The organism is Leclercia sp. S52 (assembly GCF_039727615.1).
GTDB lineage: Bacteria > Pseudomonadota > Gammaproteobacteria > Enterobacterales > Enterobacteriaceae > Enterobacter > Enterobacter adecarboxylatus_B.
The window spans coordinates 3738896-3853739 of record NZ_CP152474.1 but is presented as its reverse complement, the minus strand read 5'-3'; the positions used below and the strand labels follow the sequence as shown (position 1 = coordinate 3853739).

Sequence of the window (114844 nt, the reverse complement as noted above, 5' to 3'; positions counted from 1 at the left end):
TGGATCTGGCGCATGGCGGCATCCCTGACAAAGGCGTTGCGAAGAGTGTAGGGGTTTTTGCGGGATAATAAACAGTGCGGTTTGTTTTGCCGGGTGGCGGCTACGCCTTACCCGGCCTACAAAAACCGTAGGCCCGTGCAAGCGTGAGCGCCGCCGGGCAATCAGCGCTTACTGACAGGTATCATAAGCTCGCGCAGGCGCTCAATGCGCGCTTCCGGGCTGAGATACAGCCAGCGAAATAAAATATGTTCATGCTTCTTCACCTGCCTGAACCAGGCAGCAAGATAGTTAATTTCCTGGGTGAAGTTGTTCATTGGCGGTCTCCGGCTGATGAGTACCGCAACAGGGTAGGCCGCAAAAAGGGATTAAAACAGGACGGGGTTTAGCAGCTGTTCCGCATTAAAAAAGCCCCGGGGCACCGGGGCTGCGAAAGGCAAAATCGGACAAGCATACAACGAGTAGAGCAAGAGTTTGAGGGTTAAACAGGTAATGATTTCAGCAGGGCGAAGGCCTCCTTCATGCGATCTTCGCTGACCACGAAGGCGCGTAAATTGCCCTCGCTGTCGGCCCCTTTCGCCACCATCCCCTGAGGTTCGATGGCGATCTGCCAGTTCAGATCCTGACGCTGAGTTTCGCCTGCCAGATGCAAAGGCAGTTCCGGCGTTTTGACCTTCACCAGCATCGCAGGCAGTTTCAATGGGGTATTGCCCCCCGAGCAGGTTCTTCGCCAGATACATGGCGCTTAACTGGATCGGCTGCAGGAACGGCAGCACCTGACCGTTGATTTCGGCGCAGTCGCCCAGGGCATAGATATCCGGCTGCGTGGTTTGCAGATAACTGTCGACCTTCACGCCGCGGTTTGTTTCTGCCCCGGCACGCTGGGCCAGCCCGATTTCCGGACGCAGGCCGGTGGCGGCAATGACCACATCCACCTCAATGCAGCGGTCGCGATCCAGCAGGGCGCAGATGCCGTTATCGGTTTTGGTCAGGCTTTGCAGTTGGGATTTCAGCTGCAGATGCACGCCCATATCGGTCAGTCGATGTTGTAAGCGACTGCTTACTTCGGCTGGCATCAGCGCCGACAGAATGCTGGCGGAGTGGTCAACCAGGGTGACCGCTTTCCCGGCCCGGCAAAAATCCATCGCCAGTTCGCTGCCGATAAGCCCCGCGCCAACAATCATCACCCTTTTGGCGTCACGCAGCGTGGTTTCGCAGGCGCGGTACTCCATCTGGCTGTTGAGGGTCAGCATCAGCTCGCGGCCCGGAACCGGCGGCACAAAGGCCGAGGCCCCGGTGGCCAGCACCAGTTTGTCATACGACCACTGCTGGTCTTTCGCTTTGACCACGTGTGCTGCGGCATCGATGTCGGTCACCCAGCTGTAGGGGAACAGGCGCAGGTTAAACTGTTCGGCAAACTCCCCCGCCGTCTGGCGGGTGAGGTCGTCGGCGTGCTGACTCTGGCTGATAACGTGGCTTAAGTCCGGCTTGTTGTACTCATCCATGCTGTCCGCGGCGATCAGCGTCAGCGGGACGTTCGCATCCTGTTTACGGATATTTTTCACCAGCTGGCGGGCGGCGAAGCCCGAGCCGATAATCACGATACCCTGGCTCATTTTGCCTCCGATGCCAGTTCGTCAAAGACGTCTTTTCCGAGGGAACATTCCGGGCAGAGGAAGTTATCCGGCACGTCACTCCACGGTGTGCCTGGGGCGACATCCTGCAGCGGTTCGCCGAGGGCCGGATCGTAAATCCACTGGCAGACGCTGCACTGCATGCAAGGGCCGAGGTCGGCGGCTGCCGCTTCTGCACCGGCGCTGGCTTCCTGCTCTGGTGCGGCTTTAGCGGTCGCTTCCGGCAGCGGAGCGAGCGCCCACTGACGTGCAATGTCGCGGCCGTGCTGACGACAGATTTCCAGCGCATCCAGATCCGGACGCCATTTCGCCTTCAGGCTCATCGACATTTCAAAGCCCGCATCCTGCAGACGGGTAGAGAGACGGTCGACCGCGCCGCCGCTCCAGCCGTGGGAGCCGAAGGCGCTGGCGCGTTTGTTACGGAAGCGCAGGCCGGTCATCTCTTCCACCAGGCCGGCAATTTTCGGCATCATCACGTTGTTCATGGTGGAGGTGCCCACCAGCACGCCTTTGGAGCGGAAGACGTTGGTCAGAATGTCGTTCTTGTCGCTGCGCGCCACGTTAAAGATTTTCACCGCCACGTTCGGATCCACTTCGTTGATGCCCTGGGCAATCGCGTCGGCCATCATGCGGGTATTGTTGGACATGGTGTCGTAGAAAATGGTGATGCGGTCTTCCTGATAGTCTGCGGCCCATTTCAGGTACTGCTCGACGATCTGGGTTGGGTTCTCACGCCATACCACGCCGTGGGAGGTGGCAATCATATCCACCGGCAGGTTGAAGCCGAGGATTTCGGTAATTTTTGGCGTGACCAGACGGCTGAACGGGGTCAGGATGTTGGCGTAGTAGCGCTGGCACTGCTCGTACAGCTCGGCCTGATCCACTTCATCATTGAACAGACGTTCGTCGCAGTAGTGCTGGCCGAAGGCGTCGTTACTGAACAGCACGGCGTCGCCGGTCATGTAGGTCATCATGCTGTCCGGCCAGTGCAGCATCGGAGTTTCAACGAAGATCAGCTGTTTGCCGTTGCCGATATCCAGTGAGTCACCGGTTTTCACTACGTTGAAATTCCACTCCGGATGGTGATGGTGACCATTGATGGAGTCGATGGCGTTATTGGTACAGTAGATCGGGGTGTCCGGGATGCAGGACATCAGCTCGGTCAGCGCCCCGGCGTGATCTTCTTCAGCATGGTTAATGATGATGTAGTCGATATCGGCCAGGTCAATTTCACTGCGCAGGTTTTGCACGAATTCACGGCTGAATTTATGATCGACGGTATCGATCAGGACGTTTTTTTCTTCCCGGATGAGATAGCTGTTGTAGCTGCTGCCGCGCAGCGTTTTGTACTCCGTCCCGTGAAAATCACGTACTTCCCAGTCACGTTGACCAACCCAATGAATATTGTTTTTAACCAGAATAGACATAGCAACCTCAACTTAATACAGCGAAATTAAACGAAAGATGTAATGGTAATTGCAGGTTGCGTGCCAACTTTTTATTATATTGATTTTAAAGCATTTTTAAAATATTAACCCCTGATAGGTAGTCAATTTGACTGTCATTGATATAGTCAATATGACAAGATGCATTGTCAAAATGACAGCGAGGCGAGAATGAGTTTTTCTGTAGAGGTGCTGGCGAAAATCGCCATTGAATTGCAGAGCGGCATTGGTCATCAGGATCGTTTTCAGCGGCTGATCTCCACCCTGCGTCACGTGCTGGATTGCGATGCCTCGGCGCTGCTGCGCTATGAAGGACGGCAGTTTATCCCGCTGGCGATCGACGGCCTGGCCCAGGACGTGCTGGGGCGGCGCTTTACCCTGGAGGGCCATCCGCGGCTGGAGACTATCGCCCGCGCCGGGGATGTGGTGCGCTTCCCGGCCGACAGCGACCTGCCCGATCCTTACGACGGGCTGATCCCCGGCCAGGAGAGCCTGAAGGTGCACGCCTGTATCGGCCTGCCGCTGTTTGCCGGGCAGAACCTGATTGGGGCCCTGACCCTCGACGGCATGTCGCCGGACCAGTTCGATACCTTCAGCGACGAAGAGCTGAGGCTGATTGCCGCTCTCGCCGCCGGGGCGCTGAACAATGCCCTGCTGATTGAGCAGCTCGAGAGCCAGAACAGCCTGCCCGCGGGCCCGGCGGCCTTTGAGCAGGTGAAAAATACCGAGATGATCGGCCTGTCGCCGGGCATGATGAGCCTGAAAAAAGAGATTGAGATTGTCGCCGCCTCCGACCTGAACGTGCTGATCGAGGGCGAAACCGGCACCGGCAAAGAGCTGGTGGCGAAAGCCATCCACGAGGCCTCACCGAGGGCGGTTAATCCGCTGGTCTACCTCAACTGCGCCGCCCTGCCGGAAAGCGTGGCGGAGAGCGAGCTGTTCGGCCACGTCAAAGGGGCCTTTACCGGAGCCATCAGCAACCGCAGCGGCAAGTTTGAGATGGCCGATAACGGCACCCTGTTCCTCGATGAGATTGGCGAGCTGTCGCTGGCGCTTCAGGCCAAGCTGCTGCGGGTACTGCAGTACGGCGATATCCAGCGGGTGGGCGACGACCGCAGCCTGCGGGTTGACGTGCGGGTGCTGGCGGCCACCAACCGCGATCTGCGCGAAGAGGTGCTGGCCGGCAACTTCCGCGCCGACCTGTTCCATCGCCTGAGCGTTTTCCCGCTTTCGGTGCCGCCGCTGCGCGAGCGGGGCGAGGACGTGGTGCTGCTGGCGGGCTATTTCTGCGAACAGTGCCGGCTGCGGATGGGGTTATCCCGGGTGGTGCTCAGCCCCGGCGCGCGGGCGCACCTGCTGAGCTACGGCTGGCCGGGCAACGTGCGCGAGCTGGAGCATGCCATCCACCGGGCGGTAGTGCTGGCCCGGGCGGCGCGGCTGGGGGATGACGTGGTGATCCACGCCCAGCATTTTGCCCTGCATGATGAGAGCGCGCCTGCGGTGACGCTGGAAACCCCGGTGGTGGTGAATCAGAACCTGCGTGAGGCGACGGAAGAGTTTCAGCGCCAGACGATTGCCCGGGCGCTGGAGCAGAACGGTCGCAGCTGGGCGGCAAGCGCGAGGGCGCTGGAGACCGACGTCGCCAACCTGCACCGGCTGGCGAAACGTCTGGGTCTGAAAAGCTAGATAATGCCTGCCTGGTAGAAATCCTGCAGGTTGATGGCGCCGCACAGGCGGCCATTTTCGTCCACCACCGGGGCGGCGGTGATTTTGCGCTTCAGCAGCAGCTCTTTGGCTTCAATAGCGCGACTGTCGGCCTTCAGCGTGAGGCCGCCGGTGGTCATGGCGCTGCTGACGCTCACCTCCAGCTTGCCGCCGCCCACCAGCCAGCGACGCAGGTCGCCGTCGGTGAAGACGCCTTTCACTTGATTGTCGTCATCGCAGACCGCCACCAGCCCCAGGCCGGTGCGGCTCAGCTCCAGCATCGCATCCATCACGCTGGCGTTCAGCTTCACCTGCGGCGTGGCCTCGTCGGTGCGCATCAGATGGTGCACCTTGTTCAGCAGGCGTGCGCCCAGCGCCCCGGCAGGGTGGGAGCGGGCAAAATCTTCTTCATTAAAGCCGCGGGCCTGCATTACCGCCATTGCCAGCGCATCGCCCATCATCAGGGTATTCACGGTGCTGGAGGTCGGGGCCAGGTGCATCGGGCAGGCTTCGCGCTCCACCGAAATATCCAGCGTGGCTTTGGCAGCCAGCGCCAGCGGCGAGCGGGATTTACCGGTCATCGCCAGCAGCGCGACCGATTTTTCCTGCAGGCGCGGCAGGATCAGATCCAGCTCTTTCGCCGAGCCGGAGTAGGAGATAAACAGCAGCACGTCGCGGCTTTCGATCATCCCCAGGTCGCCGTGCAGGGCTTCCGCCGGATGGACAAAAAAGGCCGGGGTGCCGGTGCTGGCCAGGGTCGCGGCAATCTTTTTGCCGATATGCCCGGACTTGCCGATCCCCGCGACGATCACTTTCCCTTCGCACTGAATAATGGTGTTTGCCGCCCGAACGAAATCCTCTCCCAGACGGTCCGGCAGGCGGCTGGCCTCCTGCAGTTCGAGCATCAGGGTTTGGCGACCCGCGTTTAACAGAAAATCACTCATCTCTCTCTCCGGTTACAATCACTTCGATTCCTTTCTCTTCCAGCGCTTTTTTGAACGCCGGATCGATACCCGCGTCGGTGATCAGCTTATCGACGCTCTCAAGGCTACAGACAATGTTCGGGCTTTTACGGCCAAACTTCGACGAGTCGGCCATCAGGATCACTTCCCGGGCGGCGTTGCACATCGCTTTGCTGACGCTGAACACCTCGTTGAAAGTGGTCACGCCCGCGTTGAGATCGATGCCGTCGGTGCCCATAAACAGCCGGTCAAAGCTGAAATGGTCGAAGGCGTTCTCCGCCAGCTGGCCGTGAAACGAGGCTGATTTTTTACGGAAGGTGCCGCCGGGCATCAGGATGGTTTGTTCGTTGTCTAATTCTGACAGGGCGTTGACGATATGCAGGCTGTTGGTCATCACCGTGATGTTATTAAAGCGGCTCAGCATCGGCACCATCTGCAGCACCGTACTGCCCGCGTCGAGGATGATGGAGTCGCCGTCATGGATATACTTGACCGCCGCCTCAGCAATTAACGCCTTCTGATGGGTGTTGATCAGCGTCTTGTGATCGATGGGCGGATCGGCTTCGTCCTTATTCAGCACCACGCCGCCATAGGTGCGGATCACCGCCCCGGAGTTCTCCAGGATCACCAGATCCTTGCGGATGGTGGTGCCGGTGGTGTCAAAGTAGTGGGCCAGATCCTCAACCGAACATTTTCCCTGCTTTTGCAGGTGGTCGAGAATGGCCGCCTGCCGCTGACGGGGTTTCATAGGCGTTGCGTTCCTCAGGTTGCGAAATGATAATTTCGCAAGCTTATAGCGTTCACATCGAAATTATCCATGTTTCAATTTAAGCGCTAATGATAGTGCATCCTGACAGAGCGAATCATTGGGAAAGATCACATCAGGCTTCAATTCCTGCAGCGCGGTGCCGTTAATCGCTGCAATTTTCATCGGTCGGGCAAAGACCGTCAGCCCGCGCATCATCAACGAGTCGCAGACCCGGTGATTGTCGTCCAGCGCAATGGCGACAATCACCCGCGGTTTGAAGCGCCCGCCGGAGCGGCCCACGCCGACCCGGCCTTTCTGGCAGAGGGCGTCGAAGGCGCGGTTAAAGCGGTGGATTTGCCAGCCGCCGAGCGCCAGCTGGCCCAGCCAGGCGATAACGGCGACGGTGATGAATGTGGTAACCATATCAGCTCCTTAATTGCCGGGCGGCACTTCGCTTGCCCGGCCTACGAATAATCTCCCTCTCCCTGTGGGAGAGGGTTGGGGTGAGGGCATCAGCCCGCACAATCAGAACATCACCTGCCCGCCGGTGATATTGATCGACTGCCCGGTGCAGTAGGAGGCTTTCGGGCTGGCATAAAACAGCAGCATATTCAGCACGTCCTGATAGTCGCACCCGCGCTTCAGCGGCACTTTATCGATGTAATACTGCTCCACCTGATCCGCCTCGATGCCCAGCTTGGTGGCGTACTGCGGCAGCAGGGACTGGAACATCGGCGACTTCAGCAGGTTGCCGAGCATCAGCGAGTGCACGGTAATGCCGTACTCGGCCAGATCCAGCGCCAGGGACTGGGTCAGCCCCACGCCGCCGAACTTGGCCGCGCTGTAGCCGGAGTTGTGCTTGCTGCCCACCTTGCCGGATTTGGAGTTGATCTGAATGATGCGCCCGGCAATGCCGTCGCGGATCATCAGGCGTGAGAACTCCCGGGCGCAGAGGAAATAGCCCACCAGGTTCACCTGCAACGAGCGGTCGAAATCCCCCAGCTCCACGTCGCTGATAAATGCCGCTTTGGCGATGCCGGCGCTGTACACCAGCAGGTCGACGCGGCCAAAGATCTCATTCACCCCGTGCGACAGCGCCATCACGCTCTGCTCGCTGGTAGCGTCGGCGCCAAAGCCATACGCCTTGCCTTCGCCAAACTCCTTATTGATCTCGCTGGCGACCCGGGCGGCTTTTTCGCTCTGAATGTCCACCACCGCCACGCGATACCCTTCTGCGGCCAGCCCGCGGCAGAGATATTCCCCTAAGGTTTGTCCCCCGCCAATGACAACTGCAACCTGTTCCATGTTTCTCTCCTTTAATTACGCCACAAATTTCAGTACACAACCGGCCATCACCGCCTGCGGAACCGGCCCGGCAACGTGCACGGTGCCGGGGTATTCCGCCGCGGTCTGGCCATCAAAACGCAGGGTGATATGCCCCAGCTCGCGCAGGTTCTGCTCCGCGACATCGCCCACTGCCGTCACCGGATAGCGCGCGTCGCCCAGCGTGAGCTGGCTGCCAGGCCGCAGCGCGCCGCTCAGTTCGCCGTGGCAGTGGATAAAACAGAACTCTTCGATATCCGCCGGAGCGCCTTCACGGAAGGTAATCAGCATCTGGTCGCTCAGCGCATCCGCGGCGCTCTGGCCGATGCGGGTAATGGTGGTCTGGTAAATCACGGTCATGACGAAGTCCTCTTATTGATAGATAAAGCCAGAGACGAACCAGGCAATCAGAACGGTGGGCGCGCCGGTCAGGAAGCGGCTCACCAGCACGGAAGGGACGCCGACGCGGACGGTGTCCTGGCGCGCTTCGGCCAGCGACAGCCCCACCGGGATAAAGTCGCAGGCGGCCTGGGCATTAATGGCAAACAGCGCGGGCAGGGCGAGGTGCGGGGGAATATTGCCGAGCCCAATCTGCACGCCAATCAGCACGCCAATCACCTGAGCGATCACCGCCCCGGGGCCGAGGAACGGCGACAGCAGCGGGAAGGAGCAGATCAGCGCCAGCGTCACCAGCCCGAGCGGATGGCTGGCCAGCGGGGCCAGGCCGTGGGCGATCCAGTCCCCCAGACCGGAGGCCATGATGATGCCGATCAGCGCCGAGACGAAGGCCATAAACGGCAGGATGGTTTTCAGCACCGTGTCGATAGTGTCGCGCCCGGACTGGAACAGCACCGCCACCGCGGAGCCCATCCCCATCCCGACTTTTGCCAGCAGGCCGTCGCTCTGCTCGGTGATCTTCTTGCTGGTATCGTACTCGCGCGGCGCGCTCTTCTTCGCCGGGGCGGTACCTTCTGCCAGGCTGATGTTCTCCTCTTTTACGCCGGAGACGTAGATGTCTTCCAGGATGTATTGCGCCAGCGGGCCGGATTTGCCCGTTGAATGGATATTGACGGTGGGAATGCGCCGTTTCGGGTAGATGCCGCAGCGCAGGGTACCGCCGCAGTCGATTACCGCCACGCCGATCTCTGCTTCCGGCGGCTCGCCCTCCTTAAAGCCGTCGACCGCTTCCCAGCCGGTCAGTTCGCGCAGCCTGTCGACGATCGCCGGGCGCGTGCCCGCGGTGATATAGACGATCTTTTTCTCGCCAGTGGCGTCGAGTTCCAGCGGGCCGCCCCAGCCGCCCACCCCTTTTTCAATCCGGATACGGGTCATGCTGTGGCTCCTGCAAGCTGGACTTTCTGTTCAAGCTGGATGCCCATTTTCTTTTCGAAAATGGTGGTGGTGAGATCGGTCACCCAGCCGCGGAAGAAGTTGGTCACCAGGCCGACCAGCAGGTAACTCACCGCCAGCGGGCCGAGCGGCAGGCCGAGGGTAGTCAGGCCGCTGGCGATGCCCAGATAGACGAACAGCTCGCCGGGGTTGATGTGCGGAAACAGACCGTTCATCGAGTGGCAGCTGTAAGAGGCCGCGGCGTAGTAGCTCGGCTTGTAGCGCTCGGGCATAAAGCGCCCGAGGCTCAGGGTCATCGGGTTACAGAACACGAAGGTGCCGATGCAGGGCAGCAGCAGATAGCGGGAGACCGGATTACCGGCGCAGCGCTGGGCCAGTTTTTCGATCCGATGCTGACCAATAAAGTTGATCAATGCATTCATGATCACCAGCAGGCTGATCAGCAGCGGCAGGATCCCGGTGACCATGCTGGTAAAGACCTCGCCACCTTTCTGAAACAGCCCGATAAACCACTCGGCGCCGTGGGTGATGGTTTCTATCATTGTTTTCTCCTGTAGGGTGAGTTCATCTCTGACGGGCTAATAATAATCACTTTGAAAGGTTTTAAAGTGTTAAACAGATCTCACAATGAAAGAGAAATGGATTATTTTGAAAGATAACGGGCGAGGCGAGGGCGTTGTGGTTGAGAAGAGGACGAATTTGCCTTTAGGCGCGTAAAGATTTTGCCCTGCGGCTTTGCACCTCTTCCTTGAGGTGTCCCGGATGCTTTACCATACTTGCCACTTATCGAATTCGTTGAATGGATGTCTCATGCTCAAGCGTCGTTACGCAGCCTTACTGCCTGCGCTTATCCTGCTCTCAGCCTGTAGCAGCAAACCGAAGACCGAAGAGGTCCAGCAACAAACGGCGGGCGCGCCGTCCGGCGGCTTCCTGCTGGAACCCCAGCATAATGTGATGCAGATGGGGGGCGACTTTGCCAACAATCCCGCGGCGGAACAGTTCATCGACAAAATGGTGAGCAAGCACGGCTTTAATAAAGCCCAGCTGCAGGAGATCCTCTCCCAGGCGAAGCGTCTGGATTACGTGCTGCGACTGATGGATCGACAGGCACCGACCACCCAGCCACCGGCCGGGCCGAACGGCGCGTGGCTGCGCTATCGCAACCAGTTTATTACCCCGGACAACGTGCAGAACGGCGTGGCGTTCTGGAACCAGTATCAGGACGCGCTGACCCGCGCCCAGCAGGTCTACGGCGTGCCGCCGGAGATCATCATCGGGATTATCGGGGTGGAAACCCGCTGGGGCCGCGTGATGGGCAAAACCCGCATTCTGGATGCGCTGGCAACCCTCTCCTTTAACTATCCGCGCCGGGCGGAGTACTTCTCCTCCGAGCTGGAAACCTTCCTGCTGATGGCGCGCGACGAGCAGGATGACCCGCTGGATCTGAAGGGCTCCTTTGCCGGTGCCATGGGCTACGGCCAGTTTATGCCGTCCTCCTATAAGCAGTATGCCGTCGATTTCAACGGCGACGGACACATCAACCTGTGGGATCCGGAAGATGCGATTGGCAGCGTCGCCAACTACTTCAAAGAGCATGGCTGGACGCCAGGTCAACCGGTCGCGGTGATGGCTAACGGCCAGGCACCAGGGCTGGAGAATGGCTTTAAAACCAGCTACACCCCGGCACAGCTGACGTCCGTAGGGTTAACGCCGCAGCAGCCGCTGAGCGCCAATCAAAAGGTCAGCCTGCTGCGTCTGGATATCGGCACTGGCTATCAGTACTGGTACGGTCTGCCGAACTTCTACACCATCACCCGCTACAACCACAGCACGCACTATGCGATGGCGGTCTGGCAGCTGGGGCTGGCCGTGGCGCAGGCGCGCGTGGCATCGCCGTTCAGTTAATACTGTCATTCCCCGCCGAAAAAGTGAGTGGAGCCGTTCCACTCACTTTTCATTCTTAGCCGCTCGGCCTGTTTAATTTTTCTGAAGCCCCCCTCGTAAAACCTTCACCTCACCCTCATATCTGGCAACTAAAGTGCTATCTTGTGCTGCACGTTTTTAAGGAGTCAAAACGATATGACTGACCATGAATTGATGCAGCTCAGTGAAAGGGTAGGGCAGGCGCTGAAACAGCGCGGTGCGACGGTCACCACGGCAGAGTCCTGTACCGGCGGCTGGGTGGCGAAAGCTATCACCGATATTGCGGGCAGCTCCGCCTGGTTTGAACGCGGGTTTGTAACCTACAGTAATGAAGCGAAAGCGCAGATGATTGGCGTCCGTGAACCCACGCTTATCGAGCATGGCGCGGTCAGCGAGCCGGTGGTGATCGAGATGGCGATTGGTGCCCTGCGTGCCGCCCGGGCAGACTATGCTATCTCTATAAGTGGTATCGCCGGGCCGGACGGCGGCAGCGCTGAAAAGCCTGTCGGGACCGTGTGGTTTGGCTTTGCGACGGCGCAGGGCGAGGGGATTACCCGCCGGGAATGCTTCAGCGGAGACCGTGAAAGTGTGCGTCGTCAGGCCACCGTTTATGCGTTAAAAACGCTCTGGCAACAATTTCTACAAAACACTTGATACTGTATGAGCATACAGTATAATTGCTGCAACAGAACAGAAATCCAAGGTGAAGCGCAGTTGTTTCACCCGGCATGAGAGGAAAAAATGGCTATCGACGAAAACAAACAGAAAGCGTTGGCGGCAGCACTGGGCCAGATCGAAAAGCAATTCGGTAAAGGTTCCATCATGCGCCTGGGTGAAGATCGTTCCATGGATGTAGAAACTATCTCCACCGGTTCGCTTTCTCTGGATATTGCACTGGGTGCTGGCGGCCTACCTATGGGTCGTATCGTAGAGATCTACGGGCCAGAATCCTCCGGTAAAACCACCCTGACCTTACAGGTTGTGGCGGCTGCACAGCGCGAAGGCAAAACCTGTGCCTTTATCGATGCTGAGCACGCGCTGGATCCGGTCTACGCACGTAAACTGGGTGTTGATATCGACAACCTGCTCTGCTCCCAGCCGGATACCGGTGAGCAGGCACTGGAAATCTGTGACGCACTGGCGCGCTCTGGCGCAGTAGACGTAATCATCGTCGACTCCGTTGCGGCACTGACGCCAAAAGCAGAAATCGAAGGTGAAATCGGTGACTCTCACATGGGCCTCGCGGCACGTATGATGAGCCAGGCGATGCGTAAGCTGGCCGGTAACCTGAAGCAGTCCAACACGCTGCTGATCTTCATCAACCAGATCCGTATGAAGATTGGTGTGATGTTCGGTAACCCGGAAACCACCACCGGTGGTAACGCGCTGAAATTCTACGCCTCCGTACGTCTGGATATCCGCCGTATCGGTGCCGTGAAAGACGGTGAGAACGTGGTGGGTAGCGAAACTCGCGTGAAGGTTGTGAAGAACAAGATTGCTGCACCGTTTAAACAGGCTGAATTCCAGATCCTCTACGGCGAAGGTATCAACTTCTACGGCGAGCTGGTTGACCTGGGCGTGAAAGAGAAGCTGATTGAGAAAGCGGGCGCCTGGTACAGCTACAACGGCGACAAGATTGGTCAGGGTAAAGCGAATGCTATCTCCTGGCTGAAAGAGAACCCGGCGGCAGCAAAAGAGATCGAGAAGAAGGTGCGTGAGCTTCTGCTCAGCAACCAGGATTCTAAACCGCAGTTCGCTGTTGATGGCGAAGGCGTTGAAGAAACCAACGAAGATTTCTGATAATCGGAAGTAATAAATAAGGGTCGCTTAATGCGGCCCTTTTGCTTTTTGCATTTTGACTGCAGCAGGTTTATCTATGAATGAATCAACAGCACGTCGTCCTGCTTATAATCGCCTGCTCGATCGCGCCGTGCGCATCCTTGCGGTTCGTGACCACAGCGAGCAGGAGCTTCGCCGTAAACTCGCCGCGCCGGTAATGAGCAAAAACGGACCAGAAGCCATCGATGCCACGGCAGAAGATTACGATCGGGTCGTCGCCTGGTGCTATGAGCACGGTTATCTGGACGATACCCGTTTTGTCTCACGCTTCATCGCCAGCCGCAGCCGGAAAGGCTACGGCCCGGCGCGCATCCGCCAGGAACTCAATCAAAAAGGTATCCCGCGCGAAACCAGCGAAAAGGCGATGCGTGAATGCGAGATTGACTGGTGCGAGCTGGCGCGGGAACAGGCCGTGCGGAAGTACGGTGAACCCTTGCCGCGTGAGTTTTCAGAAAAAGTCAAAATCCAGCGCTTTTTGCTTTATCGCGGCTTCCTGATGGAGGATATTCAGGAAATCTGGCGTAATTTTACCGATTGAACGCATGCGGGATTTTACTTCCCTCTAAAGAAAACTTATCTTATTCCCACTTTTTTCAGTAGCTGGTCCGTCCAACAAAGGTTGTGTAGTGACCGGCTGTGACATTTCGTTAGCTTGATTTCAGGATAATTATGAGCAAGAGCACCGCTGAGATCCGTCAGGCGTTTCTCGATTTTTTCCATAGTAAGGGACACCAGGTTGTTGCCAGCAGCTCCCTGGTACCGAACAACGATCCGACTTTACTGTTTACCAACGCCGGGATGAACCAGTTCAAGGATGTCTTCCTGGGTCTCGACAAGCGTAATTATTCTCGCGCAACCACCTCGCAGCGCTGCGTGCGTGCGGGCGGTAAACATAACGATCTGGAAAACGTCGGTTACACCGCACGTCACCATACCTTCTTCGAAATGCTGGGTAACTTCAGCTTCGGCGACTATTTCAAAAATGATGCTATCCAGTACGCATGGGAACTGCTGACCGGTGAAAACTGGTTCAACCTGCCGAAAGAGCGTCTGTGGGTTACTGTCTACGAAACCGATGACGAAGCCTATGAAATCTGGGAAAAAGAAGTCGGTATCCCGCGCGAACGTATTATTCGCATCGGCGATAACAAAGGCGCACCTTACGCCTCTGATAACTTCTGGCAGATGGGTGATACCGGCCCGTGCGGTCCGTGCACCGAAATCTTCTACGATCATGGCGATCACATCTGGGGCGGCCCTCCGGGTAGCGCAGAAGAAGACGGCGACCGTTACATTGAAATCTGGAACATCGTCTTCATGCAGTTCAACCGTCAGATTGACGGCACCATGGAGCCACTGCCGAAGCCATCCGTGGATACCGGTATGGGTCTGGAGCGTATTGCCGCAGTGCTGCAACACGTTAACTCCAACTACGACATCGATCTGTTCAGCACCCTGATTAAGTCTGTTGCCGAAGTGACGGGTGCAACCGACCTGAGCAACAAATCCCTGCGCGTTATCGCTGACCACATCCGCTCCTGTGCCTTCCTGATTGCTGACGGCGTGATCCCGTCGAATGAAAACCGCGGCTACGTGCTGCGTCGTATCATTCGTCGCGCTATCCGTCACGGCAACATGCTGGGCGCGAAGGACACCTTCTTCTACAAGCTGGTGGGTCCACTGGTAAGCGTGATGGGCGCGGCTGGCGACGAACTGAAACGCCAGCAGGCGCAGGTTGAGCAGGTTCTGAAAACCGAAGAAGAGCAGTTTGCCCGTACTCTGGAACGTGGTCTGGCCCTGCTGGACGACGAACTGTCGAAGCTGAAAGGCGATACGCTGGATGGTGAAACCGCCTTCCGTCTGTACGATACCTATGGCTTCCCGGTTGACCTGACGGCTGACGTCTGCCGCGAGCGCAACATTAAAGTTGATGAAGCGGGCTTCGAAGCCGCCATGGAAGAACAGCGCCGTCGCGCGCGTGAGTCCAGCGGTTTTGGTGCCGACTACAACGCGATGATCCGCGTTGATGGCAGCAGCGAATTCGAAGGTTACGAGCACCTCGAAACCAACGGCAAAGTGACCGCTCTGTTTGTTGACGGCAAAGCCGTGGACAGCATCAGCGCGGGCCAGGCGGCGGTCGTGGTTCTGGATAAAACCCCGTTCTACGCAGAGTCAGGCGGCCAGGTTGGTGATAAAGGCGAGCTGAAGGGCAGTGATTTCAGCTTTACCGTGAGCGACACGCAGAAATACGGTCAGGCGATTGGTCATCAGGGTACGCTGGCATCCGGCACGCTGAAAGTGGGCGAGGGCGTTCAGGCTATCGTTGACGAAGCGCGCCGCGCACGTATCCGTCTGAACCACTCCGCGACGCACCTGATGCACGCCGCGCTGCGCCAGGTTCTGGGCACGCACGTTGCGCAGAAAGGCTCGCTGGTAAATGACAAAGTGCTGCGCTTCGACTTCTCGCATTTTGAAGCGATGAAACCGGCGGAAATCCGCGCGGTGGAAGATCTGGTGAATGCCCAGATCCGTCGTAACCTGCCGATCGAAACCAACATCATGGATCTCGACGCGGCGAAGAACAAAGGCGCAATGGCGCTGTTCGGCGAGAAATATGACGAACGCGTGCGCGTGCTGAGCATGGGCGATTTTTCCACCGAACTGTGTGGCGGTACGCACGCCAGCCGTACGGGCGACATCGGTCTGTTCCGCATTGTGTCCGAATCCGGTACGGCGGCAGGTGTGCGTCGTATCGAAGCGGTCACCGGTGAAGGCGCGATTGCACTTCTGCATGCGCAGAGCGATCAGCTGCACGACATCGCGCAGCTGCTGAAGGGCGACAGCCAGAACCTGGGCGAGAAAGTGCGTGTTGCTCTGGAACGTACCCGTCAGCTGGAGAAAGAGCTGCAGCAGCTGAAAGAGCAGGCCGCCGTTGCTGAGAGCGCAAACCTCTCCAGCAAGGCGGTTGAGATTAACGGTGTCAAACTGCTGGTCAGCGAACTGGCGGGCGTTGAGCCGAAAATGCTTCGTACTATGGTCGACGATCTGAAGAACCAGCTTGGTTCAACCATCATCGTTCTGGCAACGGTAGCGGAAGGTAAGGTTTCTCTGATTGCGGGCGTATCTAAGGACGTGATCGACCGTGTGAAAGCAGGGGAACTGATTGGTATGGTCGCTCAGCAAGTGGGCGGTAAAGGCGGTGGTCGTCCGGACATGGCGCAAGCCGGTGGTACAGACGCAGCAGCCCTTCCAGCGGCACTGGCCAGTGTTGAAAGCTGGGTAAGTTCTAAACTGTAATAATTACAAAGCGTACACAGACGCCATAACGACAACGTTATGGCGTACTGCGCTCTACGCTATCGATAATGATAAAGTCAGGTTGAGTTTGTGTATATCGGCTAAACTTACGTTTAACAGATTGTGATGCCGTGACTACCTACACATTACGTGTTTGTCATCGCTTACTTTTTGGCGTTATATGATGGATAATGCCGGGATACAAGAGACCCGACTCTTTTAATCTTTCAAGGAGCAAAGAATGCTGATTCTGACTCGTCGAGTTGGTGAGACCCTCATGATTGGGGATGAGGTCACCGTGACAGTTTTAGGGGTAAAGGGCAACCAGGTACGTATTGGTGTGAACGCCCCTAAAGAAGTCTCTGTTCATCGTGAAGAGATCTACCAGCGTATCCAGGCTGAAAAATCCCAGCAGTCCAGTTACTGATATTATCGCGTCTCGCTGTCTGGCGAGACGCAACCCTCCCGATATATTCCTTGTCAAAAGTTACCGTTCGATTTCAACCGCTCTCTTTTTAACCTTCTGCCATACCCTTTCTCTGCCCGACATCCCTTTTATACCCCTGGATAACTGCCAGCTGGCCTGCAAAATCCGTTTATAAAACACCCTCTTTGCGGGTTTTACATGCGAATTGCCTGTGATTTGTGCAAACGATAAAAGGTTGTGGAAAATTGTTTGACTTATAAGTCCCAGAAAGTAATATATGCGCCACGCAGCGACGAGAAGCTCTTAACGAGTTACTCGAAGCACTCGAAAGAGGCGTTGTGTGGTGAGGTGGCCGAGAGGCTGAAGGCGCTCCCCTGCTAAGGGAGTATGCGGTCAAAAGCTGCATCCGGGGTTCGAATCCCCGCCTCACCGCCATTTTGCATCCGTAGCTCAGCTGGATAGAGTACTCGGCTACGAACCGAGCGGTCGGAGGTTCGAATCCTCCCGGATGCACCATCCTTTACTTCATGTCGCTTTCGAAACGATATGTAGTATCAAGTAGTACAGCAGTAAATCCTGATGCATCCGTAGCTCAGCTGGATAGAGTACTCGGCTACGAACCGAGCGGTCGGAGGTTCGAATCCTCCCGGATGCACCATCTTTTACTTTGTGTTGCTTATGAAGCAATACCAAGTATCAGCAGTAACAGCAGTAAATCCCGATGCATCCGTAGCTCAGCTGGATAGAGTACTCGGCTACGAACCGAGCGGTCGGAGGTTCGAATCCTCCCGGATGCACCATTTACTATTTCTGCAAGCAGTACCACGATGCATCCGTAGCTCAGCTGGATAGAGTACTCGGCTACGAACCGAGCGGTCGGAGGTTCGAATCCTCCCGGATGCACCATTCTCTTCGATGTTCCCTCTGTAGTTTATTTCTTCAGCACTCCCAATCTAATGCCAGCCAGAAGCAGCGACAAAAGCCCTTGTTTACGATAAAGTAACGCTTTGTAATCCTTTTGCGAGAGCACGATGTACGCACAGTATGACGGTTTGATCTTCGATATGGATGGCACCATCCTGGACACTGAGCCAACGCATCGTAAAGCCTGGACTGACGTCCTCGGCCGTTACGGAATGCGTTTCGACTTACAGGCTATGATTGCCCTCAACGGATCTCCTACCTGGCGTATTGCGCAGGCCGTGATTGAACTGAATCAGGCCGATCTCGACCCTCATCTGCTCGCGCGTGAAAAAACCGATGCGGTAAAAGCGATGTTGCTAGATACCGTGCGCCCTTTGCCATTAATTGAGGTGGTCAAAGAGTGGCACGGACGACGTCCGATGTCGGTCGGGACGGGCAGCGAGAGCGCAATCGCAGAGGCATTGCTCAACCATCTTGGCCTGCGCCACTATTTTTCTGCGGTGGTTGCCGCCGATCATGTTAAAAACCATAAGCCCGCCCCGGACACCTTTCTGCTGTGCGCAGAACTTATGGGTGTGCCAGCCGCGAAGTGCGTCGTGTTTGAAGATGCCGACTTCGGTATTCAGGCGGCGCACGCTGCCGGCATGGATGCGGTGGACGTTCGCTTACTGTGAGTGACCTGCTGTCACTGACCTCACTCTTCGCCAGCAGTTTTTTAAGCGCCACGCTTTTGCCGGGAAATTCGGAAGTGGTACTGGTGGCGATGCTCTTGTCCGGCGTAAGTCAGCCCTGGTTGCTCGTGTTAATAGCAACAATGGGTAATAGCTTTGGAGGGCTGACTAACGTTATTCTTGGGCGATTCTTTCCGCTACGCAAAACGTCGCGCTGGCAGGAAAAGGCAGTCGGCTGGCTAAAACGCTATGGGGCTGCCACGCTTTTACTAAGCTGGATGCCGGTAATCGGTGATTTACTGTGCCTGCTGGCGGGATGGATGCGCATCTCCTGGGGGCCCGTGCTCTTTTTTTTATGCCTGGGCAAGGCATTGCGCTACGTTCTCGTGGCGGTTGTGACTTTGCAGGGCATGACGTGGTGGCACTAATTGGACTGTTTGTGACCATGAACCATTACAATTATGCTAAATAAAATGATTTTGACAGGCGGGAGGTCGAATTGATCCCGGACGTATCACAGGCACTGGCCTGGCTGGAAAACCACCCTCAGGCTCTGAAGGGTATTCAGCGTGGTCTTGAGCGCGAAACGCTGCGCGTGAACGCGGATGGCAGTCTTGCAACGACGGGTCATCCAAAGGCGTTGGGTTCTGCGCTGACTCATAAGTGGATCACGACTGATTTCGCAGAAGCGCTGCTTGAGTTCATCACGCCGGTCGATGGCGATATTGATCACATGCTGAAGATTATGCGTGATATCCACCGCTACAGCGCCCGCAATCTGGGTGATGAGCGTATGTGGCCGCTCAGCATGCCCTGCTATATCGAGCAGGGCCAGGACATCGAACTGGCGCAGTATGGCACATCAAATATTGGTCGTCTGAAAACGCTTTATCGCGAAGGGCTAAAAAACCGCTACGGCGCGCTGATGCAGACGATTTCTGGCGTGCATTATAACTTTTCACTGCCCATGGCATTCTGGCAGGCGAAGTGCGGCGAGACGGATAAAGAGGCGATCTCAGTAGGCTATTTCCGCCTGATCCGTAACTACTATCGCTTTGGCTGGGTCATCCCGTATCTGTTCGGCGCGTCACCGGCGATTTGTTCCTCGTTCCTGCAGGGCAAACCGACCACGCTGCCGTTTGAGAAGACCGATTGCGGCATGTATTACCTGCCGTACGCGACCTCCCTGCGCCTCAGCGACCTCGGTTATACCAATAAGTCGCAAAGCAATCTCGGAATTACGTTTAACGAATTGCATGAGTATGTGGCAGGATTGAAGCGGGCGATCAAAACGCCGTCGGAAGCGTACGACGAAATCGGGCTTGAGAAAGACGGTAAACGCCTGCAAATCAACACCAACGTTTTGCAGATCGAAAACGAACTGTACGCGCCGATCCGTCCGAAACGCGTCACCCGCAGCGGCGAGACACCGTCAGATGCGCTGCAACGCGGCGGTATTGAGTACATTGAAGTGCGCTCCCTGGATATCAACCCGTTCTCACCAATCGGTGTGGATGAGCAGCAGGTACGCTTCCTGGATCTGTTTATGGTCTGGTGCGTGCTGGCCGATGCGCCGGAAATGAGCGCTGACGAACTGCTCTGTACCCGCACCAACTGGAACCGGGTGATCCTCGAAGGGCGCAAGCCTGGTCTGACGCTGGGCATTGGCTGTCAAACGGCGCAGTTCCCGTTACAACAGGTGGGTAAAGATCTGTTCCGCGATCTCAAACGCGTCGCCCACACGCTGGACAGCGTTTACGGTGGCGAAGAGTATCAGCAGGTTTGTGACCAACTGATCGAAAGCTTTGATAATCCCGAGCTGACATTCTCGGCGCGCATTCTGCGTTCTATGATTGATCAGGGGATTGGCGGCACCGGTCGTGCGTTGGCGGCGGAGTATCGCGATATGCTGCAGCAGGAGCCGCTGGAGGTGTTAAGCGAAGCCGATTTTGCTGCGGAGCGCGATGCGTCTGTAGTGCGTCAGGGGGAGATTGAAGCGGCGGATACCGAGTCGTTTGCAGATTTCCTGGCGAAACAGGCCTGACAGAAAAGAAAAAGGCCACATCGCTGTGGCCAAAATAACATCTCTGAAGAACAGGGATGATGATAACAAATGCGCGTCTTTCATATACTCAGACTCGCGTTGAAATGAAGAGTTCATTTTATTTTAAAAAAATCACTATCGGAGGTGACGTATGCCGTTATTAGATAGCTTTACTGTCGACCATACCCGTATGGAAGCCCCTGCTGTACGCGTTGCGAAGACCATGCATACCCCGCACGGCGACACGATCACTGTATTCGACCTGCGTTTCTGCGTACCTAACAAAGAGGTTATGCCGGAAAAAGGCATCCACACGCTGGAGCACCTGTTTGCCGGCTTCATGCGCGATCACCTGAACGGTAACGGCGTTGAGATCATCGACATCTCCCCTATGGGCTGCCGTACCGGCTTCTACATGAGCCTGATTGGCGTGCCGGAAGAGAAACGCGTCGCAGATGCGTGGAAAGCCGCGATGGAAGACGTGCTGAAGGTGAAAGAGCAGAACCAGATCCCTGAGCTGAACGTTTACCAGTGCGGTACGTACCAGATGCACTCCCTGGAAGAAGCGCAGGAGATTGCGCGTCATATTATCGAGCGTGACGTTCGCGTTAACAGCAATGAAGAGCTGGCGCTGCCAAAAGATAAACTGCAAGAGTTACACATCTAGTGCCTCAACATCGTGCCCTCTCCCTTAAGAGGGTACGGTTTCCACATTTGCCAATAATATTCACTAAATAATTTCTTTATATCTTCCTAAAAATTTGTACTCTGTTGTGAATCCAGCCGTTTCTGATTATATTGCTTGCGGGGCATAACTGTGGATGCTATATATTCATTCCGTGAACGTATACACTTAATTCCCATTTGTCGCGTATGTTGCAGATGAGTTAATAGTATACTCGCTACATTAGAATGAATCTTTCAGAGGGAAATATGAAATTTTATCATACTGGCACTGCTATCTTTTTATCCGCTCTTTTCCTGCCGGGATGCAGCGCTACATCATCAACAAAAGTTATTGCTGAACCCATCTCTAAAGCCCCTGAGGCGCGTAAGCAGGAAGTGCAGTGTTATCAGGAGTTCTCTGCTCTGCAGAAACTGGATCCTGCCGCTTATGAAACATTTCGTCAGCAATTCGATAATATTAATAAAAACTACAAAGTATATGAAGCAAATAAAGGTTTGATCGATTCAAATGCATCGGAAGTAATGTTAACAGAAATAAACAGAAAGATTTCTTTAGTCTGTGTTCGTGTAAAAAACTCTGTTTATACCAACATGATGCATCGCGCGAATGAAATGAATAAGTTATGAAAAAATACTTTAGTGCAGCAATATGCTGCGGATTATTATTGTCGACAGGGAAGTCGTATTCTGCAGGCACCGAATTGTTGGATCAGCTGAGTAAAGAAAAAATTATCGGCAACGATTCAGCAAATCCATTTATTGCTCCTGAAGTTACTCCCTCTCCGTCTAAAATTACCTCATCGATGGCCGCTCCAGTGCAGCAGAAAGCGAAGCCTGCGCGTGCGACTGAAACCCCATCCCGTAAGGCTGCGGCAAGAGATACCCAAAGTCTTATCATGGCGCAGAAGAAATTAACACTTCTGAGTAATGATTTACAAAATGCTAACGAGAAAATAACCGCGCTCAGCCAGGCATTGGCTGATGCTCAAAACAAAAAGGCAGCCCTGGAAAAAGCGGCGGCGGAACAACAAAGTAACGCTGCGCTTAACGACCAGATGCTGGCAACGAAAGAAAATATGCCGAAAACCAGTGCTCAGAAATTGGCACTGGAAAGTCTCTTCGCAACGCTAAATATAGCCAACAGCGATTTCAAACAGAAAAATGCTGAATTATCAGCGCAGCTAAACAAATCGATGGCCCGAAGCGAGGAGTTGAATAAACAGCTTGCCGAGGTCCAGACGCAGAAAAAAACGCTCGAAGCACAACTCACCGCGCTGGAATCCTCCAGCACTGGCGACAAGCAAAAAAGTAGCGAGCTGGTCGGGCAGATGAACAAGTCTGTGGCCCGGAGCGAAGAGCTCAGCAAACAACTCGCCGACGCCCAAACGCAGAAAAAAATGCTTGAACAGCAGCTTGCGGTATTGCAATCCAGCAGCAGCGACGACAAGAAGAAAAGCGCTGAGCTGACCGGGTAGCTGAGTAAAGCCACCACCCGCAGCGATGAGCTGAGCAAGCAGCTTGCCGATCTGCAGGGGCAGAAAAAAGCGCTGGAAGAGCAGCTGACGGCCCTGAAAACCACCAGCACCGGGGATAAGCAAAAAAGCGCGCAAATGGTCGAGCAGCTGAATAAGGCGAGCGAGCAAAGCGCGGCACTGCTCAAGGAGCTTGCTGAGCTCAAATTGCAGAAAAAAGATCAGGAGCAGCAGCTGGCTACCCTGATGTCCAGCAGCAGCGACGACAAGAAAAAAAGCGCAGAGCTGGCCGGGCAGCTGAGTAAAGCCACCGCCCGCAGCGATGAGCTGAGCAAGCAGCTTGCCGATCTGCAGGGGCAGAAAAAAACGCTGGAAGATCAGCTTACGGCCCTGAAAACCAGCAGCACCGGGGATAAGCAAAAAAGCGCGCAGATGGTCGAGCAGCTGAACAAAGCCAGCGAACAGAGCGCGGCACTACTCAAGGAGCTTGCTGAGCTCAAATTGCAGAAAAAAGATCAGGAGCAGCAGCTGGCTACCCTGATGACCAGCAGCAGCGATGACAAGAAAAAAAGCGCAGAGCTGGCCGGGCAGCTGAGTAAAGCCACCGCCCGCAGCGATGAGTTGAGCAAGCAGCTTGCCGATCTGCAGGGGCAGAAGAAGACCCTGGAAGATCAGCTGACGGCCCTGAAAACCAACAGCACCGGGGATAAGCAGAAAACTGCGCAGATGATCGAGCAGCTGAATAAGGCCAGCGAGCAAAACGCGGTGCTGACTAAAACTCTGGCCGATCTGCAAACCCAGAAAAAAGCGCTGGATGCCCAGTTAGAGACGCTGAAAACGAGCAGCGAGAAGGCCATCACTGCAGCGAAAGAGCTCGACACCTTAAAAGCGCAGCTGTCGGCGCTGAATCTGCAAAAAGCCACGATTGAAACAAAGCTGGCCGACCTGGAAAAACGCTTTAACAGCGAAAAGACAAAGTCTGAGATTGCGCAGAACCAGCTCGAGGACGCCAAAAAAAGTGATCTCTTCGCAGGAGTCACTCCTGGCCATGCAGAAGAGCAGCGCCGGAAGCGACAAAGAGAAGCTGCTTAAAGAGCTGACCGATCTGCAGACGCAGAAGAAAGCACTCGATACCCAGCTGGCCTCCCTGAAAGAAGCCAGTGTGAAAAACGCGACGCTGACTCAAGAGCTGACCGACCTGCAGGCCCAGAAGAAGGCACTGGATACTCAGCTGACCGCGCTGAAAGCGGCCAATGAGAAGAGCGCCGCGCTGGCGAAAGAGATGGCTGACCTGCAGGCGCAGAAGAAGGCACTGGAGACGGAGCTGGCCACGCTGAAGGAGACCCGCGAGAAGAACGCCGCGTTGACTAAAGAGCTGGCCGATCTGCAAACGCAGAAGAAAGCGCTGGATGCCCAGCTCGCCACCCTCAAAACCAGCAGTGACAAGAGCACCGGTGCGGTGAAAGAGGTCGATGCCTTAAAAGCCCAGCTGACGGCGCTGAATGTGCAAAAAACCACCCTGGAAACCCGGATGGCCGAGCAGGAAAAACTGCTTAAAAGCGAGAAGTTTAAGTCCGATATTGCGCAGAACCAGCTTGAGGACGCCAAAAAAGTCATCGCTTCGCAGGAGTCCCTGTTGGCGCTTCAGAAAAATAACGTTGGCAGCGAGAAAGACAAAAGCGGTGCGCTGGCCACCCAGCTGGCTACCGCCGGAAAAGAGACTGAGGAGCTGAAAAAGCAGCTGACCCTGCTTCAGACGCAAAAAGCCTCGCTTGAGGAGCAGCAGAAAACGCAAAGCGCCTCCCTCGCAACGCTGACGGCTGAAAACCAGAAGCTGAAAGAGAGTCAGGCTGCACCCGCAAAAGAAGGTGCGGATAAGCAGCGGATGAAGATCGATAAGACGGCGGCAAAAGATACCCTGACCAGCTACGCTATCGGCACCTGGTACGGCGATGCGGCAGGGCGTGAAAAGAGCAAGCTGGACGGCCTGAACAAAAAGCTCGATCTCAGCGCCTTTATGCAGGGCTTTAACGACAAGGTAAACAATAAGCTCCAGCTGGCACCCGCTGCGCTGTCGAAAGAGCTAGCCGCGCTGGACCAGGTCCAGAAAAAGCAGTTTGTCGCGACGCAAAGCGAAAACGAAAAGCAGAGCAAAGCGATCATGACTAAGGCGGCGAATGAGAAGGGCGCTAAACGACTGCCTGATGGTGCAATCTACCGGGTGATTAAGCAGGGTGAGGCGCCGTTGATTACGGGCCAGAATGAGATCATTACCGAGCTTGACGAGGTGCTGGGCACCGGGAAGGTGATGTCCAGTAAAGAGGTTCGCGCCAGCCGGGTGAAAGACTTACCGCCGCTGTTCCAGACGGTAGTGCAAAAGCTGGGTCTGGGTGGAGAGGCAAAACTGCATATTCCGGCGAAGCAGGCCTACGGTGAAGCGGGCGTGCCAGGCTTTGTGCCGCCAGGCACGGTCTCAATCATTACGATTAAAATTATCGGCATTAAGTAATCTTAATCGCGCCCATAAAAAAACGGATCTGCATGCAGATCCGTTTTTCTTTTCAGTCGTTTAGTGCGCGCCACCGCCTCCGCCGCCCGCGCCAAATGGCGGTTTGGCGAACCAGATCAGCCCCAACAGCACAATAAACACCCCTGCCGATAGCCAGAAGATCTCGTTGGCCGAGATAATCAGCCCCTGCGCGGTGATCTGCTGTGCTATCCAGCCCGAAGCCTGCTGCTCGGTCATGCCCATCCCCTGCAGCTGGCTGTACACCTCCTGCGCCTGCGGATTGAACACGTTCACCGATTCAGTCAGCTGCGCATGGTGCAGCGACTCGCGGTTGGTCCACATGGTGGTGGTCATCGAGGTACCGATGGAACCCGCCAGCGTACGCATAAAGTTCGACAGACTGGACGCCGCCGCCATCCGTTCCGGCGGCAAGCCGGAGAGGGTGATGGTGGTCAGTGGCATAAAGAAGCAGGCCACCGCAAAGCCCTGAATGAACTGCGGCCACGCGGATGCACCAAAGTCCATGCCCGGCTCAAAGGTATAGGCACGCCAGTAGAAACACACCGCATACATAATGAAGCTGAAGGTCACCAGCCGACGCATATCGAGCTTATGGGCGAAGCGGCCGATAATCGGTGACAGCAGGACCGGGATCACCCCGACCGGTGCTGACGCCAGCCCCGCCCAGGTGGCGGTGTAGCCATATACCTCCTGCAACAGCTGCGGCAGCAGAACAATCGCGCCGAAGTAGAGCATGTAGGCAAGGCTGATACACAGACAGCCTATGGTGAAGTTGCGCGACTTAAACAGCGACAAATCGACTATCGGGTTGTCATCCGTCAGCTCCCAGACAATCAGGAAGCTTAGCGCCACCACCGCCACGACCGTCAGGACGATGATCTCCTGCGAGGCGAACCAGTCCAGCTCTTTCCCGCGGTCGAGCATGATCTGCAGGCTGCCGATGCCCAGCACCAGCAGCGCCAGCCCCACGCCATCAATGCGCCGTTGCTCGGTGCGGGTTTCACGACCGCGCAGCGACTGCAGGGTCAGCAATACCACCACCGCGCCAATCGGCACGTTGATAAAGAAGATCCAGCCCCAGTGATAGTTATCGCTGATATAGCCGCCCAGAATCGGGCCGCAGATCGGGGCGACGATCACCGTCATCGACCACAGCGCCAGCGCGATAGAGCGTTTGGCGGGCGGGTAGTTATTGAGAAGCAGACTTTGCGACAGCGGGATCAGCGGCCCGGCGACAATCCCCTGGATCACGCGGAAGAAGATCAGCATGGTCAGGCTGCTGGACATCCCACACGCCCAGGAGGCAATAACAAAGGCGATGGTGGACCAGAGGAAAAGTTTCACCTCCCCGACGCGCTTTGCCAGCCAGCCGGTAATCGGGATGGAGATAGCATTCGCCACCCCGAACGAGGTGATTACCCATGTCCCCTGGCTCAGGGATGAGCCAAGGTTCCCGGCAATGGTCGGGATTGCCACGTTCGCGATGGTGGAGTCCAGCACCTGCATGAATGTCGCCAGCGACAGCGCAATGGTCATGATGACCAGCTGCGCCCCTTCCAACGGTTTTTGCGGTTTTTGCTGCTGCATAACGCTCACCTTCGGATTAACCGGCGTTCGCCTTCACGATTTCATCGATCAGCTTATTCACTGGCTCAAGGCTGATCTCACGGGCATTACTTTCGTAGGCCGGGTTAGAACGTGCCTGGTTCGCCAGCATCTGACCGTCGCGGTTGGCGGTATCGACCGTCACCAGCGTGGAGAGGCCAATACGCAGCGGATGGTCCGCCAGCTGTTTCTCATCCAGCTCGATACGCACCGGCAGGCGTTGAACCACTTTGATCCAGTTCCCGGTGGCGTTCTGCGCAGGCAGCAGGGAGAAGGCGCTACCGGTACCCATATCCAGCCCGACCACTTTACCGGTGTATTTCACCTCGTCGCCGTAGATATCGCTGACCACCGTTGCGCTCTGGCCGATACGCATATGCGCCAGCTGCGTCTCTTTGAAGTTAGCATCCACCCACAGGTTCGTTGCCGGCACCACCGCCATCAGCGGGGTTGAGGAGCTGATCTGCGCGCCAGGCTGCACCGAGCGACGGGATACGTAGCCGGTCATCGGGCTGACAATTTTGGTTCGCTCCAGCGCCAGCCAGGCGTTGCGTACTTCGGTCGCTGCCTGTTTCACCGCAGGTTGTTGATCGAGGGTCGTGTCCAGCACCACCGCCTGGTTGGCGTTGTACTGCTGGATAGCGACATCGAGCTGGGCCTGCGCGCTGGCAACCGCATCGCGGGCGTGCTGCAGCTCTTCACGGCCAATCAGGTTGGCGGTGCCGAGCGGAACGCGGCGATTAAAGTCGCTCTGCGCCTGGGCGAGAGCGGTCTTCTGCACGGTGATGTTAGCCTGCAGCTGCTTGCTGTTGATCATCTGCTGACGGGTCTGACGCACGCTCGAGGCCAGCTCGGTCTGCGCTTTTTCAAACGCCTGCTGGGCGTCGGTCGGATCCAGCGTCACCAGCACGTCGCCTTTTTGCACAAAGTCGGTATTGTCCGCCCAGACTTTCGTCACGCTGCCCGACACCTGCGCCATAATCTGAACCTGGTTCCCTGCCACGTACGCGTCATCCGTCTCTTCACTATGACGCAGTACTAAAAACCAATAGATCCCATATGCCACGGCAATGATAATAAAGAGCAAGGTCAGCAGCAGAAGGGCGCGCTTGCGTTTGCCTTTCTTCTTGTTGACCGGTTGCTGCGGGGTAGTGTTCTCCGCATTTGCGCTCATGTTTCTCTCCACGATCTTATTATTTCACATCGGCTGAGCCGACCTGTTATCAGAAAGGCCAGCAGTATGCGTGCTGGCCTGTTCGGTTTTCTTATAAATCTGGATTTTTTGGAGCGTGTCGTCGCGTTAGCGCAGCGCCTCAAGAACGGCGCCGTCTTCATCCATCTGATCCAGACGGGTGAGAAGCTTACGGGTGATATGCTCGAGCTGCTCTTTCTCGGTACCGCTTAAAGACGACCAGAGTTGATGCAGGCAGTTGTGCTGAGGTGGAAGCACCTCGCGCAGGAATTCGTGACCTTTCTCGGTCAGTTGCAGGTGCAGACAGCGACGGTCATTGTCGCTTTCACGGCGTTCGATCCAGCCGCGTTTTTCCAGCTCATCGGCAATACGGGTTGCATTGGTACGAGACGAACCCAGGGCGCAGCTCAGCTCGGAAGGCTGAATGCTGTGATTTTCCTGAGACTCCAGCGTAATCAACGCCATAAATAACGTCTCGTTAATCCCTTGAGCTTTCAGCATTTTATTGCGATTTTCCAGCAGCTTGCCCTGCATGTGCATGCAGAGACGGGTCAGCAGGATCTCCTGATACGGGAAATCTGCATAGCGACTGGCGCGAAATTTAAGCATTTGTTCAATGGGCGTAAACGAACTATCCATTTGGGCATAACCTCATTAATTACAGCCGATATAGTAACGACAGTGACAAATAATGTAAATGAATTATTTGTGCGGCTAAAATCCATTAGACAAATTTCACCGTCATCAAGAGCCGGGTAGATCCGTGACCCGGTAAGCACAGAAAAGAGGGGGTAGCACTGGCAAAACGGGGATGGGTCTTCGGGCGTAAGTTATTCATGCGGTATTCTAATATATTACCCACATTAAAATTTCCGGAATAAATGATTATCGCCACCATAACAGAGTGAGGGGCTCCTTAACACCCTGAGGAGCCCCAAACTTATGTAAACCTTATTGAATGGCTTCCTGACGATGGTAGCCGCGCCACCAGACCAGCAGGTTAACCAGCGCCATTACCGTCCCGACCGCACACACGCCCGTCCAGCCGGCATGCTGCCAGGCGTATGCCGAGATCAGTGACCCGGCGGCACCGCCGATAAAGTAGCTGGTCATGTACCCGGCGGTCAGGCGGTTACGGGCGTCCGGCTTGACGCGATAGATCACGGTCTGGTTGGTGATATGCACCCCCTGCACGGTCAGGTCGAGTACCAGGATGCCGACAATCAGCGCCAGCACCGAGACGTGCCCATACCAGATCGCCGCCCAGGAGAGCAGGAGCATCACCAGCCCGACGCTGGTAGTGAGATGCGATTTGCCCTTATCGGCCAGGCCACCCGCAGGACGCGCACCCAGCGCACCGGCCGCGCCCGCCAGGCCAAACAGGCCAATCACCCCTTCGGAATAGTTAAACGGCGGGGAGGCCAGCAGGAAGGCCATTGAGGTCCACAGGATGCTGAAGTTAGCGAAGGTGAAACAGCCCAGCAGCGCCCGGGTACGCAGCAGTTTATCGTGGGTGAACAGGCTAAAGACCGAGCCCAGCAGCTGAGGGTAGTTGAGATGGGTTTCCGACTTCACCTTCGGCAGGCCGCGCCACAGGGCGAGAGCCATGACCACCATCAATACTGACGCCACCCAGTAGACGGTGCGCCAGCCGCCGATGCCCGCCAGCAGGCCCGCAACGGTACGCGCCAGTAAAATCCCCAGCAGCAGGCCGCTCATAATGGTCCCGACCACCTTGCCGCGCTTTTCCGGCGAGGCGAGGGTGGCGGCCAGCGGCACCAGAATCTGCGCCACCACCGAGAACAGGCCGGTCAGGGCGGTGCCGACGATCATCATTGCCAGCGACTGGCTGGAGGCGGTGATCAGCATCCCGCCAGCGGCCAGCAGGGTCATGGAGACAATCATCGCCCGGCGTTCAAACATATCCCCCAGCGGGACGAGGAACAGCAGGCCGACGGCATACCCCAGCTGGGCAGCGGTGACGATAAAACCGGCCGAGCTTGCCGAGAGCGAAAAATTGCGGGCGATGGTTTCCAGCAGGGGCTGGGCGTAATAGTTACTGGCGACCGCCAGACCGGTTGCCACTGACATCAGCAGGATAAGTGCGGGGCTAAGCCCTTGATTAGTTTTTGTCATCAGGTTTTTGAAATCATTAGTTGAGTGATTATTTTTTCAAAAACAATAATAACGGATGAAGAAGGGCGGCGGGGAGATGTTAAGTGATGGATTGTGCGGTCTGGTTCCCTCACCCTAACCCTCTCCCTTTGGGAGAGGGCCGGGGTGAGGGGACACAGCGCGCAATGACTTACTTCTGCGCGGCCAGCGCCTCATTCACCCACGCATCAAACTGCTGCTGGTGGGCTTTGATCCAGCCGTCAACGTGGCCCTGAACATCGGCTTCAGAGGATTTGCCCGCGTGCATCATCGCGTTCTGGGCGTTGATATCCGCCAGCGGCAGCTTCATTACCGAGAACAGCTTCGCCGCCGCCGGGTTTTTCTCCGCCCAGGCTTTGTTGGCGACGATGTGCATGGTGTTCACCGGGAAGCCGTAGTTCATGCCGTTCGGCAGTTTGGTGTCGATATCCTTCTGCTCGCCCGGCAGGGAGGAGAACGGCACCTGCAGCCAGACCACATCTTTACCCGGCTTCAGCACGTCGCTCACCCAGTATGGGGTCCAGGTGTAATAGATGACCGGCTTGCCTTCCTTAAAGCGGGCGATGGTGTCGGCCATCATCGCCGAGTAGTTGCCGTGGCTGACGTCCACGGTTTTCGCCAGGTCGAAGGCTTTGTTCTGGTGGTTAATCACCGCTTCGCAGCCCCAGCCCGGGGAGCAGCCCATCATGTCGGCTTTGCCATCCCCGTTGGTATCAAACAGTTTGGCGATCTTCGGATCTTTCAGCTGTTCAATATTGGTGATGTGGTACTGGTCGGCGGTTTTCTTGTCGATCAGATAACCCTGCGCCGCACCCGTGACAAAGGTCCCTTCACGATAGAACTTCTTGTCACCACCCGCGGCGGCATACATATCGTCATGCAGCGGCTGCCAGTTCACGGCGGTAAAGGTGGCATCGCCGGAGGCAATCGAGGTATAGCCCACGTTGTAATCCACTTCGCTGGGCTTACTCACGGTATAACCCAGCTTCTCCAGCGCCCGGCTGACCAGCCCGGTCTGGAACGACTCTTCGGAGATGGTGCTCTGTACCGGTTGCACGGTAATGCCTTTGCCCGGCAGATCGGCAGCAAATGCGCTGGTGGAGGCAAGGGTGGCAAACGCTGTGGCAAAAATTACGCTATGTCGCATCGTTGTTCCTTATTTTGCTTTTGTGAAGGGACGGGTGATTAACCCGACAGGGCCGGTGTTATACCAGCGACGGTTGCCGCGACTGCGTGAATCACGACCGACGGCCTGGGTCAGGCGGTCAAGAATAATGGCGAGGATCACGATCCCGACGCCACCCACGGTCGCCAGCCCCATATCGAGACGGCCGATACCGCGTAGCACCATCTGGCCGAGACCGCCCACGGCGATCATCGAGGCGATCACCACCATCGACAGGGCCAGCATCAGGGTCTGGTTTACACCCGCCATAATGGTCGGCATCGCCAGCGGCAGCTGCACTTTAAACAGCATCTGGCGCGGGCTGGCACCAAACGAGCGCGAGGCTTCGATCAGATCGGCGGGTACCTGGTTAATCCCGAGAATGGTCAGACGCACAATCGGCGGCAGGGCGAAGATAATGGTCACCACCACGCCCGGCACGTTACCGATGCCGAACAGCATCACGATAGGCACCAGGTAGACAAACGCCGGGGTAGTCTGCATCGCATCCAGCAGCGGGCGGATAATTTTGGCCGCCCGCGGACTGCGCGCCAGCCAGATCCCCATCGGCAGGCCAATCACCACGCAGAACAGCAGGGCGGTCAGCACCAGGGCCAGGGTGATCATCGCCTGCGACCAGGCCCCGATCGCGCCGATCAGGATCAGCGAGATCAGGGTCGCAACACCCATCCCCGCGCTGCCGAACTGCCAGGCAATCAGCGAGAACAGTACGATGGCCACCGGGGCTGGCATCCCCAGCATCAGCTGCTGGAAGCCGTTGAGGATATAATCCACCGGCACGCGAATGCCCTGAAACACCGGGCGGAAGTGTGTGACTACCCAGTCGATCCCTTCGGTCACCCAGCTGTCGAGCGGGATCAGGGTTTTATGGAACGGATCCATAATATTGAAATGCTCGGGTGCCGGCGCCGGGGCGCTGGTCAGCCAGTCTGCCGCGCCGCCATCGGTTGGCGCGGGTGCTGCGGTGGAAGAGCCCCACGCGTCAGCGGATTGTGCCGCGCTGTCGGCGGCCTCTGTGGTGCCCCACGGGTTAGATTGATCAGCCATTGTTTGCCCCCCTCGCGATCTAAAGCCTGCAGCAACATGCGTTTTGAGATGATGCCGACGTACTGTTGTTCCTCTCCGACCACCGGCACCGCGCAGGGCGCCTGACCGACATGGGAGAGCAACTCGCTGAGCGGCGTTTCGGCGTCCACGGCAAGCGGAGCATCAATTAACGCCGCATCGATACCTGCGTTTTCGCCAAGGGCGGTTTTCAGGGAATCGATGGAGACAACACCGACAAATTTGTTACCGCGCTCAACCAGATAGCCGTATTCACGGTCTTCGTCCTGCAGCAGCTTCAGCGCCGAGCGCGGGCCGAAACCTGGCGTTTTACGGATAATGCCGTTCGGGGATCGGCGGGCGATATCTTTGGCGCTGAACACCTGGCTAATATCCACGCCGCGGAAGAAGGTGCGCACGTAATCATTTGCCGGATTATTAAGAATTTCATCCGGGGTTCCGACCTGCACCACTTCGCCATTTTGCATAATGGCAATCCGATCGCCAATTCGCATGGCTTCATCAAGGTCATGGGAAATAAAGACAATAGTGCGCTGATGCCGCGACTGCAGTTTTACCAGCTCATCCTGCATCTCGGTACGAATTAAGGGATCGAGCGCCGAGAAGGCTTCGTCCATTAATAATATATCGGGGTTGATCGCTAATGCGCGGGCTAATCCCACGCGCTGACGCATCCCGCCGGAAAGTTCATCCGGGTACGCATGGGCATAATTTTCCAGCCCCACCTGACGCAGTGCATCCAGCGCTTTTTCCTGGCGCTCACTGGCCGGTACGCCAGCTAATTCCATGCCAAACGCGGTGTTATCTAATACCGTCATATGCGGCATCAGGGCGAACGACTGAAACACCATCGCGATCTTTTTCCTGCGCACCTCACGGAGCTCAGCGTCCGATATTCTGGCGATATCCACGCCGTCAATCAGCACCTGCCCGCGGGTGGGTTCAATCAGGCGATTGAGAAGGCGAACCATAGTGGATTTACCCGAACCGGATAACCCCATGATGACAAAAATCTCGCCTTCTTCAATGGCCAGACTGGCGTCTTTAACGCCAAGCGACAGCCCGGTTTTTTCCAGAATTTGTTCTTTTGAAAGACCTTTTTCAATATATTTGAATGCGCGCTGCGGATGCTCGCCAAATACCTTATAAAGATTTTTAACTTCTAATTTAATTGCCATGCAATAAAGAATGTCCCGTTATTTATTTATGTCGATATCATTACCAGTGAATATAATTAACCGGCCATACCCTAACATACTCAGAATCTGAGACAACCCTGTATTGGCTTGTGGCATGATTTTTGCCGCGCGCGAAACGGCTCAATTTCCCATGAGATAAGGGCTGAGCGCGATATGAATTTTTCTTGAGAAATGTCTTATTGTGACGACATTCGCGGAGTCAAAACAAAAATGCGGGCGAATATGACAGGGAAATAACACCCCGAAAACATGAGCATTATATTCCACTCATGCGGGTGATATTTCCCTCTGGCACCATTACAAAATGGCGTTCTTATCGATCCCGAGACGCTTCATGCGCGACAGGAGCGTGGTGCGCTTCAGGCCCAGGCGTTTGGCCGCGCCTTTTGGCCCGGCGATCACCCCGTTGGTCTCTTTCAGCACCCGCATAATGTGTTGATACTCCTCCTCGCCTTCCCGGATCGGGCTGACTGGCGTCTCAGGCACCGCGGCGCTGACGAAGCGCGGATAATCAATATCCGGCAGCGACAGTTGCAGGACGTTGCCACGGGTCAGAAGCACCGCGCGCTCAATCACGTTTTCCAGCTCGCGCACGTTGCCCGGCCACTCCATTTTGCTGAGCTGACGCAGGGTCTCCGCCGGAATACTGTCGATATTGCGCCCCAGCCGGTGGGCGATCTTGAAGGTGAACGACTTCACCAGCAGGGGGATATCTTCCGGGCGTTCCCGCAGGGGCGGAAGGAAGATCGGGAACACGTTGAGCCGGTAGTAAAGGTCGCTGCGAAACTCACGATCGGCGACCATTTGCGTTAAGTCGCGGTTAGTGGCCGCAATCAGGCGCACGTCAGTGCGGATGGTGCGGTTGCTGCCGAGCCGCTCAAACTCCTGCTCCTGGAGCACGCGCAGCAGCTTGGGCTGGAGCTCAACGGGCATATCGCCCACTTCATCAAGGAACAGCGTGCTTTTATCCGCCAGCTCAAAGCGGCCAATATGCTGGGCGCTGGCACCGGTAAAGGCTCCGCGCTCGTGGCCGAAGAGGTCGCTTTCCAGCAGGCCGGCGGGCATCGCCGCGCAGTTCATCTTCACCATCCGGCGCTCGCTGCGTCCGCTCAGGTTATGAATGGCGCGGGCAATCAGCTCTTTACCGGTGCCGGTCTCCCCGAGGATCAGCACCGTGCTGTTGCTGTGGGCCACCATCTCCACCTGCTTCATCACCGTCATCATCGGCGAGCTGCGGCCAATGATCTCGCCAAAATCGGTGGCGACGTTGTTGATCTGTTCGGTCAGGGCGAGGTTCTCGTCGATCAGCCGCTCCTTGAGGTGGCTGATCTCGCGGTAGGAGAGGGCGTTATCCACGGCAATGGCGATGCGTTCGGCGATCTGGTTCAGCAGCTCCAGGTTCGAGGCGGTGAAGACCTGAGCCTTACACTGGGCCAGCTTCAGGGTGCCAAGGATCCGATCGCGGAAAATCAGCGGGAACAGGCACAGGGTCTGATCCTGCTCGCCCCACATATCAAACAGCATGCGTTCGTAAGGGGCATGCCGATCGCGGCTGTGCAGGTTAAGCATCAGCATCTTTTTGCTAAGCATGACTTTTTCAGACAGCGTGCCTTTCTCGTCCACCTCGCTCTGATCGTACAGCGGGGCATCTTTATTCAGGTAATGGGTGGAGTAGACGAGGAGCTTGCCCTTGCGCTCGCTGCGCAACACCATGCTGATGGAATCAATGCCGAAGTTGCGCTGGATCTCCCGGGAGACCTCCGTCACCAGTTCATCAAGGTCGAGCTTAGACAGCACCGCGTTGGTGATGGCGACCAGCAGGCGAAAGTCGTTACGTTCCCGGCACAGCACCTCATAGCTGTCGCTGTTGTTCTGCCGGGCGAGGATTTGCTCCACCGCCAGACCGGCCGCCTGGGTCAGGGTTTGCAGCCGGGAGAGATCGCTGTCGCGCCAGGGACGATCGTCGTCGCGCAGGAACTCGCAGCCACCGAAGATCCGGCCGTCGGCCGCCAGCGGCGTCAGGCAGTAGTGGGCAAAAGGCGGGTAGAGATCCAGCCCGGCCAGCGCCGGCCAGGTCTCTTTAAAGGTGTCCGCCTGACAGTGCAATACGTCCGGGCGCGACAGCATGCGGCGGAAAGGCCCGTTCGCCAGCAGCGGCTCATCTTCACAGCGGATATCCCGATCCTGCTCGTCGGTGCCGTACAGACAGACACGACGCTGCTCTGACTGCCAGAGCAGGATGTTGGCGCGATCGGCCAGGTTCATCTGCCGGGCATGCCAGGTCAACGACCGCGCCAGGGCGCAGAGATCGGGCTGTTGCAGCAGGGTACGGGTAATATCGAACAGTCCTTGATCGATGGGATCGTTCGTGGGTGTATACGACATGCGTTATATCCAGAAAATGAGAGTCTGCTGTCAGCAAATACGCGGCAGCGGTTCGGCATGCGGCAGGTTCAGGGTGCGCTTCACGCCGTAAAGTCCGGTAAGCCGGACACCTTTGCGTTCGACCACTTCACCGATGATGGCGGCATCCTGGCCCAGAGGATGCTGGCGAAGTAAGCCTAGCACGCGCTCCGCTTCATGGCGGCTAACGACGATAGCCAGCTTGCCCTCGTTGGCAAAGTTGAGCGGATCCAGCCCCAGCAGCTCGCACGCGCCGCGCACGGCGGGCTTCACGGGCAGGGCGCCCTCCTGCAGTTCAATCCCACAGCCGCTGCTGGCGGCAAACTCATGGGCGACGGCATTCACGCCGCCGCGGGTGGCATCGCGCAGGGCTTTGATGCCCGGCTCCGCCCGCAGGGCCTGAATCAGGGGGGTCAGGACGGCGCAGTCGCTCTGCAGATCGCCATCCAGGCCTAAACCTTCACGCAGGTTCAGGATGGTCGCGCCGTGATCGCCCAGCGTACCGCTCACCAGCAGCACATCGCCGACCGCAATCTGGCGCATGCCCCAGTTTACCCCCCTCGGGAATCGAACCGATACCGGCGGTGTTAATAAACACCTTATCCGCCGCGCCGCGCGGGACCACCTTGGTGTCGCCGGTGACGATGGTGATCCCCGCCGCCGCGGCCGTTGTGGCCATGCTGGTGACGATGCGTTCCAGCGTCGCCATCTCCAGCCCTTCTTCGAGGATAAAGCCGCAGGAGAGCCAGCGCGGGATCGCCCCGCTGACCGCCACGTCGTTAGACGTGCCGCAGATCGCCAGCTTGCCGATATCGCCTCCGGGGAAGAACAGCGGGTCAATCACGTAGCTGTCGGTGGAAAAGGCCAGCCTGTCGCCCTGGGCGGTGAGTTCATGCAGGGGAATACGCGCCTGGTCTTCCTGCTCGTTCAGCAGCGGGTTGGCGAAGGCGCGCATAAAGAGCTCGCCGATCAGCTGCTGCATGGCCTGGCCGCCGCTCCCGTGGGCGAGGGTTATCTGTTTCAACTTTCACACTCCTGAGAACGGTACTGATACCAGGCGCTACACGCCCCTTCCGATGACACCATCAGCGCGCCAAAGGCGCTTTGCGGCGTGCATTTGTTACCAAACAGCGGACACTGGGCCGGTTTGCAGCGCCCGGTCAGAACCGCCCCGCAGCGTGCCTCAGGATCGTCGCAGATGTCTTGCGCCCGGGTGCTGAAGTGGCGCTCGGCGTCAAACTGGCGATAAGCCTCGGTGAGGTGCACGCCGGAGTGGTCGATGACCCCCAGCCCGCGCCATTCGCTTTCGCCTTCGATGGTAAACACCTTGTCCATCACCGCCTGCGCCAGCGGGTTACCCTCTTCCGGCACGATGCGGCGATACTGGTTTTCCACCTGACTGACACCGGCGATTTTCTGCTCCACCAGCATCAACACCCCCTGCAGCAGGTCGACCGGCTCAAAACCGGCCACCGCCAGCGGGCGCTGATATTCATCGGCAATAAAATCGTAGGCGTGGGTGCCAATCACCATGCTGACGTGCCCCGGGGCCAGAAAGGCGTCGATGCCGTTTTCCGGCTGCTCCAGCAGGCTTTTCAGGACCGGGATCAGGGTGATGTGCTGGCAGAAAAAGAAGAAGTTCTGCACGTTAGCCGCTTTCGCCTGGCGCAGGGTCAGGGCGGTGGCGGGCATGGTGGTTTCGAACCCGAGGCCGAAGAAGACCACTTTACGATCCGGGTTCTGCCGGGCCAGCTTCAGCGCGTCGGCGGGGGAGTAGATAATCCGCACATCCGCGCCGCGCATCCGGGCATCCAGCAGGGAGCCGTTTTTACCCGGCACCCGCATCGCATCCCCGAAGGTACAGAAGATCACCTCCGGGTGGCTGGCGATCTCGATGCAGGTGTCGATCCGCCCCATCGGCAGGACGCACACCGGGCAGCCGGGGCCGTGAATAAACTCGATATTCTCCGGCAGGAGCTGATCGAGGCCGAATTTAAAGATGGCGTGGGTGTGCCCGCCGCACACCTCCATAATCCGCAGCGGGCGCTGGGGCGTACAGGGCAGGGCTTTGGCGCGGTCGTTGAGCGTTTCAATCAGGGCCATCACCTTTTGCGGGTCGCGGTACTCATCTACAAAGCGCATCAGCGGGACTCCTCGCCAAACAGCAGCGGGCCCACGTCCGGCTCAACGTCAAACATGTTCTGCAGCGCGGCAAGGGTGTCCAGCGCCTCCTCTTCATTAATCACGCTCATGGCGAAGCCGACGTGGACTAACACCCACTGGCCGAGACGGCTGTTGCCGTTGTCGTCGTGGGCACCGACCAGAGTCAGATCCACATCGCGCAGCACGCCACAGACCTTTACTTTGGCCTGCATACCGTCGACGATGGCGCTGATTTTACCGGGAACGCCTATGCACATCGCTGCGCCTCCAGCCAGTCAAGCCAGGCGTCCATCCCGTCACCGCGCGTGGCGGAGACCAGCAGGATCGCGATATCCGGGTTCACTTCCCGGGCGGCGGCGAGGCATTTCTCCACGTCAAAATTGAGGTACGGCAGCAGATCGACCTTGTTGAGCAGCATGATGGAGGCGGCGGCGAACATATGGGGGTATTTCAGCGGCTTGTCCTCGCCCTCGGTCACGGAGAGCACCGCCACCTTATGACGCTCCCCGAGATCGAAGCTGGCCGGGCAGACCAGGTTGCCGACGTTCTCGATAAACATGATCCCGCCGTCATCCAGCGGCAGGCGCTGCGTCGCGTCATGAATCATCTGAGCGTCGAGGTGGCAGCCTTTGCCGGTATTGACCTGGATCGCCGGGGTGCCGGTAGCGCGGATCCGCTCGGCATCATTCACGGTCTGCTGATCGCCTTCGATCACCGCGCAAGAGACGCGCTGCTGTAAGCGTTTTAAGGTCTCGGTCAGCAGGGTGGTTTTACCGGAACCGGGGCTGGAGACAAGATTCAGCGCCAGCTGGTGTCGGGCGCTGAACCGCTGGCGGTTCAGCTTAGCGAGCTGATTATTTTTGCTCAGCACGTCGATCTCAATCTCGACCATTTTGCGCTGGCTCAGGCCTGGAGCGTGGGTGCCTGCGGCGCCCTGGCCGTAATCAAGCTGGCCCGGCTGTTGTTCTGAGGGCGCAAAATCCCCGCCGCCGATGCGCGTGACCTGAAACGCCTGACGCGGGGCCGGAGAGAAGGGGGCGCTGCGAAAAGCGGAATGGGCGTTCCGCTCGTCGCCTTCTATATAGAGGTTGCCGTGAGCGCAACCGCAGGTAGTACACATGATTTACTCCTGTTCAATTTCCAGACGCGTGATGTGCAGTCCGTCGTCGGCGACGATATTCAGACTCGCGCCGCCACATTCGGGGCAGCGGCGCACGCGGTGGGTAAGCAGCTGGACATACGCCTGGCAGTCCTGACACCAGCATTCCGCCTGCTGCTCTTCGAGATACAGCCCGCAGCCTTCGGCCAGGGTGCCGCGGCACACCAGCTCAAAGCAAAATTCCAGCGCGCTGCTTTCCACGCAGGAAAAGGCGCCGACGCGCAGCCAGACATCCGTCACCCGCTTCGCGTGATGCTGATGGGCCTGTTGTTCGATCAATTCCAGCGCCTGCTGGCAGAGGGTGATTTCGTGCATTGTGCTATTCCCGGTGAAGTCTTGTGGGTTATAGCAATATTGATGCCAGCTTTTAGTGAGGAGAAAGTGCAGGGGAAGACTCAAGCCTGACAAAGATGACGAAATGACATGTCATTTTTTGTGATCGGGCAGGCTTTAAAAAATAAAAATGCATTAAATCAATGCGTTAAAAAATGGCATGAAATGTGCTTAGTGAAGCCAACTCTTTACATATGACGCATCAGGTACATCACCATGACACTTAACGAATTGAGCGAAAAAGCCAATTTCATTGCCGGACAACAGCGCGTGCTCCGCGCCCACTGGAACCACTACGGTAATTCCCTGGTTCAGGCCATCACCCTCTCTAAAGCCAGTCTGCATCTGAGTGTGGGCTGCAATAACGACACCGGGCTCGGTTTCTGGCTGTTCGACCACTTCCTGATCCGCGTGACGCCTGAGCAGGCGTTCAACGGGCATATCTTCAATTACACCATCGAAGCGCGTGACGAAGAACAGAGCGTGCTGATTGGTCGCGCCCGTCTGGGCGACGACGGGATGCTGGACGGCAGCGTCCACATCGACCAGCGCGAGGCGGTGTTCGACCATTTTCTCGGGAAAATCAACGGGGTGTATAACGCGCTGTTTGAGGCTACCGAACGCGGCGAATCGCTGACCCTGGCGACGCTCGCCCGGCACCACGCTGCCGCCTGAATTCGATGTCGTCAGGTGTCGAAAATGACACTTCCGCCATTTTTCGTCAAAAATGACTATCACCAGAGGAAACCAGGTGAATCGTTTTGTAATTGCCGATCCCACGCTCTGTATCGGGTGCCATACCTGTGAGGCAGCCTGTTCAGAAAACCATCGCCAGCATGGCCTGCAAAGCCAGCCGCGACTGAAAGTGATGCGCAACAACACCGACTCTGCGCCGCAGCTGTGCCATCACTGCGAAGATGCCCCCCTGCGCCCAGGTGTGCCCGGTCAATGCCATCACCCGCATTGACGGTGCCATCCAGCTTAATGAAAGCCTGTGCGTCAGCTGCAAGCTGTGCGGTATTGCCTGCCCGTTTGGCGCCGTTGAATTTGCCGGCAGCCGCCCGCGGGCCATTCCTGCCAACTGTAATACCAGCAAGGCGCCGATGGCCCCGCCGGCTCCCGCCCGCGTCAGCCCGTTCCTCGACTGGGTGCCCGGCGTGCGCGCCATCGCGGTGAAGTGCGATCTCTGCTACTTCGACCCGGACGGCCCGGCGTGCGTCCGCACCTGCCCGACCAAATCCCTGCGTCTGATTAATAACGCGGACATCGCGCGCGCCAGCCGGAACAAGCGCGAACTCACCCTGCATACGGATCTGGGCGATCTGTCGCTGTTCCAGTCGCAACAAGGAGAGCTTTGATGAACGCCTTATCGTTAATTAACCAGGCGCTGGCGTGGTACGTGACCAGCGCCGTGCTGGCACTGGTGTTCAGCGAAAACCGCATCCTCAGCCGCGCCGCTTCCGGCTTCGGCGGGGCGATTGGCAGCGCTATGGCGGTGATGGCGGGGGTGATGACGCTGCTCGCCGCGCCGCAGATCGTGCCGCAGCAGGCTGAGATGACCTGGCTTCACATCGGCATGCAGATGACCGGCATCCGCGCGGTATGGCTTATCGCCATCGGCCTGCCGGCGTTTCTTATCAGCCTGTATACCGTCGCCTGGATCCGCCCCCCCGCAGGCCAGAAGCCACGGCCTGCTGACCAACCTGCTGATGGCTGCCGCCGTGGCCGCCATCATGGTCGATAACTTCGGCTGGCTGGTGGTGATGGCCGAGGTGATGGCCCTCTGCGCCGCGTTTCTCACCGGCTGCGCCCAGTCCGGCAAGCTGTGGTTTGTGCTGGGTCGTCTCGGGACGATCCTGCTGGCCATCGCCTGCTGGCAGGCGTGGATCTACTACGGCACCCTGAACTTTGGGGCGATGAGTGCCCTGGCTACCGCCCAGGCACCGGGGGCCAGCGTCTGGCTGCCGGGGCTGGCGGGCTTTGGCCTGCTGGCCGGGGTGATCCCGCTGCACGGCTGGGCTCCGCAGGCGCATGCTAACGCCAGCGCCCCGGCCGCCGCGCTCTTCTCCACGGTGGTGATGAAGGTCGGTCTCTACGGCATGCTCACCGTTTCCCTCAGTGGAGCCTTACCGCCGCTGTGGCTCGGGGTGCTGCTGCTGGTGATGGGGATGCTCACCGCCTTTATCGGCGGCCTGTACGCTCTGATGGAGCACAACATCCAGCGCCTGCTGGCGTATCACACCCTGGAAAACATCGGCATTATCCTGCTCGGCCTCGGGGCGGGCGTCACCGGTATTGCGCTGCACAGCAACCTGCTGATTGCGCTCGGCTTTACCGGCGGTCTCTACCACCTGGTCAGCCACGGGCTGTTTAAAACCACGCTGTTCCTCGGTGCGGGCGCGGTGTGGTATCGCACCGGCCATCGCGATATTGAGAAGCTCGGCGGTATCGGCAAAAAAATGCCGCTCATCTCGCTGGCCATGCTGGTGGGGCTGATGGCGATGGCAGCCCTGCCGCCGTTGAACGGCTTTGCCGGAGAGTGGGTGATCTATCAGTCCTTCTTTAACCTCGGCACCCACGATGCGTTTATCGCCCGTCTGCTGGGGCCGCTGCTGGCGACCGGCCTGGCAATCACCGGCGCGCTGGCGGTGATGTGTATGGCGAAAATCTATGGCGTCACCTTCCTCGGCGCACCGCGCACAAAGGAGGCGGAAAACGCCCGCTGCGCGCCGGGGATGATGACCTTCAGCACCGTGCTGGCGGCGCTGCTCTGCGTGGCGGGCGGTGTGGCGGCCCCATGGTTCCTGCCGATGATCAGCGGTTTGTTCCCGGTCAGCGGCGGCGAGATGTCCACGGTCTCGCAGCCGATGATGACCCTGCTGCTGCTCGCCGGTCTGCTGCTGCCGTTTATCGTGATGGTGCTGTTCAAAGGCGACCGTCTGGCGAACCGCTCCCGCGGCTTTGCCTGGGTCTGCGGCTACGATCACGAAGCCGCGATGGTCATCACCGCTCACGGCTTTGCGATGCCGGTGAAAGAGTCCTTTGCCCCGGTGCTGAAGCTGCGCAAGTGGCTCAACCCGGTGCGCCTGATCCCCGGCTGGCAGTGCGACGGCACCGCCGTGTTGTTCCACCGTATCGCCCTGATTGAGCTGGCGGTGCTGGTGGTTGTCGTTATCTCCCGAGGAGCCTGAGCATGACCCTCATCTTTGCTTTGATTCAGGCGCTGGTGCTGTTTGCCGTTGCGCCGCTGCTGGCGGGCATTACCCGCGTGGCGCGTGCCCGTCTGCATACCCGTCGCGGGCCGGATATCTTCCAGGAGTACCGGGATCTGATCAAACTCCTGGGCCGCCAGAGCGTGGCCCCGGCCGCCTCCGGCTGGGTCTTCCGCCTGATGCCCTTTGTGATGGTGGCGGTGATGTTCGCCATTGCCACCGCGCTGCCGGTGATCACCGTCGCTTCGCCGCTGCCTGCGTTGGGGGATCTGATCGTTCTGATCTACCTCTTCGCTATCGCCCGCTTCTTCTTCGCCATTGCCGGGCTCGATACCGGCAGCCCGTTCACCGGGATTGGCGCGAGCCGTGAAGCGATGCTCGGCGTGCTGGTAGAGCCGATCCTGCTGCTGGGTCTGTGGGTCGCCGCGCAGGTGGCGGGCAATACCCACATCAGCGCCGTGACCGCGACCATCTATCACTGGCCGGGGGCGCACTCCGTGACGCTGATTCTGGCGCTGTGCGCCTGCGCCTTCGCCACCTTTATTGAGATGGGCAAGCTGCCGTTTGACCTCGCCGAAGCCGAGCAGGAGCTGCAGGAAGGCCCGCTGTCGGAATACAGCGGCGCGGGCTTTGCGCTCCTCAAGTGGGGCATCAGCCTGAAACAGCTGGTGGTGCTGCAGATGTTCGTCGGGGTGTTTATCCCCTGGGGACAGATGACGCAGTTCTCCGCAGGCGGCCTGCTGCTGGCGATCGTCATTGCGGTGGTGAAGCTGGTGGCGGGCGTGCTGGTGATCGCCCTGTTTGAGAACAGCATGGCGCGCCTGCGCTTTAACGCCACCTCACGCATTACCTGGACCGGTTTCGGTCTGGCATTTTTAGCTTTCGTCTCCTTGCTGGCGGCGTGACTGTAGAGAATAACCATGTCTGAAGAAAAAGTTGGTCAACACTATCTCGCCGCACTGCATCAGGCCTTCCCGGGCGTGGTGCTCGATGAAGCCTGGCAGACCAAAGATCAAATCACCGTGACGGTAAAAATTAACTACCTGCCGGAAGTGGTCGAGTTCCTGTACTACAAGCAGGGCGGCTGGCTGTCGGTGCTGTTTGGCAACGACGAACGCCAGCTCTGCGGCAGTTACGCCGTCTACTACGTGCTGTCGATGGAGCAGGGCACCCGCTGCTGGCTCACCGTGCGCGTGGAAGTGGACGCCGACAAGCCGGAGTTCCCGTCCGTCACCCCGCGCGTGCCCGCGGCGGTGTGGGGCGAGCGCGAAGTGCGCGACATGTACGGCCTGGTGCCGGTGGGCCTGCCGGACGAGCGTCGTCTGGTGCTGCCGGATGACTGGCCGGACGAACTCTATCCGCTGCGCAAAGACAGCATGGACTACCGTCAGCGCCCGGCTCCGACCACCGATAAAGAGACTTACGAGTTCATCAACGAACTCGGCGACAAGAAAAACAACGTGGTGCCGATTGGCCCGCTACACGTTACCTCCGATGAGCCGGGCCACTTCCGCCTGTTCGTCGACGGCGAGAACATCATCGACGCCGACTACCGCCTGTTCTACGTCCATCGCGGCATGGAGAAGCTGGCCGAAACCCGCATGGGCTACAACGAAGTGACCTTCCTGTCGGATCGCGTCTGCGGCATCTGCGGCTTTGCCCACAGCACGGCCTACACCACCTCGGTGGAGAACGCGATGGGGATCGTGGTGCCGGAACGCGCCCAGATGATCCGCGCCATCCTGCTTGAGGTGGAGCGCCTGCACTCGCACCTGCTGAACCTCGGGCTGGCCTGCCACTTCGTCGGATTTGACTCCGGCTTTATGCAGTTCTTCCGCGTGCGTGAGACCTCCATGAAGATGGCGGAGATCCTCACCGGGGCGCGTAAAACCTACGGCCTGAACCTGATCGGCGGCATCCGTCGCGACCTGCTGAAAGAGGACATGATCGCCACCCGCCTGCTGGCCCAGCAGATGCGTCGCGAGGTGCAGGATCTGGTGGATATTCTGCTGAGCACGCCGAATATCGACCAGCGCACCGTCGGCGTGGGCCGTCTCGACCCGCAGATCGCCCGCGACTTCAGCAACGTCGGCCCGATGGTGCGCGCCAGCGGCCACGCCCGCGACACCCGCGCCGATCACCCGTTTGTCGGCTACGGCCTGCTGCCGATGGAGGTTCACACCGAACAGGGCTGCGACGTGATTTCCCGCCTGAAAGTGCGCATCAACGAGGTCTACACCGCCCTGAACATGATCGATTTCGGCCTCGACAACCTGCCGGGCGGCGAGCTGATGGTGGAAGGCTTTACCTATATCCCGAACCGCTTTGCGCTGGGCTTCAGCGAAGCGCCGCGCGGGGATGATATCCACTGGAGCATGACCGGCGACAACCAGAAGCTGTGGCGCTGGCGCTGCCGCGCGGCCACCTACGCCAACTGGCCGACCCTGCGCTACATGCTGCGCGGCAACACCGTCTCCGATGCGCCGCTGATTATCGGCAGCCTCGACCCTTGCTACTCCTGCACCGACCGCATGACGGTGGTGGATGTGCGCAAGAAGAAGAGCAAGGTGGTGCCGTACAAAGAGCTGGAACGCTACAGCATTGAACGCAAGAACTCGCCGCTGAAATAACCCGGAGCATCCATGTTTACCTTTATCAAAAAAAGTCATCAAAACCGGCACGGTGACGGAGTCTTATCCCCTCCAGCCGATTGCGGTCGACAAAAATATGCGCGGCAAGCCGGAGCACGACCCACAGCAGTGTATCGGCTGCGCGGCGTGCGTGAACGCCTGCCCGTCCAATGCCCTGACGGTGGAGACCGATTTAAAGAACGGCGAGCTGTTCTGGCAGTTCAACCTGGGGCGCTGCATCTTCTGCGGACGCTGCGAAGAGGTCTGCCCGACCACCGCCATCAAGCTCTCTCAGGAGTACGAACTGGCGGTGTGGAGCAAGGCTGATTTCCTCCAGCAGTCGCGCTTCGATATCTGCCACTGCCGGGTGTGCGAGCGCCCGTACGCGGTGCAGAAAGAGATCGACTACGTCATCGAACTGCTGCGCCACAACGGCGATAAACGCGCGGAGCGTCACCGGGAAAGTTTTGAGACCTGCCCGGACTGCAAGCGCCTGCAGGGGCTGACCCCCTCGGACAAAATCCATCTGACCCGCGAGATGAAGGAAGCGACACGATGAGCGAACTGTTAGGGCCACGTAACGAGCAGGGGATCCCGGTGCCGGTGACGGTGGATGAGTCCATCGCCAGCATGAAGGCCTCGCTGCTGAAAAAAATCAAGCGCTCGGCCTACGTCTACCGCGTGGACTGCGGCGGCTGCAACGGCTGCGAGATTGAGATCTTCGCTACCCTGTCGCCGATCTTCGACACTGAGCGCTTCGGCATTAAGGTGGTGCCATCCCCGCGCCACGCCGACATCCTGCTGTTTACCGGCGCAGTCACCCGCGCGATGCGCTCCCCGGCGCTGCGCGCGTGGGAATCCGCCCCGGATCCAAAAATCTGTATCTCCTACGGAGCCTGCGGCAACTCCGGCGGCATCTTCCACGACCTCTACTGCGTCTGGGGCGGCACCGACAAAATCGTTCCGGTGGATGTCTATATCCCCGGCTGCCCGCCGTCGCCTGCCGCCACCCTGTACGGCTTTGCCATGGCGCTGGGGCTGCTGGAGCAGAAGATCCACGCCCGCGAGCCGGGCGCGCTGGACAGCCAGCCCGCTGAACTGCTGCATCCGGAGATGGTTCAGCCCCTGCGGGTCCGCATCGACCGCGCCGCGCGCCGTCTGGCGGGCTACCGCTACGGCCGCCAGATCGCCGACAACTTTATGCGCCATCTGCTGGAAGGGGATAAAAGCGTGGTGGACTGGCTGGCCCGGGAGAACGACCCGCGTCTGAACGAGATTGTCGGCAACCTCATCGAGGTGGTCGGGCAGGAGCGTGTCTGATGAGCGAAACCGTGGTCTTCAGCCAGCTCAGCCGCAAGTTCATTGATGAAAATGACAACACGCCCGACGACGCCCAGCAGGTGATCTACTACGGGCTGGCCATCGGCCACCATCTGGGGGTCATCGACTGCCTGGAGGCGGCGCTGACCTGCCCGTGGGAGGCGTACCTGTCATGGATCGCCACTCTGGAAACGGGGAGCGAGGCGCGGCGCAAAATGGAGGGCGTGCCGCGCTACGGGGAGATTGTGATCGACGCGAATCATATTGTAATGCTGGCCAGCGCCTTTGACGCCGCAATAGCGCGGCAGACGGCGCAGCAGCAGACGTGGAGCCGGGCGATGCTCGGCATGCTCCACGCCATTCACCAGGAAAACGCCATCTATCTGATGGTTCGGAGGCAACGTGACTGATGTTTTACTTTGCGTCGGCAACAGCATGATGGGCGACGACGGTGCCGGTCCGTTGCTGGCCGAGATGTGCCGCGAAGCGCCCCGCGGCGACTGGGTGGTGTTCGACGGCGGCAGCGCCCCGGAAAACGACGTGGTCGCGATCCGCGAGCTGCGCCCGGCGCGCCTGCTGATTGTCGATGCGACGGATATGGGGCTCAACCCCGGCGAGATCCGCCGCATCGACCCGGACGACATCGCCGAGATGTTTATGATGACGACGCACAATATGCCGCTGAACTACCTGGTGGATCAGCTGAAGGGGGGATGTGGGGGAGGTGGTGTTTTTAGGGATTCAACCGGATATTGTGGGGTTTTATTATCCGATGACGGAGAAGGTTAAAGAGGCGGTGGAAATCATGTATGAAAGCCTGGCGGAGAGGGATGGGGTGCTGGGGTTTGGCGAACTGTAGTCGGTTAGTGTTAACGGGGTTTGTTAAAGGAGTTCGCTGATTTGCGGGCTCTTTTTTTGTTTCCGGACAAGGTAAAGTTGACTGCCGTGGCCTGATAATCCGCCATGCCGGAAATAACGCGCCAACAATTTAAACAGGAGCACGCGAAATGCCAGGGAAGATGTTCATGCTTGCAGTGGTGGTCAGCCTGATAGCGGGTTGCGCGCCGTTACAGCCTTCGGGATGCCACAAAACCTCAGCAATAGGGAGTTGCAGTTCTGGTCGCTGGGACGATCAGGATGAATGGGGCGCGCAGGCGCGGGGTATTAGGGCGGCGATAGAAGATAAAATTGCTGAGCCACAACGCTGGAAGGGTAAAAAATGCAGGTTGCATATGGAGTTCGCGCAGGATGGTACGGCGTTGAAGGTATCAACCAGCAGGGGCAACAAAGAGTATTGTGAGGCGGTGAAGTTGGCGTGACCTGCCCCCAGGATTAGATACAACCTTCAGTTAGTAATGTCGGTTGGTTTTTCTTCATATTTCCCGTTTCGCCAGTCCGCTGCAAATTCAGCCGGAGTCTGGTAGTTCAGCGATGAATGTGGACGACACTCGTTATAATCCTGCCGCCAGTCATTAATCGTTTTCCTGGCGTGAACTATATCGCTGAACCAGTGCTCATTGAGGCACTCATCCCTGAATCGTCCGTTAAAACTTTCAATAAATCCGTTCTGTGTTGGCTTGCCCGGCTGGATAAGCCGCAGCTCCACCCCATGCTCATAAGCCCACTGGTCAAGTGCTCTGCAGGTAAACTCCGGCCCCTGGTCCGTTCTTATCGTCGCCGGATAGCCGCGAAACAGTGCAATGCTGTCCAGAATTCGCGTGACCTGAACGCCTGAAATCCCGAATGCGGCGGTAATCGTCAGACACTCCTTCGTGAAGTCGTCCACGCAGGTCAGGCACTTGATCCTGCGACCGGTGGCCAGCGCGTCCATGACAAAATCCATCGACCAGGTCAGGTTGGGCGCCTCCGGGCGGAGCAGCGGCAGACGTTCTGTTGCCAGCCCTTTACGACGTCGTCTGCGTTTTACGCCCAGCCCGTTAAGGTGGTAAAGGCGGTACACGCGCTTGTGATTAACATGAAGGCCTTCACGGCGCAGTAACTGCCAGATGCGTCGGTAGCCAAAACGCCTGCGCTCCAGTGCCAGCTCAGTGATACGCCCTGATAAATGCGCATCAGCAGCCGGTCGCTGAGCCTCATAGCGGCAGGTCGACAGGGACAAACCTGTAAGCCTGCAGGCACGACGTTGCGACAGACCGGTCGCATCACACATCAACACCACAGCTTCCCGCTTCTGGTCTGTCGTCAGTACTTTCGCCCCAGAGCCACCTGAAGCGCCTCCTTATCCAGCATGGCTTCAGCGAGCAGCTTCTTGAGGCGGGCGTTCTCTTCCTCAAGCGACTTCAGGCGCTTAACCTCGGGCACCTCCATACCGCCATACTTCTTACGCCAGGTGTAAAAGGTGGCGTCGGAAATGGCGTGCTTGCGGCAGAGCTCACGGGCAGAAACCCCGGCTTCGGCCTCTCGGAGAATACTGATGATCTGTTCTTCGGAAAAACGCTTCTTCATGGGGATGTCCTCATGTGGCTTATGAAGACATTACTAACATCGCGGTGTATTAATCAACGGGGAGCAGGTCACCACAACGCCAACCCATCCTCAAACGCATTCAGGGGCCCACCACAGCCCCTTATCAAACCTGAAATCAGTCAGCCTTCCCCGACCTCCAACCGCCATCAATGCACCGTAATATACGGCTCCTTCACAAACTCATTAACCAGCCAGACCAGATCGTGCAGCAGCCCCGCCAGTTCTTTCTCGACGCTGACGGGCAACGTTCCACCCAGAATTGCCTGCACCAAAGCCAGCGCATAATCCACCTGCGGGGCGGTTTCCTGCCAGCAGTCCGGCATACAGGAGGTGAGTGTTTCCCCCCTGGATCAGCTGGGCGATAAGGTGCGGCGGGAGTTCGGCATCACAGCGTTCACGCAGCTGGCGCAGCGCGTGCAGCAGACCTTCGCAGAGCGCAGTGCGGGATGCTCTGTCGTCAGTTTCGATCAATACGCTCACCAGCGCGGCGCAGCGGTCGGCGACCTCAAAGAGATCCGCTGCAGCAGAAAGGGGCGTAGTCAGGGAAGCGGGAATAACCTGTTCGTCAGATTGCGGGTAAGTCAGGGTTGGGATAGTAGTCATCATGACATCCTCTACATGCTATTTAAATTAGCCACCCTATGAGTTCCTACGCTCGAGGGAGGCAGCGCTGACGGAGGTAGGAATACCGCGCACATAGAAAACGGCCAGCCTTTCGGCTGCTCCGCCAGCGCCACCGTGATTGTAACGGGATAAACGCTGCCACGACATAGTGAATGTCGATACATGCTAACGGGTTCCTACGCCCGATTGCGGATGTGCCGCAACGCAGTCACTTTACGAGCCTGATAACGGGAATAAAAGCCTTAACCCTGAATTACATAAGGTTACTTTGAAGTTTGCGAGGAGCTTTCCAGAAAGGCCATGCCGGGGGCGCTTCGCTTGCCCGGCCTGGATGTTACATACGCCAATACTGTCATCGTCACTTATGTCGATGACAGCCACCCCACCAGATAAAACCCTTTAATTTCATTATTTTAATATCTGGCCCAATTTATGCATACCTCCGGCAAGCTAACCATCATTCCCGGAGATTAAGAATGAACCGTTTCATCATCGCCGATGCCAGCAAATGCATCGGCTGTCGTACCTGTGAAGTGGCCTGCGTGGTGTCACACCACGATACCCAGGACTGCGCCTCGCTGACCCCGCAGAACTTCCTGCCGCGCATTCACGTCATCAAAGGCGTCAACGTCTCCACGGCCACCATGTGCCGCCAGTGTGAAGACGCCCCTTGCGCCAGCGTCTGCCCGAACGGGGCCATCACCCGCGATAACGACTTTGTTCACGTCCATCAGGAGCGCTGCATCGGCTGCAAAACCTGCGTCGTCGCCTGCCCGTACGGCGCGATGGAAGTGGTGCTGCGTCCGGTTGTGCGCAGCATCGGCGCGGGGCTGAACGTGATGTCGGAAAAGGCCGAGGCCAACAAGTGCGACCTCTGCTACCACCAGCCGGACGGCCCGGCCTGCATTCAGGCCTGCCCGACCAATGCCATTGTTTGCATCGATCGCAAGAAGCTTGAGCAGTTGAGTCTCGATAAACGCCGCCGTGCGGCGCTGGACTCCGTTTCCTCGCAGATGCTGTAAGCCTCTGCCTCTCTTTTCACTTTTAGCAGGTCTGTTACTGATGAAAAAAATCACCAGCGTCTGCCCGTACTGTGGTGCGGGCTGTAAATTAAAACTCGTCGTCGACAACAATAAGATCGTTCGTGCGGAGGGCGCGCAGGGCGTCACCAACCAGAATCAGCTGTGCCTGAAGGGCTATTACGGCTGGGATTTTCTCAACGATACCCGGCTGCTGACGCCGCGCCTCACCCAGCCAATGATCCGTTACCAGAAAGGCGGCAAGCTGGAGCCGGTCACCTGGGATGAAGCCATCCGCTACACCGCCCGCCGCCTGAGTGAAATCAAGGCTAACTACGGGCCTCGCGCCATCATGACCACCGGATCGTCCCGCGGCACCGGGAATGAAACCAACTACGTGATGCAGAAGTTTGCCCGCGGGGTGCTCAACACCAACAACGTCGACTGTTGCGCCCGCGTCTGCCACGGGCCGAGCGTGGCCGGGCTACAGGAGACGCTGGGCAACGGGGCGATGAGCAACTCCATCAGCGATATCGAAAACTCAAAATGCCTGCTGATCTTCGGCTACAACTGCGCCGACTCGCACCCGATCGTCGCCCGCCGGGTGATCAAAGCCAAACAGAACGGCGCAAGGGTGATCGTCTGCGATCCGCGCAAAATTGAAACCGCGCGCATTGCCGACCGGCACCTGCAGATCCACAACGGCTGCAACATGGCGCTGGTGAACGCCTTTATTTATACCCTGCTGGACGAGAGCCTCTACAACGCCGACTACGTGGCCCGCTACACCGAAGGGCTGGACGCCCTGCGCGAAACGGTCAGTGAGTACGCCCCGGAAAACGTCGAGGGGATCACCGGGGTCAGCGCCCGGCAGATCCGCGAGGCGATGCGCATCTACGCCGCCGCGCCGTCCGCCACCGTGATGTGGGGGATGGGCGTCACCCAGTTCGGGCAGGCGGTGGACGTGGTGAAAGGGCTCTCCACCCTGGCGCTGCTCACCGGCAACCTCGGGCGCGAACACTGCGGCGTCGGCCCGGTGCGCGGGCAGAACAACGTCCAGGGCGCGTGCGACATGGGGGTGATCCCCAACCAGTTCCCCGGCTATCAGGACGTGACCGACCCGCAGGTGCGGGAGAAATTCGCCCGGGCGTGGGGCGTCGATCCTGCGCTGATGGACGACCAGGTGGGGGTGCGCATCACCGAAGTGCCGCACCTGGCGCTGGAGGGCAAGGTCAAAGCCTATTACATCATGGGGGAAGATCCGCTTCAGACCGAAGCCGACTTAGGGTTGGTGCGCAAAGGGTTTGACGCGCTCGACTTTGTGGTGGTGCAGGACATCTTTATGACCAAAACCGCCGAGGCGGCGGACGTGCTGCTGCCCGCCACCTCATGGGGCGAACACGGCGGGGTCTTCACCTGCGCCGACCGCGGCTTCCAGCGCTTTGAAAAAGCCGTTGAACCGAAGGGCAACGTCAAGCGCGACTGGGAGATCATCAGCCTGATCGCCACCGCGATGGGCTACCCGATGGCGTACCGCGATAACCAGCAGATTTGGGACGAAATGCGCGAGCTCTGCCCGCTGTTCTACGGCGTGACGTACGAAAAAATGGGCGAGATGGGGCATATCCAGTGGCCGTGCCCGACCCTCGACCATCCGGGTACGCCGTGGTTGTACGAGGGCAACCGCTTCGACACCCCGAGCGGCAAAGGCCAGCTGTTTGCCGCCCCGTGGCGCAAACCGGCGGAGATGCCGGACGCCGACTATCCGCTGGTGCTCTGCACCGTGCGCGAGGTGGGGCACTACTCCTGCCGCTCGATGACCGGCAACTGCGCGGCGCTGCAAACCCTGGCGGACGAGCCGGGTTTTGTGCAGATCAACCCGCAGGATGCCCAGGTGCTCGGCATCCGCGATCGCCAGCTGGTGTGGGTCAGCTCCCGCCGCGGGAAGGTGATCAGCCGCGCTGACGTCAACGAGCGCATCAACCAGGGGGCGGTATACATGACCTATCAGTGGTGGATTGGGGCCTGCAACGAGCTGACCCAGGACAACCTCGACCCGGTCTCGAAAACGCCGGAAACCAAATACTGCGCGGTGAAGATCGACACTATTGCCGATCAACACTGGGCAGAAAACTATGCCCAGACCACCTACAGCGCGATGAAACAACGCCTGCGCGAGGCGGTAGAGAGTTAATTCATGAGGACAAATGGCACGCTGCTGCGCATTCGCGGCAAAGTCCAGGGGGGTGGGGTTTCGCCCCTGGGTCTGGCAACTGGCCCGGCAGCTGGAGCTGAAGGGTGACGTCTGCAACGACGGGGCAGGGGTGGTGGTGCGCCTCACCGGCGAGTCGCAGGCCTTCATCACCCGGCTGGCTGCCGGAGGCCCGCCGCTGGCGCGCATTGACGACATCAGCGAGCAGCCGTGGCACTGGGCACCGCTGCCGGTGGATTTCACCATTCTGCCCAGCGGGCAGGGGCAGATGGCCACCCAGGTGGTGCCGGATGCCGCCACCTGCCCGGCGTGTCTGGCCGAGATGAACGATCCGCGGGAGCGTCGCTACCGTTATCCCTTTATCAACTGCACCCACTGCGGGCCGCGCTTCACCATTATCCGGGCGATGCCTTATGACCGTCCGGCCACCACCATGGCGGAGTTTGCCCTCTGTCCGGCCTGTGAGGCGGAGTACCGCAACCCCGCCGACCGGCGCTTTCACGCCCAGCCGGTGGCCTGCCCGGACTGTGGGCCGCAGCTGAGCTGGGTGTGCGGCGAAGCGCGAGCAGAGAAAGACCACGCCCTGCGGGCTGCGGAGGCGGCGCTCAAGCAGGGCGGGATCGTGGCGATAAAGGGGCTGGGCGGTTTCCATCTGGCCTGCGATGCCGGTAATCAGCAGGCGGTTGCCCGGCTGCGCGAGCGCAAGGGGCGTCCGGCGAAACCGCTGGCGGTGATGATCCCGCAGCGCTTAGCCGATGCACTCCCCGCAGAGGCTCAGGCGCTGCTGCGTTCCACGGCGGCGCCGATTGTGCTGGTGGATAAACGGTTGCTGGCCTGCTGCGAGGCCATCGCGCCGGGGCTGAACGAGGTGGGGGTAATGCTGCCGGCGAACCCGATCCAGCACCTGCTGATGCAGGATCTGGACTGCCCTCTGGTGATGACCTCCGGCAACCTTAACGGCTGCCCGCCGGCGCTGACCAACGACCGGGCCATGCAGGATCTGGACGGGATCGCCGACGGCTGGCTGCTGCATAACCGCGACATCGTACAGCGCATGGACGACTCGGTGCTGCGCGCCAGCGGCGAAATGCTGCGCCGCTCCCGGGGCTTTGTCCCGGATGCGCTGCCGCTGCCGCCCGGTTTTGACCATGTGCCTTCGCTGCTGTGTCTTGGCGCGGATCTGAAAAACACCTTCTGCCTGGTGCGTGGCGGGGAGGCGATCCTCAGCCAGCACCTGGGCGATCTGGGGGACGACGACGCGCTGGCCCAGTGGCAGCAGGCGCTGAACGCGCTGCAGGATCTCTGGCAGTTTAGCCCGGAAGGCGTAGTGACCGATGCCCATCCCGGCTATCGCTCCACCCGGCTTGGGGAGCAGATGCCGTATCCGCATCATCGGGTGCTGCATCACCACGCCCACGCGGCGGCCTGTCTGGCGGAACACGACTGGCCGCGCGACGGCGGGGATGTCATCGCCCTGGTCCTTGACGGTATCGGCCAGGGGGAAAAAGGCGAGTTGTGGGGCGGGGAGTGCCTGCGGGTCAACTACCGCAGCTGTGACCGGCTCGGTGGGTTGCCGGCGGTGGCGCTGCCCGGCGGTGACCTGGCGGCGCGTCAGCCGTGGCGCAACCTGCTGGCGCAGTTCCAGGCCTTTGTGCCCGAGTGGCAGACCTTGCCGGAGGCAAAAATCCTCGCCGATAAACCCTGGCCGCCGCTGGCTCAGGCGATCGCCCGCGGGGTCAATTCGCCGCTGGCCTCGTCTGCCGGACGGCTGTTTGACGCCGTGGCTGCCGCAACGGACTGTGCCCCGGCGCAGCTCAGCTATGAGGGGGAGGCCGCCTGTCGGCTGGAAGCCCTGGCCCTGCGCGGCGGGCCGGTCAGCCATCCGGTCACCTTGCCGGTCATCGACGGCGATCTGGATATGGCCACCTTCTGGCAGCAGTGGCTGGGCTGGCAGGCCCCGGCTGAGGCACGCGCCTGGGCGTTCCACGACGCGCTGGCCCACGGCCTGGCGACGCTGGCGGCGCTGCACGCCAGGATGCGCAACCTCGACACCATCGTCTGCAGCGGCGGGGTGATGCATAACCGGCTCCTGCGGGAACGCCTGCAGTTCTGGCTGGGCGATTTTACCGTGCTGTTTCCCGGGCGACTGCCCGCCGGAGACGGCGCGATTGCATTTGGACAGGCGGTGATTGCTGCCGCGTCTCTTTCTTAAATCGGGATATCAGGATGTTTATCAAATACTTCAATAACCACCCCAAGGCCATGGCGCTGATGCTGGCTCTGATCGCTACCAACATTGTCGCCTGGGGAACCGCGTTTTACCTGTTTCACAACACCCCGTCGCTGATGGCGGCCAGCCTGCTGGCCTGGTGCTACGGCCTGCGTCACGCGGTGGATGCGGATCACATCGCCGCCATTGATAACGTCACCCGCAAGATGATGCAGCAGGGCAAACGTCCGTGCGGCGTGGGGGCCTGGTTCTCGCTGGGCCACTCCTCCATTGTGGTGCTGGCCTCGATTGCCATCGCCGCGACCGCCACCGCCTTCAGCCGCAACATGGAGTGGTTCCACGAGACCGGCGGCACCATCGGCACGGCGGTGTCGGCCTTTTTCCTGCTGGCGATGGCGCTGGTGAACCTGGCGATCCTGCGCGACGTCTGGGGCAGCTTTAACAAAATGAAGCGCGGCGAGAAGGTGCCGGAAGAGGTCTCTTTTGCGCGCGGCGGGGTGATGAACTGGCTGTTCCGCTCGGCGTTCCGCCTGGTGACCCGCAGCTGGCATATGTATCTGGTGGGCTTTCTGTTTGGCCTCGGCTTTGATACCGCCACCGAGATCGGGGTGCTGGGGATCTCCGCCGCCGGGGCCTCCAGCGGCATGTCGGTGTGGGCGATCATGGTCTTCCCGCTGCTGTTCACCAGCGGCATGGCGCTGATCGACACCCTCGACAACCTGATCATGGTGGGCGCTTACGGCTGGGCCTTCAACAAGCCGCAGCGCAAGCTCTACTACAACATGACCATTACCGGTACCTCGGTGGTGGTGGCGCTGTTCATCGGCGGGCTGGAAGCGCTGGGCCTGCTGGCAGATAAGTTTGGCCTGACGGGCGGTCTGTGGAACGGCGTGGCCGCGCTGAATGACAACCTCGGCAACGCCGGGTTTATCGTGGTCGGGCTGTTTATCCTCTGTTGGATCGCCTCTCTGATTAACTACCGCTTCAAAGGCTACGACGCGCTGGTCGTACGCTAACGTCATCGCTGTCCGTTCGTCATGACATTTATGACGAACGGCTGGCTCCCCGCAAAAACTTCCCTTCATTCTTTATCTGTTTCAATGGCTTAAAGATTAATCTCGGGCTGGCACACTTCATGCATACCGCTGAGGACATATTACTAACGGAGTAACTACCGATGAAGAAAGTCGTCACGGTTTGCCCCTATTGCGCATCGGGTTGCAAAATTAACCTGGTGGTCGATAACGGCAAAGTCGTCAAGGCTGAAGCGGCACAGGGTAAGACCAATCAGGGCGATCTCTGCCTGAAAGGCTACTACGGCTGGGATTTTATCAACGATACGCAGATCCTGACCCCGCGCCTGAAATCCCCGATGATCCGTCGCGAGCGCGGCGGCAAGCTGGAGGCCGCCTCCTGGGACGAAGCCCTGGATTACGTTGCCACTAAACTCAGTGCGATCAAAGCGGCACACGGCCCGGATGCGATCATGACCACCGGGTCATCCCGCGGCACCGGGAATGAAACCAACTACATCATGCAAAAATTTGCCCGCGCGGCAGTCGGCACCAACAACGTCGACTGCTGCGCGCGCGTCTGACACGGCCCATCGGTTGCAGGTCTGCACCAGTCGGTCGGTAACGGCGCAATGAGTAACTCCATTGTTGGCATCGAGAATGCCGATATGGTGTTTATTTTCGGCTATAACCCAGCGGATTCGCACCCTATCGTGGCGAACCGGGTGATCAAAGCCAAACGCAAAGGGGCAAAAATTATCGTCTGCGATCCGCGCAAAATCGAAACCGCGCGCATTGCCGATATGCACATCGCTTTGAAAAACGGCTCCAACATCGCGCTGCTTAACGCGATGGGGCACGTGATTATCGAAGAGCAGCTGTACGACCGCGCCTTTGTGGCGGCGCGTACCGAAGGCTTCGAGGAGTATCGCAAAATTGTCGAAGGCTATACGCCGGAGTCCGTTGAAGCGATCACCGGTGTCAGCGCCCAGGAGATCCGTCAGGCGGCACGGATGTATGCCGCAGCGGAAAACGCGGCCATTCTGTGGGGCATGGGAGTGACCCAGTTCTACCAGGGCGTGGAAACCGTGCGTTCCCTGACCAGCCTGGCGCTGCTCACCGGCAACCTCGGCAAGCCGTACGCGGGGGTGAACCCGGTGCGCGGTCAGAACAACGTCCAGGGCGCGTGCGACATGGGTGCACTGCCGGATACCTATCCAGGCTATCAGTACATCAACAATCCGGAAAACCGGGCCAAGTTCGCGAAAGCCTGGGGCGTGGACGCTCTGCCTGCCCATACCGGGTACCGCATCAGCGAGCTGCCGCACCGGGTCGCGCACGGCGAAGTGCGTGCCGCCTACATCATGGGGGAAGATCCACTCCAGACCGACGCCGAGCTGTCTGCGGTGCGTAAGGCCTTTGAGGAGCTGGAGTTGGTCATTGTGCAGGACATCTTTATGACCAAGACCGCCGCCGCCGCCGATGTGATCCTGCCGTCCACCTCCTGGGGTGAGCACGAAGGGGTCTACACCGCCGCCGACCGGGGGTTCCAGCGCTTCTTCAAAGCGGTCGAGCCGAAGTGGGACCTGAAAACCGACTGGCAGATCATCAGCGAGATCGCCACCCGGATGGGCTATCCGATGCACTATGACAACACCCGGCAGATCTGGGATGAACTGCGTCATCTGTGCCCGGATTTCTTCGGTGCCACCTACGAGAAGATGGGCGAGCTGGGCTATATCCAGTGGCCGTGCCGCGACGAGTCAGAGGCCGATCAGGGGACGGATTACCTGTTCGAGAAAGAGTTTTCCACCCCGAACGGGCTGGGGCAGCTCTATACCTGCGACTGGGTTGCGCCGATCGACAAGCTCACCGAGGAGTACCCGCTGGTGCTGTCGACGGTGCGCGAAGTCGGCCACTACTCCTGCCGCTCAATGACCGGTAACTGTGCGGCGCTGGCTGCCCTGGCGGATGAACCGGGCTATGCGCAGATCAATACCGCCGATGCGAAGCGCCTCGGTATTGAGGACGAAGCCCTGGTCTGGGTTACGTCGCGCAAAGGCAAAGTCATTACCCGCGCCCAGGTGAGCGATCGCCCGAATATCGGGGCGGTATACATGACCTACCAGTGGTGGATTGGTGCCTGTAACGAGCTGGTGACGGAGAACCTGAGCCCGATTACCAAAACGCCGGAGTATAAGTATTGCGCCGTGCGCGTGGAGCCGATTGCCGACCAGCAGAGGGCGGAACAGTACGTGATTGATGAATATCACAAGCTGAAAAAGCACCTGAAGGAGATGGCCAAAGGGTAAAGGCCGCCCGGTGGCGCTTTGCTTGCACGGGCCTGGGGTCTTGTAGGCCGGGTAAGCGCAGCGCCACCCGGCATAAAGGCGAGCGTTATCATACTCAGCAGCCCTCAGGGGCTGCTTTTTTTTGCGTGTTACTTAAATTAAAAAACAGAGTCATCTCATTCTTTAATCGGGAATATATTCCTTTGATCGCGAAAGCTGAAAATATAATTGGCAGGAGAGGGCAGCCATTCAGCCATCCGGGTGTTTACATGGGTAAAATAAATAATATAAACATTGCTTAGCTAATTTTTCTATGTCTTAATAGCGCCATCGGTTTGGAAAACAGACCTTACGAAAGCAGTTTTAGTAAAGCAGTCCTCAGTTCAAGTGTTATCCACAGATACCCTTCTTCATGAGTCTCCTCCTAAGTGCCAGGTAAGTAACTCTCGCAATACAGGCCATCATCGCCGCGTTTAAGTGGCTCATCATTAAGGAATTATCTATGTCTAATAAAATGACTGGTTTAGTAAAATGGTTTAACGCAGATAAAGGTTTTGGCTTTATCACCCCTGATGACGGCAGCAAAGATGTCTTCGTACACTTCTCTGCTATTCAGAGCGACAGCTTCAAAACGCTGGAAGAAGGCCAGAAAGTCTCCTTCACCATTGAAAATGGCGCTAAAGGTCCTGCTGCCGGAAACGTCACAGTTCTGTAATCTGCGTTAATTATCAGTAGTTATTACGATAGCGATGAAGGTAATAGCCTGAGCAGTTAATCTCCGCTGATAATAAAATAAACCCGCCTTGAGCGGGTTTTTTATTTTCTTAGTTAGCGGGCGTTTGTGCCTGCTGCTTTTTCATTTTGTACATCTCTTTATCGGCTAACAGGATGCTGGTTTTCAGGTCCTGGCAAAACTTGCTCACGCCGTAGGAAATGGTGCTGGTTATCACGTCGCCATTCACCCCAATCGACCGCCGGGCGATCTCTTCAGCGATTCTTTCCATCACCAGCAGCGCATCGCATTTGTGTTCGGTTTTGATAATCAGCAGAAACTCGTCACCGCCATAACGAATGGCAATATCTTCTCTGCGGATGGTCTGTTTAATCACGTCGGCGACCATTTGTAGCACCCTGTCGCCTACGGCATGACCATGCATGTCGTTAATTATTTTGAACTTATTGCAATCCACCAGGGCAAAAAAAGCGTCTTTCAAGCGTAGTGTGGGTGAGCTCAGCTTCGATTTTCCTGCTGTACAGGCCCGTTAAGTGATCGATTAACGTATGTCGGGCCACGCTCGTCAGATAGCGTGAAGTCAGTTTCACCACCAGCATAAACAATAACAACGTGGCCGGTATCAGCAGCTTAAACATCACGCTGTGATAAACAGAAGCAAAAATGTTGATATGGGTTACCACCTTAAACTGCGATGACAGCCCTGATTCAACGTTAGCCTGGAAAGCGTGGCTTATATCGCAGCCAAAAATGCACAATTTGTTCGGACTGTCCGTCTCATGCAGGGTGATCTTCACCCATTTATTCTGGCGGGCTAAGGTTTTCGCAATACCGTGCAGCTCTGCAAGGTTGTGATCGTAGAGCAGGTAGGCGACCGGCACAGTGCTGCTGTTCAGGTCATAGATAAAACTCACCACGCTGTAGGGCGTTGGTTCGGGTGATCAAATCATGATAGATGGGGGTGGCTACCGTGCCTTTTTGCGTCAGTTTATGGGTCAGCTTGCGCTTATAGTAATCCGGCATGGTGGGAATATAAAAAGGCAGTTCGTTGAACATCTTTGAATCTTCAATAGCAAAGTTGTCCGAATTGATGCGACTGAAAAAGTAGAACATTTTTTGCCGCATGCTAATGATATAGCGAAAACCCTCTTTGGTTGAAAGATCGCTTTTAGCAATATTCTGCCGCACAAACAGTGCCGACGAGACCAGGCATCGCTCAGCTAAATCAGGCTCCTGGTTTAAAAACAGGCTGCCAGAATCGTCGGCGGCGTCATCGGATTTACGCCAGTGCCACTCCTCATTTTCACGCGCCAGCGCCGGGATTTCGCACCTGCCATTTTGCAGGGACGTGGTATATCTGGTGGTAATGGCATCGGCTATATTTTCATTTTCATCAAAAATGTTCAGCAGCTTAGCGCGTACCTCATTGGTCAGCTTAATGGCTTCATTTTTTTGATGGAGAAAAATAAACGACATCATGATAGCCAAAAATATTACGCAGACGGCTGCGGAGATAGCATAGACTTTGCTGGCAATTTTTTTTCTGGAAAAGAGAAACACAACGCTTTACCCCGTAAAAGCTACAATGGAATCGGACTCTTCTTTCATAATGCCTTCCAGCGGCAGCGGCTTCGCTATGTAATACCCCTGTAGATAATCCACGCTAAGCTGCGTTAACAGCGCCTGGTGCGCCTGCGTCTCCACATATTCAGCCACGATAGACATGCCCTTGGCCCGGGCAATATCAATGATTGACTTTACAATCAGCTGATCCACTCTGTTACTGATAATTTCTTTGATGAACATGCCGTCAACTTTAACGATATCGGCATCAAGATTTTTCAGCCTTTCATAGTTAGCATACCCGGTGCCAAAATCATCAATCGCAATTTGAAAGCCATAATGACGTAAACGTTTAATATTATTGAGTACGTTTCTTTCATTCAGGAACAGCTGTTCTTCCGTTACTTCAAATACAATGTTGTCGGGTTTTTTATTCTTGTTCTCAAACATGGAAATAATCCTTTCAGCCGTGTTTTCATCTGCCAGTGTTTCTGGGGTAATATTCAATGAAAAACGGATGTGTTGGCACTTAGCCAGATTTTCATGATAAAAATCGATAAAGGTCTCTAACACTTTGAAGTCGAGCAGCCCGCACAGACCAAACTCGGTAATAGTCGGTATAAATTTATCCGGCGTAACGATATTTCCGTCGAGTTTCATCCTGCAGAGGATCTCATAATATTGTGCGTCACTGTTTCTGTGTTTTATTTTTTGCGCATACAGAACGATGTCGTTGCGGAGCAGGGCCTGCTTAAGCTTTTGCAGCAACGCGATATCCAGCGTCATATGTTGCTCAATGAAATCCTGGTTTTTATCAAGCGCACTAATGTGATCCGCGCCTTTGGTTGTCGCAAGATAATCCAGCTCGGAGACAGACTTGCTTAAATCAACGTTCGCGTTGAATGTCATCCAGGCGAGACCGAACGCGACGTCCACGTCACTCACCCTGGCATAGCCCTTCGCCTGATTAAGTTTCTTCAGCAGCTCCTGCAGGACGCTACGCCCACCTTTTTCTGGCAGCACAATCAGCAGATCGCCATAAGGTACGGAATAGATACTGCCATTTTTTGGCAGGAATTTTTTCAGCAGATAATAGACGGCGACTTTGGCATTAACCCGGAAGGTAAAGCCAAGATGTTTATCCAGGTTATCGGCAGAGAATATTTTTACGTAACAGAGCATCGCCGGATGGGTAAGCTGCTGAAGATCTTTATTCATCAGCAGCAGGTTCGGCAGCATGGTCAGCGGCTCCCGGAAAGCTGCATTTGTTATTTTTACGTTCGCCTGCTTCAGGTTTCTCTTCATGGTGGCGAGATAGGCATTGGCGATAGTAAACACGATAAAAAAGGCGGAGAAAGAGGTTAAAAGCTGACCTTTTTCGACAACTTTTATAAACTGCGGGTTACCGGTGATGAGTATAAAGATGGCACACGGCCAGGTCAGCGAGACGATCGGCGCGCTAAAATTAATCACCCCATACACAAAGGCCAGAAAGACCAGCGGAATGGCATAGCTGGAGATAACCGGATACTGGCTGACGTTGGTATAGGTAAAAATAAGCGCACCAATCACTATCATCCAGACAATCAAGGTGTTTCGGTTGCTGGCTTCCAGTATATTCCTTGTGTAGAACTTGCGTGCATAATGCCATGAGGTCAGGAATCGTAATAAATAATATAAACCGGAGCTGAACACCACCGCGGGCATCATCAGGCTTTGCAAATTCAGGATCAGCAGGCGAATTTCACTGGCTGAAAAGTAATATTGAAAATCGTCGGGAATGAGGGTTAATGCGCCAACAATGTACATTGCCGCCTGGGCAAGAATGGGATAAATAAAACCAAAACACCACAGCCGGACAAAAATCCCGGTGCTTTTGGTGATATCTATTCTGGCATAGCGTCCCAGCCTTTTATGGAGAATAAACTGGGCAATCGCCAGGGGGATCATCAGGCTGAGCGTCACCGCCCAGGTTTGGGTGACGTTGAGATTTAATTGGTGCTGGAAAGATAACCAGGTTGCCAGCGTTAATGCAGGCAATACGCTGGCACCATAAATGCCCACCAGCGCGATAAAAAGGCTGATGGGCAAATACGCTACGTAAATAATGGTATGGTCAATCGCAACGCGTGGAGAAAACTCTCGCAGGAGGGGCAGGAAAATCAATACAGTAATAAATGTGATCACTGTGTGAAGAATTTTACTGCTTTTGTGTAAATTATAATGAGACTTTAAGGATTCAATAAGGGTCATGAAATGCTCGCCACAGAGTAGAGTTATCATGAAGCAATGTGCAGGCATCCTTTCCGGCTTGATAACATGTATAAAATTTGCATGTTAAATCTTAACGCAAATTTATTAGTGTGAACATGATCACACGCAATTTTTCGCTTTTAGCGATCAAATAAGGAAGTAGCCAATAAAACAATATCGGCTACGCGTTCAAAACTGCCCAAGCCCCTTTATCGGCCGCTTAAAGCAAGTTTTGCCGCAAAGCATAAAAAGAGCCCGCCGGTTGCCCGATCCATCGCCATGATAACGCGCCTCTTTTTCAGGATCCCGGTTGCCAGCTGTGTGGACAGGATCAGCGTCACCGACCACAGGGTGCCAATCAGCACATGAATGCTGACCAGAATAAATGTCCAGATGAAAGGCGAGTGCCCGGCAGGGATAAACTGCGGTAAAAACGAGACGTAAAAAATGCCCATCTTTGGATTGAGCACATTTCCCAACATCCCTTTTACAAACCAGTTCCCGCCTGAAGAGGGATTGCCCTCGTCCTGACTGAACGACGACCGGGGGCGCAGCAGCAGCTGTAAGCCTAACCAGCAAAGATAAGCCGCGCCGCAGAATTTCAGCAGGGTATACGCCAGCCCGGAGTACGCCAGCAGCGCCCCAAGGCCAAGGGCGACAAGCGCTCCCCAGATATAACAGCCGGTATCAATGCCGAGCGCCGCATGAAACGCCTTCTTTCCCCCTTCGGCACAGGCCGTTCGCAGGATAAGTGCGGTATCAAGACCGGGGGTGAGCGTAAGCAATAAGGCGGCGAAGGAGAAAGCGAGAAGTGAATCGGTGACAGACATTTTCTTTATCCGAAAGGACGGATGTTAGCCACTTATTTACATTCGATCAACATCTCGCCTCGACAGGTTAAGAAAAAAAATCTCAGCAATTTCAGCTGCAGTAGTTAGTCGATTAATGAAATTTGCTCATTTTTCTATTCTGATAATGGCTATTAACAAGCCCCTTTATTCTGTTAAAAATATTTGAAAATGGCTTCAGCAGGATGGTTCGTCATGCTTATTAATTCTACATCGAAGCGGCTATTACCCGGACGTTCAGGATGGCTAGTGCTGGCAGTGATATCAGCCTTCCCGGCGACGGCGAGTGCCCGTAATACCCAGGAAACTCCTATGAAGTTACAGATAATACTTCAGGATAAGACGCTTTACGCCACCCTGAACGACAGCCAGGCAAGCCGCGAATTTGCGGCGCTCCTCCCCCCTTACGCTACAGCTAAAGGATTATGCCGGTGAGGAGAAAATCAGTGACTTGCCTTCACGGCTTCCCACGGCGAGCTCACCCGCAGGCACGGCGGTGAAAAAGGGCGATATAACGATATATGCACCCTGGGGAAATCTGGCCATTTTCTATAAATCCCATGGCTATGAGAGAGGGCTGATTAAGCTGGGGCAGTTGGATGAGCCGGATGCTTTGCCTGTACATCCCGATTCTTATTCAGCCAGATTTGAGCTGCTGACCGACAAATAGTCTCCCCGGTACCGGATCCACCGTTTCATTCATAACAGGAGAGTACGATGATCCGTTTCACCCCTGTAGCTGTATCACTGTTGTTATTCGCGGGTATGTCCGCACACGGCGAAACCGCCACTTCAGCTCAAATGAGACTCTCAGAAACAGGCAGCCGCACAACGATTGCCGGACCTGCTGAGCACTTTACCGGGCGTGCTTATATTGACCCCCTTTTCTCCGCTGTCGCACCGCAAAGGACGGGTGGAGCCTATGTCACCTTCGCACCCGGGGCGCGTTCCGACTGGCATACTCATCCCCTTGGGCAAACACTGGTTGTCACCTCGGGCACGGGCTGGGTTCAGCAGTGGGGTAGGGAGCGAAAAACAATTCACGCGGGCGATGTCGTTCAGTGCCCGCCAGGGGTGAAACACTGGCACGGCGCAACGGATAAAAACACGATGGTGCATCTCGCCATCCAGGAATCGAATGATAAAGGTGAAAACGTAAACTGGCTTGAAAAAGTCACGGATGAACAGTATCTGCAGGCAGGAGAACATGAATGATTAGCAGGACATGCCTAGTCACGGTTTCTCTGTTGTTGATGAGCGGATGTGTCTCCCAGACCACGCAAAACAGGAGTTCGAAAATGATAGCAGACGATGCGCAGGGCGCAGTGGCGGACGTCGCACCCGCAATGGCGGCCTATTCTGAACGCTTTATTGAAAAGGATCTCTGGAGCCGCCCGGAACTGTCGCGTCGCGACCGTAGTCTGGTGACGGTTGCCGCGCTGATTAGCCGTAATGATACCGTTGAACTTCCCAACTATCTGAACGTGGCGCTGGACAGTGGTATCACGCCAACGGAAATCTCAGAGACCATTACCCATCTGGCGTTTTACGCCGGTTGGCCAAATGCCACCTCTGCGGCTCTGGTCGCGCGTCACGTATTTGCCGGGCGTCATGTTGATATGGCCTCATTGCCAGGCGAAAAAGTGGATTTACTGCCGCTGGATAAAGAGAAAGAGAACCAGCGCGCCACCCTGGTTGAGTCAAAATTTGGTATGGTCGCGCCGGGCGTGGTGAAGTACACCACAGAGGCGCTCTTTCAGGACCTGTGGCTGAGGCCTGGCCTGGCGCCCCGTGACAGAAGCCTGGTGACCGTCACCGCTCTGGTGACCGCCGGGCAGGTGGCTCAGATCCCTTACCATCTCAATCGCGCGATGGATAACGGTTTGACCCAAACGCAGGCCTCAGAGGTGCTGACCCAGCTCGCGTTTGTTGCCGGCTGGCCCAATATCTTCTCGGCACTGCCGGTGTTTAAAGAGGTATTTGCGGGCAGAAACCCAGCCTGAGCAGGGAGCAGTGCAAATCCATCAGGCCCCCAATACGGGGCCTTTTTGTCAGGGATGCTTGTAATGGCGTAGCGCGTCGATAACCAGCTGGAATGCTTTCGAAAGATTGCGATTTTCCGGGTAGTAGATGTAATAACCCTCCCAGTAAGGACACCAGTCTTCGAGCACGCTAATCAACTCCCCGCGGGCGATGTGCTTTTCGGCGATATCCCGTGGAACATGCGCCAGTCCGTACCCTTCCACTGCGGCCTGGAGATTCTGATAAATACGGCTGAACACCAGCTGGCCGCTGACTTTCACATTCAGGCATTTTTCCTCTTTCTCGAACTCCCAGACGTACAGGTTGCCATGGGTGGGAAAGCGCAGATTGATGCAGTTGTGAGCGATAAGATCGTGAGGATGCTGCGGGTAAGGGTGACGGGAAAAATAGTCCGGAGAGCCGACAACGGCAAAGCGCACGTCCGGGCCAATACGCACCGAAATCATGCCGTTGGAAATTTGCTCTCCCAGGCGGGTTCCTGCATCGAACCGGCCAGAAACGATATCCGTCAGGGCATAGTCATCAATCAGCTCGAGGTTTATATCCGGGTAGTCCTTGAGCAGCGGTTCAAGTTTCGGCCAGATGACAGAGCTGATGGCGTAATCCGACGTGGATATACGCACGGTTCCGGCGGCTTTGCTGTTGAGATCCTTCAGCGACTGTAACCGCCCCTGGATGCCATCGATGTAGGGGCCCAGATCGTCCAGCATGGATTGCCCTATATCGGTTAACGCTATACTGCGGGTGGTGCGCGTCATGAGTTTCATCCCCAGACGGGATTCCAGAGTGCGCATGCAGTGGCTGAGAGCGGATTGTGAAATGCCTAACTGGGCCGCCGCTTTGGTAAAACTCTTTTCACGTGCGACGACGATAAACGCCATCAAATCATTCAGGTTTTCCCGCGCCACGCTCTGCCCCTTACTGCCGAAAAAATGAAACCTCAGTGTACGCAACGTCAGTCAGAAGTGATTAATGAATTATTTGCATAATTCATATCAGGTTCCACCTGCTAATCACCCTTGTCTTTTCATTTTAGAATGGACGTTTGACAGGGCAGAGAGGTTCAATCGTGGAATATGCAGAATTAAGCAACAGCCTGAAAATGCCGATGGCCGGTTTTGGTGTATTTCAGGTGACCGACAAAGAAGAGTGTAAACAGTCCGTGTTGAGTGCGATTCGGGCAGGCTATCGTCTGATCGATACCGCTGCGGTCTACGGTAATGAAGATGCCGTTGGCGACGCCGTTCGGGAAGCCATTGCCGGGGGGCTGTGCACCCGCGACGAACTGTTCATCACCTCAAAACTGTGGGTGCAGGACATGGCCAGCTACGAAACGGCCAAAGCCGGTATCGACGCCTCGTTAGAAAAATCGGGGCTGGAATATTTTGATCTCTACTTGCTGCATCAGGCCATGCGGGACTATTTCAGCGCGTGGCGGGCGATGGAAGAGGCTTATGAAGCCGGTAAACTGAAAGCGATTGGCGTGTCCAATTTTTATCCCCATGTGTTAGCCAACTTCTGTGAAACCGTTCGGATCAGGCCGATGGCCAACCAGGTTGAACTGCATCCTTACTTTGCCCAACCTGCCGCACTGGAAACCATGCGCTATTACAACGTTCAGCCTGAAGCCTGGGCACCGTTAGGCGGTGGACGCCACAGGCCTTATGACAATGCGATGCTGCAGGGCATTGCCGACGCCCATAACAAAACCGTTGCTCAGGTAGTCCTGCGCTGGAACGTCCAGCGTGGCGTGACCGTCATTCCAAAATCCACCCATCAGCAACGCATTGAAGAGAACTTTGCCATCTGGGATTTCTCACTGACGGAGAGCGAAATGGCGCAGATCGGCTCCCTCGATTTGGGTTACGTCGGGGAGTCCGTGAAGCACTTTAACCCTGAGTTTGTGCGCGGTTGCCTGGGCGTCAGGATCCACGACTGAGCCGTTGCGCCACTATTTCACCCCTTTTCGGGGTGAAATCATCAGAAATTCCAGTCCTCGTCCTCGGTCTCGACCGCTTTACCCATCACGTACGATGACCCCGACCCGGAGAAGAAGTCGTGGTTTTCGTCGGCGTTTGGCGAAAGCGCGGCGAGGATCGCCGGGTTGACCTCCGCCATCTCCGGCGGGAACAGCGCCTCGTAGCCGAGGTTCATCAGCGCCTTGTTGGCGTTGTAGCAAAGGAAGGCCTTCACATCCTCCTCCCAGCCGGTTCCGGCGTACAGCTCCTCGGTATAGGCCAGCTCGTTGTCATACAGATCCATCAGCAGATCCAGCGCAAAGCCTTGCAACGCCTCGCGCTCCGCCTCGCTCACTTTCTCCAGCCCTTTCTGGTATTTATAGCCAATGTAGTACCCGTGTACCGCCTCATCGCGGATGATCAGCCGGATCAGATCCGCGGTGTTGGTCAGCTTGCCCCGGCTCGACCAGTACATCGGCAGCCAGAAGCCGGAGTAGAACAGGAACGACTCCAGGAACACGCTGGCGATCTTCTTCTTCAGCGGCTCGTCGGCGCGATAATGTTCCAGCACCCGCTGGGCTTTGCGCTGCAGGGCGTCGCTCTCTTCGCTCCAGCGGTAGGCGGCATCCACGTCCCGGGTCTGACAGAGGGTGGAGAAGATTGAGCTGTAGGAGCGGGCATGCACCGCCTCCATAAAGCTGATGTTCGACATCACCGCCTCCTCGTGCGGGGTCAGCGCATCGGCGATCAGCGCCGGAGCGCCCACCGTGTTCTGCACCGTGTCGAGCAGGGTCAGGCCGGTAAAGACGCGAATGGTGAGCTGCTGTTCGGCGTGGCTCAGGGTGGCCCAGGCCTGGACGTCATTCGACAGCGGCACCTTTTCCGGCAGCCAGAAGTTGCTGGTCAGGCGGTTCCACACCTCCAGATCCTTATCATCTTCAATCTTGTTCCAGTTAACGGCGTGAACCCGTGACAGTTTCATCCTCTCTCCTTACAGCGCGCAGGACACGCAGCCTTCTGTTTCGGTGCCTTCCAGCGCGAGCTGGCGCAGGCGAATGTAATACAGGGTCTTGATCCCTTTCTTCCACGCGTAAATCTGCGCTTTGTTGATGTCGCGGGTGGTGGCGGTGTCCGGGAAGAACAGCGTCAGCGACAGCCCCTGGTCGACGTGCTTCGTCGCCTCGGCATAGGTATCAATAATCTTTTCCGGACCAATCTCGTAGGCGTCCTGGTACAGGGCCAGATTCTCGTTGGTCATAAAGGGGGGCAGGGTAGTAGACGCGCCCGGTTTTCCCCTCTTTGCGGATCTCAATTTTCGACACGATAGGGTGAATGCTGGAGGTCGCATGGTTGATGTACGAGATTGACCCGGTGGGCGGCACCGCCTGCAGGTTCTGGTTGTAGATGCCGTACTGCATCACGTCATCGCGCAGCTTCTGCCACATCTCCCGCGTCGGCAGGGTCACGCCAGCTCGGGCAAACAGGGCACGTACCTTCTCCGTTTTCGGCTGCCAGTCGTTTTCCAGGTACTGACTAAAATACTCCCCGCTAGCGTAGCGCGACTGTTCAAAGCCCGCAAAACGCTGCTGGTGTTCGCGCGCCAGCAGCATCGAGGTATTCAGGGCGTGCCAGGTGATTGTGTAGAAATAGAGGTTGGTGAAGTCCAGCCCCTCCGGGCTGCCGTAGGCGATCCCTTCCCGTGCCAGATAGCCGTGCAGGTTCATCTGCCCGAGGCCAATGGCATGCGAGGCGGCGTTCCCGGCCTCCACCGACGGCACGCTGCGGATATGGCTCATGTCCGACACCGCCGACAGGCCGCGCACCGCGGTCTCGACGGTGCGGCCAAAGTCAGGGGAGTCCATGGTGTGGGCAATGTTCAGCGAGCCCAGATTGCAGGAGATATCGTGCCCGATCCGGGTGTAGTCCAGATCCTCGTCATAGGTCGAGGGGCTGTTGACCTGCAAAATCTCCGAGCACAGGTTGCTCATGTTGATGCGCCCGGCGATGGGGTTGGCGCGGTTAACGGTATCTTCGTACATGATGTACGGATAGCCGGACTCAAACTGGATCTCCGCCAGCCGCTGGAAGAAGTCGCGGGCGTTAATGTAAGTCTTACGGATCCGCGCGTCCGCCACCAGCTCGTCGTACAGCTCGCTCACCGCCACATCGCCAAACGGCTTGCCGTAGAGGCGCTCCACGTCATAGGGGGAGAACAGCGCCATGTCGGCGTTCTCCTTCGCCAGCCGGAAGGTGACATCCGGGATCACCACCCCCAGCGACAGGGTTTTGATGCGGATTTTTTCGTCGGCGTTTTCGCGTTTGGTATCGAGGAACCGCAGGATATCCGGGTGATGGGCGTGGAGATAGACCGCTCCGGCCCCCCTGGCGCGCCCCCAGCTGGTTGGCGTAGGAGAAGGCGTCTTCCAGCATTTTCATCACCGGGATCACCCCGGAGGACTGGTTCTCAATGCGCTTGATCGGCGCGCCCGCTTCCCGCAGGTTCGAGAGTAAAAATGCCACGCCGCCGCCGCGTTTGGAGAGCTGTAGCGCCGAGTTCACGGCGCGGCCGATCGACTCCATATTGTCCTCAATGCGCAGCAGGAAGCAGGAGACCAGCTCTCCGCGCTGGGCCTTGCCGCAGTTGAGGAAGGTGGGCGTTGCGGGCTGAAAACGTCCGGCGAGCATCTCGTCGGTAAGCTGGCGGGCGAGGGTCTCATCCCCCTGGGCCAGCGTCAGGGCCACCATCACCACCCGATCCTCAAAGTGTTCGAGGTACTGCTTACCGTCGAAGGTTTTCAGCGTGTAGCTGGTGTAAAACTTCCAGGCGCCGAGGAAGGTCTGGAAACGAAAACCGCTGGCATGGGCGTGAGCGAACAGCGCCAGCACGAAGGCAGGATCGAAGCGGGCCAGCACCTTCGGATCGTAGTAACTCTCGCTGACGAGATAGTCGAGACGCGCCTGCGGGCTCGCAAAGGTCATGCTGTTGGGGTAGACGTGGGCGTTAAAAAAGGCGTCCACCGCCTCATGATCTTTGCTGAACTGGATCTTCCCGTCCCGATCGTACAGGTTCAGCATGGCGTTCAGCGCATGGTAATCGGTCGATCGCTGCATTACGCGCTCTGCGGTTGTCGTTGCCAAAATTCGTTCACTCCTTTACGCACGTTGGCGACGTCCTGCTCCGTACCCATCAGCTCGAAGCGATAGAGGTACGGCACGCCGCATTTTTGTGAGATGACATCCCCGGCACGGCCGAACGCCTCGCCGAAGTTACGGTTGCCGGCGGCAATCACCCCGCGGATGAGCGCCCGGTTGTGCGGATCGTTGAGGAAGCGGATCGCCTGACGCGGCACCGCCCCGGCCGTTCCACCCCCGCCGTAGCTGGGCACCACCAGAATAAAAGGCTCGTCTACCTGGATCCGCTCCCGCTCGTTCAGCGGGATCCGCACGGCGGGCAGCCCGACGCGGACGATAAAGCGGTGCGTGTTCTCCGAGCTGCTGGAGAAGTAGACGAGCAGGCTCATGCCCGGGCGGCTTGGGCGGGCTGCGGCAGACGGTTAATCAGGTCCGGACGGAAGCCCGACCAGCTCGTTTCCCCGGCGATCACCACCGGCAGCTGGCGGAACCCCTGGGCTTTGAGCGTCTCTGCCGCATCAGGAACCTGGTCAACATTCACCATTTCAAAGGTCACGCCGCGGCTCTCCATGGCGCGTTTGGTAGCATGGCACTGCACACAGTCGTTTCGAGTGTAAATAATAATGCGCATGATTCGTATTTCCATCTAGAATAGGATTCCGACGCCAGTTAGTGCGTCACCAGGAGTCTCTCTTGCTAAAGGGAATACTAGATGTAGTTGTCGTAAGTTTCAACCATACAAGATATGGGAAAATTCGATAGATTGACTGCCGGTGATGTGTTCAGCGGGAGAGAGCGCACGCAGGCCTGAAAAAAGAAAAACCCCCACACCGCAGGGCATGGGGGTCAGAAGGACTAAAGCCGGATTGAGGGTTATTTGCGCAGGGCGAGCAGCGCGCCGATAAAGATCCCCACCGCGGCGACGGTACCTACCGCACACACCGGACGTTCACGGATAAAGGTGCTGGCGCAGCCGATCGCATCGCAGGCGGCCTGCTTGCCGGTAGAGCGCCCCTGCAGACGCGCGCGGGTTTCACGCAACAGCGCTTTGGCCTTACGTCTGGCGTCATCCGTATCGTCTTTCGCATCCGATCCCCAGGATTTCAACACGCTTTCAAGCGAATCCGCTAATTTCCTGACATCGTTATGGATATCCTGAACATCGTCGTCAACATCGTTTCGATTCGAACGGTTAAACATATGCTTCTCCCTTGTATTTGCGGTAATTAAGAGTTTAGACCACCTTTTTAATATCTGAAGCCGGTCACGGCTTATCAGGCCGTTTATGGATTTTTCTGAAAGCCCTGCTATTGCTCAATACGGTAAGGTTGCCCGGCAGGAAATGATAACGAGGAAAGAATATGTATTTACGACCCGATGAGGTTGCGCGCGAACTTGAAAAAGCGGGATTTACCGTGGATGTGGTAACCCCAAGAGCATACGGGTACCGTCGTGGCGATAATTATGTTTACGTGAACCGGGAAGCCCGTATGGGGCGCACGGCGCTGATCATTCACCCGACGCTGAAAGAGAGAAGTCTTTCCTTTGCGGAGCCTGCTTCAGAGATAAAAACCAGCGACCATTACCAGCAGTTCCCGCTCTATTTAGGGGGCAATAACCAGGAACATTATGGTATTCCGCATGGCTTCAGTTCCCGCATGGCGCTGGAACGCTTTCTGAAGGGCCTGTTTGGCGACTCGCAATAACGACGCGACTGGCTTTCGCCAGTCGCTGTGCTTTACGCCTTGACCTGATGATACTGGCTGACTTTGAACAGACGTCGGCAGTAATCGAGGAAATAGCCGTAGACCGCACCCATCATCATCGACACCACGATATTCGAACTTACCGCCGCGGCGATCTGGTGCCAGTCGGCGCCCACCGTTAACAGAATGGCGACATACACCGGTGACTGGAAGGTGACATAGGCCACCACGTCCGCCAGATTTTTCATCCAGCCGCTGGGCGAATAGCGACGGGCAAAGCGCATCACCGCATCGCGATAGAAACCGTATGGCCATGCAATAAGGATATTCACCGGGACGGCTACCAGGCGGGAGGAAAGCGACTGCTCGAAGGTCATTCCGGAGAGGAATATTTCAATCAGCATGTTCACCACCGAACAGTAGACCACCATGGCAAAGGTATCCGCTACCGCGTGACGCAGGCGAGACTGCCGAGAGAACATGTTCTGACTCCTTAAAGGTCGTATAACAGAGAGGCTAAAGCGGGTTGGGTTAGTGCTTTAGTTTGCATTATTTTTCGTGTATAGCGTATCTCTCTGCATTGAAACCTACAATTAGCGATAAATTTTTATTTAATGGCGTTTTGTCCCTAAAATTCTCTAAACGAATCGGTTTTGCCAGCGCGGCGGCATTTTCTCTTCGATCTTTGTTTTTATCTATTTAAAACAAAGGCTTGTAATTTTATTTTTCAGCGGCTGGCATCAGCTGTGTCCAGGGGCAAAAAAATCCCGGGCTTCGCTTGCCGGTTATGTTGTCAGTTTGAGTTTGTTTAGCGTGAAACGCTAAAAATATAACGTTTGTTTTATGCGCTAAGAGTGAATGGATATTCGCTCTGTCCGGAAGGGGAGTTACCTGTCAATTTCCCTGGAAACGTTCAGGAATTAAATAATCATTAAACTGTTTATCAGGATAAATCATACAAAAAGTGAAGTAGCGCGCTTTATATTTTTCTTATTTCATTTAATTTGACATAAATTATATTTTCGTGCGCTGTTGTCTGGATGTTCATAAACAAATGAATTACCATGGCCGCTATTGTTTATTTTATCGGCTTGAAAAGGTTTTCTTTTAATATGACTTCACTGTTACAGAATCTTAATAATATTCGTACTCTGCGCGCCGCGGCGCGTGAATTCTCGCTTGACGTGCTGGAAGATATGCTCGAAAAGCTGCGTATCGTCACGGAAGAAAAACGTAATGAACAGGCTGAAGTCGAACAGCAGCGTGCCGCGCAGAGTGAGAAAATTAACGCCCTGCTGGAAAAAATGAAAGCCGACGGTATTTCGGCAGAAGATCTGCTGGGTTCCGATCTGCTGAACGCCCCGGCGCAGCCGAAAAAACGCCAGGCCCGTGCGGCAAAATATCGCTTTACCGATGTCGACGGTCAGGAAAAAACCTGGACCGGTCAGGGTCGTACGCCGAAGCCTATCGCCCTGGCACTGGCAGAAGGTAAATCACTGGATGATTTCCTGATTTAATCGGTGGATATCGGGCGGAATAACACCGCCCGGTAGCGTCTGCTTAGCAGACCCCAAAATCACCTTCTTCTTTATACAGCGTCACGTCCGCTGCCTTCAGGGTAAATTTCTCGCCCTGCTCGTTACTCGCCTGCACCGCCACAATCTGATCTTCATGCACTTCGAGCACTTTCAGTTTCGGGCCGCCCATGCGCGGTTGTACATAATCACCTACAGAAAACATAGTTATCTCCTCATGATTGTTTCGACCCTAACATTAGCCCAGGCACAGGGCCGGGTACAGCGCCCCGCGCGGATTACCCCCTCAATTTCCAGCCTAAACCTGTGTAAAGAGGGTAAAAGAGGGTAAAACTCCACGCGAACAGTGGCAGCTGGGCGTAGACTCGCTACGCTTAGAGGTAAAATCTCTTTTGTTACAATGACCTGACTGCTTGTATGGAGAATCTATGGGTTTCTGGCGTATCGTTATTACTATTTTGCTTCCCCCGCTTGGCGTGCTGATCGGCAAAGGGTTCGGCTGGGCGTTTATCCTCAACATCATCCTGACGCTGCTGGGCTATATTCCCGGCCTTATTCACGCGTTCTGGGTGCAGAGCCGCAGCTAATAATCCCGCCACAGTAAATCACTGTAGATCCCGGTCAGCACCCCGTCAGGCGCAAACTGCTGTTTGATCCAGCGGGTGACCTGACCGGTCGCCGCATGCTGCGTGGCGAGCAGCATGCGCGAATCCTGGCGCGGGTTGTTAATCCGTCGCGTCACCAGCAGCCCTGCCTCAACCGCCTCTCTCGCCATATGCTCCGGTAAAAACCCAATCCCTTCACCGAGGATCTGACACTGGCACTTGGTATTAAAATCCGGGACCAGGATCGCCTCCTGGCCGTGCAGCAGCCAGCCCACCTTTTTATTGATGGTGTGCGCCGTGTCTTCGACCATGATGTTGGGGTACAGCCGCAGCTGGCTTTCGGCCAGCGGCTCCGGGGCCAGCGCCAGCGGATGTTCCGGGGCGATGGCGAACACCCAGCGGATCGCGCCGATTTCGGTGTAATCGATCCCGCCGCCGTCGAGCAGGGTATCCGGGGCACCGATGGCGATATTCGCCTGGTTATTGATGATCGAATCCCAGACGCCGTTGTAGACCTCGGTGGTGACGGTGATCTGGCAGGTGGGAAACTGCTTTTTCAGCACCTGCAGCAGGCGGGCGGTGTGGCGCGGAGTGTAGAGCAGCTGGTTGATGCAGATCCGCACCCGGGTCTCGATGCCCTGGGAGATGGTGTCGATCCCGCGCTTGATGGCGTGGAAGTCATTCAGCAGGTCTATGGCTTTGCGGTAGAAGTAGAACCCCGATTCGGTCAGCTCGATGCTGCGGGTGTTACGCACAAACAGCACCACGTCGAGGCCGGTCTCCATCCGCTTGATGGTGTAGCTGATGGCCGAGGTGGTCACCCCCAGCTCGGTGGCGGCTTTGCTGAAGCTGCCAAAACGCGCCGCGGTGGTAAAGGCCAGCAGGTTCTCTTCGGTAAAGATGGAATTCATATTATGGCTCCCGGCACTCATCAGTTTTGAACATATTTTAACAAAGTGGTTACAACGCATTTGAAGCCGGTCACAGTTCTGCTAATTTGCTGCGAGCCGCGCGGCGCAAGGGCTGCGTAAACATAAGCAGAATGCAATTTACGCGCTTAAAAAGCGGTAAAACATAAGGAAAAGGTTGCACAGACGCACATTTTGACTCCACTGTTAAATTTAACTCAACAATGAATTGGCTGTCGATGAATCATTTTTAAGCGGATTCTTTTCTGACCAGGCCGTTGCTATGCTCAGTCCATCAGAAAGGAAAACCAGGAGTGTGGATATGTCCAACAATGAGCTCGTCACTGAATTTCTGCTAGCCGCCGAACAGGGAAATGCCGACGCATTAAAAGCCTGTCTGGAGAAAGGGGTGGATATTAACGCCACCAACCGGCAGAAAAGAACCGCCGTCATTATTGCCAGCCTGAATAAACATTATCCCTGCGTTGAGTTATTGATTGCCGCCGGGGCCAATATCGACCAGCAGGATCAGACCTGCTTCAACCCGTTCCTGATTAGCTGCCTGACCAACGATCTCACCCTGCTGCGCCTGGTGCTGCCGGCCAACCCGGATCTCGACAGGCTGACCCGCTTTGGCGGCGTGGGCATTACCCCGGCCAGCGAGAAAGGCCATCTGGAGGTGGTGCAGGAGCTGCTGGCCCATACCGACATCAACGTCAACCACACCAACTTCGTGGGCTGGACGCCGCTGCTGGAAGCCATCGTCCTCAATGACGGCGGTGCCCGCCAGCAGGCGATCGTGAAGCTGCTGCTCGACCACGGCGCCAACCCGCACATGACCGACAAATACGGCAAATCCCCTCTCGAACTGGCGCGGGAAAAAGGCTTCAGCGAGATCGCCGATCTGCTGCTCGCCGCCGGCGCGTAATACCCCCGGCCAGCGGTTTCGCGCTGGCCTGAAATAAAAATAGCGCTTTCCATCATGCCTTCGGGCGTGATGTGGCCCCCTTTTGCCCGCATCCAGGAGGACGTAATGCCCACCAAAATCGTTATAAAAAAGAATACTTATTTTGATTCCGTATCGCTGATGTCGGTTTCCACCAAAGCCAACAAATTGCCCGGCGTGGAACAGGCCTTTGTCGCCATGGCCACCGAAATGAATAAAGGCGTATTAAAAAACCTCGGCCTGCTGACGCCGGAATTAGCAGACGCCAAAAACGGCGACCTGATGATCGTCATTAAAGGCGAGGCCGCCAACGATGAAACCCTGGCCGCCATCGAAGCCCTGTTCACCCGCAAAGAGAGCGCGGGCTCCCACGAAGCGCGCTACGCCACCCTCGCCAGCGCCAAAACCCATCGCCCGGACGCCAACCTGGCGGTAATTTCGGTCAACGGTACCTTTGCCGCCCGCGAGGCGCGCCAGGCGCTGGAGAACGATCTCAACGTGATGCTGTTCTCCGATAACGTCTCCCTCGACGACGAGCTGGCGCTCAAGCAGCTGGCCCACGAGAAAGGGCTGCTGATGATGGGCCCGGACTGCGGCACCGCCATCATTAACGGGGCCGGACTGTGCTTTGCCAACGCGGTGCGTCGCGGGCCGATTGGCATCGTTGGCGCGTCCGGCACCGGCAGCCAGGAGCTGAGCGCGCGCATCCACGAGTTCGGCGGCGGCATCTCCCAGCTGATCGGCACCGGCGGCCGCGATCTGAGCGAAAAAATCGGCGGGCTGATGATGCTCGACGCCATCGCCATGCTGGAAGCGGACGCCACCACCCAGGTCATCGCCCTGATCTCCAAACCGCCTGCGCCTGCGGTGGCCGAGAAAGTGCTGGCCCGCGCCCGCGCCTGCCGTAAACCGGTGGTGGTCTGTTTCCTTGGTCGCAACGCGCCACCGGCCGATGAAGACGGATTACAGTTTGCCCGCGGTACCAAAGAGGCGGCGCTGAAGGCAGTCCTGCTCACCGGCATCAGGAAAGAGTCGCTGGATCTGCACCCGCTCAACTGGCCGCTGATCGAAGAGGTGCGCGCCCGTCTGACCCCGCAGCAGAAGTACATTCGCGGCCTGTTCTGCGGCGGCACCCTGTGCGACGAAGCCATGTTCGCCGCGCTGGAAAAGTACGACGACGTCTACAGCAACATTCAGCCGGATCCAACCAGACGTCTGGCCGATATCAACGTCAGCCAGGCCCACACCTTCCTCGACTTTGGCGATGACGACTTCACCAACGGCAAACCGCACCCGATGATCGACCCGACCAACCGCATCAGCCGCCTGCTGCAGGAGGCCCGCGATCCGGAAGTCGGAGTGATCGTCATGGACTTCGTCCTCGGGTTCGGATCGCACGAGGATCCGGTCGGGGTGATGATCGACGCGATCAAGGAGGCACAGGCGATCGCCATAGCCGACAACCGTCCGCTGGAGATCCTCGGCTATGTGCTCGGCACCGACCAGGATACCCCGTCCCTGACCCAGCAGTGCCAGCTGCTGACCGATGCGGGCGTGATCTGGGCCAGCAGCAGTACCAACACCGGATTACTGGCACGTGAATTTGTCTGCAAAGGGGAGAAAGCCTGATGACCACCTTATTTAACCAGCCGCTGAACGTCATTAACGTCGGCATTGCCATGTTCAGCGATGACCTGAAGAAGCAGCACGTCCCGGTTACCCATCTTGACTGGACCCCGCCGGGGCAGGGCAATCTGCAGGTGGTCGAGGCCCTCGATCAGCTGGCGGCGAAACCGCTGGCGGAGAAAATTGCCGCCGCCAACAAGATTGCGCTGGAGCGCATTATCCAGTCCCACCCGGTGCTGGTGGGCTACGACCAGGCGATCAACGTCGTACCTGGCATGACCCGCACCACCATCCTGCACGCCGGTCCGCCTGTCTCATGGGAGAACATGTGCGGGGCGATGAAAGGGGCAGTCACCGGGGCGCTGGTGTTTGAAGGGTTAGCCACAGACCTGGACGACGCGGCGCGGCTGGCGGCCTCAGGCGACATCACCTTCTCGCCGTGCCACGAGCACGACTGCGTGGGCTCAATGGCGGGCGTCACCTCGGCATCGATGTTTATGCACATCGTCGAGAACAAAACGTACGGCAACCGCGCCTTCACCAACCTCAGCGAGCAGATGGCGAAGATCCTGCGCATGGGCGCCAACGACCAGAGCGTGATCGATCGTCTGAACTGGATGCGTGACGTGCTCGGCCCGATGCTGCGCGACGCCATGAAAATCATCGGCGAAATCGACCTGCGTCTGATGCTGGCTCAGGCCCTGCACATGGGCGACGAGTGCCACAACCGCAACAACGCGGGCACCACGCTGCTGATTCAGGCCTTAACCCCAGGGCTGATCCAGGCGGGCTATCCGGTGGAGCAGCAGCGCCAGGTGTTTGAGTTTGTCGCCAGCAGCGACTACTTCTCCGGCCCGACCTGGATGGCGATGTGTAAAGCCGCGCTGGATGCCGCCCACGGCATCGAGTACAGCACCGTGGTCACCACCATGGCACGCAACGGCTACGAGTTTGGCCTGCGCATCTCCGGCCTGCCGGGGCAGTGGTTCACCGGCCCGGCGCAGCAGGTGATTGGCCCGATGTTTGCGGGCTACAAGCCGGAAGACTCCGGGCTGGATATCGGCGACAGCGCCATCACCGAAACCTACGGCATTGGAGGCTTTGCGATGGCGACGGCCCCGGCGATTGTGGCCCTGGTGGGCGGCACGGTGGAAGAAGCCATCGACTTCTCGCGTCAGATGCGTGAGATCACCCTCGGCGAAAACCCGAACGTCACCATCCCGCTGCTGTCGTTTATGGGCATCCCGACCGCCATCGACATCACGAAAGTGGCGGGCAGCGGCATTCTGCCGGTGATCAACACGGCGATTGCCCACAAGGACGCCGGGATCGGCATGATTGGGGCGGGCATCGTTCACCCGCCGTTTAGCTGTTTTGAAAAGGCGCTGTTGACCTTCCGCGATCGCTACTTCCTATAAGGTAAGCATCCATGAAAAGCATGAAACTGGAGTGGAAAAGAGGTGACTGGGCGGCGTACTTCGGGTTGATGACCAACAACCTGACGAACCTGCTGACTATGATGGGGCTGCTCATTTTTGTCGTCGGCATCCCGAAAGAGATTGTTTATGGACGTATTGCGCCGGCCTTCGGGCTGGCGGTACTGGTGGCGAGCGTCTGCTACGCGTGGTTCGGCCTGCAGATGGCGCGCCAGACCGGGCGTAACGACGTGACCGCACTGCCGTCGGGGCCGAGCGCCCCGTCGATCTTCACCGTGACCTTCCTGGTGCTGATGCCGGTCTATCAGCAGACCGGCGATGCGGATTTCGCCATCCAGATTGGTCTGGTGTGGTGCTTCGTGGAGGCGATGATCCTCGCGGGCGGCTCCTTCCTCGGCGAAACCATCCGCAAGATGATCCCGCGTACCGTGCTGCTGTCGTGCCTCTCCGGTCTGGGTCTGCTGCTGCTGGCGATGAACCCGATGCTGCAGGCGTTCGAAGCGCCGACGGTCTCCTTCATCGTGCTGCTGCTGATCTTCATCAACTGGTTTGGCAAAAAGCCGATTTTCGCCCGCATCCCGACTGGTCTGCTGCTGCTGGTCGCCGGTACCGCGCTGGCGTGGATCTCCGGCCTGCAAAGCCCGGAAGCGATCAAGGCCTCCATGTCCTCCTTCGGCTTTAACCCGCCGGAAGTGCATATCGACAGCTTTATGCAGGGGCTGCCGCACGCGCTGCCGTATCTGGCCTCTGCCGTACCGCTGGGGCTGGCGAACTACATCTTTGACCTCGAGAACATCGAAAGCGCCCACGCGGCGGGGGATGAGTACCCGACCCGCAAGGTGATGCTGGCCAACGGTCTGGCCTCGATGCTCGGCTGCCTGATGGGCAACCCCTTCCCGGTGACGGTCTACGTCGGTCATGCGGGCTGGAAAGCGATGGGGGCGAGCATCGGCTACACGCTGGCTTCCGGCGTGACCATGTTCATCGTGCCGCTGTTCGGGCTGGGGGCCTTTATGCTCGCCATCATCCCGATGACCGCCATCGTGCCGATTCTGGTATTTATCGGCGTGGTCACCGCCAACCAGGTGGTGAGGGAAACGCCCAAAGTGGAGGTGCCCGTCATCTTTATCTGTCTGTTCCCGTGGATCGCCAACTGGGCGCTGACCATGATGAACAGCGTGATGGGGGCGGCGGGCACCAACGCGGCGAAAATCGGCACCGACGTGCTGCACAGCAAAGGGATTTACTACGAAGGGCTGATGCACCTCGGCAACGGCGCACCGCTGGCCAGCATGCTGTGGGGCTGTATCGCCATCTTCGCCATCATCAATAAACCGCTGCGCGGTGCGGTCGCTGCCGCCGTCGGGGCACTGCTGGCCCTCTTCGGGGTGATCCATGCGCCGGTGGTCGGCTTTGCCGAGGGCAGCTCCCTGACCTTCGTCACCGCCTACCTGATGATGAGCGGCATGTTTGTGGTGAAGCATGTCCTCGATAGCCGTGAAGTTGCGAGCGCTGCGGCACCGGTTTCTGAATCCTAAAACATTGCCCCTCACCCTAACCCTCTCCCCTATGGGGAGAGGGTTAGGGTGAGGGGCCCAGACCGCACAGTTTAAGGAACCTATATGAAAGAACTCATGGTCGTCGCCATCGGCGGCAACAGCATTATCAAAGATAACGCCAGCCAGTCGATTGAGCACCAGGCGCAGGCGGTGAAAGCGGTCGCGGAATCGGTGCTGGAGATGCTGGCCTCCGACTATGACATCGTCCTCACCCACGGCAATGGCCCCCAGGTGGGGCTGGATCTGCGCCGGGCGGAAATTGCCCACGAGCGGGAAGGGCTGCCGCTGACCCCGCTGGCGAACTGCGTGGCCGATACCCAGGGCGGGATTGGCTACCTGATCCAGCAGGCGCTGAACAACCGCCTGGCCGCTCGCGGCGAGCAGAAGGCGGTGACGGTAGTTACTCAGGTGGAAGTGGATAAAAACGACCCCGGCTTTACCCATCCGACTAAACCGATTGGCGCCTTCTTCAGCGAGGCCCAGCGGGATGAGCTGCAGCGCGCCCATCCTGACTGGCATTTCGTTGAGGACTCTGGCCGCGGTTACCGCCGCGTGGTGGCCTCGCCGCAGCCGGTGCGCATCGTCGAAGCCGACGCCATCAAGGCCCTGACGCAAAAAGGCTTTGTGGTGATTGGCGCGGGCGGCGGCGGTATTCCGGTGGTACGTACCGAACAGGGCGACTATCAGAGCGTCGATGCGGTGATCGACAAAGATCTCTCCACCGCGCTGCTGGCCCGCGAGATCCACGCCAACGTGCTGGTGATCACCACCGGCGTCGAGAAGGTGTGCATCCACTTCGGCAAGCCCAACCAGCAGGCGCTGGAGACGGTGAGCGTGGCGCAGATGACGCGCTATATGGAAGAGGGCCACTTCCCGGCGGGCAGCATGCTGCCGAAAATCGTTGCCAGCCTGGAATTCCTGCACCACGGCGGCACGCGGGTGATCATCACCTCGCCGGACTGCCTGCCCGCAGCGCTGCGTGGCGAGACGGGTACACATATTGTGGCTTAACCCCGGCGGGCTTCCTGCCCGCCGCGAGACAGTAAAAGGACAAGACAATGAGTGAAAATAAAAGCCGCCGGGAGTTTCTCAGCCAGAGCGGCAAAATCGCAACCGCTGCTACCGCCTGTGCGCTGTTTGGCGCTACCGGCTCCGTCGCGTATGCTGCTGACACCGCAAAACCGACCTGCGAGACGGGCAAACCGATGAACATCACCGCCACCCACTACTATCTGGACAACGTGCTGCTGGAGGCCGGGTTTAACTTCGACGGCGACGTGGCCGTCAGCACCCGCACCGAGCTGAAAACGCTGGAGATAAAGGACGGCAAAATCGCCGCCCTGCTGGATAACAACAGCCACGCCGACGCCACGCTGCCGCACTACGATGGCGGCGGCAAGCTGCTGCTCCCGGCGATGCGCGACATGCACATCCATCTGGATAAGACCTTCTACGGCGGCCCGTGGCGCTCGCTCAACCGTCCGGCGGGAACCACCATTCAGGACATGATCCGTCTGGAGCAAAAGCTACTTCCGGAACTGCAACCCTACACTCAGGAGCGGGCGGAAAAGCTGATCGATCTGATCCAGTCGAAGGGCTCCACCATCGCCCGCAGCCACTGCAATATCGAGCCGACCTCCGGGCTGAAAAACCTGGAAAATTTACAGGCCGTGCTGGCGCGGCGTAAGCCTGGATTCGACTGCGAGATTGTCGCCTTCCCGCAGCACGGCCTGTTGCTCTCGAACGCGGAAAAGCTGATGCGTGAGGCGATGCAGGCCGGGGCGCACTATGTGGGCGGGCTGGATCCGACCAGCGTCGACGGGGCGATGGAGAAGTCCCTCGACCTCATGTTCCAGATTGCGCTGGATTACGACAAAGGGGTGGATATCCACCTGCACGAAACCAGCCCGGCGGGCGTGGCGGCGGTGAACTACATGGTGCAAACCGTGGAGAAAACCCCCGAGCTGAAGGGCAAGCTGACCATCAGCCACGCCTTTGCCCTGGCCACGCTCAACGAGCAGGAGGTGGACGCCCTGGCCCCGCGCATGGCGGCGCAGCAGATCACCATCGCCTCCACCGTGCCGATCGGCACCCTGCATATGCCGCTGAAGCAGCTGCGCGATAAAGGGGTATTTGTCATCACCGGCACTGACAGCGTGATCGACCACTGGTCGCCGTATGGCTTGGGCGACATGCTGGAAAAAGCCAACCTCTATGCCCAGCTCTATATCCGCCCGAACGAGCAGACGCTGTCCCGCGCGTTAGGTATCGCCACCGGCGACGTGCTGCCGCTGAACGACAAAGGCGAGCGCGTGTGGCCGAAAGCCCAGGATGCCGCCAGCTTTGTGCTGGTGGACGCCTCCTGCTCCGCCGAAGCGGTAGCGCGCATTTCTCCGCGCACCGCGACCTTCCATAACGGCAACCTCGTTTGGGGAACGGTAAGCTGATGTGCATTTCCCCCCTCTCCCTGTGGGAGAGGGAGGGGTGAGGGCAACAGACCGCACTTCTGTAGGCCGGGTAAGCGAAGCGCCACCCGGCGATGCAGTATACTGCTATGCACATTCTTAAAGAGGGATCTGCCATGGCACAAAACATCTACGATAACCCGGCCTTTTTCGAAGGATATGCCCGGCTTCCGCGTTCGGTGCAGGGGCTGGATGGCGCACCGGAATGGCCAGCGCTCAAAAGTATGCTGCCGGATTTAGCAGGGAGATCGGTTATCGACCTCGGCTGCGGCTACGGGTGGTTTTGCCGCGTGGCGCGTGAGCAGGGCGCTGCTGAAGTGATCGGAGTCGATATCTCCGAAAAAATGCTCGCCCGTGCAGCGGAACTCACCGACGACGTTTGTATTCGCTATCAGCGCAGCGACCTCGAATCACTGGAGCTTCAGGATAACTGCCTCGATCTGGTCTACAGCTCGCTGGCGCTGCACTATCTGCCGGAACTCGACACCCTGTTTGGTAAAATCCAGCGCGCGCTCAAACCGGGCGGCAGTCTGGTGTTTTCCATTGAGCACCCCATTTACACCTGCGCCACGCGTCAGGGCTGGCTGACCGACGATAACGGCGACCGTTTCTGGTGCGTTAATCGCTATCAGGAACAGGGGAAACGCGTCAGCAATTGGCTGGCTGAGGGCGTCATCAAATATCACCGCACCCTGGGCACGACAATCAACGCTCTGATCAAGGCCGGGCTGACGATCAATGAGGTCAATGAGTGGGGGCCAACGCAGGCGCAGATTGATGCCTGGCCTGCACTGGCCGAAGAGGCGGAACGTCCGATGCTGGTGCTGATTTCCGCCTGTAAGCCTCAGTAACCCACCTTATACACCCGTCCGCTCTGCACCCCTTCCACGCTGCGGCGATAGGCCTGGGCAACGGTCGCGGCGGGCACGCTTTCAAAGCCCGGGAAGAAACCGTCGTAGGCCTCGGCCGATTCCGTTAATACCGTTGGGCTAATCAGGTTGATGCGGATACCCCGCGGCAGTTCGCAGGCCGCAGCGCGGACAAAGCCCTCCAGCGCGGCGTTCACCGTGGTGGCATTCACCCCCCTGGGCAATCGGCTCATGGGCCACAATCCCGCTGACCAGGGTAATCGACCCGCCTTCATTCAGATAGTGCTGCCCGGTCAGCGCCAGCCGCACCTGGCCCAGCAATTTATCCTGTAGCCCCTGGTTGAACTGGCTGTCGGTCATGGTCGCGAGCGGGCCAAAGTGCAGTCCGCCGCTGGCGGAGACAATCGCATCCACCGGACCGATCTTCTCGAACAGCGCCTGCACGCTGGCCTGGGAGGTGATATCCACCTGATGATCGCCCTGAGTGCGACCCACGCGAATGACCTCATGACGACGACTCAACTCTTCTGTGACTGCCTGACCGACCGTACCGCTGGCACCAATAATGACGATTTTCATAGCCGACTCCTCTGTGTTGTGAGCCTTGATTGTTTAACAAACCGCAGAGCGGATAAACTGGGCTAAAGTTAGATCATTATTAACCAGAGGTTTGTAATATGGATAAGCTTCGCGGCATGGAAACCTTTATCGCGGTGGTGGAGAGCGGCAGCTTTACCGGAGCCGCCGCGCGGCTGGAGATGTCGGCGGTGATGGTCGGGAAGTACATCGCCCAACTGGAGGCCCGGCTCGGCACCCGGTTGCTGGAGCGCAACACCCGCCGCCAGAGCCTGACCGACGCCGGAAGGGTCTATTTTGATGAGGCAAAGCGGGTCCTCGAGCAGGTCGCCATCGCCGAAAGTTCGGTGGAGCGCCTGCGTACCGCGCCCGCGGGCACGCTGCGGGTGACCGCGCCCACCTCGTTCGGCGGATGCGTGATCGCTCCGCTGACCGCCACCTTTTTGCAGCGTTTCCCGGAGGTGCGCGTCGAGCTGGATCTCACCAACCGGATGGTCGATCTGGTGGAGGAGGGGGTTGATCTGGCGATCCGCATTGGCGACATCCACGCCGAGGATCTGGTGGCGAAATACCTTTGCCCGTACCGGATGGTGATCTGCGCCGCGCCGGACTATTTAGCCCGCCACGGCACACCGCAAACGCCGAACGATCTGGTGGATCATCTCTGTTTGTCCCACACGGTCTGGACCGCGCGCAACGAGTGGCGACTGCCGGGCGTGGAAGGGGAGGTGCGCTGGAAGCGCGATGCGATTTTGCGCTGTAACGACGGATACGGCCTGCGGATGGCGGCGATTGCCGGGGCGGGATTACTGTTACAACCGGAGGTGCTGGTGGCGGACGAGCTGGCGAATGGTCGGCTGATACGTGTTTTAGAACGTTACACACCACAACCCCGACCGGTGCATCTTTTGTGGCGTCAGGACTTACGACCTTTGCCGAAACTTACCCAATTTATCGCACATATTATGCAGGCCGGGGAATAGTGCGGTCTGTAACGCCCGGCGGCGCTGCGCTTGCCGGGCCTACAATACTGTCCCCTCTCCCTTTCAGGGAGAGGGTTAGGGTGAGGGTCAGAAACGATAACCTACGCCCACATTCCAGCCGTCGATCCCGTAATCGTCACCCAGGTCGGCAGTGGTACCTTCGTAACCGACGTGGATTGCCAGCTCAGGCGTTGGGTTGAACTGCACGCCTGCGCCGTAGGCGAAAGAGGTCGATTTCTCATCGATGCCGTCGCGCTGGGTATAGTTGTCGCCGCCGTTCACCCAAGTGGTATGACCGTCAGCTTTCACGCGAGCCACACCGCCCAGCGCATACAGGGAAACGAAATCATTCAGGCGATATGCCGGGCCTGCCATCAGGGAGTAATATTTCACTTCGATATGGTTTTTAACGGAGTCAGAGAAGAGATAATAATGCTCGTCCTGATCGCCGCTCATATAGGTGAATGAACCCATCAGGCTAACCGGGGAATCCCACTCATAGCGATACTGAACGTTCACGCCGCGAATATTTTTAAAGTCTTCAACGTTACTCTGCGCATAACCCACAGAAACGGTCTGATTATCCGCCAGAGCCGCGCCGCTTGCCAGACCCGCCGCAACCAATACCGCCAGAGCTATTTTTTTCATTTTCCGTAATCCTTGTTGTCGTTTTTTATAGACGAAGCCGGATATATCCCCAGGCCAGGCTGGAGATACGCCACCGTAAATAACGCGATAAAATTGTTGGTTTTTTTGGCAGACGATGAAATAGGGAATAATCTTAAAGGCCGGAATAGTCCTGGAATTTACCTCCCCTATATTGGTAGGGGGTTGCGCTTAGTCATCATATTTAAGGCTGATGCTTATTTTCTCTGCGGGTATATCAATGGTGATCTCACAACCCGTCCAGGGCGCTTTACCATTGGTCATATTATTCTGCATATAATAGTCCCGGAGGTTAACTAACTGAAGACGTAAATGGTAACTGGCGAGCTTATCCGGAACAAACCAGTCTTCGTTATCGTGTTGATCAATATAATCATATTCATACTCACAGGACTCGCCATCCAGTGCTAATTTTGCGCGAGCAATGATTGTTTTCGCATCAGCAGGCCCGGCGTTAACCAATAATTGACCGATTTTCTTATGCAGAACGTTTAACTCACTCATTTATCGGAAAGCGCTTTGACAAAGTCATTATATGTTTCATGAAGATGATAAAAACAGGCATCGGGCGCACACTTCACAACCTCAAATCGCGCTAACAGTTTGACGAACAGCCCATCCGGGATGGGATAAGGTGTATCGCAACTAAAGTAAAAAAAGGCCTTCTCCAGTTCCGGGATAGAGAGATGAACAGCCTCTTCAGACAAATAGTGATAAGCATAATTCCGCTCGCTGGAAAGCAGTAAAAAATCCAGCGCGTAAGCTTTCACGGACTCGTGCAGGGCTGGCGCCTCGAGAATGCGTTTGCAGTAAAGCAGGGCGTGCGTAGGGCTGTCGACATAAAGTTGCGCTAACCAGTCAGTCGCCTCATCGTTCGGATCGGAAAATGAGTCCTGCTGCACATAGCCATACTGCAGGAATGCCTCTAAACCTGACCCTAGCTCATCAACAGATTTTCGCGTCATAATCCTCTCCAGAAACGCCCACAGGGATTTATCAGGGCTGTTTAATTACACTTACCCGTGGGCGCTTTGAACGGTCCGCACTGATCGAAGCCCAGCACTACGTATCCTTTATCCTGCATGCAGGCTTCTACTTTTTCTACCCGGGCAAAAAATTCTTTTGTCGTCTCCCCATGGTAGCTACTGCCTCTGCCCCATGCATCCGCTCAGAAAAATAGTGATGCCGGGGATAAGATGTTTCATTTGTGACTCCCTGGATTAATCCCCGTCAATTAACTTTAGCTGGATGTTGCTGCCATCGGGTATATCTCTTATTTGCAATGCAATATTGGCTCTTGCTTTCATGGCCACTGTCGATTTTTCTAAATAAAGATTATCTGGCTCATACTCGCCACCCGCAACAAACGGCACTTTGGGAACTAAACGATAACCCACCGGGATTGGACCATACTTCTTTTGCCATGCGTTTGCCAGTGGGAAGCCCGTTAAGACCTGATAGTCTTCAAGTATTTTTTTACACCATTCATTGATATCAGGCGCAAGGTAATCAAAAGAGCCTGTCTCTGGATCGAACGTGTATATGCCATCTTGTTTTATACAAAATTGACCGCCAAAAACATCTTCAGCAAAGAAAAAGGCGTTACGAGCAAGATCATCGTAACAATCAATCCATAACCTATTATCATTCCAGGCAACCACACCGATCTCTTCCCCAACTGTCTCAAAAGGGAAAACATGCAAAGCTGACTCAAAACCATAAAATCCGTTTCTGTTGTTTAATAAAGTCATTAAATCATCAATCAGCGTATAATTATGAAAGCCTGAGGGTGTTTATGCCCCTTGCATGATGAAATATCACCACTGCAAACGGATAAAAGTTTTTCTAAAAATAGAGGCATATTTAGTTCTCCTTCTTAAAATCAATATTTGTTTTGAGCTTTTCAATATCCAGCGTCACTGCACAGCCATGCCTTGATCATTTCTCTCCCGGAGCATTAATGCAGATTTTTATATAGGGCGCTCGCCATTGATAGAGTAGCTCTGGTTCCAGAATAAATTGGCGCTATCTTAATATTCATTATCGCAACCAGAAAGGTAGATCATTTGGACCTAATGCATTGTATTGCTCAGTTGTTCTATTAACATCATCAATATAATGCGGCGCGTCGGTGAACCCCATTCTTACAGGGATATATTCATTAAAAGCTTGAAAGTAAGCTTCTGTACATTCTGATGCTTCATCAAAAGCTTTAAAGAACCGCTCAAAAACTAAAAACAAATCTCCTCTTGCAAAATTTAAGCGGGAATTGTTTTTATCTACACCAAATGACGACCACTCAATATTATCAGGTGATATTGATAAAAATTCCTTTTTGATGGAATTCAACTCACTTTCGACTTTATTAAGCTCATCATAAGCTAAAGACCCACGATAAAGTTTTTCCATTACCCAGGGATATTTGCTACCTTTGACGCCGTTTTCTAATAAAGAGAGCACCAGATTAAAAAAACCTTTTACATCAGATGCCGGCCCAATTTCTGCAATAGTCATAGCTGCAAGTATTCCTACATTTTTCGTGCTTAAGGCGTTCATTTTCGACCTTCACCTGCTCTTCAACCACTTGCTTTGTAATTTTACCCTGCGCCAGTACCGCTGCGATGCTGCCCTCAACTATGTACAGAGACTATCGTCATAGGGCGCTTTAGCCAGAATTTTTTGAATTTCAAATCGCGCTTCAGCCTCCCAGGCTGGATTCATATTCGCCATTATTGCAATAAATTTTGGAAAAGCGATGCGTCGTCCATCCCTGCCTTCAACCCTGTGATCTAACTCATACTGGTAGGCAATCTGATAGGCGAATTCGGATATTATCCAATAAAGCAGCGTATTCAAAGAGTGAGTGACTTTTCGGGAAAACTCATACCCTCTTTCTGAGTAAATATAATTATATGAATCATTTTCGAATGAAATATAGGGAGTGCCATCGCCATAGGGAGCAGAACACAGATTCACTGAATGCTCTGGAAAGCCTGCTCGTAAAATCATCTCATCAGCTTGTCTTTGTATTTCATCAATATTGACTAACATACCAGCGAACCTCGCGAATATACTCCTAACGGATACCAAAAATCCAGAACACTATCCCCGCAGGTAAACCTAACACACTGATTTTTAAAATGGTAATTATCTCTTCTTTTCCGAATGGAAAAGGCTTATCAAAGTCCCAGATTAACCAGCCTTTCACCAGATAAGAAAAAAGACCAATTATCATCAATGCGATGCACATTAAAAAACATATGCCCATAAGCGCCCTAAGGGATTTTTTGGAATTATCGAGTCTCATTTTACTTTGCCATAAAGCCAACCTCCCGCCGGAAGGGCAAGAGGTGATTCACATTGCAACCTGTCTGGTCTTTTACCGGTGGTAAAAAAACCAGATGATCAAACCCGCAGGCAGCCCCAACCAGGTTAACTCAAAACATATCAACACGTCTTTGAAAGAGAAGGGAAAACTCTCCGTCACATTCCATACTAATCCTGCGCCGACTAAACGGCCAAGGAGCGTCAGGATGAACACGGCCAGACCTATCGCGCAGCACAGGTAAACAAGGTTAATGAACGATTTAGTGCTGTTTTTCATTCTTGAAATTCCCACCTGCGAAAGCGGATTTTGTTCAGGAAAGAAGGTTAAACAATGTGGTTTTTTCCCGCCAATATAGGTCTGTAAGAACGATTCATTAAATGAGGTTAACGTAAACCCAGCGTATCGGGAAGGGCTTTGACAAAGCCGGACTCATCCCCCTGATACGCTTTCGCAATCTCTGCAAAGGAATCGATAACGCACCCTTTCTCATCGTCCGTTAATAGCTGAAGCTCCGCGGCAATATGTTCCATCATTTCCACAGCGGCATCTGGATTGAGTGAATGTTCGTCAGTGAATTCAAGAAAAATGGCCATGTCGGCAATAATTTTAATCAAATGATGTGAGTGAGCCACAGATCCTTTCCTCTTATTCCTGTCGTAAATGCCAGCCTCCCGCCGGAAGGGCGGGAAGTCGCCTATTAATCCTCATACTTGAAGTCGATATTTATTTTCAATGTTTCAATGTTTACCGTTACTTCACAGCCATGCCAGAATGGCTTTTCTTGTGATTTAAAGTTATCAACAAAGAAATTTCTTAATTCGACCAGAAGATCTAAGAGTCTTGCACTGGCATCTGCCGTTTCAGTGACCCAATGCTGGTGACCGTGTTTATCGACATAATCATAAGTAAACTCACCACAGTCACTTTCAGGATCTAACGTGGCACACAGAATTATTTTTTCCGCAGTATCAGGTGCGATCGAGAGCAATACTGCACCAATGTCATTATAAATATCCTGGGGTTCACGCATCATTCTTCCTGACAGTTAAATTAGCTCAAATGGAGCAATATTTATGCCCGTAATCGCTATGCATCGACCCGGGCTAAAATTTAATAAAACTTCCTTTAGAAAATCAGGCTTTTCTAATTTTTAATCAACGTTGCGTGACACAGGTGATTATGCTCCGTGTACTGAAGATGTACTGAGTGGTTGCCGTAATCATACTTTGACCAGCCATTGATCCACCCAAGGAGCATCTCGACTTTGCCTTCGCCAGACAAAGTGGGTTTTCCAGACAATTTTGTAATAAATGCCCTGTCCATCCCTCCTTTAATTCCGGGGATAAAATTGCCTGTAAAGGGTGAATATCCATCTTCATTGCCAAAGTAAAAATGAATATGATTTAAGCAGTCTTTCCGAAACCCCATCTCGATACCAGACTGATAAAATTTATAGTGCTTCGTTTTTCCATCGGGATCGTTATATTCGCCAGCATCAGCTGATATAACCGGGGATTCACCGATAGCATGACACAGGTTGATAACTTCAACAGAATTTTCCCTTTTACCAAGAACATCTATAAAATGAGCCCATTCCACTGTCATTTTGTAACTCCTGTCTGGCGTGTACTTCTCAACAATAATATAACCTGGTTGTTAAAGAACAAATTCATAGAAACCACCTACGAAAGCGGGATTTTTATTCAGGAAAGAAGGTTAAACAGGTCGCGTCTGAGCTGAGCGAGTTCATCGTTTTCATCCATCAAAACCTTTCCGTTTCTGTACAATACGAGATCGTTCAGAGATCCCATGCCGCCATAGAAACTTAGAAAAATGTATTTTATTTCATCACAGTCGACGCGTTTTTCAGGTAATGTCCAGGGTATGAGGGCAATACCAGGACCCTGGCGTTTTTGGAGCACCGCTTCTACAGGTGCTCCAAAAATCATCTTTTATGGCTACAGGGTTTTCCAGATAAATATTTACCTTGACTTACCTTAGTTGCCATCGATCCAGACATCTTTCACCCAGGCGGCTAAATCAGGCCATTGCTCTTCACTAGCACCATCGCCAGTCCAATATTGGACACGACCTTGTTGGTCTAAACAATAATAACTACCGTTATCTTCACATATGGGTAGCCACGATTCAGGCACGCCAAGTTCTTTCGCATCATTTATAGCCGTTAACAATTCGCCATAGAATTTTTTGTCTTCTGTGACAGATAATAGTTCGATTGTTCCATAATAGATATTGCCAACTTCCTTAAGAAGTTTCTTGTAGTCAGGTGAAAAAGAAAAGCCTGTTTCTCCTTCATATTTAGAAATAAGATCATCATCCGGTAAAGGAATATTACTTCTCTCGTTCCCGGACACTACCTTTAACTCTTTAATAACATCACTCAGGCTATTAGTCATACCATCACCTATTTAAAGTCGTTAGCTCGTTGCTTCCAGTAATCAGAGCGCCATCTGTTGAATTGTGCACGATTTATACCAGAAGGTATGCTGTTATCGTTAATGTGAATAGTACTATGGTTATCCTTGTGGAAGCTTTGCGTCACTTCCGCAATAGGCCCATCCTGTCTTTGCAGCATATGGTGCAGGTTTACTGGTTTCCCGTCTGTTCCAATGGGAGCACGTCCTCCCTGCATCAACTCAAGATTTGTTTTGCCTGACTTAGGATCAATATAACCAGGGTCAAACAAATCATTACGCTGATAGACTTTATTTCCTTTGAATTCAACAGGATCGGCAGTCCAGAACTTTCTCTCCTGGCCAAAGTATTTAGCAGAACTGACATCATTTCCAGCTTTTACAATCAGTTTAGACGCAGTATCAAGATCGCCTTTTGCCAGCGCCTTCTCTGCTGCTTTAAGGGCTTTCCCTGCTCCGTCACCCACCCCCGGAACAATCGCTATGACAGCGGCCAGATAATCTACTGCTGATTCCGCTTCCGCAAATCCTTTGATATCGCCGACGATGGGAACAAAATCCACCCCAAATAAAGCTGTATCCTTCAGCGCTTCCCGACGCTCGGTATACATTTTAACCGCGCAGGCTTCGGCGCTCATCCCGGCACAGTTTTCGCGCTTATAGCGTTCATTTTCGGCCTTCACCTGCTCTTCGGCCACCTGCGCGGTGGTTTTGCCCTCCTGCAGTGCCGCGACGATGTCGCCAACGGAGTTATTCTCAACCGTCGTTTTACCCGCCTGCGCCCCGGCAACTGTGGAAGCTGAGCTGTCGCCCACCAGCCCACCGGATAAGCCTGCCGCCAGCGTCGCCAGCGCAGAAACCGTCTGCTTCTGCGTTTCATCCAGCTTATCGGCAGATTTGCCGTACATCTCGAGGGCGATCATCCCCACCAGCTCGCCCGTGGTGGCGCCGGCGGCACCCGCCAGCGCGTTTTGCCCCTGGGCGGCGGCCAGCGCAGCGTTGACCACCGCGTGGGCGGCAACTTTGCCCTCGTCGCTCAACCCACTGCGGTGCCCAATGACATCAGCCAGGTACGGTGCGGCACCGCCCGCGAGTGCCGCGCTGAGATCGCTCCCGGCCAGCCCCTGAACCGCTGCCGTCGCCGCCTGAATCGCCCGCTGATACTCCCCGCCGGTGCCAAAGCCGGAGGCATTCATCGCATCGTTGTACGCCGTCTGGTAGATCTGGCCGTTAATATCTTCAAGCGTCGCGGTTTTGCCCGGGTTGGCTTTTTCCCACGCCGCTTTCGCCTCCTGCAGATCCTGCGCGTTGACGTGGTTCAGCTTATCTTTCGCCGCGTTGGTGGCGCGGATGCTGCCCTCGGTGCGGGCAATATCCGCCACCTGATTACCAATCTCGCCGATCAGCTGCGCCTGCTGGAGCCGCTCCTGCTCTTTCTCCTTATCGAAGATAGGGGAGAGCGTCTGGTTGGCGTGCTCCACGTCGCGGCTGAGCTGATTGACATCCTGGACCTGCCAATCCTGGTCGCGGACGATCAGCGTACCGTCCGATACCGCGGCATGCGTGGTGCTGCTGTCATGCCCGTCGCGGTTCGCGCCCACCAGCAGGCCGTTGGCCATGTTGCCGGCAAACTGGCTGCCAATGCTGCCTCCGGTGCTCATGCCCACGCTCTGGTGTTCCACTTCGAAATCGGCGCGGTTTTCAATATCGCTAAAGCCGATGGTGCCGGTATCGAGACGGTTTTTATCGGAAGTTGCCGTCGAGCCAATCACCGCCCCGTTGAGCTGGGTATGCTCGCCCACGGTCACGTCGTAGCCGCCTTTGCCGGCGAAGATCCCGGTCTGTTCCACCACCGAGTCGTAGTTGCTGTGCATCTTGTCGCGGCTGACGTTGACGCTGGCCGAGCCGGTCATGGAGCCGATGCTAAAGCTCCCGCCCGCGCTGGCGTTCTGCTGTTTCGAGTCGTAGCGATCGCTGTCCTGTTCAGAGGTGAGCGTCAGGTTGCGGCCAATGTCCGCTTTTACCGTTTCGCCGCTCACCTGCGCCCCGGTCAGGGTGGCGTCACGTCCGGTCAGGATATTCACCTGGCGGCCCGCGTCCACGGTAGTCTCGCTGTGGGTGGTGCCGTTGCCGCTCTCGTTGCCTTTGCCCCGGTTGATGCTGGCGGAGATGTTGATGCCCGCACCGCCGGAACCATACCCGATGCCAACCCCGACGCTGCCGCCCTTGCTCTCGTTTTTGCCGTCCAGCAGCTGGGTGTTTTGCGCCGAGCGCAGGTACAGATCGCGGTTGGCGGCGAGCGTGATATCGTTGCCCGCCTTCAGCTGGCTGCCTGCCACGGTCAGATCTCCGTCTGCGCCGCGCGCGCCGCTGCCGGTGGCGATCACGCTGAGATCGCGCCCGGCGTTGAGGGTGCTGCCCTGGGCGGTGTTCTGCTCGCTGTACTGGGTCGATTTCGACGACTGGCTGCCGTAAGAGAGGCTGATGCCGACGGTGTTGGTGTTTGATTTGTCTGCGCCCAGGGCCTGATCCATCCGTCCGGCCTGGGCGGCCTGCACCCCGGAGAGCGCCGCCTTCACGCCCTGCAGTGCCTGCAGGCGGCTGCTGCCGGACGATTTCGCCTGCTGGGAGGCCTCGACGGCGCTGTTGAGCGCGCTGCCGACGGTGCCGGAGAGCGCCAGGGTCAGCCCGGAGGTTTTCTGCTCCACCTCGTGGGTCTGCTGGCTGCGGTTGTTCACCGCCGTGTTGTCGACGTTTTTACCGCTGAGGGCCATGTCCTGACCGGCCACCAGATCCGAGCCGCTCACCGTCAGGCGATCCCCCGCGCGAAGGGTCAGGTCGCCGTTGACGCTGCCCACCGTGCTGCCCGCCTGGGTAGCGTCCGCGCCGGTGTCGGTGGTTTTGATGCTCTGGGTGCCGACGCTAAAGCCGATCCCGCCCGAGCTTAACAGCCCTGATTTTTTCTCCTGCTTCTGGTGTAGCTCGTTATTGCGCTCGGCCTGGGTCTCGACGGTGAGGTTATTGCCTGCCAGCAGGGAGACATCCCCGGTGCCCGCCACGTTGCTGCCGCGCACGGTAAGATCGTTTCCGGCGGTGAGGTTAACGGTGTTGCCGTTCAGCTCGCTGCTCTGCACCGTCTGACGGTCAATCTGATCGCGGGTGGTGGTGGTGGTTTTCGACAGGAAGCCGTTACCGCCCACCACTTTATGCCGTTCGTCCAGATCCTGGGTATTCTCACCCGCCGTCAGGGTCAGGTTATTCCCGGCGCTGACGTTAAGCGCCTCGCCGGCAGAGAGGGCGGCGGCGCGGGCGTTGAGATCGTTCCCGGCGGCCAGGGTAACGTCGCCTTTGCCGGTTACTTCGCTGCCAACGCTGTTGGTCTGCCCCTGCTTCAGGCTGTTGTCGGCATCCCACGCCAGGTTATCGCGGCTGGCGGTTTCCACCGTGTTCAGGGTCATATCCCGCCCGGCCACCAGCTGCGCCTTGCCGTTCTCGCCGCTGGCAATCACCTGCGCCCCGGTCAGGGTGATATCCCGCCCGGACTGCAGCGCCAGCTTGCCGTCGTCGCCCTGCACGTAAATGCCGGAGACGCTGTTGATGGTGGTGCGGGCAAAGCTGTTCTCGCCGTTCACGCTGTCGGCGCTGAGGGTGGTGCTGGTGAGATTGATGTCGCGTCCGGCGCTGGCCAGCACGCTGCTGTCGCCCACGATGGCACCGCCGAGGTTGTTGATATCGGTGCGCGCGTTCAGGTTGACGTTAGCCCCCTGAAGGGTGCCAGTCTGGTTGGTGATGTTGTCGGCATCCAGCTGCAGGACTTTGCGCCCGGCAATCGTCCCGCGGTTAAACAGGTCGCCGTTGAGCTTGATCGACACATTGTTGCCGGCAATCAGCGCCCCGGAGCCGTCGATATCGCCCGGTTTCACTTTGGCGTAGACCTGCGGGACCAGCACGTTCTCCGTTGCGCCGTTTGGCATCTTCACCCGGGTGTTGACCAGCCAGACGATATCCCCGGTCAGGAGCGCCATCTGCTCCGGCGTCAGCGCCACGCCAATCTTCAGGCCGTACTGTTTGCCGAAGGTGATGCCGCGATCCATCAGCGCCTTGTACTGCTCTTCGTCGTTGTTATAACCGTCCAGATAGCGCTGGCCGGTGATACCAATCACCTGCTCGCGGATCAGGCGCTGCTCGTAGTAGCCATCCCCCAGCCGTTTCTGGGTGCTGTCGCCATCGGCGGTAAAGGCGTCCTGCATATAGTCGCTGCCGAGCCACTGGCGCTCGTTGGTAAAGCGCGGATCGGTCTCCACCAGATACGGCACGTCCGCCGACGGGTTCACCCTGAACAGGCTGTTGTCCGGCAGGGTGGTGTTGGGGCCGATAATGCGGATCGCGCCGTCGGCCGGGGTCACTTCAAACTGCTGCCCGGCAGGCGGGGTCACCGGCTCGCCCGGGGAGACGGTCTGCTGAGGCGCGGGTTTCACCCCTGCAGCCTGCCCAATCGCCACATCCGTTCCCTGCAACACCAGCGGAGTGATGCTGAGATTACTGCCCTCGACGCTGCCGTTGCTGATCAATTGGCCCGGTTTCAGGGCGATATCCTGAATGGTGGTTGGCGGGGTGTACGCCGTGCGATCGCGCCCTTGTTCATCATCGCCTTTGTGGCGAATACGGTAGTAGTGGGTAACGGTGCCCTCATCGGTGGTGAAGCGCTGGCCGGGCACATCCTCGTTCTTCACGCTGCCCATCTGGTCAAGCGCCAGGGTGCCGCCTGCGATCACCTGGCTCTTGTCGTTAAACAGTTTGTCGCCGGTCATCAGCAGGTTGCCGCCGGCGAGGATCTTCGCCGGGTCGCTCTCTTTGATGCGCGTTTCGTCAATCGTGCGGGTGTAGTCGTACTGATTAAAGTTGTCGTTATTGGCGCCGGTATCTTCTGGCGTATTCAGGTTACGCAGCCCGTCAGAGGAGTTGCCGTCTACCCAGACGCCTTTCTCCGTTGAGCTCCAGCGGTTGGTGGAGCCGGAGTGCTGATAGTCGGTCAGATCTTCCTGCGATACCCGCACCACCTCGGTGGAGAAGTGGTCGTTGATGTTGTTGATCTGCCCGGCGGCAATCGCCATATCCCCGGCGGACTCAATGGTCGAGCTGTGGTTATTGATGGTGCCCGCGCGGCCGGTGACGGCGCCGCTGTCGTCCAGCGCCCCGCCAATGGTCATGCTGCCTGCGCTGTAGATCAGGCCGTGGTCGGCGTTGTTGAGGGTCTGCACGCCGAGGTTCACGCGCTCGCGTCCGGCCAGCGTCGCCGCGGTGCCGTTTTCAGCGAGGTTGTTGAAGGTCTCCACATTTACCCCCACCGCATCGCCGTAGATCCGCCCGGTGCCGATGTTGGTCAGGGTGTTGGCGTTGATGCGGGTGGTGATGCCGTCGATCAGGCCGGTATTGCGCACCGTGCCGGTGGCGGTCAGGGTGGTGCTGCCGGCGTTGATTTCGCCGCTGGCGAGGTTGGTCAGGTTGGCGCTCTGCACGTCGAGGGCGCTGCCCGCCATCAGCTGGCCGCTGTTGGTGAGATCCCCGTCGGTGGTGAAGGTCAGGTTGCCGTTGGCGATGGTGGTGCCGGTGTTGTTCACGCCGCTGGTGCTGTGGAGATCCATATCCCCCAGCGACAGCAGCTGGCCGCTGGCATCGAGGGATGCCGCGTCTACGCTCAGGGCTTTGCCCGCTTTCAGGGTGCCGCCGGCGTTGACCAGGTTCAGGCCGTTGCCGCTGAGATCCAGCGTGCCGCCGGAGGCCAGCGCCCCGGCGCTGTTGTTCAGCACGCCGCTGTTATCAATATCCAGCGTGTTATTTGCCAGGATGCTGCCGCGCTGGTTATCCAGGGCGCCGGTATTCAGCGCCAGGCTCTGGCCCTCCAGCCCCTGGTTTGTGCCGAGGGTATCCTGGTTAACAAAGTTCAGGGCAGTGAGGGTCACGCTTTTACCGCTGCGGATCAGCCCGGAGACGTTATCCACGGTGCCCCGGGCGCTGTCGAGGAGCAGATCGCCCACCGACTGGATCTGCCCGCCGCTATTTTGCAGGTTCTGGCTGTGCAGGGTGATATCGGCCTCGCCAATCACCCGCCCGCCGCTGCGGTTATCCAGACTGGTGGCCGCAATATCCGCCGTACCGCTGGCGGCCAGGGTACCGGCCTGGTTATTGAGGCTCTCTGCCGAGAGGTTCAGGGCACCCAGGCTGTTAAGGGTGCCTGCGCTATTATCGAGGGTGCCGGAGGTGACGTTCACGCCATCGCCCTGCAGCACGCCTTTATTATTGATGAGCTGCGTGGTGGTCAGGGAGAGGTTCTGCGCCGCCGCCAGCTGCCCGTTGGTGTTGTTCAGCGTGCTGCCGTTAAAGGCGAGGCTATCCCCGGAGAAGGTGGTGCCCTGGCTGTTATCCAGCAGGCCGCCGCTCAGGGTCATGGCACCCACCGATTTCAGCGCGCCGCCGTTATTGCTGAGCCTGTCGAAACCGCCGGTTAACGACCGGTTGGCGCCAATCTGGCCGTCGGTGTTGTCGATCGCCCCCGCGTTGAGGCTAAAGTCGCCGTCGCTCGCCAGGAAGCCGCTCTGGTTGTTCAGCGCGCCGCTCTCCAGATTCAGGGAGCCCTGAGAGAGCAGGGAGCCGGAACGGTTGTCAAACGCGCCGCCGTTCAGGGCCAGGGTTGCGCCGTCGGCGACAATCACCCCCTGCTGGTTATCGAGGCTCCCGGCGCTGATGCGCTGGGTTTTCGCCGCCTCGATACGCCCTTTGGCGTTATTCACCGCCTGCTGGCTTTGGATCTCGCCGTCGCCGGCAGCGGCAGAGATCAGCCCCTGCTGGTTGTTCAGCGCCCCGGCCTCCAGCCGGGTGTTGCCCGCCACCGCCACGATCTGCCCGGCGGTGTTGTCGATTTTGTCAGCTTTCAGCTGCACGCCGTTGGCCGCGCCAATCTGCCCCTGCCGGTTATCGAGGGTGCCCGGCAGATCCACCGCCAGGGTGCCGCTGCCGCTGTGAGCGATTTTACCTTGCTGGTTGCTAAGGTCGTGGGCGCTGAGGGCGATCGACTCCGCGCTCAGCGTGCCCCCGGCGTTGTTGAGCATCTTACCGCTACGGACATTCAGTTCGCTGGCGTTGACCTTCGCGCTGGCGGTGCTGACATCCCCCGCGCCGCCGTCCAGCAGAATGCGTTTCGCCTGAGTCTGGCTGCCGCTGACGTCTACCCCCTGACCGCTGGCGCTGAGATTACCGCCCGCCAGGGTCTGCCCGTGGGCGCTCAGCTGGCCGCTGGTGCTGATTTCCAGATCCCCGGCGTCGGCGAGCTTGCCGTCGCTTTTCACCCCGGCGGCCAGCACGCTCTGCTGGCTCCCGGTAAGGCTTGCCGCGTTGACCCGAACGTTGTTCGCGGCAGTGATTACTCCGCTGTTGTTAAGCTCGCTGGCGGTTTGCAGGTGGGCAGCGTCGCCCGCGCGAAGGGTGCCGCTGTTCTCGATGCGCCCGTCGGCAGAGATCGTCACGCTGCCCGCCTGGGCGCCGATGGCCCCGGCGTTACGCACCCCGACGCCGGTCTCGGTGCCGACCATGCGGATCTTACCTGCGTACATGCCGCCGAGGCTGGCCACGTCTACCGCCAGCTGCGGGCGGGTGGCAGGATCGTCACTGCCTTTTTCGATCGCCTCGTGGGCAGCATCCACCTTGTTGCGCCCGGTGGTGACTTTCAGATCGTTGGCCCACAGCCCGGCGTTAACCTTCACCGAGCGGGCGATAATGTCGGTGTAATCCGCGCCGGAGGTGTCCATCCCCGCGCCTTCGACCACCACCTCGCCGCGCTCGACGTTAAACCCGGTCAGCGCGCCGTCCTTCATCTGTGGCTGGCCGGTGGTGAGGGTGGCGCGGTTGGCGTTGATAAAGCCGCAGCCGCTGCAGGTAATGCCCGACGGGTTGGCGATCACCACCTGGGCTTTTTTACCGGCCACCTCGATCATGCCGTTCAGCTTGCTCGGGTCGCGGGAGCTCACCTCGTTGAGGATCACTTTGGCTTCACCTTTCGCCAGCCACGGGTTGCCCGCCACCATGCCGCCGATATTGGTCTGCACGTTTTTGTGCGAGTTGTTGAGGATCGCCCCTTTATTGTCCACGTCGAACTGGGTGTAGTTGTTACGGGACACCCCGGCAGCGGACGGGGTCTGGATATTGACCTGCGGCGTGCCGTTGGCGCTGTTGATGACCGTTGGCTGCTGGTTTTTTGGCGCTCCGGCGTCCGCCACAATAGCGGCCTGCGCCGTCTGCACGGCCCCCATCGCCAGCCACAGGCTGAAGCTGATGGCGCTCACCTTGCCGATAAGCTGGCTGTGGGTATGGCCGATGCCGGAAGAACGGGACGAACCGGCGCGGCCGGAGCGGGCGATATCCGCCACCACCATCAGCATGCCGCGCGCTTTGTTAAAGACAATTCGGTACAGGTTCTTATTCATGGTTCGTTCCTTTAAACGCTTCCGGCAGGCTCACGGTGAGCGGGTGGTTCTGTTGCCACTCTCTGGCGTGTTGACGGCTGACGTGGCTGCCGTGGAACAGCATCACGCGCTTGCCACGCTCTGCGCCGCGGTGATACAGCGCGCGGCAGACGTGGTCGGGGAAGATATCGCGGCGCATCAGGTTGTACATCGCAGGGGTATGGCCGAAGGGGGCGATCCAGTCGCTGAACCAGATCCGCTCCCCGCTGTCCCAGTCCTCTTCCCGCATCTCAATGGCCGGGCGGGTAAGGTAGCGGGCTTCCGCCTCCTCGTTCATGCTGGCCCAGCTGAGGAAAAAGATCGGCCGGTCGTTTTCGCTCACCAGCACGTACTGCTGGCGCTTGATGATCGGCAGCAGCAGGGTGGGCAGGGCGTGCAGCGGAGCATCCCGGTGCATCGGGGAGTGCATCCACAGCCAGACGGTGGCCCCCAGCACTTCGGCCTCGCTCTCCTGGCCGCCGAGGATCAGCGGCGCTTTGATATCCAGATGTCCGACGCGCATCACCAGCTCCAGTTCAGGTTAAAGCCGAGCGTGAGATCGCTGGTTTCAAAGCCGTCCGGCTTCGAGAAAGGCGTCCCGGCGAACAGGTCGTAGCCGGTGTTAAAGGCGTTGCCGCGCAGGCCCGCCACGCCGCCCGCCAGGTGTTTACCCACCTGTAGATCCGAGCTGTAACCGCCCACTTCGCCGTAGTCGGCACCCAGATAGAACTCCTGACTCGGCAGCGGCGTGCGCCAGGCGAGATCGTTACGCACGTACCAGCCGTGGCTGGCGCTCAGGGTGCGCTCGCCGTCAAAGCCGCGCACCGTCCAGCGGTTGCCGATGGCGAACTGATCCTGCGGCGTCAGCGGCGTGTTGCTGATCTGGCGCAGGTACTGGACGTTGTAGCGGAAGTTCTGCGAGCCGATGGCAAACGGCAGATCGAGTCCGGCGCTGAGCTGGGTAATTTTGCTGAGCGCAGTGGCATCGCCCCAGTACTCCTCCGGCGCAGGCTGGGCGCCAAACCAGCGGGTGCCGCGCTGATAGCTGATGCCCGCATCCAGCGTGGCCTGGCCGATGTAGTGGCGATGATCCAGCCCGATGCGCCAGGCTGCGGTCTGACGGCGCTGAACGCCCACCTCCGTATCGTCAATATAGTTGCGGGTCTCCCGCGCCAGCACGTCGTAAGAGAAAGTGGTTTTTTGCGAGCCGCTGCGGTGCAGCACGCGGCTGAGCTGAATGTCGAGGTTTTTGCTTTTACCGCTGTAGCGATAATCTTCGTTCAGCCCGGCGACGGTCTGGTGGTAGTCATAGTCGCTGCCGGTGACGCCCAGCATCCAGTAGCCAAAGGGCACCGAGTAGTGGGCGGTGTAGTTTTTGCTGCCTTTGCCGCCCTTGTCGTTCAGATCGTGGCTGGCAGAGACGTACAGCAGGTCGCTCAGGGAGAAGGGGTTATCCAGCGACAGCGTCACGCCGCCCTGGTAACGCCCGGTGGTTTCGGTCCCGGCATCGTCCAGTGACAGGCCGATACGCCACATTTTGCTTTGCTTACGGGTAATCACCACGTCGCTCTCGCCGGGATTTTCGCCGGGCAGCAGCTCCATATTGGCCTCAACCGTCGGCAGGCGCTGCAGGTTTTCCAGACCCTGTTCAATATCGCGCAGATCCAGCAGGTTCCCCTCGTGCGCCGGGAAGGCGCTGTAGAGCTGGATGTAGTCGTCGCTCTCTTCGGTCAGCTTCACGTGGCGGATGGTGCCCGGCACGATGGCCAGTTTCAGGGTTCCGCTCTTCAGATCCTGCGACGGGGCCAGCACGCGGGTGGTGATCCAGCCGTGGTCGACGATGCGGTTCTGCATTGTACTCATCAGCAGGTTGATCCCCTTGCCGCCCAGACAACGCCCCTGAGCCTGGTCTGCAATACGCTGGAGCGGCAGCCAGTGGGGCAGGGCTTCCTGACCGCTCAGTTCGACGCGGTTAATCGGGAAACACGGCGTTTCCGTCGGGAAGGCAATTTTGCCATAGCCGGATGAAGGCTCAGACAGACGCACATCGGGAACGGGCGGGGTTAATTGCTGCTCTAATGCTCTCTGGCGCTGCTGCTGAATAATAAATTGATTATCCGGCTCTGCGGCAAGGGCAGGGAACATTAACGTCAGGCCAGTGGCTGTCGTTATTATCAGGGCGAAATGGTGTCGGGCTTTCATCGGCGAATCCCTGCTGTGTAAGCAAAATGAATACAATGTGAATATGTGTAAAATTGTTTAAGTATTGGGGAGGGAAGGAAAGGGGGGATTAATCCTAAAGCACAGAATTATCCGAGTTTTGGGCTCCTCAAATCTGGTAGGTCAGGCACTGGAGAGAATATATTGGGGGTTTCACGTGGATGGGGGGGAAATATCCACGCGAAACTTAAGTGAAATTAAAGCTACTTCTGAATGCGGTCGACACGAACGACCGGCGGGTTCATCTTTTTTATCCAGACTGCCATTAATGCTGATCATCTGATCGGGTTTAACCGTACGGCCATCAAATACGGCTTGCGGAATTACCGTATCAATGGTGCCGGTTTTATCGCGGAATTTAAATTTATCGCCGCCGGAGCCGTCAATTAAATTCCCGCGCAGGGAGATAGTAGCGCCATCGTGCATCTCTTTGGCCTGCTCCACGGTCATGGTTCGGGCATCCTCGGTGCCGCGATAACCCTCATCCAGCGAATGCGGTGGCGGCGGGGCAGCATCTTTCTCCAGTCCACCTTTATCTGCGGCATACGCCGTTGAGATTAAAAGACAACACAATAAGGGTGCGACGGTTAATTTCATACTGCCTCCTTGGTTTAGCTTGCTTGACAGATTAAGCCTGGTTGCTATTTTTTATTTTGCAAACAGGAACAGTCTTAATCCATTTTATCTATAAAAATCATCTGGCTGTATAATGTTAATAAACGAAACGGTGAGGTGATATATGGCGAACGTAAAAGAAAAATCTCCTCCTTTGCCCGGCGTGAAACAAAGCCATGCCGCCCTGCAGTTTGAATACAACGCCCGCCGCTTCGGTTTCGTTCTGTTATTGCTGATTATTGCCGCTGCGCTGTCAGGGCTTTTTTCAGGCGGTTATTTTAGCGAAGCGACAAAAACCAACGCCGCGAACAGCGTGCAGGTGGAATACCAGCGCTTTGGCCGATTACAGTCTCCTGTCGAGCTGAAAATTACCCTGCCGGGTCAAGGTAATGCCCCCCCTGACGCTGCGGATTGGTGGAGAATATATGGCGCGAACGCAGACCGATAATATCTGGCCGCAGCCTGACGAAATGCACAGCGAGGGCGGGGAGCTGGTGCTGATTTATCAGGAGGCGAAACCGCAGAAAGATTTTACCGTCTGGCTTTATACCACGCCGCAACAGCCCGGTAAAACCGTCACCACTGTCACAGTAAATAATCAGCCGGGTCTCTCTTTCTGGCAATTTATCTATCCGTAGGGGACCAATATGGAAATGATACTCAGGGCGGTGGCGATTTATCTGATTCTGCTGGTGGTATTTAAAATCGCCGGACGTCGGGCGCTACTGCAAATGACCAGCTTTGATCTGATCCTGTTGTTGATTATTAGTGAGGCCACCCAGCAGGCGCTGCTCGGAGAAGATTTTTCGGTGACCGGCGCTATGCTAACCATTATTACACTGGTAGTGATTGATATGCTGTTCGGCGTGGCAAAAAAATACATATCCGGCGCGGAATCGATGCTCGATGGCTCCCCGGTTATTCTGGTGGTGCACGGTGAATTACAGAACGAAAAATTAAAAAAAGTGGATGTCTCCTGTGACGATATTCTGGTATCGGCCCGGCAAAACCACGGCATATATCAGCTGGAAAAAATTAAATACGCAATCCTTGAACGAAATGGGCATATTTCGATTATTCCCGAAGAGAGTGAATCATGAAAGAAAATATCTGGAACCAGGCTAAAACCACCAAGGAACTCACCAGTCAGGTGTCGACGGTGTTAACCGATCTGGGCTGGCTGCTTACCACGGCCGAGTCCTGTACCGGCGGCAATGTGGCCTCTGCGCTCTGTGCAGAAAAGGATACCGCCTCGTTCTTTGGCACCGGCGTGGTGACCTTCAACAATGAGGCTAAACATAAGGTGCTGGGGGTCAGTAATGCCACCCTGGAAAAGTACACCGCCGTCAGTAGCCAGACGGTGGGCGAGATGGCCGAAGGGGCACTGAAGCTGGCCGATGCGGACATCAGCATCGCCATCAGCGGATACGCGGGGCCGGACGGCGGTGAGGATGGTACCCCGGCGGGGACCGTCTGGTTTGGCTGGTGTTTTCGCGGCGAGGTGACGACCGCCGTGCAGCACTTCACCGGCGAGTGTGAAGACGTTATTGAGAAGGCGGTTCGCTATGCGCTTTCAGAAATGTTGCGGCAGATCCCGCACTGGAAAAAGCAGCTGCATTAAGGAGAGGCTATGAGTGTGGTGGTGATTACCGGCGCAACGGCTGGGGTAGGCAAAGCCACGGCGCTGCGTTTTGCAGCGGCCGGCTACGACGTGGGCCTGATCGCCCGCGATGACCACAGCCTGGAGGCCACGCGGGCCGAGGTGGCGAACTACGGCGTCAATTGCCATGCGGTGAGCGTGGACGTGGTGGACGCTGCGGCACTGAGCCAGGCGGCGCAGACGCTGGCCGACCGGCTGGGGGCGATCGACGTGTGGATTAACAACGCCATGTGTACCACCCTGGCGCCGTTTTACAGCATCACCGACGATGAATTCCGCCGGGTGACGGAGGTGACCTATCTGGGCTGCGTCAACGGCACCCGGGCCGCCATGGAGCATATGATCCCCCCTGGACCGCGGGGTGATTATCCAGATCGGCTCCGCGCTGGCCTACCGCTCTATTCCGCTGCAGTCGGCCTACTGTGGTGCCAAAGCGGCGATCCGCGGCTTTACCGATGCGCTGCGTACCGAGCTGATGCATGAGCGCAGCGGCGTGCATCTGGCGATGGTGCAGATGCCGGGGCTCAACACCCCGCAGTTTGACTGGGCGCGGAATAAGTTCGCCTACAGCATGCGCCCGGTTGCGCCGGTGTTTCAGCCGGAGGTCGCCGCCGAGGCCATCTTTGGTGTGGCGCAGCGACCGGTACGCGAGCTGTGGGTGGGGCGTAGCACCATCGGGGCGATTGTCGGCCAGTTCCTGTTCCCCGGTTTTCTCGACCGGATGATGGTGAAAAAGGCCTGGGAAGGGCAGATGGAGGAGGCGCTCAACCCGCCTGAACGGCGGGATAACCTGACCGAACCGGTCGGCGGCGAGCACCGGGTACACGGTCGTTTTACCCCGGAGGCCAAACCCCGCGCTGCGGCCATCACCTCCGGCGTACCGGGCAAAGCTCTGCTCGGCACCGCCGCCCTGGCAGGGCTGCTGCTGATTGGTAAGTGTCTCACCCGGCGGAAATAGCCTGTAGGCCGGGTGCGGCAACGCCCGGCGGCGCGGTGCTTGCCGGGCCTACGGGTCGTGCGTGCTGCGGGTTTTGTAGGCAGGGTGCGGCCTGATGCCCTCACCCCGGCCCTCTCCCCACTGGGAGAGGGAGAAGTTCTCTGATGCGGCAATGCCCGGCGGCGCTGCGCTTGCCGGGCCTACGGGTCGTGCATGCTGTAGGTTTTGTAGGCCGGGTAAGGCGTAGCCGCCACCCGGCGATGTGGCAGGGTGCAAACACTAAAAACGGCAACCTGGGTTGCCGTTTTGCATTTACCTTCGCTTAGTGGTACCCCTCGGTATCCGTCACCTTGCCGCGAAACACGTAGTAGCTCCAGGCGGTGTAGACCAGGATCAACGGGATGATTAGCAGCGTGCCCACCAGCATAAACAGCTGGCTGGAAGGCGGGGCGGCGGCGTCCCAGATGGTGATACGTGGCGGGATAATGTTCGGCCACAGGCTGATGCCCAGCCCGCTAAAGCCGAGGAAAATCAGCCCGAGGGTCAGAATAAACGGTCTGGCGTGGCTGTCCGGGTTACGGGTGAGCCGCCAGATCAAAACCCCAAATACCGCCACCAGCAGCGGCACCGGCAGGAAGTAGAAGAAGTTAGGCAACGAGAACCAGCGCTCGGACACATACTGCCAGCCCAGCGGGGTCCAGATGCTCACCACCGCCACCACGCCCAGCAGCGCCAGCAGCACCTTGCGGGTCAAATCCCGCATATGACGCTGTAACGCCCCTTCGCTTTTCATGATCAGCCAGGTGGTGCCCAGCAGGGTATAGGCCACCATCAGTCCCAGCCCGCAGAAGAGGTTGAAGGGCGTCAGCCAGTCCAGTGCGGATCCGGCAAAGCGCCGTCCCTCGACGTCGAAACCGTTAATCATCGCCCCCACCACAATGCCCTGGCTAAAGGTCGCCAGCAGCGAGCCGCCGGCGAAGGAGTAGTCCCAGAAGGCGCGGTGCGACGGCGTGGCTTTAAAGCGAAACTCAAAGGCTACACCGCGGAAGATCAGGCCGATCAGCATGGCGGTCAGGGGGATCGTCAGGGCGTCGATGATCACTGCATAGGCCAGCGGGAAGGCGCCGAACAGCCCCGCGCCTCCCAGCACCAGCCAGGTTTCGTTTCCGTCCCACACCGGGGCGACGCTGTTGACCATTACGTCACGCGCCTGCGGATCGCGCTCAAAGTAGAAGAGCATGCCGATACCCAAATCAAACCCATCCATAATGATGTACATCAGGGTGGCGAAGACGATGATGGCAAACCAGATCACTGAGATATCGACGCCCATTATGGTTTCTCCTCTTCCGGTACCGGTTCTGCCGCCGAGAGCGGACGCGCGGGCCTGCCGTCGGTATTCAACGAGAGATTGTCGGTCGGCTGCGGCCCTTTCTTAATCAACCGCACCAGATAGACATACCCCACGCCAAACACCGAGCAGTAGACGACGAAAAACGCCAGCAGGCTGATGCTCATCTGCAGGGTGCTGTGCAGCGACACCGCATCAATGGTGCGCAGATAGCCGTACACCACCCACGGCTGGCGGCCCACCTCGGTGGTGATCCAGCCCGCGAGGATTGCCACCAGACCGGCAGGCCCCATGCAGAGGGCAAACCAGTGGAACGGGCGGGAGTGGTAGAGTCGACGGCGGCGGCGCAGCCACAGGCTGGCGACCCCCATCAGGATCATCAGCAGCCCGAGGCCCACCATCACGCGGAACGACCAGAAGACGATCAGCGAGTTGGGCCGCTCATCTTTCGGGAAATCTTTCAGCGCCGGAACCTGCTTGTCCAGGCTGTGGGTGAGGATCAGGCTGCCGAGTGCCGGGATCTCCAGCCCATATTTGGTGCGTTCCTCTTCCATATCCGGCACGCCAAACAGCAGCAGCGGCGTGGCTTCACCGGGGGGGATTTTCCCAGTGTCCTTCAATGGCGGCGATTTTCGCCGGCTGATGTTCGAGAGTGTTCAGGCCGTGCATATCCCCGACAAAGGCCTGAATTGGCGCGACCAGCAGCGCCATCCACAGCGCCATCGAGAACATTTTGCGCACCGCCGGGGTGTCGTTGCCGCGTAGCAGATGCCAGGCCCCCGATGCGCCAACAAACAGGGCGCTGCTCAGGAAAGCGGCGATGGACATGTGGATCAGGCGATACGGGAACGAGGGGTTAAAGATGATGGCGAACCAGTCCTCGGGGATAACCTGGCCGTTCTCAATGCTGAAGCCCTGCGGGGTGTGCATCCAGCTGTTGGAGGCGAGGATCCAGAAGGTGGACATCAGGGTACCCAGCGCCACCATACAGGTGGCAAAAAAAGTGCAGGCCGGGCCCGACCTTATTCCAGCCAAACAGCATCACGCCGAGGAAACCCGCTTCGAGGAAGAAGGCGGTTAAGACTTCATAGGTGAGCAGCGGACCGGTGATGCTCCCGGCGAACTGGGAAAAGCCGCTCCAGTTAGTACCGAACTGGTAGGCCATCACCAGACCGGAGACTACTCCCATGCCGAAGTTAACGGCGAAGATTTTTAACCAGAAGTGATACAGCGAGCGCCAGACATCATTTTTCGTTCGTAGCCACATGCCCTCAAGCACCACCAGGTAGCTGGCGAGGCCGATGGTTAAGGCCGGAAAGATAATGTGAAACGACACTGTGAAGGCGAACTGAAGCCTGGCGAGATGAAACGCATCGAGTTCGAACATCGTACTCTACCCCTGTCAGCGAAATGCCCCGTAAGAAACGGGGCATCGTGGTACAGCATGGACTTCGGCGCGGGGTTACGGTTTTTTCTTACCGGCCCCCAGCTCCGCGCCCGTCAACGGATTGTCCTTCGGATCCGACTCGGTGCGCGCCGCCATCGCTTTCAACAGAGCAGCCTGCTCTTTCGAAAGCGTGACCTGAGCGCTACCGTCGCCCCCGTCAACGGCGGGTTGTGGATCGGCAACGTACTCAAAGTTTTCGTCGCTGTTCCAGCTGCCGCGAAGATCATCCCCTGCAGACATATTGTAGTAGGTGGTTGAATATTGTTCGATAGGCGGCAGTTTCCCCGGTGGGAAATTATTGCGAATCGACTGCAGCGCCTTCTCAAACGAGAGCTGGTGCGCGGCTTCACGGGTCATCAGGAACGCGAGGGCATCTTTTACCCCGACATCGTCAGTGACGTTGATCAGGCGTTCATAGATGATCTTGGCGCGTGCTTCCGCCGCGATATTAGAACGCAGATCGGCGGTAGGTTCACCAATGGTGTCGATATAGGCCGCCGTCCAAGGTACGCCGCCGGAGTTGGTCAGTGGTGGTCCACCGCCGTACAGCAGAGAGGTGATGTGGCTGTCGTTACCGTTGGCCGTCAGGGAGCGGTACAGCTCCGCTTCCTGTTCGGTGCCTTCTGCCAGTTCGCCTTTGGCACCTTTATTCAGCATGCCGACCAGAGTCCCGATGATTTCGAGGTGGCTCAGCTCTTCGGTAGCGATATCCATCAGCATCTCTCGACGACCTGCATCGTCATCACCCAGACCCTGGGTGAAGTAACGGCAGGCGGCAGCCAGCTCGCCCTGAGGGCCGCCGAACTGTTCGAGCAGCAGGTTCGCGAGGCCGGGATTTGGCTCAGCGACGCGAACGGTGTATTGCAACTGTTTTACGTGTCGAAACATAGGCTCACTCCTGGGTTATTTTTTCGCTTCAACGCCTTCAGCGTCTGAGCGCAGGAGGAATTGTTCCGTGGTATCCGGGATATGCTGGATAAGCCAGTCGGCCATACGCTGCTCTTCCGCCAGAATAGATTCGATGGCAGGGATAGAGGCCACGTCCCCGGCTTTTTTTGCCGCGGCCAGCAGAGAGGTATAGCAGGCGATTTCGAACTGCTCGAAAACGTAGCCGCTAATCGAGCCTTTCACGATCTCATCCGACGCGGCCATGCCACCCATAGACTGGCCGAACGCCATCATTTTGCTCATGGAGTCTTTTAAAACCGAGCGGGAAATATCGTTACGATCGAGGATCTCTTCCAGCAGGGTAATCTGGTGCTTGGTTTCAGAAATATGCTGTTCAATTCGGGCGCGGACATCAGGGTAATTATCGATGCGGCTGGCCATTGATTCGAGCATAGATTCGGCTTGCTTTTCCATGGCGTGAGCATCGCGTAGCCAGTCATGGTAGTGTTCTACGTGATTCATATTTTCTTCCTCGGGTTCGGTTAATTCAGACTTACTTTTCCGCTTTCTGATTAATATTACCGACGGCCAGATCGGTCAGTTTAAGATCGGTGGATTTCTCTTCTTCCAGCGTCTCGGCTAATAATTTTACCGCCTCGGTATAGCCTAATTGCTCCGCCAGGGTGGCGAGCGTGCCATAACTGGCAATTTCGTAGTGTTCGACTTTTTGCGCAGCCGCGATCAGTGCTGCATCACGGACTTCATTTTTTTCTGTACTTTCAAGGACTTCATTGGCTTCTTCAATTAAGCCTTCCATCGCCACACACTTCATTCTTTTCAGTTTAACGTTGGGCGTTTTCTCGATGAGCTGATCGATGCGTTCAATCTGGCCATGGGTCTCTTCCAGGTGCGCTTTAAACGCAGCGCTCAGATCCGGGCTGGCGGCTTCGCGGGACAATTTTGCCAGTGCACGGGTCAGCTGTTTCTCTGCACTGTAGGTGTCAGAGAGCAGGTGAATAAAGACATCCTCTATACTTTTCATATTCATATGCTTTTCTCCAGTGACATAAAAATTCTGCGAGCCCGCGGACTCGCAGAGTACCGATTAAAGTGAAGAACAGGCTTTAATAATGAGATGAATTAAGAGTTGTCAGATTTACGTCCGCCACCATGGCTATGCTGACCCCCCCTTTTTACCTGCTTCAGAAGCGCGTTGCGGATCGTTTTTGAAATTACCGCCGCTTTGCTGTCCACCTTTTTTCCCTGCTTCAGAGGCCTTTTCACGATCCTGTGCGAAATTACCTGAACCACCACGTTGCTCTGCCATATTATGTTTCCTCATATACATCGTTTATGTCAGTAAGATACGTTTTCATTCGTATCCGTTGTCGTTCAGAATTAAATTTAGCCAGTATTTTTGAAGAGTCAAACCGGAATTTTGGAATAATTTTCAGTCCGCGTGGTGAGTTGGAAGAAATATCGGTTCGCTTGTTTTTTAGATATTTTCCCTCAAGGTGATGTTATCAAACGACCTTCCGGGATAACGGCTTTGCGCGTTTTTCTCTGTCTCGTTGAAACGCGCGAGTCCAGACGCGGCGGGGCTCTTTACAGATGTTTACATTAGGGGTAAGCGGTGCATAGCGCATATAAAATAAAAATACGTGGGATTAGTCTTAATTGATTTCTTATATTATTCGCAACGCGAAAGAGTGACTAAAAAATAATCTAGCGAAGCGGGTTGGTATATTATGCATGGATTACAGTGATTCATGGAAAATGCTACTTCTAAAAGAGTAAGCGAAGCGCGGAATTAAATACCCTGATAAAGTATGATGGTGGATCAGGTGCACCAGGCAATACTGAGCCGGAGCGGTGACGCGGTGTCATCCAGGTAGCTGCGACGGTGAGCCATATGATTGATTTCATTTCGGGTATTCTGATCCACACCCCGGTCTGGGTGTACCTCATCCTGCTGTTTCTGATCGGCCGGGGCATAAAGGCCCGCAAACCGGCGACCGTGGCGCTGGAGAAGCTGGCCATCATCCCGGCTATTTTCCTGCTGTGGGATATCTACGATCTGCTGGTTTTCCGCAAGCTGACGCTGGCGACCGGCTCCCTGTGGCTGGTGGGATTACTCAGCGGCGCGGCGATGGGCTACATCCTGATCAAACGCACGGCGGTGGCGCGTGCCGCTGCGCCACGCAGTATCTATCGCGGGGCGGACTATTCGGCCCTGCCATTTATGATGCTGGCCTTTGCGGTGAAGTATGTGCTGGGCGTGATGAGCGCCATCGCCCCCGAGGTGCTGCAACGTCCAGGAGCGAGCGCATTCGCCATCATCACCGGCGGGCTGTTCGCCGGGGTGTTTATTGGCAAGTTTGTGCGCTACGTGCGGGTGTACCTGGCGGCGGAAGTGCAGGAGGCGGGGTGAGGGGGGGAGCAGGGCGCACCGGCGCGACATTGCCGGGTGGCGGCTACGCCTTACCCGGCCTACGAAGTGCTTCTTCTCCGTGAGGAAGAGAGCAGAATTACGCCACAGACGATGGCGCTTTTCTCTTCGCCAGCATCTCTGCGGCGGTGATGATCTGCCGATGCTCCGCCTGCATGCGCTCGTCGTGCTGAATTTCCCAGATATCCACGTTCAGCTGCAAGTTCAGCCAGAACTCAATGGTGGTATCAAATGCCCGGGCAAGCCGCACGGCCATGTCCGTGTGGCTATCCTATGGTGCGGATTCCGCCGTTCGTAGGCCGGGTAAGGCGTAGCCGCCACCCGGCGATGTTCCACCGATGCAACCTTACAGGTTAAACGTCCCTTCCAGGGTAATGACGCAACTGCCGCCCACCCGCACAACGGGTTTGCCTGACGAGGCGTCATACCCCGAATAAAGCAAACTTGCCCGGCCCATATCAACGCCCTGGCTCACCTGTAGCGACAGCGTGGTTTTATCCTGATGCAGCGCCAGCAGGGCGGTTACCGCGGCGGTGGCGCTGCCGGTCGCCGGATCTTCCGTCATGCGCGGGGTCAACATCCGCGCCTGCAGATCGCCTGGCTCACCGGCATCTTTATCCTGGGTATAAGCATAAACAGAGACCGCGCCATCCAGCGGCAGAGTTGCGCGGAAGCCCTGCAAATTCGGCACGCAGCGGCGAAGCGCGTCCCGGGAAACGAGTTCCACCACCAGAAACGGCAGGCCAACCGAGGCGACAACGGGGTTATGCACCTCGGTGCGGATATCCTCCGCCGTTAACGACAGGCAGGCGGCGACCTTTTCCGGGCTGACTTCGGAGCGGCAGGACAAGGCCTCCGGTGTGACGAGTTCGGCACCGGTCACTGTGCCATTGTCTTTTAACAGCCTGACGGGCACCAGCCCGGCGATTTCTTCGAACAGCAGCGTCTCGGGCAGAGACGTCTCGTTCATTGCGGCATAGCTTGCCAGCACAAACGCCGTGCCGACGTTGGGATGGCCCGCGAATGGAATCTCACGCGAGGGGGTAAAAATCCGCACCCGCGCCGTATGGGCAGCATCGTCCGGCGGAAGAACAAAGGTCGTTTCACTGTAGCCAAACTCAACGGCGATCCGCTGCATTTGCTCCGTGCTCAGATCCTCTGCGTCTAAAACGACGGCGACGGGATTGCCCAGAAAGGGTTTATCAGTAAAAACATCGGCAACGACATAGCGTCTTTTCATTTCATCAGCCTCACTCAGTCAAAAAAAGGTCGGGCGATCGGACGTGGCGATCGCCATGCTGACCTCCAGCTCTTCGGCCACGATCCGCGTCAGCGATAACGGCGGCAGTTCATTGATGTCGAAGAAACCGAGGCTGGTGGTTTCGTGATTGATCGCCAGGCTGCCGCCGGTCTCTTCACAGAGAAAGATGAGCTTATAGACATGCCATGGCAGGGGCGGATGGCCGTGAAGATTGCGATCCCAGACGCCGAGCAGTTTGGTGGCTTTGACCTGCAGCCCCGTCTCTTCGGCAACCTCGCGGCAGACGGCGGTAGAGGGGGTGTCGCCCACGTCTGCCCAGCCGCCGGGTAGGCTCCATAAGCCATCTTCTGCTTCCCGGACCATCAACAGCTTGCCGTCACGCAGAATGAAGGCGCGCACGTCCGTTTTCGGCGTGGCGTAACCGGACTCGGTCACATGATGGAGCGTCTTTGGGTCAATATCGAAGCGTGAAGCCATCAGCTCCGTGGCGATTTGACGAAGAGATTCATAACGTTCTGTATCAAACACATCTTTTGAAAAGGTCAATCCGGTCTGGGCAATCGCATTCAGTTTTTGATACAGGGCGTTGATATCGTTATTTTTCACCGCTTCCGGCATTTTGCACCTCTGTTATATAGACAGGAAGTAGCACCCTACCAGTTAAATCAGAGAGAGAACATCGCGGAAGCGGTTCGCGATCGGTCAGGCTGCCAGCCAGCGCTGAGCCTCAGCTTTCATGGTGGCCTCCAGCTCGCTGCCGCGGGTAGCAAACACGCGCCCCAGCGGGAACCCGCTCTGCTCCAGCAGATACGCCAGCGCAACATATTCCCGCGGGTACTTCGCCACAACTTTCTGGTCAATTTCTACAGGA

Annotated in this window: 107 protein-coding genes, 5 tRNA genes and 13 pseudogenes (2 of these 125 cut by a window edge); 59 read left to right on the top strand and 66 right to left on the bottom strand. The window is 57.1% G+C overall.

Annotated elements, in window-relative coordinates:
• The 4 genes and pseudogenes from AAHB66_RS18415 to norV all read right to left on the bottom strand — a co-directional run.
• Positions 1-14, bottom strand: the beginning of a protein-coding gene (locus tag AAHB66_RS18415) for an SgrR family transcriptional regulator (RefSeq protein WP_347113985.1). The gene continues 880 nt to the left of window position 1, outside the view; only the first 14 of its 894 coding nucleotides appear in the window; its start codon is at positions 12-14; its stop codon lies beyond the left edge, outside the window.
• 147 nt (positions 15-161) lie between these two features.
• Complete coding sequence (locus tag AAHB66_RS18410; RefSeq protein ID WP_347113984.1) at positions 162-314, bottom strand: hypothetical protein; 153 nt, start codon at positions 312-314, stop codon at positions 162-164.
• Positions 315-478: 164 nt separating this feature from the next.
• Positions 479-1613 (bottom strand): annotated as a pseudogene (norW, locus tag AAHB66_RS18405) (NADH:flavorubredoxin reductase NorW).
• Entirely contained in the window at positions 1610-3058 is a 1449-nt protein-coding gene (gene norV / locus AAHB66_RS18400; protein WP_347113983.1) for an anaerobic nitric oxide reductase flavorubredoxin, read from the bottom strand. Before norV ends, norW begins: the two are co-directional and overlap by 4 nt.
• Before the next feature lie 189 nt (positions 3059-3247).
• Here norV and norR point away from each other — a divergent pair, with 189 nt between their 5' ends.
• The gene (gene norR, locus AAHB66_RS18395; protein WP_347113982.1) at positions 3248-4762 is read left to right on the top strand and encodes a nitric oxide reductase transcriptional regulator NorR; all 1515 of its coding nucleotides are present in this window, start codon (positions 3248-3250) and stop codon (positions 4760-4762) included.
• Here the strand turns inward: norR and gutQ are convergent.
• The 7 genes from gutQ to srlA all read right to left on the bottom strand — a co-directional run bounded on the left by gutQ (position 4759) and on the right by srlA (position 9705).
• A complete protein-coding gene (gutQ, locus tag AAHB66_RS18390) occupies positions 4759-5724 on the bottom strand; it encodes an arabinose-5-phosphate isomerase GutQ (protein ID WP_347113981.1) in 966 nt (321 codons plus the stop codon). The genes norR and gutQ overlap by 4 nt on opposite strands.
• A complete protein-coding gene (locus tag AAHB66_RS18385; RefSeq protein WP_347113979.1) occupies positions 5717-6490 on the bottom strand; it encodes a DNA-binding transcriptional repressor in 774 nt (257 codons plus the stop codon). Before AAHB66_RS18385 ends, gutQ begins: the two co-directional genes overlap by 8 nt.
• A gap of 63 nt (positions 6491-6553) precedes the next feature.
• Positions 6554-6913, bottom strand: a complete 360-nt coding sequence (gutM, locus tag AAHB66_RS18380) for a transcriptional regulator GutM (RefSeq protein ID WP_347113977.1) — start codon at positions 6911-6913, stop codon at positions 6554-6556.
• A gap of 102 nt (positions 6914-7015) precedes the next feature.
• Positions 7016-7795: a sorbitol-6-phosphate dehydrogenase gene (srlD, locus tag AAHB66_RS18375; RefSeq protein ID WP_106994503.1), complete on the bottom strand. Its 780-nt coding sequence runs from the start codon at positions 7793-7795 to the stop codon at positions 7016-7018.
• A 15-nt stretch (positions 7796-7810) separates the two neighbouring features.
• Positions 7811-8173 (bottom strand): PTS glucitol/sorbitol transporter subunit IIA, encoded by a 363-nt coding sequence (srlB, locus tag AAHB66_RS18370; RefSeq protein ID WP_333854558.1) that lies wholly within the window; start codon positions 8171-8173, stop codon positions 7811-7813.
• Between the two features lie 12 nt (positions 8174-8185).
• Positions 8186-9145, bottom strand: coding sequence for a PTS glucitol/sorbitol transporter subunit IIB (locus AAHB66_RS18365; protein WP_347113975.1), 960 nt, complete (start codon positions 9143-9145; stop codon positions 8186-8188).
• The gene (gene srlA / locus AAHB66_RS18360) at positions 9142-9705 is read right to left on the bottom strand and encodes a PTS glucitol/sorbitol transporter subunit IIC (RefSeq protein ID WP_347113974.1); all 564 of its coding nucleotides are present in this window, start codon (positions 9703-9705) and stop codon (positions 9142-9144) included. The genes AAHB66_RS18365 and srlA overlap by 4 nt, the downstream gene beginning before the upstream one ends.
• A gap of 268 nt (positions 9706-9973) precedes the next feature.
• Between srlA and mltB the strand changes: the two genes are divergently transcribed.
• From mltB to AAHB66_RS18265, 19 genes are all read left to right on the top strand, one after another.
• Positions 9974-11068 carry a lytic murein transglycosylase B gene (gene mltB / locus AAHB66_RS18355; RefSeq protein WP_347113973.1) on the top strand — a complete coding sequence of 365 codons (1095 nt, stop codon included), beginning with the start codon at positions 9974-9976 and terminating at the stop codon, positions 11066-11068.
• A gap of 174 nt (positions 11069-11242) precedes the next feature.
• On the top strand, positions 11243-11740 hold the full coding sequence (pncC, locus tag AAHB66_RS18350) for a nicotinamide-nucleotide amidase (RefSeq protein ID WP_347113972.1): 498 nt from the start codon (positions 11243-11245) through the stop codon (positions 11738-11740).
• Between the two features lie 87 nt (positions 11741-11827).
• Entirely contained in the window at positions 11828-12886 is a 1059-nt protein-coding gene (recA, locus tag AAHB66_RS18345) for a recombinase RecA (protein ID WP_142486888.1), read from the top strand.
• 76 nt (positions 12887-12962) lie between these two features.
• Entirely contained in the window at positions 12963-13463 is a 501-nt protein-coding gene (gene recX / locus AAHB66_RS18340) for a recombination regulator RecX (protein WP_347113970.1), read from the top strand.
• Positions 13464-13594: 131 nt separating this feature from the next.
• Positions 13595-16222, top strand: coding sequence for an alanine--tRNA ligase (alaS, locus tag AAHB66_RS18335; RefSeq protein ID WP_347113969.1), 2628 nt, complete (start codon positions 13595-13597; stop codon positions 16220-16222).
• A gap of 241 nt (positions 16223-16463) precedes the next feature.
• A complete protein-coding gene (gene csrA, locus AAHB66_RS18330; protein WP_000906486.1) occupies positions 16464-16649 on the top strand; it encodes a carbon storage regulator CsrA in 186 nt (61 codons plus the stop codon).
• Between the two features lie 342 nt (positions 16650-16991).
• A tRNA-Ser gene (locus AAHB66_RS18325) sits at positions 16992-17084 on the top strand.
• A 4-nt stretch (positions 17085-17088) separates the two neighbouring features.
• Positions 17089-17165: transfer RNA gene (locus AAHB66_RS18320), tRNA-Arg, on the top strand.
• Between the two features lie 65 nt (positions 17166-17230).
• Positions 17231-17307 (top strand) — tRNA-Arg (locus tag AAHB66_RS18315).
• 65 nt (positions 17308-17372) lie between these two features.
• A tRNA-Arg gene (locus AAHB66_RS18310) sits at positions 17373-17449 on the top strand.
• Positions 17450-17478: 29 nt separating this feature from the next.
• Positions 17479-17555: transfer RNA gene (locus tag AAHB66_RS18305), tRNA-Arg, on the top strand.
• Between the two features lie 125 nt (positions 17556-17680).
• Positions 17681-18247 carry a fructose-1-phosphate/6-phosphogluconate phosphatase gene (yqaB, locus tag AAHB66_RS18300; protein ID WP_347113963.1) on the top strand — a complete coding sequence of 189 codons (567 nt, stop codon included), beginning with the start codon at positions 17681-17683 and terminating at the stop codon, positions 18245-18247.
• A complete protein-coding gene (locus AAHB66_RS18295; RefSeq protein ID WP_106994514.1) occupies positions 18244-18672 on the top strand; it encodes a YqaA family protein in 429 nt (142 codons plus the stop codon). Before yqaB ends, AAHB66_RS18295 begins: the two co-directional genes overlap by 4 nt.
• Before the next feature lie 71 nt (positions 18673-18743).
• On the top strand, positions 18744-20288 hold the full coding sequence (gene gshA, locus AAHB66_RS18290) for a glutamate--cysteine ligase (protein ID WP_347113962.1): 1545 nt from the start codon (positions 18744-18746) through the stop codon (positions 20286-20288).
• Positions 20289-20439: 151 nt separating this feature from the next.
• A complete protein-coding gene (luxS, locus tag AAHB66_RS18285) occupies positions 20440-20955 on the top strand; it encodes an S-ribosylhomocysteine lyase (RefSeq protein WP_347113960.1) in 516 nt (171 codons plus the stop codon).
• A 266-nt stretch (positions 20956-21221) separates the two neighbouring features.
• The gene (locus AAHB66_RS18280) at positions 21222-21602 is read left to right on the top strand and encodes a hypothetical protein (RefSeq protein WP_347113959.1); all 381 of its coding nucleotides are present in this window, start codon (positions 21222-21224) and stop codon (positions 21600-21602) included.
• Positions 21599-22450 carry a hypothetical protein gene (locus tag AAHB66_RS18275; protein WP_347113958.1) on the top strand — a complete coding sequence of 284 codons (852 nt, stop codon included), beginning with the start codon at positions 21599-21601 and terminating at the stop codon, positions 22448-22450. The genes AAHB66_RS18280 and AAHB66_RS18275 overlap by 4 nt, the downstream gene beginning before the upstream one ends.
• A 135-nt stretch (positions 22451-22585) precedes the next feature.
• A complete protein-coding gene (locus AAHB66_RS18270) occupies positions 22586-23539 on the top strand; it encodes a hypothetical protein (RefSeq protein ID WP_347113956.1) in 954 nt (317 codons plus the stop codon).
• The gene (locus AAHB66_RS18265) at positions 23496-24956 is read left to right on the top strand and encodes an FKBP-type peptidyl-prolyl cis-trans isomerase N-terminal domain-containing protein (RefSeq protein ID WP_347113954.1); all 1461 of its coding nucleotides are present in this window, start codon (positions 23496-23498) and stop codon (positions 24954-24956) included. The genes AAHB66_RS18270 and AAHB66_RS18265 overlap by 44 nt, the downstream gene beginning before the upstream one ends.
• A 60-nt stretch (positions 24957-25016) precedes the next feature.
• On the opposite strand, the gene emrB is transcribed toward AAHB66_RS18265, so the two are convergent.
• The 13 genes and pseudogenes from emrB to hypA all read right to left on the bottom strand — a co-directional run bounded on the left by emrB (position 25017) and on the right by hypA (position 39418).
• Positions 25017-26564: a multidrug efflux MFS transporter permease subunit EmrB gene (gene emrB, locus AAHB66_RS18260; RefSeq protein ID WP_142486879.1), complete on the bottom strand. Its 1548-nt coding sequence runs from the start codon at positions 26562-26564 to the stop codon at positions 25017-25019.
• Positions 26565-26580: 16 nt separating this feature from the next.
• Positions 26581-27756 carry a multidrug efflux MFS transporter periplasmic adaptor subunit EmrA gene (emrA, locus tag AAHB66_RS18255; RefSeq protein ID WP_347113953.1) on the bottom strand — a complete coding sequence of 392 codons (1176 nt, stop codon included), beginning with the start codon at positions 27754-27756 and terminating at the stop codon, positions 26581-26583.
• Between the two features lie 126 nt (positions 27757-27882).
• Positions 27883-28413: a transcriptional repressor MprA gene (gene mprA, locus AAHB66_RS18250; RefSeq protein ID WP_032613564.1), complete on the bottom strand. Its 531-nt coding sequence runs from the start codon at positions 28411-28413 to the stop codon at positions 27883-27885.
• Between the two features lie 312 nt (positions 28414-28725).
• Positions 28726-29910 (bottom strand): MFS transporter, encoded by a 1185-nt coding sequence (locus AAHB66_RS18245; RefSeq protein WP_347113952.1) that lies wholly within the window; start codon positions 29908-29910, stop codon positions 28726-28728.
• Between the two features lie 169 nt (positions 29911-30079).
• Positions 30080-31075, bottom strand: a complete 996-nt coding sequence (proX, locus tag AAHB66_RS18240; RefSeq protein ID WP_347113950.1) for a glycine betaine/L-proline ABC transporter substrate-binding protein ProX — start codon at positions 31073-31075, stop codon at positions 30080-30082.
• Between the two features lie 9 nt (positions 31076-31084).
• On the bottom strand, positions 31085-32161 hold the full coding sequence (proW, locus tag AAHB66_RS18235; protein ID WP_347113949.1) for a glycine betaine/L-proline ABC transporter permease ProW: 1077 nt from the start codon (positions 32159-32161) through the stop codon (positions 31085-31087).
• A 5-nt stretch (positions 32162-32166) separates the two neighbouring features.
• Positions 32167-33357: pseudogene (gene proV, locus AAHB66_RS18230) on the bottom strand (glycine betaine/L-proline ABC transporter ATP-binding protein ProV); the annotation flags it as partial.
• A 318-nt stretch (positions 33358-33675) separates the two neighbouring features.
• Positions 33676-35763 carry a formate hydrogenlyase transcriptional activator FlhA gene (gene flhA / locus AAHB66_RS18225; protein WP_347113948.1) on the bottom strand — a complete coding sequence of 696 codons (2088 nt, stop codon included), beginning with the start codon at positions 35761-35763 and terminating at the stop codon, positions 33676-33678.
• A 30-nt stretch (positions 35764-35793) separates the two neighbouring features.
• A pseudogene (gene hypE / locus AAHB66_RS18220) lies at positions 35794-36805 on the bottom strand (hydrogenase expression/formation protein HypE).
• Positions 36802-37923: a hydrogenase formation protein HypD gene (gene hypD, locus AAHB66_RS18215; protein WP_347113947.1), complete on the bottom strand. Its 1122-nt coding sequence runs from the start codon at positions 37921-37923 to the stop codon at positions 36802-36804. Before hypD ends, hypE begins: the two are co-directional and overlap by 4 nt.
• Complete coding sequence (locus tag AAHB66_RS18210; protein WP_347113946.1) at positions 37923-38201, bottom strand: HypC/HybG/HupF family hydrogenase formation chaperone; 279 nt, start codon at positions 38199-38201, stop codon at positions 37923-37925. Before AAHB66_RS18210 ends, hypD begins: the two co-directional genes overlap by 1 nt.
• On the bottom strand, positions 38192-39064 hold the full coding sequence (hypB, locus tag AAHB66_RS18205; protein WP_347113945.1) for a hydrogenase nickel incorporation protein HypB: 873 nt from the start codon (positions 39062-39064) through the stop codon (positions 38192-38194). Before hypB ends, AAHB66_RS18210 begins: the two co-directional genes overlap by 10 nt.
• 3 nt (positions 39065-39067) lie before the next feature.
• A complete protein-coding gene (hypA, locus tag AAHB66_RS18200; protein WP_347113944.1) occupies positions 39068-39418 on the bottom strand; it encodes a hydrogenase maturation nickel metallochaperone HypA in 351 nt (116 codons plus the stop codon).
• Positions 39419-39652: 234 nt separating this feature from the next.
• Between hypA and AAHB66_RS18195 the strand changes: the two genes are divergently transcribed.
• The 10 genes and pseudogenes from AAHB66_RS18195 to AAHB66_RS18150 all read left to right on the top strand — a co-directional run.
• Positions 39653-40111, top strand: coding sequence for a transcriptional regulator (locus tag AAHB66_RS18195; RefSeq protein ID WP_347113943.1), 459 nt, complete (start codon positions 39653-39655; stop codon positions 40109-40111).
• Positions 40112-40187: 76 nt separating this feature from the next.
• A pseudogene (locus AAHB66_RS18190) lies at positions 40188-40794 on the top strand (4Fe-4S dicluster domain-containing protein).
• A pseudogene (gene hycC, locus AAHB66_RS18185) lies at positions 40794-42627 on the top strand (formate hydrogenlyase subunit 3). Before AAHB66_RS18190 ends, hycC begins: the two co-directional pseudogenes overlap by 1 nt.
• 2 nt (positions 42628-42629) lie before the next feature.
• Positions 42630-43553, top strand: coding sequence for a respiratory chain complex I subunit 1 family protein (locus AAHB66_RS18180; protein ID WP_347113942.1), 924 nt, complete (start codon positions 42630-42632; stop codon positions 43551-43553).
• 15 nt (positions 43554-43568) lie between these two features.
• Positions 43569-45278, top strand: coding sequence for a formate hydrogenlyase subunit HycE (gene hycE / locus AAHB66_RS18175; RefSeq protein WP_347113941.1), 1710 nt, complete (start codon positions 43569-43571; stop codon positions 45276-45278).
• 37 nt (positions 45279-45315) lie between these two features.
• Positions 45316-45837, top strand: coding sequence for a formate hydrogenlyase complex iron-sulfur subunit (locus tag AAHB66_RS18170; protein WP_347116519.1), 522 nt, complete (start codon positions 45316-45318; stop codon positions 45835-45837).
• Positions 45834-46598 (top strand): NADH-quinone oxidoreductase subunit NuoB, encoded by a 765-nt coding sequence (gene nuoB, locus AAHB66_RS18165; protein ID WP_347113939.1) that lies wholly within the window; start codon positions 45834-45836, stop codon positions 46596-46598. Before AAHB66_RS18170 ends, nuoB begins: the two co-directional genes overlap by 4 nt.
• Positions 46598-47008 (top strand): formate hydrogenlyase maturation HycH family protein, encoded by a 411-nt coding sequence (locus AAHB66_RS18160; protein WP_347113937.1) that lies wholly within the window; start codon positions 46598-46600, stop codon positions 47006-47008. Before nuoB ends, AAHB66_RS18160 begins: the two co-directional genes overlap by 1 nt.
• Positions 47001-47457 (top strand): annotated as a pseudogene (hycI, locus tag AAHB66_RS18155) (hydrogenase maturation peptidase HycI). Before AAHB66_RS18160 ends, hycI begins: the two are co-directional and overlap by 8 nt.
• A 166-nt stretch (positions 47458-47623) precedes the next feature.
• Positions 47624-47914, top strand: a pseudogene (locus tag AAHB66_RS18150) (cell envelope integrity protein TolA); the annotation flags it as partial.
• A 29-nt stretch (positions 47915-47943) separates the two neighbouring features.
• On the opposite strand, the gene AAHB66_RS18145 reads toward AAHB66_RS18150, so the two are convergent.
• Positions 47944-49064, bottom strand: a protein-coding gene (locus tag AAHB66_RS18145) for an IS3 family transposase (RefSeq protein WP_105580531.1) whose coding sequence is annotated in 2 segments (ribosomal slippage) — positions 47944-48806 and positions 48806-49064 — 1122 coding nt in all. Because the reading frame shifts where the segments join, the coding sequence is not laid out codon by codon here.
• A 167-nt stretch (positions 49065-49231) separates the two neighbouring features.
• Positions 49232-49408 (bottom strand): hypothetical protein, encoded by a 177-nt coding sequence (locus tag AAHB66_RS18140; RefSeq protein WP_347113936.1) that lies wholly within the window; start codon positions 49406-49408, stop codon positions 49232-49234.
• A gap of 7 nt (positions 49409-49415) precedes the next feature.
• Here AAHB66_RS18140 and AAHB66_RS18135 point away from each other — a divergent pair, with 7 nt between their 5' ends.
• From AAHB66_RS18135 to cspA, 7 genes and pseudogenes are all read left to right on the top strand, one after another.
• The gene (locus AAHB66_RS18135; protein WP_347113934.1) at positions 49416-49730 is read left to right on the top strand and encodes a hypothetical protein; all 315 of its coding nucleotides are present in this window, start codon (positions 49416-49418) and stop codon (positions 49728-49730) included.
• A 455-nt stretch (positions 49731-50185) separates the two neighbouring features.
• Positions 50186-50731, top strand: a complete 546-nt coding sequence (gene hydN, locus AAHB66_RS18130) for an electron transport protein HydN (protein ID WP_347113933.1) — start codon at positions 50186-50188, stop codon at positions 50729-50731.
• Between the two features lie 40 nt (positions 50732-50771).
• Entirely contained in the window at positions 50772-52922 is a 2151-nt protein-coding gene (gene fdhF, locus AAHB66_RS18125) for a formate dehydrogenase subunit alpha (RefSeq protein ID WP_347113932.1), read from the top strand.
• Between the two features lie 3 nt (positions 52923-52925).
• A pseudogene (hypF, locus tag AAHB66_RS18120) lies at positions 52926-55152 on the top strand (carbamoyltransferase HypF).
• A 14-nt stretch (positions 55153-55166) separates the two neighbouring features.
• Complete coding sequence (locus tag AAHB66_RS18115) at positions 55167-56186, top strand: HoxN/HupN/NixA family nickel/cobalt transporter (RefSeq protein WP_347113931.1); 1020 nt, start codon at positions 55167-55169, stop codon at positions 56184-56186.
• Between the two features lie 161 nt (positions 56187-56347).
• Positions 56348-58495, top strand: coding sequence for a formate dehydrogenase subunit alpha (gene fdhF / locus AAHB66_RS18110; protein WP_347113930.1), 2148 nt, complete (start codon positions 56348-56350; stop codon positions 58493-58495).
• 481 nt (positions 58496-58976) lie between these two features.
• A complete protein-coding gene (gene cspA, locus AAHB66_RS18105) occupies positions 58977-59189 on the top strand; it encodes an RNA chaperone/antiterminator CspA (RefSeq protein WP_106994905.1) in 213 nt (70 codons plus the stop codon).
• Positions 59190-59298: 109 nt separating this feature from the next.
• Here cspA and AAHB66_RS18100 read toward each other — a convergent pair whose 3' ends face one another.
• From AAHB66_RS18100 to AAHB66_RS18080, 5 genes are all read right to left on the bottom strand, one after another.
• Positions 59299-59631 carry a GGDEF domain-containing protein gene (locus tag AAHB66_RS18100; protein ID WP_347113928.1) on the bottom strand — a complete coding sequence of 111 codons (333 nt, stop codon included), beginning with the start codon at positions 59629-59631 and terminating at the stop codon, positions 59299-59301.
• Positions 59632-59650: 19 nt separating this feature from the next.
• The gene (locus tag AAHB66_RS18095; protein WP_347113927.1) at positions 59651-60124 is read right to left on the bottom strand and encodes a hypothetical protein; all 474 of its coding nucleotides are present in this window, start codon (positions 60122-60124) and stop codon (positions 59651-59653) included.
• Positions 60105-60767, bottom strand: a complete 663-nt coding sequence (locus AAHB66_RS18090; protein ID WP_347113926.1) for a hypothetical protein — start codon at positions 60765-60767, stop codon at positions 60105-60107. The genes AAHB66_RS18095 and AAHB66_RS18090 overlap by 20 nt, the downstream gene beginning before the upstream one ends.
• 6 nt (positions 60768-60773) lie before the next feature.
• The gene (locus AAHB66_RS18085; protein ID WP_347113925.1) at positions 60774-63023 is read right to left on the bottom strand and encodes an EAL domain-containing protein; all 2250 of its coding nucleotides are present in this window, start codon (positions 63021-63023) and stop codon (positions 60774-60776) included.
• A 209-nt stretch (positions 63024-63232) separates the two neighbouring features.
• Positions 63233-63853: a LysE family translocator gene (locus AAHB66_RS18080; RefSeq protein ID WP_347113924.1), complete on the bottom strand. Its 621-nt coding sequence runs from the start codon at positions 63851-63853 to the stop codon at positions 63233-63235.
• A gap of 330 nt (positions 63854-64183) precedes the next feature.
• Between AAHB66_RS18080 and AAHB66_RS18075 the strand changes: the two genes are divergently transcribed.
• Genes AAHB66_RS18075 through AAHB66_RS18060 form a run of 4 tightly spaced genes read left to right on the top strand, consistent with a single transcriptional unit; the run spans position 64184 to position 65874 of the window.
• Entirely contained in the window at positions 64184-64306 is a 123-nt protein-coding gene (locus AAHB66_RS18075) for a hypothetical protein (RefSeq protein ID WP_347116564.1), read from the top strand.
• Entirely contained in the window at positions 64257-64541 is a 285-nt protein-coding gene (locus AAHB66_RS18070) for a cyclophilin-like fold protein (RefSeq protein ID WP_347113923.1), read from the top strand. The genes AAHB66_RS18075 and AAHB66_RS18070 overlap by 50 nt, the downstream gene beginning before the upstream one ends.
• 47 nt (positions 64542-64588) lie before the next feature.
• Complete coding sequence (locus tag AAHB66_RS18065; protein WP_347113922.1) at positions 64589-65086, top strand: cupin domain-containing protein; 498 nt, start codon at positions 64589-64591, stop codon at positions 65084-65086.
• Positions 65083-65874 (top strand): carboxymuconolactone decarboxylase family protein, encoded by a 792-nt coding sequence (locus tag AAHB66_RS18060; RefSeq protein ID WP_347113920.1) that lies wholly within the window; start codon positions 65083-65085, stop codon positions 65872-65874. The genes AAHB66_RS18065 and AAHB66_RS18060 overlap by 4 nt, the downstream gene beginning before the upstream one ends.
• 48 nt (positions 65875-65922) lie before the next feature.
• Here the strand turns inward: AAHB66_RS18060 and AAHB66_RS18055 are convergent, their stop codons facing one another.
• Positions 65923-66822 (bottom strand): LysR family transcriptional regulator, encoded by a 900-nt coding sequence (locus AAHB66_RS18055; RefSeq protein WP_347113918.1) that lies wholly within the window; start codon positions 66820-66822, stop codon positions 65923-65925.
• A gap of 161 nt (positions 66823-66983) precedes the next feature.
• Between AAHB66_RS18055 and AAHB66_RS18050 the strand changes: the two genes are divergently transcribed.
• Positions 66984-67853 (top strand): aldo/keto reductase, encoded by an 870-nt coding sequence (locus tag AAHB66_RS18050; RefSeq protein ID WP_347113916.1) that lies wholly within the window; start codon positions 66984-66986, stop codon positions 67851-67853.
• Positions 67854-67894: 41 nt separating this feature from the next.
• On the opposite strand, the gene nrdF is transcribed toward AAHB66_RS18050, so the two are convergent.
• From nrdF to AAHB66_RS18025, 5 genes and pseudogenes are all read right to left on the bottom strand, one after another.
• The gene (gene nrdF / locus AAHB66_RS18045; protein ID WP_347113915.1) at positions 67895-68854 is read right to left on the bottom strand and encodes a class 1b ribonucleoside-diphosphate reductase subunit beta; all 960 of its coding nucleotides are present in this window, start codon (positions 68852-68854) and stop codon (positions 67895-67897) included.
• Positions 68855-68863: 9 nt separating this feature from the next.
• Positions 68864-71010: pseudogene (gene nrdE, locus AAHB66_RS18040) on the bottom strand (class 1b ribonucleoside-diphosphate reductase subunit alpha).
• Positions 70983-71393 (bottom strand): class Ib ribonucleoside-diphosphate reductase assembly flavoprotein NrdI, encoded by a 411-nt coding sequence (gene nrdI / locus AAHB66_RS18035; RefSeq protein WP_347113914.1) that lies wholly within the window; start codon positions 71391-71393, stop codon positions 70983-70985. The pseudogene nrdE and the gene nrdI overlap by 28 nt, the downstream one beginning before the upstream one ends.
• Positions 71390-71650 (bottom strand): glutaredoxin-like protein NrdH, encoded by a 261-nt coding sequence (gene nrdH / locus AAHB66_RS18030; RefSeq protein ID WP_347113912.1) that lies wholly within the window; start codon positions 71648-71650, stop codon positions 71390-71392. The genes nrdI and nrdH overlap by 4 nt, the downstream gene beginning before the upstream one ends.
• 227 nt (positions 71651-71877) lie before the next feature.
• Positions 71878-72204 (bottom strand): DUF883 family protein, encoded by a 327-nt coding sequence (locus tag AAHB66_RS18025; RefSeq protein WP_347113910.1) that lies wholly within the window; start codon positions 72202-72204, stop codon positions 71878-71880.
• Positions 72205-72365: 161 nt separating this feature from the next.
• Between AAHB66_RS18025 and AAHB66_RS18020 the strand changes: the two genes are divergently transcribed.
• Positions 72366-72710 carry a DUF2002 family protein gene (locus AAHB66_RS18020; RefSeq protein ID WP_333855068.1) on the top strand — a complete coding sequence of 115 codons (345 nt, stop codon included), beginning with the start codon at positions 72366-72368 and terminating at the stop codon, positions 72708-72710.
• Between the two features lie 32 nt (positions 72711-72742).
• Here the strand turns inward: AAHB66_RS18020 and alaE are convergent, their stop codons facing one another.
• Positions 72743-73192, bottom strand: coding sequence for an L-alanine exporter AlaE (alaE, locus tag AAHB66_RS18015; RefSeq protein ID WP_347113908.1), 450 nt, complete (start codon positions 73190-73192; stop codon positions 72743-72745).
• Between the two features lie 630 nt (positions 73193-73822).
• Here alaE and stpA point away from each other — a divergent pair.
• A complete protein-coding gene (stpA, locus tag AAHB66_RS18010; protein WP_347113906.1) occupies positions 73823-74227 on the top strand; it encodes a DNA-binding protein StpA in 405 nt (134 codons plus the stop codon).
• Between the two features lie 43 nt (positions 74228-74270).
• On the opposite strand, the gene AAHB66_RS18005 is transcribed toward stpA, so the two are convergent.
• Positions 74271-74450: a hypothetical protein gene (locus AAHB66_RS18005; protein ID WP_347113904.1), complete on the bottom strand. Its 180-nt coding sequence runs from the start codon at positions 74448-74450 to the stop codon at positions 74271-74273.
• 223 nt (positions 74451-74673) lie between these two features.
• Between AAHB66_RS18005 and AAHB66_RS18000 the strand changes: the two genes are divergently transcribed.
• Positions 74674-74832: a YqaE/Pmp3 family membrane protein gene (locus tag AAHB66_RS18000; protein WP_333855073.1), complete on the top strand. Its 159-nt coding sequence runs from the start codon at positions 74674-74676 to the stop codon at positions 74830-74832.
• Here AAHB66_RS18000 and AAHB66_RS17995 read toward each other — a convergent pair.
• Positions 74829-75761 (bottom strand): LysR substrate-binding domain-containing protein, encoded by a 933-nt coding sequence (locus AAHB66_RS17995; protein WP_347113903.1) that lies wholly within the window; start codon positions 75759-75761, stop codon positions 74829-74831. The two genes, AAHB66_RS18000 and AAHB66_RS17995, sit on opposite strands and share 4 nt — an antisense overlap.
• 319 nt (positions 75762-76080) lie before the next feature.
• On the opposite strand from AAHB66_RS17995, the gene AAHB66_RS17990 reads away from it, so the two are divergent.
• The 7 genes from AAHB66_RS17990 (at position 76081) to AAHB66_RS17960 (ending at position 84641) form a co-directional block, all read left to right on the top strand.
• Positions 76081-76686, top strand: a complete 606-nt coding sequence (locus AAHB66_RS17990) for an ankyrin repeat domain-containing protein (protein WP_347113902.1) — start codon at positions 76081-76083, stop codon at positions 76684-76686.
• Positions 76687-76791: 105 nt separating this feature from the next.
• The gene (fdrA, locus tag AAHB66_RS17985; protein WP_347113901.1) at positions 76792-78333 is read left to right on the top strand and encodes an acyl-CoA synthetase FdrA; all 1542 of its coding nucleotides are present in this window, start codon (positions 76792-76794) and stop codon (positions 78331-78333) included.
• Positions 78333-79748, top strand: coding sequence for a DUF1116 domain-containing protein (locus tag AAHB66_RS17980; RefSeq protein WP_347113899.1), 1416 nt, complete (start codon positions 78333-78335; stop codon positions 79746-79748). The genes fdrA and AAHB66_RS17980 overlap by 1 nt, the downstream gene beginning before the upstream one ends.
• Before the next feature lie 11 nt (positions 79749-79759).
• A complete protein-coding gene (locus tag AAHB66_RS17975; protein ID WP_347113897.1) occupies positions 79760-81304 on the top strand; it encodes a xanthine permease in 1545 nt (514 codons plus the stop codon).
• Between the two features lie 84 nt (positions 81305-81388).
• Positions 81389-82336: a carbamate kinase family protein gene (locus AAHB66_RS17970; RefSeq protein ID WP_347113896.1), complete on the top strand. Its 948-nt coding sequence runs from the start codon at positions 81389-81391 to the stop codon at positions 82334-82336.
• Between the two features lie 47 nt (positions 82337-82383).
• Positions 82384-83772, top strand: a complete 1389-nt coding sequence (locus tag AAHB66_RS17965; RefSeq protein ID WP_347113894.1) for an amidohydrolase family protein — start codon at positions 82384-82386, stop codon at positions 83770-83772.
• A 134-nt stretch (positions 83773-83906) separates the two neighbouring features.
• Positions 83907-84641, top strand: a complete 735-nt coding sequence (locus AAHB66_RS17960) for a class I SAM-dependent methyltransferase (protein WP_347113892.1) — start codon at positions 83907-83909, stop codon at positions 84639-84641.
• Here the strand turns inward: AAHB66_RS17960 and AAHB66_RS17955 are convergent.
• Positions 84635-85238, bottom strand: a pseudogene (locus tag AAHB66_RS17955) (short chain dehydrogenase). The gene AAHB66_RS17960 and the pseudogene AAHB66_RS17955 overlap by 7 nt on opposite strands.
• A gap of 98 nt (positions 85239-85336) precedes the next feature.
• Here AAHB66_RS17955 and AAHB66_RS17950 point away from each other — a divergent pair.
• Entirely contained in the window at positions 85337-86218 is an 882-nt protein-coding gene (locus AAHB66_RS17950) for a LysR family transcriptional regulator (RefSeq protein ID WP_347113890.1), read from the top strand.
• An 87-nt stretch (positions 86219-86305) separates the two neighbouring features.
• Here AAHB66_RS17950 and AAHB66_RS17945 read toward each other — a convergent pair whose 3' ends face one another.
• The 15 genes and pseudogenes from AAHB66_RS17945 to AAHB66_RS17875 form a co-directional block, all read right to left on the bottom strand.
• Positions 86306-86866, bottom strand: coding sequence for an Ail/Lom family outer membrane beta-barrel protein (locus tag AAHB66_RS17945; RefSeq protein WP_347113888.1), 561 nt, complete (start codon positions 86864-86866; stop codon positions 86306-86308).
• A 189-nt stretch (positions 86867-87055) separates the two neighbouring features.
• Entirely contained in the window at positions 87056-87388 is a 333-nt protein-coding gene (locus AAHB66_RS17940) for a hypothetical protein (protein ID WP_347113886.1), read from the bottom strand.
• Positions 87385-87849: a hypothetical protein gene (locus AAHB66_RS17935; protein WP_347113885.1), complete on the bottom strand. Its 465-nt coding sequence runs from the start codon at positions 87847-87849 to the stop codon at positions 87385-87387. The genes AAHB66_RS17940 and AAHB66_RS17935 overlap by 4 nt, the downstream gene beginning before the upstream one ends.
• A 255-nt stretch (positions 87850-88104) precedes the next feature.
• On the bottom strand, positions 88105-88635 hold the full coding sequence (locus AAHB66_RS17930; protein ID WP_347113883.1) for a hypothetical protein: 531 nt from the start codon (positions 88633-88635) through the stop codon (positions 88105-88107).
• A gap of 289 nt (positions 88636-88924) precedes the next feature.
• A complete protein-coding gene (locus tag AAHB66_RS17925; protein WP_347113882.1) occupies positions 88925-89440 on the bottom strand; it encodes an Imm70 family immunity protein in 516 nt (171 codons plus the stop codon).
• Positions 89441-89518: 78 nt separating this feature from the next.
• Positions 89519-89935, bottom strand: a complete 417-nt coding sequence (locus AAHB66_RS17920; protein WP_347113880.1) for an Imm63 family immunity protein — start codon at positions 89933-89935, stop codon at positions 89519-89521.
• 328 nt (positions 89936-90263) lie between these two features.
• Positions 90264-90488: a hypothetical protein gene (locus AAHB66_RS17915; protein WP_347113879.1), complete on the bottom strand. Its 225-nt coding sequence runs from the start codon at positions 90486-90488 to the stop codon at positions 90264-90266.
• Between the two features lie 107 nt (positions 90489-90595).
• Positions 90596-90844: a hypothetical protein gene (locus AAHB66_RS17910; protein WP_347113878.1), complete on the bottom strand. Its 249-nt coding sequence runs from the start codon at positions 90842-90844 to the stop codon at positions 90596-90598.
• A 65-nt stretch (positions 90845-90909) separates the two neighbouring features.
• A complete protein-coding gene (locus AAHB66_RS17905; RefSeq protein WP_347113877.1) occupies positions 90910-91242 on the bottom strand; it encodes a hypothetical protein in 333 nt (110 codons plus the stop codon).
• Positions 91243-91355: 113 nt separating this feature from the next.
• The gene (locus tag AAHB66_RS17900) at positions 91356-91817 is read right to left on the bottom strand and encodes a hypothetical protein (RefSeq protein ID WP_347113876.1); all 462 of its coding nucleotides are present in this window, start codon (positions 91815-91817) and stop codon (positions 91356-91358) included.
• Positions 91818-92209: 392 nt separating this feature from the next.
• A complete protein-coding gene (locus tag AAHB66_RS17895; protein ID WP_347113875.1) occupies positions 92210-92629 on the bottom strand; it encodes an SMI1/KNR4 family protein in 420 nt (139 codons plus the stop codon).
• 8 nt (positions 92630-92637) lie between these two features.
• Entirely contained in the window at positions 92638-101127 is an 8490-nt protein-coding gene (locus AAHB66_RS17890) for a hemagglutinin repeat-containing protein (protein ID WP_347113874.1), read from the bottom strand.
• Positions 101120-101668: a toxin-activating lysine-acyltransferase gene (locus tag AAHB66_RS17885; RefSeq protein ID WP_347113873.1), complete on the bottom strand. Its 549-nt coding sequence runs from the start codon at positions 101666-101668 to the stop codon at positions 101120-101122. The genes AAHB66_RS17890 and AAHB66_RS17885 overlap by 8 nt, the downstream gene beginning before the upstream one ends.
• Positions 101668-103290: a ShlB/FhaC/HecB family hemolysin secretion/activation protein gene (locus tag AAHB66_RS17880; protein ID WP_347116518.1), complete on the bottom strand. Its 1623-nt coding sequence runs from the start codon at positions 103288-103290 to the stop codon at positions 101668-101670. The genes AAHB66_RS17885 and AAHB66_RS17880 overlap by 1 nt, the downstream gene beginning before the upstream one ends.
• A gap of 278 nt (positions 103291-103568) precedes the next feature.
• Positions 103569-103962 (bottom strand): annotated as a pseudogene (locus AAHB66_RS17875) (YdeI family stress tolerance OB fold protein).
• 142 nt (positions 103963-104104) lie between these two features.
• Between AAHB66_RS17875 and AAHB66_RS17870 the strand changes: the two are divergent.
• From AAHB66_RS17870 to AAHB66_RS17850, 5 genes and pseudogenes are all read left to right on the top strand, one after another.
• Positions 104105-104428: a hypothetical protein gene (locus AAHB66_RS17870; RefSeq protein ID WP_347113872.1), complete on the top strand. Its 324-nt coding sequence runs from the start codon at positions 104105-104107 to the stop codon at positions 104426-104428.
• Positions 104406-104618 (top strand): hypothetical protein, encoded by a 213-nt coding sequence (locus AAHB66_RS17865; RefSeq protein WP_347113871.1) that lies wholly within the window; start codon positions 104406-104408, stop codon positions 104616-104618. Before AAHB66_RS17870 ends, AAHB66_RS17865 begins: the two co-directional genes overlap by 23 nt.
• 9 nt (positions 104619-104627) lie before the next feature.
• The gene (locus AAHB66_RS17860) at positions 104628-105080 is read left to right on the top strand and encodes a YetF domain-containing protein (RefSeq protein WP_106994946.1); all 453 of its coding nucleotides are present in this window, start codon (positions 104628-104630) and stop codon (positions 105078-105080) included.
• Complete coding sequence (locus AAHB66_RS17855; protein ID WP_347113870.1) at positions 105077-105601, top strand: 2-oxo-tetronate isomerase; 525 nt, start codon at positions 105077-105079, stop codon at positions 105599-105601. Before AAHB66_RS17860 ends, AAHB66_RS17855 begins: the two co-directional genes overlap by 4 nt.
• Before the next feature lie 9 nt (positions 105602-105610).
• A pseudogene (locus tag AAHB66_RS17850) lies at positions 105611-106598 on the top strand (SDR family oxidoreductase).
• Between the two features lie 301 nt (positions 106599-106899).
• Here AAHB66_RS17850 and cydB read toward each other — a convergent pair.
• The 6 genes and pseudogenes from cydB to AAHB66_RS17820 all read right to left on the bottom strand — a co-directional run bounded on the left by cydB (position 106900) and on the right by AAHB66_RS17820 (position 111590).
• Positions 106900-107910: a cytochrome d ubiquinol oxidase subunit II gene (gene cydB, locus AAHB66_RS17845; protein ID WP_347113869.1), complete on the bottom strand. Its 1011-nt coding sequence runs from the start codon at positions 107908-107910 to the stop codon at positions 106900-106902.
• Positions 107910-109315, bottom strand: a pseudogene (locus AAHB66_RS17840) (cytochrome ubiquinol oxidase subunit I). Before AAHB66_RS17840 ends, cydB begins: the two are co-directional and overlap by 1 nt.
• A gap of 75 nt (positions 109316-109390) precedes the next feature.
• On the bottom strand, positions 109391-110263 hold the full coding sequence (locus AAHB66_RS17835; RefSeq protein ID WP_347113868.1) for a manganese catalase family protein: 873 nt from the start codon (positions 110261-110263) through the stop codon (positions 109391-109393).
• A gap of 15 nt (positions 110264-110278) precedes the next feature.
• The gene (locus AAHB66_RS17830; protein WP_142486811.1) at positions 110279-110785 is read right to left on the bottom strand and encodes a ferritin-like domain-containing protein; all 507 of its coding nucleotides are present in this window, start codon (positions 110783-110785) and stop codon (positions 110279-110281) included.
• A gap of 31 nt (positions 110786-110816) precedes the next feature.
• Positions 110817-111311 carry a ferritin-like domain-containing protein gene (locus tag AAHB66_RS17825; protein WP_347113867.1) on the bottom strand — a complete coding sequence of 165 codons (495 nt, stop codon included), beginning with the start codon at positions 111309-111311 and terminating at the stop codon, positions 110817-110819.
• Positions 111312-111437: 126 nt separating this feature from the next.
• Positions 111438-111590 carry a general stress protein gene (locus AAHB66_RS17820; RefSeq protein WP_347113866.1) on the bottom strand — a complete coding sequence of 51 codons (153 nt, stop codon included), beginning with the start codon at positions 111588-111590 and terminating at the stop codon, positions 111438-111440.
• A 585-nt stretch (positions 111591-112175) separates the two neighbouring features.
• On the opposite strand from AAHB66_RS17820, the gene AAHB66_RS17815 reads away from it, so the two are divergent.
• The gene (locus AAHB66_RS17815) at positions 112176-112694 is read left to right on the top strand and encodes a hypothetical protein (RefSeq protein ID WP_347113865.1); all 519 of its coding nucleotides are present in this window, start codon (positions 112176-112178) and stop codon (positions 112692-112694) included.
• 97 nt (positions 112695-112791) lie between these two features.
• On the opposite strand, the gene AAHB66_RS17810 is transcribed toward AAHB66_RS17815, so the two are convergent.
• The 4 genes from AAHB66_RS17810 to AAHB66_RS17795 form a co-directional block, all read right to left on the bottom strand.
• Positions 112792-112968, bottom strand: coding sequence for a hypothetical protein (locus tag AAHB66_RS17810; RefSeq protein ID WP_347113863.1), 177 nt, complete (start codon positions 112966-112968; stop codon positions 112792-112794).
• A 90-nt stretch (positions 112969-113058) separates the two neighbouring features.
• The gene (locus tag AAHB66_RS17805; protein ID WP_347113862.1) at positions 113059-113952 is read right to left on the bottom strand and encodes a PhzF family phenazine biosynthesis protein; all 894 of its coding nucleotides are present in this window, start codon (positions 113950-113952) and stop codon (positions 113059-113061) included.
• Between the two features lie 18 nt (positions 113953-113970).
• Entirely contained in the window at positions 113971-114579 is a 609-nt protein-coding gene (locus AAHB66_RS17800) for an NUDIX hydrolase (RefSeq protein WP_347113860.1), read from the bottom strand.
• Between the two features lie 96 nt (positions 114580-114675).
• A protein-coding gene (locus AAHB66_RS17795) for a nuclear transport factor 2 family protein (RefSeq protein ID WP_347113859.1) crosses the window boundary here: on the bottom strand, positions 114676-114844 show its 3' portion. The gene runs 413 nt beyond the window's last position; 169 of the gene's 582 nt are visible here — the last part of the coding sequence; the start codon falls outside the window, past its right edge; the stop codon is at positions 114676-114678.

Bases quoted from the DNA above. Each gene is read 5' to 3' on its own strand.
- cydB (WP_347113869.1), bottom strand. From the start codon at position 107,910: ATGGGCGTCGATATCTCAGTGATCTGGTTTGCCATCATCGTCTTCGCC.
- AAHB66_RS18140 (WP_347113936.1), bottom strand. From the start codon at position 49,408: ATGCCGGACTGCTGGCAGGAAACCGCCCCGCAGGTGGATTATGCGCTG.
- pncC (WP_347113972.1), top strand. From the start codon at position 11,243: ATGACTGACCATGAATTGATGCAGCTCAGTGAAAGGGTAGGGCAGGCG.
- AAHB66_RS18060 (WP_347113920.1), top strand. From the start codon at position 65,083: ATGATTAGCAGGACATGCCTAGTCACGGTTTCTCTGTTGTTGATGAGC.
- AAHB66_RS17965 (WP_347113894.1), top strand. From the start codon at position 82,384: ATGAGTGAAAATAAAAGCCGCCGGGAGTTTCTCAGCCAGAGCGGCAAA.
- AAHB66_RS17880 (WP_347116518.1), bottom strand. From the start codon at position 103,290: ATGTTCCCTGCCCTTGCCGCAGAGCCGGATAATCAATTTATTATTCAG.
- nrdH (WP_347113912.1), bottom strand. From the start codon at position 71,650: ATGGAAATACGAATCATGCGCATTATTATTTACACTCGAAACGACTGT.
- AAHB66_RS18065 (WP_347113922.1), top strand. From the start codon at position 64,589: ATGATCCGTTTCACCCCTGTAGCTGTATCACTGTTGTTATTCGCGGGT.
- alaE (WP_347113908.1), bottom strand. From the start codon at position 73,192: ATGTTCTCTCGGCAGTCTCGCCTGCGTCACGCGGTAGCGGATACCTTT.
- AAHB66_RS17995 (WP_347113903.1), bottom strand. From the start codon at position 75,761: ATGAATTCCATCTTTACCGAAGAGAACCTGCTGGCCTTTACCACCGCG.
- proX (WP_347113950.1), bottom strand. From the start codon at position 31,075: ATGCGACATAGCGTAATTTTTGCCACAGCGTTTGCCACCCTTGCCTCC.
- AAHB66_RS17935 (WP_347113885.1), bottom strand. From the start codon at position 87,849: ATGACGCGAAAATCTGTTGATGAGCTAGGGTCAGGTTTAGAGGCATTC.
- AAHB66_RS18180 (WP_347113942.1), top strand. From the start codon at position 42,630: ATGACCCTCATCTTTGCTTTGATTCAGGCGCTGGTGCTGTTTGCCGTT.
- AAHB66_RS17855 (WP_347113870.1), top strand. From the start codon at position 105,077: ATGAAAGAAAATATCTGGAACCAGGCTAAAACCACCAAGGAACTCACC.
- norR (WP_347113982.1), top strand. From the start codon at position 3,248: ATGAGTTTTTCTGTAGAGGTGCTGGCGAAAATCGCCATTGAATTGCAG.
- AAHB66_RS18365 (WP_347113975.1), bottom strand. From the start codon at position 9,145: ATGACCCGTATCCGGATTGAAAAAGGGGTGGGCGGCTGGGGCGGCCCG.
- AAHB66_RS17915 (WP_347113879.1), bottom strand. From the start codon at position 90,488: ATGAAAAACAGCACTAAATCGTTCATTAACCTTGTTTACCTGTGCTGC.
- mltB (WP_347113973.1), top strand. From the start codon at position 9,974: ATGCTCAAGCGTCGTTACGCAGCCTTACTGCCTGCGCTTATCCTGCTC.
- AAHB66_RS17810 (WP_347113863.1), bottom strand. From the start codon at position 112,968: ATGGCCGTGCGGCTTGCCCGGGCATTTGATACCACCATTGAGTTCTGG.
- srlB (WP_333854558.1), bottom strand. From the start codon at position 8,173: ATGACCGTGATTTACCAGACCACCATTACCCGCATCGGCCAGAGCGCC.
- AAHB66_RS17895 (WP_347113875.1), bottom strand. From the start codon at position 92,629: ATGACTAATAGCCTGAGTGATGTTATTAAAGAGTTAAAGGTAGTGTCC.
- AAHB66_RS18000 (WP_333855073.1), top strand. From the start codon at position 74,674: ATGGGTTTCTGGCGTATCGTTATTACTATTTTGCTTCCCCCGCTTGGC.
- nrdF (WP_347113915.1), bottom strand. From the start codon at position 68,854: ATGAAACTGTCACGGGTTCACGCCGTTAACTGGAACAAGATTGAAGAT.
- AAHB66_RS18100 (WP_347113928.1), bottom strand. From the start codon at position 59,631: ATGCATGGTCATGCCGTAGGCGACAGGGTGCTACAAATGGTCGCCGAC.
- fdrA (WP_347113901.1), top strand. From the start codon at position 76,792: ATGCCCACCAAAATCGTTATAAAAAAGAATACTTATTTTGATTCCGTA.
- AAHB66_RS18195 (WP_347113943.1), top strand. From the start codon at position 39,653: ATGACACTTAACGAATTGAGCGAAAAAGCCAATTTCATTGCCGGACAA.
- proW (WP_347113949.1), bottom strand. From the start codon at position 32,161: ATGGCTGATCAATCTAACCCGTGGGGCACCACAGAGGCCGCCGACAGC.
- AAHB66_RS18160 (WP_347113937.1), top strand. From the start codon at position 46,598: ATGAGCGAAACCGTGGTCTTCAGCCAGCTCAGCCGCAAGTTCATTGAT.
- emrA (WP_347113953.1), bottom strand. From the start codon at position 27,756: ATGAGCGCAAATGCGGAGAACACTACCCCGCAGCAACCGGTCAACAAG.
- AAHB66_RS18270 (WP_347113956.1), top strand. From the start codon at position 22,586: ATGGTCGAGCAGCTGAATAAGGCGAGCGAGCAAAGCGCGGCACTGCTC.
- AAHB66_RS17925 (WP_347113882.1), bottom strand. From the start codon at position 89,440: ATGAACGCCTTAAGCACGAAAAATGTAGGAATACTTGCAGCTATGACT.
- AAHB66_RS17970 (WP_347113896.1), top strand. From the start codon at position 81,389: ATGAAAGAACTCATGGTCGTCGCCATCGGCGGCAACAGCATTATCAAA.
- recA (WP_142486888.1), top strand. From the start codon at position 11,828: ATGGCTATCGACGAAAACAAACAGAAAGCGTTGGCGGCAGCACTGGGC.
- AAHB66_RS17835 (WP_347113868.1), bottom strand. From the start codon at position 110,263: ATGTTTCGACACGTAAAACAGTTGCAATACACCGTTCGCGTCGCTGAG.
- AAHB66_RS17890 (WP_347113874.1), bottom strand. From the start codon at position 101,127: ATGAATAAGAACCTGTACCGAATTGTCTTTAACAAAGCGCGCGGCATG.
- stpA (WP_347113906.1), top strand. From the start codon at position 73,823: ATGACTTCACTGTTACAGAATCTTAATAATATTCGTACTCTGCGCGCC.
- gutQ (WP_347113981.1), bottom strand. From the start codon at position 5,724: ATGAGTGATTTTCTGTTAAACGCGGGTCGCCAAACCCTGATGCTCGAA.
- AAHB66_RS17950 (WP_347113890.1), top strand. From the start codon at position 85,337: ATGGATAAGCTTCGCGGCATGGAAACCTTTATCGCGGTGGTGGAGAGC.
- AAHB66_RS17805 (WP_347113862.1), bottom strand. From the start codon at position 113,952: ATGAAAAGACGCTATGTCGTTGCCGATGTTTTTACTGATAAACCCTTT.
- AAHB66_RS18075 (WP_347116564.1), top strand. From the start codon at position 64,184: ATGAAGTTACAGATAATACTTCAGGATAAGACGCTTTACGCCACCCTG.
- AAHB66_RS18385 (WP_347113979.1), bottom strand. From the start codon at position 6,490: ATGAAACCCCGTCAGCGGCAGGCGGCCATTCTCGACCACCTGCAAAAG.
- AAHB66_RS17940 (WP_347113886.1), bottom strand. From the start codon at position 87,388: ATGAGTGAGTTAAACGTTCTGCATAAGAAAATCGGTCAATTATTGGTT.
- AAHB66_RS17870 (WP_347113872.1), top strand. From the start codon at position 104,105: ATGGCGAACGTAAAAGAAAAATCTCCTCCTTTGCCCGGCGTGAAACAA.
- AAHB66_RS17905 (WP_347113877.1), bottom strand. From the start codon at position 91,242: ATGCGTGAACCCCAGGATATTTATAATGACATTGGTGCAGTATTGCTC.
- AAHB66_RS17945 (WP_347113888.1), bottom strand. From the start codon at position 86,866: ATGAAAAAAATAGCTCTGGCGGTATTGGTTGCGGCGGGTCTGGCAAGC.
- emrB (WP_142486879.1), bottom strand. From the start codon at position 26,564: ATGCAGCAGCAAAAACCGCAAAAACCGTTGGAAGGGGCGCAGCTGGTC.
- csrA (WP_000906486.1), top strand. From the start codon at position 16,464: ATGCTGATTCTGACTCGTCGAGTTGGTGAGACCCTCATGATTGGGGAT.
- AAHB66_RS18265 (WP_347113954.1), top strand. From the start codon at position 23,496: ATGCAGAAGAGCAGCGCCGGAAGCGACAAAGAGAAGCTGCTTAAAGAG.
- AAHB66_RS18020 (WP_333855068.1), top strand. From the start codon at position 72,366: ATGTATTTACGACCCGATGAGGTTGCGCGCGAACTTGAAAAAGCGGGA.
- AAHB66_RS17885 (WP_347113873.1), bottom strand. From the start codon at position 101,668: ATGCGCGTCGGACATCTGGATATCAAAGCGCCGCTGATCCTCGGCGGC.
- AAHB66_RS17975 (WP_347113897.1), top strand. From the start codon at position 79,760: ATGAAAAGCATGAAACTGGAGTGGAAAAGAGGTGACTGGGCGGCGTAC.
- gutM (WP_347113977.1), bottom strand. From the start codon at position 6,913: ATGGTTACCACATTCATCACCGTCGCCGTTATCGCCTGGCTGGGCCAG.
- AAHB66_RS17820 (WP_347113866.1), bottom strand. From the start codon at position 111,590: ATGGCAGAGCAACGTGGTGGTTCAGGTAATTTCGCACAGGATCGTGAA.
- srlD (WP_106994503.1), bottom strand. From the start codon at position 7,795: ATGGAACAGGTTGCAGTTGTCATTGGCGGGGGACAAACCTTAGGGGAA.
- hypA (WP_347113944.1), bottom strand. From the start codon at position 39,418: ATGCACGAAATCACCCTCTGCCAGCAGGCGCTGGAATTGATCGAACAA.
- AAHB66_RS17860 (WP_106994946.1), top strand. From the start codon at position 104,628: ATGGAAATGATACTCAGGGCGGTGGCGATTTATCTGATTCTGCTGGTG.
- AAHB66_RS17900 (WP_347113876.1), bottom strand. From the start codon at position 91,817: ATGACAGTGGAATGGGCTCATTTTATAGATGTTCTTGGTAAAAGGGAA.
- recX (WP_347113970.1), top strand. From the start codon at position 12,963: ATGAATGAATCAACAGCACGTCGTCCTGCTTATAATCGCCTGCTCGAT.
- AAHB66_RS18085 (WP_347113925.1), bottom strand. From the start codon at position 63,023: ATGACCCTTATTGAATCCTTAAAGTCTCATTATAATTTACACAAAAGC.
- alaS (WP_347113969.1), top strand. From the start codon at position 13,595: ATGAGCAAGAGCACCGCTGAGATCCGTCAGGCGTTTCTCGATTTTTTC.
- yqaB (WP_347113963.1), top strand. From the start codon at position 17,681: ATGTACGCACAGTATGACGGTTTGATCTTCGATATGGATGGCACCATC.
- hydN (WP_347113933.1), top strand. From the start codon at position 50,186: ATGAACCGTTTCATCATCGCCGATGCCAGCAAATGCATCGGCTGTCGT.
- AAHB66_RS18275 (WP_347113958.1), top strand. From the start codon at position 21,599: ATGAAAAAATACTTTAGTGCAGCAATATGCTGCGGATTATTATTGTCG.
- AAHB66_RS18025 (WP_347113910.1), bottom strand. From the start codon at position 72,204: ATGTTTAACCGTTCGAATCGAAACGATGTTGACGACGATGTTCAGGAT.
- mprA (WP_032613564.1), bottom strand. From the start codon at position 28,413: ATGGATAGTTCGTTTACGCCCATTGAACAAATGCTTAAATTTCGCGCC.
- AAHB66_RS18080 (WP_347113924.1), bottom strand. From the start codon at position 63,853: ATGTCTGTCACCGATTCACTTCTCGCTTTCTCCTTCGCCGCCTTATTG.
- AAHB66_RS17830 (WP_142486811.1), bottom strand. From the start codon at position 110,785: ATGAATCACGTAGAACACTACCATGACTGGCTACGCGATGCTCACGCC.
- nuoB (WP_347113939.1), top strand. From the start codon at position 45,834: ATGAGCGAACTGTTAGGGCCACGTAACGAGCAGGGGATCCCGGTGCCG.
- srlA (WP_347113974.1), bottom strand. From the start codon at position 9,705: ATGATAGAAACCATCACCCACGGCGCCGAGTGGTTTATCGGGCTGTTT.
- AAHB66_RS17920 (WP_347113880.1), bottom strand. From the start codon at position 89,935: ATGTTAGTCAATATTGATGAAATACAAAGACAAGCTGATGAGATGATT.
- fdhF (WP_347113932.1), top strand. From the start codon at position 50,772: ATGAAAAAAATCACCAGCGTCTGCCCGTACTGTGGTGCGGGCTGTAAA.
- luxS (WP_347113960.1), top strand. From the start codon at position 20,440: ATGCCGTTATTAGATAGCTTTACTGTCGACCATACCCGTATGGAAGCC.
- AAHB66_RS17815 (WP_347113865.1), top strand. From the start codon at position 112,176: ATGATTGATTTCATTTCGGGTATTCTGATCCACACCCCGGTCTGGGTG.
- nrdI (WP_347113914.1), bottom strand. From the start codon at position 71,393: ATGAGCCTGCTCGTCTACTTCTCCAGCAGCTCGGAGAACACGCACCGC.
- hypB (WP_347113945.1), bottom strand. From the start codon at position 39,064: ATGTGTACTACCTGCGGTTGCGCTCACGGCAACCTCTATATAGAAGGC.
- hycE (WP_347113941.1), top strand. From the start codon at position 43,569: ATGTCTGAAGAAAAAGTTGGTCAACACTATCTCGCCGCACTGCATCAG.
- AAHB66_RS18245 (WP_347113952.1), bottom strand. From the start codon at position 29,910: ATGACAAAAACTAATCAAGGGCTTAGCCCCGCACTTATCCTGCTGATG.
- cspA (WP_106994905.1), top strand. From the start codon at position 58,977: ATGTCTAATAAAATGACTGGTTTAGTAAAATGGTTTAACGCAGATAAA.
- AAHB66_RS17930 (WP_347113883.1), bottom strand. From the start codon at position 88,635: ATGACTTTATTAAACAACAGAAACGGATTTTATGGTTTTGAGTCAGCT.
- AAHB66_RS18410 (WP_347113984.1), bottom strand. From the start codon at position 314: ATGAACAACTTCACCCAGGAAATTAACTATCTTGCTGCCTGGTTCAGG.
- AAHB66_RS18005 (WP_347113904.1), bottom strand. From the start codon at position 74,450: ATGTTTTCTGTAGGTGATTATGTACAACCGCGCATGGGCGGCCCGAAA.
- AAHB66_RS17960 (WP_347113892.1), top strand. From the start codon at position 83,907: ATGGCACAAAACATCTACGATAACCCGGCCTTTTTCGAAGGATATGCC.
- AAHB66_RS18280 (WP_347113959.1), top strand. From the start codon at position 21,222: ATGAAATTTTATCATACTGGCACTGCTATCTTTTTATCCGCTCTTTTC.
- norV (WP_347113983.1), bottom strand. From the start codon at position 3,058: ATGTCTATTCTGGTTAAAAACAATATTCATTGGGTTGGTCAACGTGAC.
- flhA (WP_347113948.1), bottom strand. From the start codon at position 35,763: ATGTCGTATACACCCACGAACGATCCCATCGATCAAGGACTGTTCGAT.
- AAHB66_RS18115 (WP_347113931.1), top strand. From the start codon at position 55,167: ATGTTTATCAAATACTTCAATAACCACCCCAAGGCCATGGCGCTGATG.
- AAHB66_RS18210 (WP_347113946.1), bottom strand. From the start codon at position 38,201: ATGTGCATAGGCGTTCCCGGTAAAATCAGCGCCATCGTCGACGGTATG.
- AAHB66_RS17865 (WP_347113871.1), top strand. From the start codon at position 104,406: ATGGCGCGAACGCAGACCGATAATATCTGGCCGCAGCCTGACGAAATG.
- hypD (WP_347113947.1), bottom strand. From the start codon at position 37,923: ATGCGCTTTGTAGATGAGTACCGCGACCCGCAAAAGGTGATGGCCCTG.
- AAHB66_RS17980 (WP_347113899.1), top strand. From the start codon at position 78,333: ATGACCACCTTATTTAACCAGCCGCTGAACGTCATTAACGTCGGCATT.
- AAHB66_RS17825 (WP_347113867.1), bottom strand. From the start codon at position 111,311: ATGAATATGAAAAGTATAGAGGATGTCTTTATTCACCTGCTCTCTGAC.
- AAHB66_RS17990 (WP_347113902.1), top strand. From the start codon at position 76,081: ATGTCCAACAATGAGCTCGTCACTGAATTTCTGCTAGCCGCCGAACAG.